Source organism: Selenomonas sp. KH1T6 (assembly GCF_900108415.1).
Classification (GTDB): domain Bacteria; phylum Bacillota; class Negativicutes; order Selenomonadales; family Selenomonadaceae; genus Selenomonas_B; species Selenomonas_B ruminantium_A.
In genome coordinates, this window is sequence record NZ_FNWN01000002.1 from 173,015 (window position 1) to 266,600 (window position 93,586).

At 53.7% G+C, this 93,586-nt stretch carries 81 protein-coding genes, 7 tRNA genes and 1 other annotated feature (1 of these 89 only partly in view); of the genes, 77 read left to right on the forward strand and 11 right to left on the reverse strand.

From position 1 onward, the window contains the following. From BLW59_RS02265 to BLW59_RS02275, 3 genes are all read right to left on the reverse strand, one after another. A tRNA-Pro gene (locus BLW59_RS02265) sits at positions 1-68 on the reverse strand; it reaches 9 nt to the left of the window's first position. Positions 69-157: 89 nt separating this feature from the next. Then, a complete protein-coding gene (locus tag BLW59_RS02270) occupies positions 158-442 on the reverse strand; it encodes a hypothetical protein (protein ID WP_029545241.1) in 285 nt (94 codons plus the stop codon). A 79-nt stretch (positions 443-521) separates the two neighbouring features. Then, the gene (locus tag BLW59_RS02275; RefSeq protein ID WP_074695810.1) at positions 522-1,754 is read right to left on the reverse strand and encodes an LL-diaminopimelate aminotransferase; all 1,233 of its coding nucleotides are present in this window, start codon (positions 1,752-1,754) and stop codon (positions 522-524) included. Positions 1,755-2,237: 483 nt separating this feature from the next. Between BLW59_RS02275 and BLW59_RS02280 the strand changes: the two genes are divergently transcribed. Beyond that, positions 2,238-3,578 carry an anaerobic C4-dicarboxylate transporter gene (locus tag BLW59_RS02280; RefSeq protein ID WP_029545238.1) on the forward strand — a complete coding sequence of 447 codons (1,341 nt, stop codon included), beginning with the start codon at positions 2,238-2,240 and terminating at the stop codon, positions 3,576-3,578. Between the two features lie 72 nt (positions 3,579-3,650). Here the strand turns inward: BLW59_RS02280 and BLW59_RS02285 are convergent, their stop codons facing one another. Then, positions 3,651-4,538: a LysR family transcriptional regulator gene (locus BLW59_RS02285; protein WP_029545236.1), complete on the reverse strand. Its 888-nt coding sequence runs from the start codon at positions 4,536-4,538 to the stop codon at positions 3,651-3,653. Between the two features lie 237 nt (positions 4,539-4,775). Between BLW59_RS02285 and motA the strand changes: the two genes are divergently transcribed. The 34 genes from motA (at position 4,776) to BLW59_RS02460 (ending at position 37,585) form a co-directional block, all read left to right on the forward strand. Then, positions 4,776-5,549, forward strand: a complete 774-nt coding sequence (gene motA, locus BLW59_RS02290; protein WP_074695812.1) for a flagellar motor stator protein MotA — start codon at positions 4,776-4,778, stop codon at positions 5,547-5,549. A 4-nt stretch (positions 5,550-5,553) separates the two neighbouring features. Then, the gene (locus tag BLW59_RS02295; RefSeq protein ID WP_080706017.1) at positions 5,554-6,507 is read left to right on the forward strand and encodes a flagellar motor protein MotB; all 954 of its coding nucleotides are present in this window, start codon (positions 5,554-5,556) and stop codon (positions 6,505-6,507) included. An 89-nt stretch (positions 6,508-6,596) separates the two neighbouring features. Continuing rightward, a complete protein-coding gene (acpS, locus tag BLW59_RS02300; protein ID WP_029545231.1) occupies positions 6,597-6,965 on the forward strand; it encodes a holo-ACP synthase in 369 nt (122 codons plus the stop codon). 21 nt (positions 6,966-6,986) lie between these two features. Continuing rightward, the gene (locus BLW59_RS02305) at positions 6,987-8,612 is read left to right on the forward strand and encodes an NAD(P)H-hydrate dehydratase (protein ID WP_081348339.1); all 1,626 of its coding nucleotides are present in this window, start codon (positions 6,987-6,989) and stop codon (positions 8,610-8,612) included. Positions 8,613-8,734: 122 nt separating this feature from the next. Then, positions 8,735-9,760, forward strand: a complete 1,026-nt coding sequence (locus tag BLW59_RS02310; RefSeq protein WP_029545227.1) for a branched-chain amino acid aminotransferase — start codon at positions 8,735-8,737, stop codon at positions 9,758-9,760. Between the two features lie 206 nt (positions 9,761-9,966). Then, positions 9,967-10,806: a diadenylate cyclase CdaA gene (gene cdaA, locus BLW59_RS02315; RefSeq protein WP_074695814.1), complete on the forward strand. Its 840-nt coding sequence runs from the start codon at positions 9,967-9,969 to the stop codon at positions 10,804-10,806. After that, positions 10,803-11,753, forward strand: coding sequence for a YbbR-like domain-containing protein (locus BLW59_RS02320; RefSeq protein WP_074695816.1), 951 nt, complete (start codon positions 10,803-10,805; stop codon positions 11,751-11,753). Before cdaA ends, BLW59_RS02320 begins: the two co-directional genes overlap by 4 nt. Before the next feature lie 28 nt (positions 11,754-11,781). Next, positions 11,782-13,398: an FAD-dependent protein gene (locus tag BLW59_RS02325; RefSeq protein ID WP_074695818.1), complete on the forward strand. Its 1,617-nt coding sequence runs from the start codon at positions 11,782-11,784 to the stop codon at positions 13,396-13,398. 46 nt (positions 13,399-13,444) lie between these two features. After that, positions 13,445-14,797 carry a phosphoglucosamine mutase gene (glmM, locus tag BLW59_RS02330; protein ID WP_029545220.1) on the forward strand — a complete coding sequence of 451 codons (1,353 nt, stop codon included), beginning with the start codon at positions 13,445-13,447 and terminating at the stop codon, positions 14,795-14,797. Next, a complete protein-coding gene (locus BLW59_RS02335; protein WP_074695820.1) occupies positions 14,797-15,591 on the forward strand; it encodes a sirohydrochlorin cobaltochelatase in 795 nt (264 codons plus the stop codon). The genes glmM and BLW59_RS02335 overlap by 1 nt, the downstream gene beginning before the upstream one ends. 116 nt (positions 15,592-15,707) lie before the next feature. Beyond that, complete coding sequence (locus BLW59_RS02340) at positions 15,708-16,067, forward strand: OadG family protein (protein ID WP_029545217.1); 360 nt, start codon at positions 15,708-15,710, stop codon at positions 16,065-16,067. Positions 16,068-16,083: 16 nt separating this feature from the next. Continuing rightward, a complete protein-coding gene (locus BLW59_RS02345) occupies positions 16,084-17,214 on the forward strand; it encodes a sodium ion-translocating decarboxylase subunit beta (protein WP_074695821.1) in 1,131 nt (376 codons plus the stop codon). 191 nt (positions 17,215-17,405) lie between these two features. After that, positions 17,406-18,674, forward strand: coding sequence for a diphosphate--fructose-6-phosphate 1-phosphotransferase (gene pfp / locus BLW59_RS02350; RefSeq protein ID WP_074695822.1), 1,269 nt, complete (start codon positions 17,406-17,408; stop codon positions 18,672-18,674). 188 nt (positions 18,675-18,862) lie between these two features. Further along, positions 18,863-18,938 (forward strand) — tRNA-Met (locus BLW59_RS02355). 25 nt (positions 18,939-18,963) lie between these two features. Continuing rightward, a tRNA-Met gene (locus BLW59_RS02360) sits at positions 18,964-19,039 on the forward strand. A gap of 11 nt (positions 19,040-19,050) precedes the next feature. Next, positions 19,051-19,126, forward strand: a tRNA-Thr gene (locus BLW59_RS02365). Between the two features lie 43 nt (positions 19,127-19,169). Next, positions 19,170-19,245: transfer RNA gene (locus tag BLW59_RS02370), tRNA-Thr, on the forward strand. An 8-nt stretch (positions 19,246-19,253) separates the two neighbouring features. Beyond that, positions 19,254-19,330: transfer RNA gene (locus BLW59_RS02375), tRNA-Met, on the forward strand. Positions 19,331-19,521: 191 nt separating this feature from the next. Beyond that, positions 19,522-19,671 carry a 50S ribosomal protein L33 gene (rpmG, locus tag BLW59_RS02380; RefSeq protein ID WP_029545211.1) on the forward strand — a complete coding sequence of 50 codons (150 nt, stop codon included), beginning with the start codon at positions 19,522-19,524 and terminating at the stop codon, positions 19,669-19,671. A gap of 30 nt (positions 19,672-19,701) precedes the next feature. Then, positions 19,702-19,875 carry a preprotein translocase subunit SecE gene (gene secE / locus BLW59_RS02385; RefSeq protein ID WP_072004164.1) on the forward strand — a complete coding sequence of 58 codons (174 nt, stop codon included), beginning with the start codon at positions 19,702-19,704 and terminating at the stop codon, positions 19,873-19,875. 16 nt (positions 19,876-19,891) lie between these two features. Continuing rightward, positions 19,892-20,446 carry a transcription termination/antitermination protein NusG gene (gene nusG / locus BLW59_RS02390; protein WP_029545208.1) on the forward strand — a complete coding sequence of 185 codons (555 nt, stop codon included), beginning with the start codon at positions 19,892-19,894 and terminating at the stop codon, positions 20,444-20,446. A gap of 42 nt (positions 20,447-20,488) precedes the next feature. Further along, positions 20,489-20,914 (forward strand): 50S ribosomal protein L11, encoded by a 426-nt coding sequence (gene rplK, locus BLW59_RS02395; protein ID WP_029545206.1) that lies wholly within the window; start codon positions 20,489-20,491, stop codon positions 20,912-20,914. A 64-nt stretch (positions 20,915-20,978) separates the two neighbouring features. Further along, positions 20,979-21,659, forward strand: a complete 681-nt coding sequence (gene rplA / locus BLW59_RS02400; RefSeq protein ID WP_029545204.1) for a 50S ribosomal protein L1 — start codon at positions 20,979-20,981, stop codon at positions 21,657-21,659. 44 nt (positions 21,660-21,703) lie between these two features. After that, positions 21,704-21,841 (forward strand) — a sequence feature (ribosomal protein L10 leader region). Between the two features lie 33 nt (positions 21,842-21,874). Then, entirely contained in the window at positions 21,875-22,411 is a 537-nt protein-coding gene (gene rplJ / locus BLW59_RS02405; RefSeq protein ID WP_029545202.1) for a 50S ribosomal protein L10, read from the forward strand. Positions 22,412-22,510: 99 nt separating this feature from the next. Then, on the forward strand, positions 22,511-22,882 hold the full coding sequence (gene rplL, locus BLW59_RS02410; RefSeq protein WP_029545201.1) for a 50S ribosomal protein L7/L12: 372 nt from the start codon (positions 22,511-22,513) through the stop codon (positions 22,880-22,882). Positions 22,883-23,239: 357 nt separating this feature from the next. Then, positions 23,240-26,968: a DNA-directed RNA polymerase subunit beta gene (rpoB, locus tag BLW59_RS02415; RefSeq protein ID WP_074695823.1), complete on the forward strand. Its 3,729-nt coding sequence runs from the start codon at positions 23,240-23,242 to the stop codon at positions 26,966-26,968. Positions 26,969-26,986: 18 nt separating this feature from the next. Next, the gene (rpoC, locus tag BLW59_RS02420) at positions 26,987-30,970 is read left to right on the forward strand and encodes a DNA-directed RNA polymerase subunit beta' (RefSeq protein WP_074695824.1); all 3,984 of its coding nucleotides are present in this window, start codon (positions 26,987-26,989) and stop codon (positions 30,968-30,970) included. A 217-nt stretch (positions 30,971-31,187) separates the two neighbouring features. Next, positions 31,188-32,051 (forward strand): response regulator, encoded by an 864-nt coding sequence (locus tag BLW59_RS02425; RefSeq protein WP_029545174.1) that lies wholly within the window; start codon positions 31,188-31,190, stop codon positions 32,049-32,051. Between the two features lie 4 nt (positions 32,052-32,055). Then, positions 32,056-32,523: a chemotaxis protein CheX gene (locus BLW59_RS02430; RefSeq protein ID WP_029545172.1), complete on the forward strand. Its 468-nt coding sequence runs from the start codon at positions 32,056-32,058 to the stop codon at positions 32,521-32,523. A gap of 153 nt (positions 32,524-32,676) precedes the next feature. Continuing rightward, a tRNA-Pro gene (locus tag BLW59_RS02435) sits at positions 32,677-32,753 on the forward strand. A 508-nt stretch (positions 32,754-33,261) separates the two neighbouring features. Beyond that, entirely contained in the window at positions 33,262-34,767 is a 1,506-nt protein-coding gene (locus BLW59_RS02445; protein ID WP_029545168.1) for an IMP dehydrogenase, read from the forward strand. Between the two features lie 217 nt (positions 34,768-34,984). Further along, positions 34,985-35,662: a response regulator transcription factor gene (locus BLW59_RS02450; protein ID WP_029545166.1), complete on the forward strand. Its 678-nt coding sequence runs from the start codon at positions 34,985-34,987 to the stop codon at positions 35,660-35,662. Beyond that, entirely contained in the window at positions 35,662-37,023 is a 1,362-nt protein-coding gene (locus BLW59_RS02455; protein ID WP_051650389.1) for a sensor histidine kinase, read from the forward strand. Before BLW59_RS02450 ends, BLW59_RS02455 begins: the two co-directional genes overlap by 1 nt. Before the next feature lie 91 nt (positions 37,024-37,114). Next, the gene (locus BLW59_RS02460) at positions 37,115-37,585 is read left to right on the forward strand and encodes a hypothetical protein (protein ID WP_139283504.1); all 471 of its coding nucleotides are present in this window, start codon (positions 37,115-37,117) and stop codon (positions 37,583-37,585) included. A 96-nt stretch (positions 37,586-37,681) separates the two neighbouring features. Here the strand turns inward: BLW59_RS02460 and BLW59_RS02465 are convergent, their stop codons facing one another. The 3 genes from BLW59_RS02465 to lgt form a co-directional block, all read right to left on the reverse strand. Further along, positions 37,682-38,725: a hemolysin family protein gene (locus tag BLW59_RS02465; protein ID WP_318253597.1), complete on the reverse strand. Its 1,044-nt coding sequence runs from the start codon at positions 38,723-38,725 to the stop codon at positions 37,682-37,684. Between the two features lie 92 nt (positions 38,726-38,817). Beyond that, complete coding sequence (locus BLW59_RS02470) at positions 38,818-39,276, reverse strand: S-adenosylmethionine decarboxylase family protein (RefSeq protein WP_074695827.1); 459 nt, start codon at positions 39,274-39,276, stop codon at positions 38,818-38,820. A 65-nt stretch (positions 39,277-39,341) separates the two neighbouring features. Next, positions 39,342-40,187: a prolipoprotein diacylglyceryl transferase gene (gene lgt, locus BLW59_RS02475; RefSeq protein WP_074695828.1), complete on the reverse strand. Its 846-nt coding sequence runs from the start codon at positions 40,185-40,187 to the stop codon at positions 39,342-39,344. Between the two features lie 220 nt (positions 40,188-40,407). Between lgt and BLW59_RS02480 the strand changes: the two genes are divergently transcribed. From BLW59_RS02480 to hflX, 27 genes are all read left to right on the forward strand, one after another. Then, on the forward strand, positions 40,408-41,253 hold the full coding sequence (locus BLW59_RS02480; RefSeq protein ID WP_074695830.1) for an Rpn family recombination-promoting nuclease/putative transposase: 846 nt from the start codon (positions 40,408-40,410) through the stop codon (positions 41,251-41,253). Positions 41,254-41,480: 227 nt separating this feature from the next. Beyond that, positions 41,481-42,347 carry a hypothetical protein gene (locus tag BLW59_RS02485; protein WP_074695832.1) on the forward strand — a complete coding sequence of 289 codons (867 nt, stop codon included), beginning with the start codon at positions 41,481-41,483 and terminating at the stop codon, positions 42,345-42,347. Between the two features lie 55 nt (positions 42,348-42,402). After that, the gene (locus BLW59_RS02490; RefSeq protein WP_074695834.1) at positions 42,403-42,741 is read left to right on the forward strand and encodes a hypothetical protein; all 339 of its coding nucleotides are present in this window, start codon (positions 42,403-42,405) and stop codon (positions 42,739-42,741) included. Positions 42,742-43,295: 554 nt separating this feature from the next. Further along, positions 43,296-44,942, forward strand: coding sequence for a class I adenylate-forming enzyme family protein (locus tag BLW59_RS02495; protein WP_074695836.1), 1,647 nt, complete (start codon positions 43,296-43,298; stop codon positions 44,940-44,942). A 2-nt stretch (positions 44,943-44,944) separates the two neighbouring features. After that, positions 44,945-46,681 carry an indolepyruvate ferredoxin oxidoreductase subunit alpha gene (gene iorA / locus BLW59_RS02500; RefSeq protein WP_074695838.1) on the forward strand — a complete coding sequence of 579 codons (1,737 nt, stop codon included), beginning with the start codon at positions 44,945-44,947 and terminating at the stop codon, positions 46,679-46,681. A gap of 12 nt (positions 46,682-46,693) precedes the next feature. Beyond that, positions 46,694-47,272 (forward strand): indolepyruvate oxidoreductase subunit beta, encoded by a 579-nt coding sequence (locus BLW59_RS02505; protein ID WP_074695840.1) that lies wholly within the window; start codon positions 46,694-46,696, stop codon positions 47,270-47,272. A 38-nt stretch (positions 47,273-47,310) separates the two neighbouring features. Beyond that, entirely contained in the window at positions 47,311-48,612 is a 1,302-nt protein-coding gene (locus tag BLW59_RS02510) for a phenylacetate--CoA ligase family protein (protein WP_074695841.1), read from the forward strand. 14 nt (positions 48,613-48,626) lie between these two features. Further along, positions 48,627-49,052, forward strand: coding sequence for an ACT domain-containing protein (locus tag BLW59_RS02515; protein ID WP_074695842.1), 426 nt, complete (start codon positions 48,627-48,629; stop codon positions 49,050-49,052). Positions 49,053-49,187: 135 nt separating this feature from the next. Beyond that, positions 49,188-50,162, forward strand: coding sequence for a translation initiation factor 2 (locus BLW59_RS02520; RefSeq protein ID WP_074695844.1), 975 nt, complete (start codon positions 49,188-49,190; stop codon positions 50,160-50,162). A 3-nt stretch (positions 50,163-50,165) separates the two neighbouring features. Next, positions 50,166-50,603 (forward strand): DUF4869 domain-containing protein, encoded by a 438-nt coding sequence (locus BLW59_RS02525; protein WP_074695847.1) that lies wholly within the window; start codon positions 50,166-50,168, stop codon positions 50,601-50,603. Between the two features lie 158 nt (positions 50,604-50,761). Next, positions 50,762-51,193, forward strand: a complete 432-nt coding sequence (locus tag BLW59_RS02530; protein WP_081348341.1) for a DUF1934 domain-containing protein — start codon at positions 50,762-50,764, stop codon at positions 51,191-51,193. A 40-nt stretch (positions 51,194-51,233) separates the two neighbouring features. Beyond that, on the forward strand, positions 51,234-52,898 hold the full coding sequence (gene argS, locus BLW59_RS02535) for an arginine--tRNA ligase (protein WP_074695849.1): 1,665 nt from the start codon (positions 51,234-51,236) through the stop codon (positions 52,896-52,898). A gap of 60 nt (positions 52,899-52,958) precedes the next feature. Continuing rightward, a complete protein-coding gene (gene rpoE / locus BLW59_RS02540; RefSeq protein ID WP_074695851.1) occupies positions 52,959-53,294 on the forward strand; it encodes a DNA-directed RNA polymerase subunit delta in 336 nt (111 codons plus the stop codon). A gap of 55 nt (positions 53,295-53,349) precedes the next feature. Continuing rightward, entirely contained in the window at positions 53,350-54,951 is a 1,602-nt protein-coding gene (locus BLW59_RS02545; RefSeq protein WP_074695853.1) for a CTP synthase, read from the forward strand. Positions 54,952-55,198: 247 nt separating this feature from the next. Then, a complete protein-coding gene (locus BLW59_RS02550; RefSeq protein ID WP_074695855.1) occupies positions 55,199-55,813 on the forward strand; it encodes a hypothetical protein in 615 nt (204 codons plus the stop codon). 162 nt (positions 55,814-55,975) lie between these two features. Beyond that, positions 55,976-59,416: a transcription-repair coupling factor gene (gene mfd / locus BLW59_RS02555; protein WP_081348342.1), complete on the forward strand. Its 3,441-nt coding sequence runs from the start codon at positions 55,976-55,978 to the stop codon at positions 59,414-59,416. After that, a complete protein-coding gene (locus BLW59_RS02560) occupies positions 59,334-60,029 on the forward strand; it encodes an SAM-dependent methyltransferase (protein WP_029545130.1) in 696 nt (231 codons plus the stop codon). Before mfd ends, BLW59_RS02560 begins: the two co-directional genes overlap by 83 nt. 133 nt (positions 60,030-60,162) lie before the next feature. Continuing rightward, positions 60,163-60,435, forward strand: coding sequence for an HU family DNA-binding protein (locus BLW59_RS02565; RefSeq protein WP_029545128.1), 273 nt, complete (start codon positions 60,163-60,165; stop codon positions 60,433-60,435). A 101-nt stretch (positions 60,436-60,536) separates the two neighbouring features. Then, positions 60,537-61,307 (forward strand): SDR family NAD(P)-dependent oxidoreductase, encoded by a 771-nt coding sequence (locus BLW59_RS02570; protein WP_318258244.1) that lies wholly within the window; start codon positions 60,537-60,539, stop codon positions 61,305-61,307. Then, positions 61,304-62,422 carry an MGDG synthase family glycosyltransferase gene (locus BLW59_RS02575; RefSeq protein WP_074695857.1) on the forward strand — a complete coding sequence of 373 codons (1,119 nt, stop codon included), beginning with the start codon at positions 61,304-61,306 and terminating at the stop codon, positions 62,420-62,422. Before BLW59_RS02570 ends, BLW59_RS02575 begins: the two co-directional genes overlap by 4 nt. A 114-nt stretch (positions 62,423-62,536) precedes the next feature. Further along, complete coding sequence (locus BLW59_RS02580; RefSeq protein WP_029545122.1) at positions 62,537-62,995, forward strand: hypothetical protein; 459 nt, start codon at positions 62,537-62,539, stop codon at positions 62,993-62,995. A 119-nt stretch (positions 62,996-63,114) separates the two neighbouring features. Further along, positions 63,115-63,429, forward strand: a complete 315-nt coding sequence (locus tag BLW59_RS02585) for an FtsB family cell division protein (RefSeq protein ID WP_074695858.1) — start codon at positions 63,115-63,117, stop codon at positions 63,427-63,429. A gap of 63 nt (positions 63,430-63,492) precedes the next feature. Continuing rightward, on the forward strand, positions 63,493-63,969 hold the full coding sequence (locus BLW59_RS02590; protein WP_029545119.1) for a S1 domain-containing RNA-binding protein: 477 nt from the start codon (positions 63,493-63,495) through the stop codon (positions 63,967-63,969). Between the two features lie 236 nt (positions 63,970-64,205). Next, on the forward strand, positions 64,206-65,210 hold the full coding sequence (gene tilS / locus BLW59_RS02595) for a tRNA lysidine(34) synthetase TilS (protein WP_074695859.1): 1,005 nt from the start codon (positions 64,206-64,208) through the stop codon (positions 65,208-65,210). Positions 65,211-65,229: 19 nt separating this feature from the next. Further along, the gene (hpt, locus tag BLW59_RS02600; RefSeq protein WP_074695860.1) at positions 65,230-65,775 is read left to right on the forward strand and encodes a hypoxanthine phosphoribosyltransferase; all 546 of its coding nucleotides are present in this window, start codon (positions 65,230-65,232) and stop codon (positions 65,773-65,775) included. A 72-nt stretch (positions 65,776-65,847) separates the two neighbouring features. After that, on the forward strand, positions 65,848-67,848 hold the full coding sequence (ftsH, locus tag BLW59_RS02605; RefSeq protein ID WP_029545113.1) for an ATP-dependent zinc metalloprotease FtsH: 2,001 nt from the start codon (positions 65,848-65,850) through the stop codon (positions 67,846-67,848). A 100-nt stretch (positions 67,849-67,948) separates the two neighbouring features. Beyond that, positions 67,949-69,754: a GTPase HflX gene (hflX, locus tag BLW59_RS02610; protein ID WP_074695861.1), complete on the forward strand. Its 1,806-nt coding sequence runs from the start codon at positions 67,949-67,951 to the stop codon at positions 69,752-69,754. Between the two features lie 4 nt (positions 69,755-69,758). Here hflX and BLW59_RS02615 read toward each other — a convergent pair whose 3' ends face one another. Further along, entirely contained in the window at positions 69,759-70,064 is a 306-nt protein-coding gene (locus tag BLW59_RS02615; protein ID WP_074695863.1) for a MerR family DNA-binding transcriptional regulator, read from the reverse strand. A 103-nt stretch (positions 70,065-70,167) separates the two neighbouring features. Here BLW59_RS02615 and BLW59_RS02620 point away from each other — a divergent pair, with 103 nt between their 5' ends. Beyond that, the gene (locus tag BLW59_RS02620) at positions 70,168-71,562 is read left to right on the forward strand and encodes an MATE family efflux transporter (protein ID WP_074695864.1); all 1,395 of its coding nucleotides are present in this window, start codon (positions 70,168-70,170) and stop codon (positions 71,560-71,562) included. A 2-nt stretch (positions 71,563-71,564) separates the two neighbouring features. On the opposite strand, the gene BLW59_RS02625 is transcribed toward BLW59_RS02620, so the two are convergent. The 3 genes from BLW59_RS02625 to uraA form a co-directional block, all read right to left on the reverse strand. After that, positions 71,565-72,137, reverse strand: a complete 573-nt coding sequence (locus BLW59_RS02625; protein WP_074695865.1) for a Uma2 family endonuclease — start codon at positions 72,135-72,137, stop codon at positions 71,565-71,567. Between the two features lie 105 nt (positions 72,138-72,242). Next, positions 72,243-73,127 (reverse strand): RluA family pseudouridine synthase, encoded by an 885-nt coding sequence (locus BLW59_RS02630; protein ID WP_074695868.1) that lies wholly within the window; start codon positions 73,125-73,127, stop codon positions 72,243-72,245. Next, entirely contained in the window at positions 73,124-74,395 is a 1,272-nt protein-coding gene (gene uraA, locus BLW59_RS02635; protein ID WP_074695871.1) for a uracil permease, read from the reverse strand. The genes BLW59_RS02630 and uraA overlap by 4 nt, the downstream gene beginning before the upstream one ends. Before the next feature lie 251 nt (positions 74,396-74,646). Here uraA and BLW59_RS02640 point away from each other — a divergent pair, with 251 nt between their 5' ends. From BLW59_RS02640 to cas6, 14 genes are all read left to right on the forward strand, one after another. Beyond that, complete coding sequence (locus tag BLW59_RS02640) at positions 74,647-75,423, forward strand: helix-turn-helix domain-containing protein (protein ID WP_074695873.1); 777 nt, start codon at positions 74,647-74,649, stop codon at positions 75,421-75,423. 29 nt (positions 75,424-75,452) lie between these two features. Continuing rightward, positions 75,453-78,284, forward strand: coding sequence for an excinuclease ABC subunit UvrA (gene uvrA / locus BLW59_RS02645; RefSeq protein ID WP_074695876.1), 2,832 nt, complete (start codon positions 75,453-75,455; stop codon positions 78,282-78,284). A 108-nt stretch (positions 78,285-78,392) separates the two neighbouring features. After that, positions 78,393-80,072, forward strand: coding sequence for an AAA family ATPase (locus BLW59_RS02650; RefSeq protein WP_081348343.1), 1,680 nt, complete (start codon positions 78,393-78,395; stop codon positions 80,070-80,072). 515 nt (positions 80,073-80,587) lie between these two features. Beyond that, complete coding sequence (gene cas2 / locus BLW59_RS02655; RefSeq protein WP_074695878.1) at positions 80,588-80,863, forward strand: CRISPR-associated endonuclease Cas2; 276 nt, start codon at positions 80,588-80,590, stop codon at positions 80,861-80,863. Positions 80,864-80,876: 13 nt separating this feature from the next. Then, positions 80,877-81,848 (forward strand): CRISPR-associated endonuclease Cas1, encoded by a 972-nt coding sequence (gene cas1 / locus BLW59_RS02660; protein ID WP_074695880.1) that lies wholly within the window; start codon positions 80,877-80,879, stop codon positions 81,846-81,848. Positions 81,849-82,494: 646 nt separating this feature from the next. Further along, positions 82,495-82,857 carry a hypothetical protein gene (locus BLW59_RS02665; RefSeq protein WP_074695951.1) on the forward strand — a complete coding sequence of 121 codons (363 nt, stop codon included), beginning with the start codon at positions 82,495-82,497 and terminating at the stop codon, positions 82,855-82,857. 109 nt (positions 82,858-82,966) lie between these two features. Further along, positions 82,967-84,604: a hypothetical protein gene (locus BLW59_RS02670; RefSeq protein ID WP_074695884.1), complete on the forward strand. Its 1,638-nt coding sequence runs from the start codon at positions 82,967-82,969 to the stop codon at positions 84,602-84,604. Beyond that, on the forward strand, positions 84,588-85,433 hold the full coding sequence (locus tag BLW59_RS02675; RefSeq protein ID WP_074695886.1) for an RAMP superfamily CRISPR-associated protein: 846 nt from the start codon (positions 84,588-84,590) through the stop codon (positions 85,431-85,433). The genes BLW59_RS02670 and BLW59_RS02675 overlap by 17 nt, the downstream gene beginning before the upstream one ends. Beyond that, a complete protein-coding gene (locus BLW59_RS02680; RefSeq protein ID WP_074695888.1) occupies positions 85,430-87,034 on the forward strand; it encodes a hypothetical protein in 1,605 nt (534 codons plus the stop codon). The genes BLW59_RS02675 and BLW59_RS02680 overlap by 4 nt, the downstream gene beginning before the upstream one ends. After that, a complete protein-coding gene (locus tag BLW59_RS02685; RefSeq protein ID WP_074695891.1) occupies positions 87,027-88,415 on the forward strand; it encodes an RAMP superfamily CRISPR-associated protein in 1,389 nt (462 codons plus the stop codon). The genes BLW59_RS02680 and BLW59_RS02685 overlap by 8 nt, the downstream gene beginning before the upstream one ends. After that, positions 88,412-88,993, forward strand: coding sequence for a CRISPR-associated protein Csx19 (gene csx19, locus BLW59_RS02690; RefSeq protein ID WP_074695893.1), 582 nt, complete (start codon positions 88,412-88,414; stop codon positions 88,991-88,993). The genes BLW59_RS02685 and csx19 overlap by 4 nt, the downstream gene beginning before the upstream one ends. After that, positions 88,990-90,678 carry a TIGR03986 family CRISPR-associated RAMP protein gene (locus BLW59_RS02695; protein ID WP_074695896.1) on the forward strand — a complete coding sequence of 563 codons (1,689 nt, stop codon included), beginning with the start codon at positions 88,990-88,992 and terminating at the stop codon, positions 90,676-90,678. Before csx19 ends, BLW59_RS02695 begins: the two co-directional genes overlap by 4 nt. Positions 90,679-90,726: 48 nt before the next feature. After that, a complete protein-coding gene (locus tag BLW59_RS02700) occupies positions 90,727-92,511 on the forward strand; it encodes a TM1812 family CRISPR-associated protein (RefSeq protein WP_074695899.1) in 1,785 nt (594 codons plus the stop codon). 48 nt (positions 92,512-92,559) lie between these two features. Continuing rightward, complete coding sequence (gene cas6, locus BLW59_RS02705) at positions 92,560-93,375, forward strand: CRISPR system precrRNA processing endoribonuclease RAMP protein Cas6 (protein ID WP_074695902.1); 816 nt, start codon at positions 92,560-92,562, stop codon at positions 93,373-93,375. Positions 93,376-93,586: the final 211 nt, after the last annotated feature.

Here is a 93,586-nt window from a genome sequence, read left to right on the forward strand (position 1 = left end):
TGACAGGATTCGAACCTGCGGCCTCATCGTCCCGAACGATGCGCGCTACCAAACTGTGCCACATCCCGACAACGAATAATAGTATACATTACCTTGGAAAGAAAAGCAAGCATTATTTGAAAAAAGTTTTCAGGAGTTCAGGAAAGGGCAGAAGATCCTAGAAATGATCCTTTAAAGTCTTGCCATCCAGGAACCGGATGAACCATTCCGGGGCGATGATTTCATCGTCTATTTGGATGAGGGTCTGGTGCATGTGGATGGAAACCCATTTTTTCCCGTTCTTGGGGTGTATTTGCTCTTCGAACTGCTCCTCATAGTGGGCTTTGAAGGTCTCGGCTGTGCTCTTGCTGGAGGTGACTTGCAGGATCTCAGAGAAGGCGTTCTCCTCGCCTGCGCCATACTCTACCTTGAGCACAATAAAGAGCTTCATGTTCTTCTTCATAATGCTGTTCCTCCCTGGTGTAGAATATATGCGAATCATATACTATTACATTCTACATGGGAATAAGTGTTTCCTTCTTTTAGATTTTCATTTTCTTGATGCGTTCTACGGCTCTCAGGGTATTCTCCCTGCCGCCGAAGGCGGTAAGGCGGAAGTAGCCTTCGCCGCAGGGGCCGAAGCCGGCGCCGGGGGTGCCCACGATGTTGACTTCGGTCAGGAGCTTGTCGAAGAAGTCCCAGGAGGGCATGTTGTTCGGCGTCTTGAGCCAGATGTAGGGAGCGTTGATGCCGCCGTAGGCCTCGATGCCTGCGGCCTTGAGTCCTTCGCGGATCAGGCGGGCATTTTCCATGTAGTAGGCGATGGTTTCCTTTACCTGGGCCTTGCCTTCCTCCGTGTAGATGGCGGCAGCACCCCGCTGGACGATGTAGGCGGTGCCGTTGAACTTGGTGGTGTGGCGGCGGTTCCAGAGGCGGTTGAAATCCACCCGGCTGCCGTCGGCGGCTTTGCCGGTGACACCCTTGGGGATGATGGTGTAGCCGCAGCGGGTGCCCGTGAAGCCAGCGGTCTTGGAGAAGGAGCGGAACTCAATGGCAACTTCCGTGGCTCCCCCGATCTCATAGATGGTGCGGGGCACATCGTCTTCCGTGATGTAGGCGGCATAGGCGGCATCAAAGAGGATTACGGCATCTTCTTTTTTAGCGTAGTCCACCCATTTTTTCAGTTCGGCATGGGAGAGGGTGGTGCCAGTAGGGTTGTTGGGGCAGCAGAGGTAGATCATGTCCACGTGTTCTTGAGGCAGCTCCGGGGCAAAGTTGTTCTCTGCGGTGCAGGGCAGGTAGGTGACGCCCTCAAAATGGCCGTCTTCCTGAAGTTCGCCTGTGCGTCCGGCCATGACGTTGGTGTCAAGGTAAACAGGGTAAACCGGGTCTGTAATGGCAACTTTGTCCGTCAGGCCGAAGATTTCCTGGATATTGCCGCAGTCGCTCTTGGAGCCGTCGCTGACGAAGATCTCATCGGTGCCGAAGTGCAGGCCGTAGGGCTCATAGTTGTTCTTGAGGATAGCTTCCGTCAGGAAGCTGTAGCCCTGCTCAGGGCCGTAGCCTCTGAAGGTCTCTGCTTTGGCAAGCTCATCTACTGCCTTGTGCATGGCCTCGATGCAGGCGGGGGGCAGGGGCTGGGTCACGTCGCCAATGCCCAGGCGGATGATGTCTGCCTGGGGATGGGCTTCTTTATAAGCTGCCACTCTCCTGCCAATCTCGGCAAAGAGGTAGCTGCCGGGCAATTTCAGGTAATTGTCATTGATGGTTGCCATAAATGCCTCCTAAGAAAATAGAAAGAAAAAGGAAAATAAGATAATGAATCTCAATGAACTTTTGAGGTTATTATAACATAAGGTTATATCTTTGCAAGACCCTATTATGAAAATATTATAGCTATAATTAGCTGCAATTAACATAAGATAAATCATAATTATGCTGTAAGATTTTCCTATAAGTATTATTTACTTTTTCATAATCATGGGTGTATAATAGCCTAGGAGATATTGGGGGAAATATCTTCTGGGCTATTGAAACGCTAGTGGGAATATTTTGCCTTTCGGCGAAATCTGAACAAGGGCGTTATAATACCCAAGGGATTTATGTGTGTCCTGTCCTGCTATGATTATTTATTATGATTCTTATGAAAAGATAAAATATTTTTTCAGGAAAAGAGGAAATGCATTTTCTCATGGCGAAATAGCAGGGCAAGGAATCTTATCTATGTGTAGCTTCTAGAAAAAGGGGAGAGAAAGTTTATGGAAATGCTACTCGGTTTTATTGTACTGCTGACATGTTTGGTGGTCGGCGTCCGTCACGGCGGCATCGGCCTGGCAGTCATCAGTGGCATCGGTCTGGTCATCTTTACTTTCGTGTTCGGTTATAAGCCGGGCAAACCGCCTGTGGATGTCATGCTCATCATCATGGCGGTGGTTACTTGCGCGGGTTTCCTCCAGACTTCCGGCGGCTTGACGGTCATGCTGAAGTATGCAGAAAAACTCCTGCGCGGCCATCCCAAGTACGTCACCATCCTGGCACCCATGACCACCTGGTTCCTTACCATCCTCTGTGGTACGGGCCATGCGGTCTACACCTTGTTCCCCATCATCTATGATGTGGCTATCAAGCAGAACATCCGTCCGGAACGTCCCATGGCAGTTGCTTCCGTGGCTTCCCAGATGGGTATCTGCGCTTCTCCTGCTTCTGTGGCCGTGGTTTCTATCGTGGCTTTCCTGGCAGGGGCAGGCAGTGAATTCTCCCTGCTGCAGGTGCTGATGGTTTCCGTGCCTGCTACCGGCCTGGGCGTGTTCTTCGCAGCTCTCTGGAGCTATCGTCGCGGCAAGGAACTGGCTGACGATGAGCGCTTCCAGGAATTCATCAAGGATCCTGAGAACAAGGCTTACGTGTACGGCGATACGGAGAGCCTGCTGGACAAGGAACTGCCCACTGAGTATTATCGTGCCATGTATATCTTCCTGGCAGGCATCGTGGTCATTGCCATTCTAGGCAACGTCAGCTCCCTGCTGCCGCACTTCCCGGATGCCAAGGGCGTTATGAAGCCTGTTTCCATGGTGCAGGTCATCCAGATGGTCATGCTCTTTGTGGCAGCTACAATCCTCGTGACCTGCAAGGTCAAGGCTAAGGATGTAGGCAACAGCCAGGTGTTCCGCTCCGGCGTGGTTGCTCTGGTTTCCGTTTACGGCGTTGCCTGGATGGCAGATACTTTCTTTGCTCATCACATGGCTTTCCTGAAGGAATTCCTGGGCAACGCAGTGCAGAATTATCCTTGGGCTTACGCCGTGCTGGCCTTCCTCACCTCCAAGCTGGTGAACTCCCAGGGCGCAGCTATCGCCATCGTGGTACCCATGGCCTTGAATGTTGGCATGGATCCCGTCCTTGTGCTGTCCTTCATTTCCGCCTGCTACGGCTATTTCTTCCTGCCCACCTATCCTTCCGACCTGGCCTGCATCGGCTTTGACCGTTCCGGCACTACCCGCATTGGCAAGTACATCCTGAACCACAGCTTCATGATTCCTGGCCTTATCGGTGTCGGCTCCGGCTGCTGCGTCGGTTATGTCATGGCACATCTTCTCTACTAATAAGTAAGAAAATAGCATGAGAAAAGCTCCACAGTCTGCAAAGCAGCTTGTGGAGCTTTTTAGGTTGGAAAATCAGTCGTCGTTTTTCTGTTTGAGGATTTCTTTGCAGAAATCGATGAAAGACTGGGCGGCCTTGGAAATGTAGCGGTCTTTTTTCCAGGCCAGGCCCACATCCACGAAGAGGGGCTCGGCCAGGGGGATGACCTTCACGCCCGGCGTGCCTTCCACCACCATGTCCAGCAGGAAAGCAAGACCCACGCCGGAGGCTACCAGACCTTTGAGAGTTCCTACCTGGTTGGACTCCAGGACGATGTTGGGCTTGACGCCTGCATCTTCAAGTTTGCCCAGGATGAGCTGTCTGAGGAAACTGCCCTCTTTCAGCATGACCATGCTGGAGTCTGCTACATCCTGGAGGCTGATGGCTTTTTTCTGGGCCAGAGGACTGGTTTCCGGTACGCAACAGACAATCTGGTTCCGGGACATGGGCAGGAGCTGGAGGCTCTGGGAGGCACCGGAGATGATGATGATGCCGAAGTCCAGCTCGTCCCGCTCCAGCTGTTCCCGGATGGACATGGAGGCTTCTTCATGCAGGAAGATTTCCAGATGTGAGTAGCGTTTCTGGAAGCTGGAGAAAATCTTGGGAAAGAGGTAGGCGCCCATCATGGGAGGTATGCCAATCTTGATGGTGCCTTTCTGCAGCTGCTTGTAGTCATTGACCTCCAGCACTGCGTCCTGGATGTTACGCAGGGCAAGCTCGATACGGTTGAGGAAGACGGCTCCCTCCGGGGTCAGGGACAGCTGTTTCTGGCTCCGGTCAAAAAGCTGGATGCCCAGTTCTGCTTCCAGCTTCTTGATAGCGACCGTGATGTTGGGCTGGGAGACGCGCAGCCTTTCCGCAGCCCGGGTGATATTCCGCAGACGGCTGGCCATCTGGAAATATTCGAGTTGTCTGAGTTCCATGCAATCGCTTCTTTCTTTGTAGACATAAATCTCCTTTATCTTTTATTTATTATATCATACTTTACACACATAAATGATATAATAATAAAAAATTATTGTTGCTCCGTAAAAAAATTTTTTTCCTCTCCTCTGGTAGGATTTTTGCCCTTTGCAAGGAATTATACAAGTAAGCGTAAGCACGTTATAGCTTAGATGATTTTCCTTCAATAACGACAGAAGGTTAGGGGGGCTTTTATCTTGGAAATATCAACAGTTATAGGCGCAATAGGCGGTCTTATCTCCGTCTTCGTAGGTATGATCATCAAGGGTGCGCCCATCAGCTCACTGAATAACCCTGCGGCATTCCTGATCATTATCTGCGGTACCTTCTCCTGCTTGTTCACTGCCTTCAATATGAAGCAGCTCAAGTCCCTGCCCAAGATTGTCAAGATGGTTTACTTCAAGCCGGCCCTGCATGAGAAAGCGGAACTTCTGAGCATGTTCATCGAGCTTTCCCAGATTGCCCGCCGTGAAGGCATCCTGGCCCTTGAGGGCAAGGTGCAGGAAATCGAGGACCCTTTCTTCCGGACAGGTCTGGGCATGGTCATTGACGGCATGGATCCGGAGTTCGTCAGCGACGTGCTTGATGCAGAACTGGCTGTCATGCAGGAACGCCACGCCGAAGGCCGTGCCATGCTGGAGCAGGCAGGACTTTACGCGCCTACCCTTGGTGTGCTTGGCGCCGTTATCGGCCTTATCGCAGCACTGGGCAACCTGAACGATATCAACAAGCTGGGCCACGCTATCGCAGCAGCTTTCGTGGCAACCATCCTCGGTATCTTCACCGCATACGTCGTTTATCTGCCCATGGCCAACAAGCTGAAGCTGCTGTCCAAGGCAGAAGTCAGCGAGAAGCGCATGATCATTGAAGGCATCCTTTCCCTGCAGGCCGGTGATTCTCCTACGGCTATTGAAGCGAAACTGATGGTATTCATTCCTCAGTCCGAACGCGAAGGGTTGAAGAAGGAGTGATTAGATGGCTAAGAAAAAACATCAACCGCCACACGAAGAACATGAAGGTGAGCCCTGGCTCCTGCCTTATTCTGACCTGATGACCCTGCTGCTGGCTCTTTTCATAGCGCTGTTCGCTATCTCACAGACTGACCAGACGAAGCTCAAGCAGATGGCCCAGGCCTTCACGGCAGCCTTCAACTCCGGCGGCCCCTCCTTCTTTGACGCCATGGGCCCGAATCCGGGGCGCCGTGCTGAGATGCCAAGTGATGAGGATGCGGGCAACTCTGCCTATATCCAGGAAAACCAGAGCCTGGAGGAAGTGCAGCGGCAGATGGAGGAATATATAGAGGCCAACAATCTTAAAGATAAGCTAACCACAGAGCTTTCCGAAGATGGTCTGATGATAAGGATCAAAGAGCGGGCGTTGTTTCCTTCGGGGTCTGCCCAGCTGGTGGCTGAGTCCCAGAAGATTGCCCCTGTGATAGCGGGTCTTTTGGCTACTCTTCCCGAGCGGGTGGTCATCTCCGGTCATACGGACAACGTGCCCATCAACACGGCTCAGTTTCCTTCCAACTGGGAGCTTTCTTCCAGTCGTGCCCTGAATTTCATGAAGTACATCATCGCCCAGGACAATAGGCTCAATCCCAAGCGCTTCAGCGCTGTGGGCTACAGCGAATACCGTCCTATTGCTTCCAACGATACGGACGAGGGCAGGCAGCAGAATCGCCGGGTGGAAGTTTTCATCGCTCGGAACTATCGCTTCAATCCTAATGAGAGCGTGAGCGCTGCGGGCGGTCCCCCCACCAGCAAGGCAACGGGCAATATTCCTTCTACAGGTGCTAGCAGCACGCTGGGAACCACAGGTGACAGCAGCATTGGCAGCACCGATGACAGCGGTGCCACTGGTGCCACTGGCGGTCCCACCATGGCGGGCAAGGCCTATACTGGAGATTTGCCTCCTGCTCTGGCAAACTGATGGTGCAAGATTTCACCTTGAAATGGTATACTATAGGAGCCGGCAAGTACTGTCGGCTCCTAATTTGTGATTAAGCGGAGGAATAATAGTTGATTGCTGGCATTGGCACGGACATCATTGAAATCACCCGGGTGGAAAAGGCGGCCAGTCCCGCCTTCATCAAGCGGGTCTATACGGAAAAGGAACAAGCTTACTGCGAGGGGCGGGGAGCAGGCAGATATGCCAGCTATGGTGCCCGCTGGGCGGGGAAAGAAGCTGTGCTGAAGGCCTTTGGCACAGGGCTCAGGCATGGCTCCCTGCTGGATATCGAAATCCTGCCTGATGAGTTGGGCTGTCCCCAGGTGACCCTCAGCGGCTATTTTGGGCAGCTGGCAGAGGAACGGGGGGTAAAGTCTGTCTGGCTCTCTTTGAGCCACTCGAGGGACTATGCTGTTGCCCAGTGTGTGATGGAAAAATAAATCATAAGCGGAGGAAATGGTATGAAGCTTGGACTTATAGAAGATATGCACAGGATAGACAAGGAGGCGGCAGACAGTTACAGCCTGCCTGAAATCGTGCTCATGGAAAACGCCGGCCGCAGGTCAGCAGAAGTGACCATCGAGATGCTGGGAGGAGTGCAGGGCAAGAGCCTCTGCGTGGTGGCCGGCAGCGGCAACAACGGTGGTGATGCCATGTCTGCTGCCCGCCACCTGGCCAATAAGGGGGCAAGGGTGAGAGTCTTCCTGGCCGGGGAGCACGCCAACCTGAAGCCTTCGGCTGCTGCCATGTACACCATTTTGGAAAAGATGGGCATGGAACTGCACGAGCTGAACGGTGACAGGGATTGGGACAGGTTCCACATGGCCCTGAAATTTTCCGAGGGTATAGTGGATGGCATCCTGGGCACCGGAGCTGTGGGGGAGCTCAGGAAGAAGACCTTGAAACTGATTGAGGAAATCAATCAGTCGGAAAGGCCTGTCATGGCCATAGATATGCCCAGCGGGGTGGCGGCAGATACGGGGGCAGTGCAGACTGCAGCCGTAAGAGCCCAGGCTACCCTTTCTTTGGGCCTGCCCAAGCCGGGGCAGCTGCTCTCCCCGGGGGCAGATTATGTGGGCAGGTTGGTAGTGGATGATATTGGCCTGCCTTCCCAGCTGCTTGATTCGGATAAGATGTCCTTGCAGATGCTGGACAAGGATTTGGCGGCCTCCCTGTTGCCGGAGCGTGCCAGGGATGTGCATAAGGGCAGCTGTGGCCGCATTCTCATTGTGGCCGGGTCCCGCGGCATGACCGGGGCGGCTGTCATGGCAGCCAAAGCAGCCCTGCGCATTGGGGCAGGATTGGTGACTTTGGCAGTGCCACAGAGCCAGCAGCCCATAGTGGCTGCGCAGGTGCAGGAAATCATGACCTGTCCCCTGCCGGAAACGGAAGCCGGGTATTTGGGAGGCGAAGATGCTGTGCAGGTGGTGCTTTCCCTGGCCAATAAGGCTGATGTGCTGCTGATGGGGCCGGGACTGGGAAGGGCTGCGGAGACCATGGAGTTTGTGAGGCTTGTCTCCACCCGCACTCCCTGCCGCCTGGTGCTGGATGCAGATGCGCTCTTCGCCTTTGCACGGCTGCCTGAGGTGCTGGCAGAGTGCAAGGAACGCCCTATCCTCACGCCTCATTTGGGGGAGATGGCGCGGCTGATGGGGGTGGAGACAGAGACTCTCCGGGGGAATCTGGTGCCGGCTGCCCAGCGGCTGGCCAAGGGCTGCAAGGCCGTATTGGTGGCCAAAGGCGAATGTACGCTGATGGCATATCCGGAAGGGGAGGTTTTCTTCTCCACACTTGGTAATCCTGGCATGGCCACTGCCGGAACTGGTGATGTGCTGGCAGGCACCATTGCCGGCCTGGCGGCCCAGACGGAGGTGGATTTCATGCCGCTTCTGGGCACGTATCTTCACGGCAGGGCAGGAGACCTGGCCTATGAGGTGCTGGGGGAAGGCCTGCTGGCAGGTGACATCATCGAAAAACTGCCTCAGGCCCGCCGGGAACTCCTGGACTGGCGCAAGGAGAAGGGCATCAAGGACATAGAAAGACGTTTGTTCTCAAAAGGCATTGACAATGTTACATTTCTAGCCTAAAATAATTCAATGAGATAAAGATGTTTCACATTTCCGCCAATGGTGGACAAACATCAGTCAAGTTTATATATAGGGGGACCCGGCAAACTCCGGGCTGTCCTTAGCAGAAAAGGGGCATTAGTATGGCAAAGGCAGATGTGGATTGGTCGAATTTGGGTTTCAGCTATCGTACGATATCCAAGCGCTATGTGGCAAATTTCAAGGATGGCAAGTGGGGCGAGGGCGTGCTTACCGAGGATGCCAATATTGTCCTCAATGAATGTGCAGGTATCCTGCAGTACTGCCAGGAGGTCTTCGAGGGCCTTAAGGCTTACACTACCAAGGATGGACGCATTGTGACTTTCCGTCCTGACCTCAATGCAGAGCGCATGGTGGATTCAGCCAAAAGGCTGGAAATGCCTGCTTTCCCCAAGGAGAGGTTCCTGGAAGCAGTGGATCAGGTAGTGGCAGCCAACAAGGAATGGGTGCCTCCCTACGGCTCTGATGCTTCCCTGTACCTGCGCCCCTATATGTTCGCCTCCAGCCCGGTCATTGGTGTGAAGCCGGCTGAGGAGTATCAGTTCCGTCTCTTTGGCACTCCTGTGGGACCGTACTTCAAAGGCGGTGCCAAGCCCATCACCCTCTGCGTAAGCGACTTTGACCGGGCTGCGCCCCATGGCACGGGCCATATCAAGGCAGGCCTCAATTACGCCATGAGCCTCCATCCCTATGTGCTGGCTCATCACAACGGTTTTGACGAGAATATGTTCCTGGATTCTGCCACCCGCACTTACGTGGAGGAAACCGGTGGCGCCAACTTCCTCTTCATCACCAAAGATGGCACGGTGGTAACCCCGAAATCCGACAGCATCCTGCCTTCCATCACCCGCCGCTCTCTGGTGTACCTGGCAGAGCACATGCTGGGCATGAAGGTGGAGCATCGCCCAGTGAAGTTCTCCGAGCTGAAGGATTTCGCTGAGTGCGGCCTCTGCGGTACGGCAGCTGTCATCTCCCCTGTGGGCAAGGTGGTTGGGAAGGATGAGACCATCGAATTCCCCAGCGGCATGGAGAAGATGGGCCCCGTCACCCAGAAGCTTTACGATACCCTGCGCGGCATCCAGCTGGGCACCATCGAAGGACCCGAGGGCTGGATTCGGGAAGTCAAGTAAATCTTATAGAAATGCGTCTGAGGACTGCTGTGAGGCAGTCCTCTTTTCTTGTGCGTTGAATTTTCATAGTGCACCAGGAGTGTACAGGAAGGATTTTGGTCTGGTCAAAGAGAATGCCCTATAAATAGGAATGTTTGAAGGTGGCAAAACTTGGTTTATTGCGCTATAATATTTTTAGTGCTATTTTACATAGGGAGTTTTACGTTATGCCTATAGATTTTTCCCTGCCCAGCGGATTCCATGGCATTCTCTCCACCATTACGGTGCTTGATGCTGTAGATATTTTCATTGTGGCAGTCATCCTTTATAAAGTATATGAGATGCTCCAGGATACCCGGGCCATTACCCTGGTGAAGGGTGTGCTGGTGCTTTTGGGCATCACCATCATCTGCAGCTGGCTGGAACTGCATGTCATGTCCTGGCTCCTGCAGAAGAGCGTGACCCTGCTCTTTGTGGCTTTGCCCATTGTATTCCAGCCAGAACTTCGGCGTGCTCTGGAACATCTGGGGCAGGGCAAGTTTCTGGCCCCTTCGGTTACGCTGGATTATGATGAGGCCCGTTCAGTGGTAAATGAGCTGGCCAAGGCGGTAAAAGTGCTTTCCACCAACAAGATAGGGGCCCTGCTGGTTATTGAGCGGGATATGGGGCTCAATGATATCAGCGCCACAGGCATACAGATAGACGGCCTGATCACCTCTGATTTCCTCATGAATGTGTTTATTCCCAATACGCCGCTGCATGACGGGGCGGCAGTGATTCGGGGAAAGAGGCTCATTGCAGCAGGCTGCCTGCTGCCCCTGACGGAGAATCGCAGCCTTTCCACGGAGCTGGGCACCAGGCATCGGGCAGCTATTGGTCTTTCTGAGCAGTGCGATGCCCTGATTGTAGTGGTCAGTGAGGAAACGGGGACTGTTTCTGTGGCTGAGAACGGCCATATCATGAGACACCTGGATATGGACAGGCTCAAGGCGGTCTTGCGGCCGGCCTTTGTAGCTCCTGAAGCGGGCTTCAAGGATATGATCAGGAATTGGAGGAATAAGTCATGATTGGACGCTTGCAAAATCTGGTGCGGCGCAATCTGGCTGCCAAGATACTCTGCTTCCTGGTAGCCCTGGTGCTTTGGGGCTATGTGATGAATGACCAGAATCCTTCCATTGAGGGCACCTTTTCTGTGCCCCTTACCATCATGAATGCTCCTGAGGGGTACAAGGTGTCCCAGGAAACAGGAGCAGTGAAGCTGAAGGTGCGGGGCCCCCGCTCCATGTTCGTGAATGCTACAGAAGATGATTTTGAGGCCTATGTGGACTTGGATAGTGCCAGTGACGGCAGGAAGGCTTACCGGGTGCATACCAATATGCCGCAGGGCTTTGAGTTAGTGGAAGTGCAGCCGGAGACTGTGGAAGTGACTTTGGATAAGATTGAGAGCCGCCAGTTCAAGGCAGAGCTCATTGTCACGGGAGCTACAGCTCCAGGTACTACTGTGGCCAGGGTCACTCAGACTGCCAGCGTGGTCAGCGTGGAGGGGCCCAAGTCCCTGCTGGATGAGGTAAGCCGGGTGATAGGCTATGTGGGCCTCTCCGGCAATGGCACAGATTTCACCCTCCAGGTGCCTCTCACGCCCATCAATGCAGACGGCAGGGAGGTAAGCGGCGTTACGGTGCGGCCTTCCTCCGTGCAGGCAGATGTGCAGCTGGCCCGGGGACTGACTAAGAAAGTAGTCAATATCAAGGCTGTCACTGTAGGGGAGATGCATCGGGGACTGGTGCTGTCCGGAGTGAAGGTGGACCCGGTGAAGATTGAGATTGCAGGACCTGAGGAAACCCTGGCCCAGATCACTTCTGTGGATACGGAGCCTGTCAATCTGGCAGATTTGGGCAAATCCACCAGCAGGAAGGTGCAGCTGAAACTTCCCGAAGGCGTCACAGTGACCAACAAGGAGGTTACTGTTTATCTGGAAATCAGGAAGGCCGATGAGCCGGAGAAGAGTCAGTAAGTCAATACAAGATGGAGTGAAGATAACATTGCTTAGAATCAAGAATATGCAGGTGCCTCTCACTGAGGAGGCGGACCTGTCCGTCCTTGTGGCTAAGCGTCTCGGATTACCACCCCAGGCTGTGCTTGGGGTGGTAATTGTGCGTAAGGCCATAGATGCCCGCCGCTATCGTGGGGCTCCCATCCAGTTCACCTATATGCTGGATGTAGAAATAGCACCTGCCCATGAAAAGAAGCTCAGGGGCAAGCTGAAAAAGGACAAGAATCTGGAAATCATAGTGCCTCAGCCCCTGACTGAAAGGAATTTTCCTGCTCCCGGGCAGGGAGAGCTGCCTCCTGCAGTGGTGGGCTTTGGTCCCGCAGGCATGTTTGCGGCGCTGACCTTGGCCAGGGCAGGTTATCGGCCTTTGGTGCTGGAGCGGGGAGCGGATGTCGATACCCGCACCAAAGATATTGAATCTTTCTGGCAAGGGGGCGGGCTGAAGCTTCAGTCCAATGTGCAGTTCGGTGAGGGAGGCGCAGGCACCTTTTCCGATGGCAAGCTCACCACCCGCATAAATGACCCCTTGATGGGAGAAATCATTGAGGCTTTTATCAGGGCTGGTGCTCCGGAGGAGATACGCTATCTCCATAAGCCTCATATCGGCACGGATCTTTTGCGGGGCATTGTCAGGAATATCAGGCAGGAAATCATTTCCCTGGGGGGGCAGGTGCGCTTTGGTGCCCAGGTGACGGATTTGGAGCTTGCCCCGGGAGGGGAACTGGCTGCCCTGATTGTGGGGAGCGAGGAGCGCATACCCTGCCAGGCAGCCTTCTTTGGCATCGGCCATTCTGCCCGTGACACTTACCGCATGCTTCTTTCAAGAGGCTTGAAGATGGAAGCCAAGCCCTTTGCCATGGGGGTGAGAATAGAGCACCCCCAGGAGTTTATCGACAGGGCCCAGTATGGAGAAGATGCGGGGCATCCCCGCCTGCCTGTGGCAGATTATGCCCTGACCTACAAGGACCCGGTGACGGGCAGGGGAGCATACTCTTTCTGCATGTGCCCCGGGGGACTGGTGGTGGCGGCCACTTCCGAAAAGGAGGGTGTTGTCACCAATGGCATGAGCAATTTCGCCCGGGATTCGGGCATTGCCAACAGCGCCCTGCTGGTGCAGGTGGGGCCGGAGGATTTCGGCAGGGAAGTGCTCTCCGGCATGGCCCTGCAGGAAAAGCTGGAGCACCTGGCCTTTGACCTGGGGGGCAGGGACTACAAGGCTCCCGTGCAGACCGTGGGGGACTTTCTCTCGGGTTCTGTGGGGGCTCAGTCATTCCTGACTTCACCTACTTATCGTCCGGGGGTAAAGACGGCTGATCTGCATGACTGCCTGCCTGAGTTCATCACCAAGACTTTGGCGGGGGCATTGCCGTATTTTGACAGGAAGATACCAGGCTTTGCTGACCCGGGGGCGGTGATGACGGGCATTGAGTCCCGTTCTTCTGCTCCCTGCCGCATTGTGCGGGACAGGGAAAATATGATGGCTGAGGGAACGCCAGGGCTTTATCCCATGGGGGAAGGGGCAGGCTACGCCGGGGGCATCATGAGTGCTGCCGTAGACGGCATGAAGGCAGCCCTTGCATTTCTCACTGCTTCTGTGGCATACTAAATGAGTTATGATTTAATTTTTAAAAGCTATTAGGGGGATTTATATTATGGCAAGACTGTTTGGCACGGACGGCGTCCGGGGGGAAGCAAATGTGACTTTGCTGCCGGAGATGGCTTACCGCCTGGGCCGTGCTGCTACGCTCTATTTTGGCAAGGACAGTGAGGAGGAGCAGCCTCTCATCATCATTGGCCGCGATACCCGCCTCTCCGGGGAAATGCTGGAAGCCGCTTTGGTGGCAGGTATCTGCTCTGCTGGCGGCCGTGCCATGCTGGCAGGAGTCATTCCTACGCCGGCCATTGCGTATCTGGCCCGCAAGCATCGCGCCAAGGCAGGCATCGTGATCTCTGCCTCCCACAATCCTTTCCATGACAACGGCATCAAGTTCTTCGGCGGGGATGGCTACAAGCTGCCGGATTCCGTGGAAGACGAGCTGGAGGCCATTGTGCATCAGCTGGAGGAAAATGATGACCTGTACCGTGCCAAGGGCAGCCGTATCGGACATCTGGAGGCACGCAAGGACCTTCTGAACCAGTATATAGACTTTGTGCTGAGCACCTGTGAGGAGCGCCTGGATGGCATGAAGATCGTGCTGGACTGCGCCAACGGTGCTTCTTTCGAGGCTATGCCCCAGATCCTGCGCCAGTTGGGAGCCAAGGTGAAGGTTATCCACGCTCTGCCCAATGGCATCAACATCAATGATGGCTGCGGCTCCACTCACATGGAGTCCCTGCAGAAGGCCGTAGTGGAGTATGGTGCAGATCTTGGTATTGCCAATGACGGCGACGCTGACCGCTGCCTTTGCGTGGACGAGAAGGGCGAGATCATCGATGGCGACCATATCCTCATCATGTGCGCCACGGATATGATCAAGAGCGGCACGCTGCCTTACAAGACTGTCGTGACCACGGTGATGGCCAACATCGGTTTCCACAAGGCCATCAAGGCTGCTGGCGGCCGTGCGGAGATCACCAAGGTGGGTGACCGCTATGTGCTGGAAAACATGCTGAAGAACGGCTACAAGATTGGCGGCGAGCAGTCAGGACACATCATTTTCACTGAATACACCACAACTGGCGACGGCCTCATCACTGCCCTGCAGGTGCTCAAGTCCCTGAAGCGCAGCGGCCGCAAGGCTTCTGAGCTGACCGCTCTCATGACCACCTATCCCCAGCTGCTGCTGAATGTGAAAGTGGCTACCAAGGAAGGCTGGGAGGAGAACGAGAACATCAAGGCTGCCATTGCTGCAGGCGAGGCGGAGCTGGGGGCTGAAGGCCGCATTCTGGTGCGCCCCTCCGGTACGGAGCCGCTGATTCGCGTTATGGCTGAGGGCCCGGATCAGGAGCAGCTGGATGATATCTGCAACCGCATTGCCGATGTGGTGAAGGCGGAGCAGGGCTGATGGATGCGGCCTTAGTGCTGGTGAGCTTTGGGGTGGCGGGCCGTGAGGCCCGTGCCTTGGGGCTTGAGAAACTGGCAATGGAAATGGGGGAGGCCCTGCCTGATATGGAAATCCGGCAGGCTTATACCTCCGTTTTCATCAGGAAGAAACTTCTGAAAGATGGGATAATCATTCCTTCTCTGGCAGAATGCCTGGCAGGGCTCAGGCAGGAGGGCTTTCAGAAGGTATTCCTGCAGCCAACCCATTTCACGCCGGGTGAAGAATATAATCATAAGGTCATTGAGGCTGCAGAGGAGTTCCGCGGCAGCTTTGAACTGCTGAAAATCGGCGAGCCTCTTTTCTATCAGGAAAAGCCCGGGCAGGATGATTTTGCGTCAGGCCTGGCGGCTGTATTTTCTGCCTATCATCTTGAAGATGGGGAAGATTTGGTCCTGTTGGGCCACGGTTCACCCCATCAGCACAATCCCGTTTATGAGAAACTGCAGGAGAGGGCGGACAGGCAGGACCTTCCCGTTCATATTGGCGTGCTGGAGGAAAGCGATACGCCCAACTTTGACATGGTGCTGGCACGCTTGCAGAAAAAAGGCACAAAAAAGGTGCTTCTGGCCCCGCTGCTTCTGTCAGGCGGCCTCCATGTCCATGAGGATATGGCAGGAGAGGGAGCTGGTTCCTGGCTCTCCCGCCTGAAGTCCGCAGGTCTTGAGGTCAGGACGGAGCTCAGAGGTCTGGCAGAATACCCGGCCTTCCGCAAGCTCTACCTTGCCAAGGCCTTGAAGCTGGTGGGAAGCGAATAGCCAATAGCTATTAGTTATATTCTCATAAAATATTTTGATATTTTCCCTGATTGTTGTATAATACACAAATGGGAATTTCTATGGTTTCATCAAATACATTATAATGAGGTGATTTCATGTCACAACCGGTTACGACTAACCCGTTCATCATCATGCTCATCAACATGACGGTGGTGTTCCTGGTTCTGATCGCCCTGGGAGTAGTCATCAATCTTATCCACTACTTCGATCCTACCAAGCCCAAGGCCAAGCCTGCAGAGGAGGCTCCGGCCCCCGCTCCTGCTCCGGCTCCCGTAGTGAAAGCTGCGCCAGAGCCTGTAAAGGAAGAAGGCCTTACCCCCGAGGTAGTAGCGGTGATAGCAGCGGCAGTTGCCAGTCTTGGCTACGGTCCCGGCGCCGTCAAGGCCATCAGGCCTGTTGACCGCAACGGCTGGAAGCAGTCCGGCCGCACCATGGGCATGGACCGCACGGTTTGAGCAGGGAGGGATATAGATGGAATTATTCAATGCTTTCGTAGTCTCCCTGCAATCTGTCTGGACAGGGAGCGGCTTTGCCACCTTTACTGGCGGGCATGCCATCATGATTGGCGTAGGCCTGGTGCTCCTCTACATGGCCTTCGTGAAGGAATTTGAGCCTCTGCTCCTGGGACCTATCGCCTTTGGCTGTATCCTGGCCAACTTCCCGGGCACGGGCTTCCTGGAAGAGCCGGGTCTTATGCAGGCTATCCATTACGGTATTGCCAATGAGATTTTCCCGCCGCTGATCTTCCTGGGCATCGGCGCCATGACTGACTTCGGTCCGCTGCTGGCCCGCCCGGTGGTGCTCCTCCTGGGAGCAGCTGCCCAGATTGGCGTGTTCGTGGCTCTGGTAGGTGCCATGCTGCTGGGCTTCAACGTGCAGGAAGCAGGCGCCATTGGCATCATCGGTGGTGCTGACGGCCCCACGGCTATCTACCTGTCCATTCAGATGGCTCCGCACCTCTTAGGCGCTATTGCCGTGGCAGCTTACTCCTATATGTCCCTGGTGCCGCTGATCCAGCCGCCTATCATGAAGCTCCTCACCTCCCAGAAAGAGCGTGAGGTGCAGATGGAGCAGCTTCGTCCTGTGACGAAGTTCGAGCGGGTGATGTTCCCCATCGTGGCTACCATCCTCATCAGCCTGCTGCTGCCGCCCATTGCGGCTCTCCTGGGCATGCTGATGCTGGGCAACCTGTTCCGCGAGTCTGGTGTTACTGACCGTCTCTCCGATACGGCCCAGAACTCCCTGTGCAACATCGTCACCATCTTCCTGGCTACCGGTACGGGCATGACCATGAGCGCTGAGAGCTTCCTGGTGCCCCAGACCCTGCTGATTATCTGCCTGGGTCTCGTGGCCTTCGCTGCCGGCACCGCAGGCGGCGTCCTCTTCGGCAAGATCATGTGCCGTCTCTCCGGCTGGAAGATCAATCCGCTGATTGGTTCCGCTGGCGTTTCCGCTGTGCCTATGGCTGCCCGTGTCAGCCAGATGGTGGGCATGAAGGCCAAGCCAGGCAACTACCTGCTGATGCACGCCATGGGCCCCAACGTGGCCGGCGTCATTGGTACGGCAGTGGCCGCTGGTACCATGCTGGCTATGCTGAAATAACAAAAATGCATGAAAGTCTTGGATTCTTCAGGGAGTCCAAGACTTTTTTTGTAAAAAAATAACAATCAAGCAGGAATTCTTTGAAAAAAGTCGAAACACTATTATTGTCAGCGTAAGCTGGAAGGTTTTTGGGAGCTGTACTACTATTCGCAGCAATAATTGCAGCTCAAGTTTTGGAGGGGGTTTTTGTTATGATCGGGATCAAAAATGTCATTGCTATTGTTTGCGGCGGCGGGCCTGCCCCTGGCATCAACAGCGTTATTTCCGGAGTGGTGAATGAAGCTCACCGCCAGGGCTGGGATGTGCTGGGCATCTACGACGGTTTCTCCCGCCTGGCCCGTGGCGAGAAGAACTACATCCGCCTGGAGCCGAAGAATATCAGCCGCATCCATCTTACTGGCGGCTGCATCCTGAAGATGTCCCGCTTCAATCCCACGAAAAAGGAATCAGACCTCCGCACGGTGGTTGAGACTTTGACGGAGCTGGGCGTCACCCATCTGGTGACCATCGGCGGCGACGACACGGCCTACAGCTCTGCTGCAGTTTCCGACTATGCCCGCCGGGCAGGGCGCACCATCAATGTGGTGCATGTGCCCAAGACCATTGATAACGACCTGCCGCTGCCTGAAGGCGTGCCCACCTTTGGTTTCGAGACGGCCAGAGCTTTCGGCACCACTGAGATAGAGAATCTCATGGAAGATGCCCGCACTTCCAACAACCGCTGGTACTTCACCATCGCCATGGGCCGTACCGCAGGCCATCTGGCTCTGGGGATGGGCCGCAGCGCTGGAGCAGCCATCACCATCATTCCGGAGGAATTCCCCCAGGAAAAGATTCCCCTGCAGCAGGTGGTGGATATCCTGACCGGTTCTCTGGTGAAGCGCTATCTCACCGGCAAGAACTACGGCGTGGCAGTCATTGCCGAGGGCGTCATCGAAAAGATTGCCCCGGAGGACTTCGACAAGCTGGGCCAGGTAGTGAAAGACGAGCATGGCCATATCCGCTACAGCGAGCTGGACTTTGGTGAAATCATCAAGCAGGCTGTTCTGGCTGAGGTCAAGAAACTGGGCATCAAGGTGTCCATCATTGATAAGGAAATCGGCTACGAGCTCCGCTGCACCGCGCCCATTGCTTACGATATCGACTATGCCCGCCAGCTGGGCTTCTCGGCAGTCAGCTTCCTTAAGGAAGGCGGCAGCGGCGCCCTGATCACCATTCAGGACAACAAGTCCGTGCCCATGTACTTCGAGGATATCAAGGATCCTGAGACGGGCAAGACGGCAGTCCGCAAGGTGAACATTGGGTCTGTGCACTATCAGATTGCCCGTGGCTTCATGATGAGGCTTGAGGAAGGGGATCTTGAAGATCCGGGCTTGGCCAATGCCTACCACATGACCCAGGAGGAATTCAAGGCACGCTATGCATACCTCTTTGAGGGCACTCCTACAGTAGAAGGCTAAGCGAAATTTATAGAAGCAAATACGGCAGCCTGGCAGGGATTTTAGACCTGCCGGGCTGTTTCTTTACGCGCTCAAAAGTTTTTTGCATTTTTTTCAAAAAGGGGGTTGACGTGAGGAGAAGGATAATCTATAATACTATCTTGTCAGCCGGTGCTGAGGCGCAAGAGCCGAAGCCAAGGCAAGATAATCGCGGGATGGAGCAGTCGGTAGCTCGTCGGGCTCATAACCCGAAGGTCACAGGTTCAAGTCCTGTTCCCGCAACCAATTATGATTTTTCCATTTCACTCATCGCGGGGTGGAGCAGTCGGTAGCTCGTCGGGCTCATAACCCGAAGGTCACAGGTTCAAGTCCTGTCCCCGCAACCAATGTTTGGAATGCTGATGTAGCTCAGTCGGCAGAGCGTATCCTTGGTAAGGATAAGGTCACCAGTTCAATCCTGGTCATCAGCTCCATTTTTTTATTCTGGCTGTCGCAGAAAAGCGGTAGTGCTGGAATGCTGATGTAGCTCAGTCGGCAGAGCGTATCCTTGGTAAGGATAAGGTCACCAGTTCAATCCTGGTCATCAGCTCCATATATATTGGCGGCATAGCTCAGCTGGCTAGAGCATGCGGTTCATACCCGCAGTGTCCGGAGTTCAAGTCTCTGTGCCGCCACCATTTGTAAAAAAGAGTCCCTTTCGAGGGGCTTTATTTTATGCCCTGGAAATTTATGGAAATTTCCTGAGGAAAATCCTTAAGGGTGTCAAGGTTTTACTGTTGACACGCCAGGGCTTCTGTGCTAAATTATATTAGTGACGTCTGCAAGAAGGGGCGTCAAAGAGTCCAAAGCGTAAGGGGTGTAAGAAGAGATGCGCAACAATATTACCTTGGAGTGCACGGAGTGCAAGAGCCGCAACTACCGTACCAACAAGAACAAGAAGAACAACCCGGATCGTCTGGAGTTCAATAAGTACTGCAAGTTCTGCAAGAAGCACACGGTCCACAAGGAAACGAAGTAATTGCAGTAAGGGCAGGAGGATGTGAAACTCGTGAAGAAGTTCATAGACGAAGTAATCGCCGAAATGAAAAAAGTGTCCTGGTCCACGAAGAAGGAACTCGCCACTTATACTGGTGTCGTTGGCATCGCGGTTGCAGTGGTATGTGCCCTGATCTGGATTTGCGATACGTTCTTCGCAAGATTGTTCCACATCATTTTAAGGTAAGCTGGGTGAATTAAGCATGGCAGATAAGGACGAGCTGGACCTGCACAAGGACAATCCTGGCAGGGCCTGGTATGTGATTCATACCTACTCCGGCTACGAGAACAAAGTAAAGGCCAACCTTGAGCGCCTGATCCACACCGCCGGCATGGAAAAGATGATTTTCAATGTGGTGGTTCCTGTGGAAGAGGAAGTTGAAATCAAGGAGAACGGCCAGAAGAAAGTCGTTCCGCATAAAGTCTTCCCTGGATATGTGCTGGTTGACATGATTGTCGATGAGCGTTCCTGGTATGTTGTGCGCAATACTACTGGTGTCACCGGCTTTGTCGGCTCTGAAAAGCACCCGATACCGCTTACTGATGCTGAGGCACAGCGTATCCTGAAGTCCACGGACGAGACGAAGCTCAAACCTGAACTCGATTTCGAGGTAGGGGATGTAGTTCGCATCAATTCGGGCGTCTTTGAAAACTACACCGGGACGATTACTTCCATTGATACTGAGAAGTGCCGTCTGAAGGTGCTGGTGGAGGAGACTCCGATTGAACTCGATTACAAGCAGGTTGAAGAAATCTGATTGTAGTTGTAGATTATTTCCTTTTGAGGAGGTGTTTTGAAGATGGCAAAGAAAGTTGCAAAGATTGTCAAGCTCCAGGTTATGGCAGGCAAGGCTAATCCGGCTCCTCCGGTAGGTCCGGCACTTGGTCAGGCAGGCGTTAACATCATGGGCTTCTGTAAGGAATTCAACGAGAGGACCAAGACTCAGGCCGGCCTTATTATCCCGGTTGAGATCACGGTTTTTGAGGATAGATCCTTCACGTTCATCACTAAGACTCCGCCGGCTGCAGTGCTTCTGAAGAAGGCTGCTGGCATTGAAAAGGCCTCTGGCGAGCCTAACAAGAACAAGGTTGCCAAGCTGCCCCGTGCCAAGGCACAGGAGATTGCTGAGAGCAAGATGAAAGACCTCAACGCTGCTGATATCGAGGCTGCTACCCGCATGATCGAGGGTACTGCCCGCAGCATGGGCATCGAGATTGTTGACTAAGCAATGATTTCGTGCCTCGTGGGAGGCAGACACCGTTATCACCACGATGATAGGAGAATGAAAAATGGCTAAAGCTGGTAAGAAATACCAGGACGCTTGCAAGCTCATCGAGGCTGGCAAGGTCTACACGGCTGCTGAGGCTATGGAACTGGTCAAGAAGACCGCTACGGCTAAGTTCGATGAGACCATCGAGCTCCATGTCCGTCTCGGCGTTGACCCCAAGTACGCTGATCAGCAGGTCCGCGGCGCAATGGTTCTTCCCCATGGTACGGGCAAGAGCAAGCGCGTCCTCGTCTTTGCAAAGGGCGAGAAGGTTAAGGAGGCCGAAGAGGCTGGTGCAGATTTCGTCGGTTCCGATGAGATCGTGCAGAAGATCCAGGGTGGCTGGCTCGATTTCGACGTGGCCGTTGCTACTCCGGATATGATGGGCACCGTCGGTCGTCTTGGTAAGGTCCTGGGTCCCCGCGGCCTCATGCCGAACCCGAAGCTGGGTACGGTTACCATGGATCTTGCAAAGGCAATTTCCGAGATTAAAGCAGGTAAAGTCGAATACCGCACCGATAAGGCCGGTAACGTGCATTGCCCCATCGGCAAGGCATCTTTCGACGCTGAGAAGCTTCAGCAGAACTTCCAGGCCCTGATTGATACACTGATTCGCGTGAAGCCCGCTGCTGCCAAGGGCCAGTACATCCGCTCCATCACTGTGAGCGCTACTATGGGCCCCGGCGTGCCGGTTCAGCTTTAAGAATCAGCGAGGCTCCGGCCTCAGGGGCGCCTTATGGCACCCTGACAACTGTATATCGATGGCTGTAGACAGCAGGTTTGATCCCATCATCTAACGGCGCAAGCCGCCTGCCGAGGCCGGAGCACATGAATTTGAAAATTATGCCTCCGGCTGGTGTCAGCCGGAGGTTTTTTACAGGCTTTAATAATAAAAAAAGAAGGAGGTGCAACCAGACAATGGCTGTAAATGCAAAGAAAGAGGCAATCGTAGCTGAGCTCAAAGAGCAGCTCACCACCGCTAAGGGTGTTGTGCTCACCGGCTACAAAGGCCTTACTGTTGCCCAGGATACCGAGCTTCGTCGCACTCTGCGCGAGGCTGGCGTGACCTATCATGTTGTGAAGAACACCATGCTCCGTTTCGCTGCTGAGGAGGCTGGTATCGAGGGTCTCTCCGAGCATCTCGAGGGCACCACTGCTTTCGCTTTCGCTGATGATGCCGTGGCTCCTGCCAAGGTCATCTGCGACTTCATCAAGAAGAACAAGCTGGAAGACACTGAGGTCCTGACCGTCAAGGTCGGTATGGTTGAGGGCAAGGTCATTGACGCAAACGAAGTCAAGGCCCTGGCATCCCTGCCCAGCCGCGAGGAACTCATCGCCAAGGCTCTTGGCAGCATGAACGCTCCTATTGCCAACACTGTCAATGTGCTGCAGGGCGTTATCCGCAAGGCCGTCTATGTGCTTGAGGCTGTTCGCGCTCAGAAAGAGTCTGCCTAAGACGGAACTGCATGACGAAGATAAATGCTTCGCCGCTGGCACCGCAAGTGCCATTCAATAAGAAAGAAATTAAAAGAAAGATTATGGAGGTATATTAAAATGACTAAAGAAGAAATCATGGAAGCCATTGAGAACATGACTGTCCTGGAGCTGTCCGAGCTCGTTAAGGCTATGGAGGAGAAGTTCGGCGTTAGCGCTGCTGCTCCTGTTGCTGTTGCTGCTGTTGGCGGTGCTGCTGCTGGCGCTGCTGCTGAGGAGAAGAGCGAGTTCACCGTTATGCTCGCTTCCGCTGGCGACAAGAAGATCAACGTTATCAAGGCTGTTCGTGAGGCTACCGGCCTCGGCCTGAAGGAAGCTAAGGCTCTCGTTGATGGCGCTCCTGCTGCTGTCAAGGAGAACGTTGCCAAGGCTGAGGCTGAGGAGCTCAAGGCTAAGCTCGAAGAGGCTGGCGCTACTGTTGAGCTGAAGTAATTCAGTTTGACTGCATAAGCAAGTCATTTTAAAGCTGTGAGGAAGTGGACTACCGTCCACAGCCTCACGGCTTTTTTGCTTGAGAAGCTTCCTTAATATATGAAACTGAATTTTTTGTCATGAAGAAAATTCGCCCCTTGACAAAGGGGCATCCTTATGATAAAGTTATAAACTACAGGAAATTGAATAGGGATAACTGTGCGCAAGCGGAAAGGGACTGGAAGCAAGGTGTGATTTTGATTGATGCCTTGTTTTTTTTTCTGATTCATTCTTTCCGTGTTTTCTTTGCGTTCTTTCTACATTCCTATCGTTCAAGAAGTAATTTAGTTAAAATCAGGCTAAGGGGTGAAGGATTTAATGTTTAATCCTGTGCCGGTGGGCAAAAGAACCAGGTATAGCTACGCCAGAATCAAGGAAGTCATGGAAATGCCTCACCTGCTGGATATCCAGCGGGCGAGCTACAAGTGGTTCCTGGATGAGGGGCTGCAGGAAATCTTCCGTGACATTTCTCCAATTCAGGATTTCTCCGGAAATCTCGTACTCTCCTTTGAAAGCTTTTCTATGGGAGAGCCTAAGTATGACCTCGATGAGTGCAAAGAGCGTGACGTGACCTGGGCTGCGCCCCTGCGCGTCAATGTGCGTCTCATCAACCGTGAGACCGGCGAAATCAAGGAGCAGGAAGTTTTCATGGGGGATTTCCCCCTGATGACCGACACTGGCACCTTTATCATCAATGGTGCAGAGCGTGTCATCGTCAGCCAGCTGGTTCGTTCTCCCGGCGCTTACTATGGCGAGGAGATCGATCCCACCGGCAAGAAGCTCTACAATGCTACTGTCATCCCTAACCGTGGTGCCTGGATCGAGCTGGAGACGGATACCAATGATATCGTATCTGTCCGCATCGATCGTACCCGCAAGATGCCCGTGACTTATTTCATCCGGGCTTTGGGCTTTGCCTCTGACCAGGAAATCCTCCAGCTCTTTGGCAATGACCCTCGTATTGCTGCCACCATCGAGCGTGACGGTGAGGAAGTCAAGAGCCAGGGCAAGGCTGTGGTGGAGATTTACAAGCGTCTCCGTCCCGGCGAGCCTGCCAATGAGGACAACGCTCAGCAGCTTTTGGATTCCTTGTTCTTCGATCCCAAGCGTTATGACCTGGCTACTGTGGGCCGCTACAAGCTCACCAAGAAGCTGGGCTGGAAGCGCCGCATCCGTGGCCGGGTCCTGGCTGAGCCCATTGTGGATCAGTCTACTGGTGAGATTGTCATTCCCGCCAAAGAAGTTGTCACCGAGGAGATGCTGGACGCTGTCAGCGCAGAGCGTGAGCGCGAGATCTTCGGTGAGGGCAACATCATCGAGCTGTACCTCCTGAAGAAGGATGGCACGAAGATGAAGCTCCTGTGCTCTCCGACTCTGGAGATGCATGACCGTACGATTACCCGCAACGACATCATGGCATCCATCAACTACCTGCTGAATCTGATGGATGAGGTGGGCGCCACTGATGACATCGACCATCTGGGCAACCGCCGTGTCCGTGCGGTGGGCGAGCTGCTGCAGAATCAGTTCCGCATCGGTCTTTCCCGCATGGAGCGCGTGGTGCGCGAGCGCATGACCATCCAGGATGTGGATGTCATCACGCCCCAGGCCCTTATCAATATCCGTCCTGTGGTGGCTGCCGTGAAGGAATTCTTCGGTTCCTCCCAGCTGTCCCAGTTCATGGACCAGCATAACCCCCTGTCCGAGCTCACCCATAAGCGCCGCCTCTCGGCCCTTGGCCCCGGCGGTCTGTCCCGTGAGCGCGCAGGTTTCGAGGTCCGCGACGTTCACAACTCCCATTACGGCCGTATGTGCCCGGTTGAGTCTCCTGAAGGACCTAACATCGGTCTGATCGGCTCCCTGGCTACCTATGCCCGCGTAAATCAGTTCGGTTTCATGGAGACTCCTTACCGCCGCGTGGATAAGGAGAACCATCGCGTGACCGACGATGTCCGTTACCTTACTGCTGACGAGGAGGACGAGCTGGTCATTGCTCAGGCCAACGAGCCTTTGGATGACAACGAGTGGTTTGTCAACGAGCGCGTCACTGCCCGTTACAACGAGGAAACCGGTCTCCATGGCCGCGATACCGTTGACTACATGGACGTGAGCCCCCGTCAGGTGTTCTCCATCGCTACGGCCATGATTCCCTTCCTGGAGAACGATGACGCCAACCGTGCCCTCATGGGTGCGAACATGCAGCGTCAGGCTGTGCCTCTCCTCCGTACCCAGGCACCTCTGGTAGGTACCGGCATGGAGTACAAGGCAGCCTGCGACTCCGGCGTCATGATTCTGGCCAGGCGTGCAGGCACGGTTGAGGAAGTTTCCGCTGACCACATTGTCATTCGTACGGAAAACGGCGACCGTGACCGTTACAAGCTGCAGAAGTTTCTGCGTTCCAACCAGGGCACCTGCATCAACCAGCTGCCGATTGTCTACAAGGGAGACAAGGTCTTCGAGAAGCAGCCCATCGCTGACGGTCCTGCTACTGACCACGGCGAGCTGGCCCTGGGCTACAACATCATCGTTGCCTACATGCCCTGGGAAGGCTACAACTACGAGGATGCTATCCTCCTGTCCGAGAACCTCATCAAGCGCGACCTCTATACCTCCATCCACATCGAGGAATATGAGTGCGATGCCCGTGACACCAAGCTTGGCCCCGAGGAAATTACCCGGGATATCCCCAATGTGGCTGAGGAAGCTCTGAAGGATCTGGATGATGAAGGTATCATCTCCATTGGCGCTGATGTGCGTCCTGGCGATATCCTGGTGGGCAAGGTCACTCCCAAGGGAGAGACTGAGCTGACCGCAGAGGAGCGCCTCCTGCGCGCCATCTTCGGTGAGAAGGCCCGCGAGGTTCGCGATACTTCCCTGCGTGTGCCCCATGGCGAGGCAGGCAAGATTGTGGATGTGAAGGTCTTCAGCCGCGACAACAACGACGAACTGCCCCCCGGCGTGAACCGCCTGGTGCGTGTCTACATCGCCCAGAAGCGCAAGATTTCCGTGGGTGACAAGATGTCCGGTCGTCACGGCAACAAGGGTGTCGTGTCCCGCATCATGCGTCAGGAGGATATGCCCTTCCTGCCGGACGGCACTCCCGTTGATATCATGCTGAACCCCCTGGGCGTGCCTTCCCGTATGAACATCGGGCAGGTGCTGGAGACTCATCTGGGCATGGCCTGCCGCAATCTGGGCATGCAGATCAAGGCTGGCGACCCCACAGTGGAGAGTCGGCTCCGGGCTGCAGGCTATGACTTTGACAAGAACGGCATGCCTAAGCCCGATGTGGCAGGCATCCATATCGCTACCCCGGTCTTTGACGGCGCCGGTGATGCTGATGTATTTGGCACCATCAAGGCTTCCGGCCTGCCTGAAGATGGCAAGACCATCCTCTATGACGGCCGTACCGGTGAGCCTTTCGAGAACCGCGTCACCGTGGGCTGCGTGTACATGCTGAAGCTTCACCATCTGGTTGACGATAAGATTCATGCCCGTTCCACTGGCCCGTACTCCCTGGTTACTCAGCAGCCCTTGGGCGGCAAGGCCCAGTTCGGCGGCCAGCGCTTCGGCGAGATGGAGGTTTGGGCACTGGAGGCTTACGGTGCAGCTTACACCCTCCAGGAAATCCTCACGGTCAAGTCCGATGACGTGGTGGGCCGCGTGAAGGCTTACGAGTCCATCGTGAAGGGCGAGAATATCCCTGAGTCTGGTGTGCCTGAGTCCTTCAAGGTGCTTATCAAGGAGCTCCAGTCCATTGGCCTGGACATCAAGGTGCTCAATGAGGATGCCAAGGAAATCGAAATCACTGATGATGACGATGAAGATATCAATGAGACAGCCAAAAAGCTGGATCTGGATGTGGCTGGGGTTGACCCCAACAAGGAAGGCGCTCCTGTGCCCAGCGCAGGCGCTGATTCCTACGATGAAGGAGCTTCCTCGGATGATGAGCAGGTTGATCCGGAAGAGATTTCCGAAGGCATCATTGCTGACATTGGCAGCATGATGGAAGAAACCGACATGGATAACGGCGAAGGCGAGGAATAAGAAGGGAGTGTCATCTCTTTGCTGGATGTAAATAGTTTTGATTCGATGCGCATAGGCCTTGCTTCCCCGGATAAGATCCGCGAGTGGTCCCACGGAGAGGTCAAGAAGCCGGAGACCATCAACTACCGCACGCTGAAGCCCGAGCGCGATGGTCTGTTCTGCGAACGCATCTTTGGACCTACCCGTGACTGGGAGTGCCATTGCGGCAAGTACAAGCGCATCCGTTACAAGGGCATCGTCTGCGACCGCTGCGGCGTGGAGGTTACCCGCGCCAAGGTGCGCCGTGAGCGCATGGGCCATATTGAGCTGGCTGCTCCCGTGTCCCATATCTGGTACTTCAAGGGCATTCCCAGCCGCATGGGCCTTATCTTGGATATTTCCCCTCGTGCTCTGGAGAAAGTCCTCTACTTTGCCTACTATATCGTGCTGGATGCCGGTGAGACTGAGCTGGCCAAGAAGAGCCTGCTTTCTGAGAAGGAATACCACGATGCCCTCGACAAGTATGGCCGCACCTTCCGTGTGGGCATGGGCGCCGAGGCCATCAAGGAGCTTCTCGATGAGCTGGATCTGGAGAAGATGAGCGTGCAGCTCCGCAAGGAAGTGCGCACTACCTCCGGCCAGAAGAAAATCCGTGCCATCCGCCGTCTGGAAGTTGTTGAGGCTTTCCGCAAGTCCGGCAACAAGCCCAGCTGGATGATTCTGGATGTGGTACCGGTTATTCCGCCCGAGCTGCGCCCCATGGTGCAGCTGGATGGCGGCCGCTTCGCCACTTCTGACCTCAATGACCTTTACCGCCGCGTCATCAACCGCAACAACCGCCTGAAGCGCCTGCTGGATCTTGGTGCTCCGGATATCATTGTCCGCAACGAGAAGCGCATGTTGCAGGAGGCTGTGGATGCCCTGATTGACAACGGCCGCCGCGGCCGTCCCGTCACGGGTCCTGGCAACCGTCCCCTGAAGTCCCTCTCCGATATGCTGAAGGGCAAGCAGGGCCGCTTCCGTCAGAACCTCCTGGGCAAGCGCGTTGATTATTCCGGCCGTTCCGTTATCGTGGTAGGCCCGGAGCTGAAGCTCCATCAGTGCGGCCTGCCCAAGGAGATGGCTTTGGAGCTCTTCAAGCCCTTCGTCATGAAGAAGCTGGTGGCTTCTGGTGCCGCTCACAATATCAAGTCTGCCAAGCGCATGGTGGAGAGGGCACGTCCTGAGGTTTGGGATGTGCTGGAGGATGTCATCAAAGAGCATCCTGTGCTCCTGAACCGCGCCCCGACTCTGCACCGCTTGGGTATCCAGGCCTTTGAGCCGGTGCTCACCGAGGGCCGCGCCCTGAAACTCCATCCTCTGGCTTGTACTGCATACAACGCTGACTTCGACGGTGACCAGATGGCTATCCATTTGCCGCTGTCTGCCGAAGCTCAGACTGAGGCCCGCATCCTCATGCTGGCAGCCAACCATATCCTGGCTCCCAAGGATGGCAAGCCTATCATCGTTCCCACCCAGGACATGGTGCTGGGTTGCTACTATCTGACCATCCTGCGTCCCGGCGCCAAGGGCGAGGGCAAGGTGGTCACCGGCATTGCCGAGGCCCTGCTGGCTTACCAGCAGCATGAGCTTGACCTGCAGGCTGAGATCCAGGCCCGTTTGGGTGACAAGGGGCTGGTCAAGACCTCCCTGGGCCGCATGATCTTCAATGAGATCCTGCCTGAGGAACTGCGCCAGTATCATAAGGACAAGGAAACCGGCCAGTGGATCCTGGGCGAGGGCATGAAGAAGAAGCAGCTGGGCAAGCTGGTGGCTAACTGCTATAACCACTTCGGTGCTACCAAGACCGCTGAGGTAATCGATAACGTCAAGAACCTGGGTTATCACTACGCCTGCGTGGCAGGCATGACGGTGGCTATTTCCGACGTCATCGTGCCGCCCCAGAAGAAGACCCTGATTGCAGATACCCAGAAAGTGGTCAACAATGTGGAGCGTCAGTTCGCCCGCGGCCTTATCACTGAGGACGAGCGCTACCGCAAGGTAGTGGGCCTCTGGTCCAAGACCACTGATGACGTGGCAGATGCCATGATGGACAACATGGACGCCTTCAACCCCATCTTCATGATGGCTGACTCCGGCGCCCGTGGTAACAAGCAGCAGATGCGTCAGCTGGCAGGCATGCGCGGCCTCATGGCCGATCCTTCCGGTAAGATCATCGACCTGCCCATCACGGCAAACTTCCGCGAGGGTCTGTCCGTATCCGATTACTTCATTTCTTCTCACGGCGCCCGCAAGGGTCTGGCAGATACCGCACTGCGTACGGCAGACTCCGGTTATCTGACCCGTCGTCTGGTTGACGTGGCACAGGATGTCATCGTCCGTGAGGAGGACTGTGACGTTTCCACCCTGAACCTGGTTCAGGCTCGTGCCCGCCTTTCTGAGTCCACTTTTGACGCGCTGGAAATCCTCAACGACAGCCTCATGGGCCGTCTGCTGGGGGCTGATGTGCTTGATCCTGAGACCAAGGAAGTGCTGCTGAAGCGCGACACCATCCTGTCCGAGGAAGAGCTTACCCTCATCGGCGAGAAGGAAATCCGCGAAATCATGGTACGCGGTTCCTCCCTGGCTTCCGAGGCTGCCATCAGCAATGCCATGATCACCGAGCCCATAACTTTGGGCGAGCCTGATGAGGTTGCCCGCAAGAAGGCTCGTGAGACCATGATCCACGAGATGAACGGCAAGGAAATCACCCGTGATGTGCTGGCCCTGGACGGCAGCGTAGTGCTGCCTGCCGGTGAGCACCTTACCGAGGAGATCTTCGAGACCATCATGGCTTCCGATGCCAAGGAGCTCCATGTCCGCGACAACAACGTCCGCGGCATTGAGGTTGAGGCTATCATGGAAGGCGATGGTGTCATCGAGTCTCTGGCAGAGCGTATCGTGGGCCGTGTGCTGGCTGAGGACATTGACGATCCTGAAACCGGCGAGCGCATTGCTTCCGTCAACGACAGCGTGGATGAGGACCTGGCCAAGCGCATTGAGAAGGTCCGCAAGACCGTTTCCATCCGCAGCGTGCTGACCTGTAAGTCTCAGTTCGGCGTCTGCATGAAGTGCTATGGCCGTGACCTGGCTAACCAGAGCGAGGTCGAGATTGGCGAGGCTGTTGGTATTATCGCAGCCCAGTCCATCGGCGAGCCTGGTACTCAGCTTACCATGCGTACATTCCACTCCGGCGGCGTGGCCGGTGACGATATCACCCAGGGTCTTCCCCGTGTCGAGGAGCTCTTCGAGGCCCGCAAGCCCAAGCATCATGCCATTATTGCTGAAATCGAAGGCGATGCCCAGGTGGAGGACAACGGCAAGGGCATGCGCAAGGTTACCATCGTGCCTGCTGAAGGCGAGGCACGCGAGTACGCCGTGCCTTATGGCGCCCGCATGGCAGCTAAGCAGGGCATGCACATGAAGCCTGGTGACAAGATCACCGAGGGTTCCGTGAACCCCCATGACATCCTGCGTGTCTGCGGCCTCCAGGCCACCCAGCGCTACCTGGTTTACGAAGTACAGAAAGTGTACAAGTCCCAGGGCGTTGAGATCAACGACAAGCACATCGAGGTCATGGTGCGCCAGATGCTCCACAAGGTGAAGATTGAGGAGTCCGGCACTACGGACTTCCTGCCTGGCGAGTACATCGACATCAACTCCTTCGAGACTGCCAACACCAAGGCTATCGAGGAAGGCGGCGAGCCCGCAGTGGCCAAGCCCATCCTCCTCGGTATCACCAAGGCTTCTTTGGCTACGGATTCCTTCCTGTCAGCGGCTTCCTTCCAGGAGACCACCCGTGTTCTCACGGATGCTGCCATCAAGGGCAAGGTGGATCCGCTCATCGGCCTCAAGGAGAACGTCATCATCGGCAAGCTCATCCCTGCCGGTACCGGCATGAGCCGTTACCGCGGCCTGAAGGTTGTGGACAACGACCCGAAGCCGGAGGAGGCTGCTGAGGAAACAGATGTAACTACTGCCTGAGCAGAGAAATTGCATAGATGATTTATTGCCCCTGGAAAGGCTAGTTTTCCGGGGGCATTTTTCTGCTTTTATGAGAAAAAGTACTTGAGAAAATTTACTCAGAGAAATTTTATTTCTACAGGCAGGGATTTTGGCTTCTGGTAGCGAAATGTACTTTAAAATATTGCTGAGAAGTAGCATAGCCAATGCAGATTCATAAAGAAGTAGGTGAGCCTTTGTGGAGAAAGTGAAAGTAATGGTCGTCGATGATTCCAAGGTCAGTCGGGCCATGCTGGAAAGAACCCTGGCCAAGACTAACTTTGAAGTGGTAGCGATGGCCAGAGATGCCGCGGAAGCGGTGAAGATGTACGAGGAATACAATCCAGCCGTGGTTACCATGGATATGAACCTACCGGACGCTGACGGCATCGAGTGCTCCAGGCGCATTCACGCCTTAGACCCTGAGGCCAAGATTGTCATGATCAGCGCCATGAAAGATGCCAGCCTGGTGGCCAGGGGACGTGAGGTAGGCATAAGCGCTTTCTTACAGAAGCCGGTAAGTCCCAACGAACTTTTGGATACGCTGATGATTCTCTGCCAGAACAAGGCAGGGAAGGTGGCAGTGCTTCGGGAATCTTACGCAAAACCATTTATGCGTGCCCTCCAGCAGGGGCTCTTCAGCCTCATAGGAGTTCACAGCGAAGTGGAGCTTGAGCTGGACGATAGGCGCTTCCTGGAGGTTTCCGGGGTGGCAGTCATCATCGGCCTTACAGGCTATCCCAGCGGCAGGGCTATTGTCTATATGGAAGCAGAGACCATGAGGAAGTTCGCCATGGTCATGCTGGAAGAAGAGGGAGCGGAAAGCGTTGGCGATGATGAAGCCAGCGAATCTGTGGAGGAAGCAGCCAATATCATTGTGGGCAGAGGTGTTTCCAATATCAATGATGTATTCAAGGACAAGGAAATGCGCATCACACCGCCGGGCACCATCTGCGGTGTGGACATCCGCATAGCCAGTCCCAAGCTCACAACCTTCCGTGTGGTTGCCAAGACCCGTATTGGCGATATCAAGATGAATATTGGCTTTGCGGAAGGAGAATGATAGTATGGACGCAAAATTAGTTAATCCTTTCGTTGACGCATTTACCACCGTCATGCCCCAGATTGGCTTCCCTGAGCCCAAAAGGGCCAAACTCTACGTCCGGGACCAGAATGCCGTGGGCCTGGGGGTATCCGTGGTGGTGGGCTTTACCAAGCAGATTCGCGGCAATGTAGTATACAATATGGAAGAGGAGACGGCAAAGTACATTGCCTCCACCATGATGATGGGCATGCCTGTGGCAGAGTTCGATGCCATGGCTCAGAGTGCCATCTCTGAGATGAGCAATATGCTCACGGCCAATGCAGCCACCAATCTCACGGGCATGGGCTTTGAGGTGGATATCTCCACGCCATCTCTGTCCATTGGCAAGAATTTCCAGGTGAAGATCAGCGATGCCCAGTACCTTACGGTGGAAATGGATTTAGGCGGCCACATTGTGGAACTGGATATTGCTGTAGACCAGAACAACTGATGCAAAACATGAAATGCCTTCCTGCACAGTAGGGCTGATGCCTTCGCAGGAGGGCTTTTTCTGTGGCAACAGAAATTTTTTCAAAAAAGTGCAGAAAAAGTAAATTTACCTGTTGACACTGGTGGGGGACACTGCTATAATAATCCATGTCGTCGGGGCGTAGCGCAGTTTGGTAGCGCGCTTCCTTGGGGTGGAAGAGGCCGTGGGTTCAAATCCCGCCGCTCCGACCATTATGAATGGTTAAGGCTCTGCACTTAGTGCAGAGCCTTTTTTGTTGCATTCCCCAAAGGGGAAGGTTTTATTGTAGGCGAAACAGTCTAAACATTGTTGACATTTTGATTGATTTCTGGTAGTATATGTAAAAAGAGGAGTGCAGCCTCCCGGGAATGGTAATGCTAGCCGAAGGGAAGCGGAGCTCTTGCCGTGGATTGGTAGACTGGAGCGCAAAGGAGGGGGACGTCCGATGGGCCCGTAAAGCGATCCCAATGGCAGATATGAGAACGGAAAATAGCATATTGAAGAGGCCGGCAGCCGGTCAGGTGGACGCACCCGTAAGGCTTGCCGGTTTTCTTATGGAAATACAGAAAATGGCCTTTTGCTTGCCATTATTTGTAATTATTTCTTTGTGAAAGTGTAAACATGTAACCTATAATTTGCCCTCGGGAATTGACAGGGGGCAGTGCCTGTGTTAAGCTTTTGAAAATATATTTTCCAAGTCTAAAGAAAGAAGGGGTTACGTTGGCATTCTATTTCAAGGAACCATCACATACGTTCGGGGAGTATCTTCTGGTACCGGGCTATTCGTCTGAGCAGTGCATCCCGGCGAATGTGTCCCTCCGCACGCCGCTGGTGAAGTTCAAAAAAGGCGAGGAACCCAAGCTCTCCATGAACATCCCCATGACGTCTGCCATCATGCAGTCCGTGTCCAATGACACCATGGCCATTGCCCTGGCCAAGGAGGGTGGCGTTTCCTTCATCTATGGTTCCCAGACCATTGAGGAAGAGGCGGCTATGGTGGCAAGGGTCAAGAGCTACAAGTCCGGCTTTGTAAGCTCTGATTCCAATATCAAGACCACCACCACCCTGGGCGAAATCCTGGCTCTCCTTGAAAAGACCCGTCACTCCACCATGGCTGTCACCGAGGACGGCACTTCCAATGGCAAGCTGCTGGGCATTGTCACCAGCCGTGACTACCGCATCAGCCGCATGAGTCTTGATACTCAGGCTGGTACCTTCATGACCCCTTTCGAGAAGCTGATTTGCGCTGATGCTGATACCACCACTCTTTCCCAGGCTAACGACCTTATCTGGGAGCACAAGCTGAATATGCTGCCTCTGGTGGACAAAGAGCAGCGCCTCCGCTACATGGTATTCCGCAAGGACTACACCGACAGCAAGGAAAACAAGTTCGAGCTGTTGGACAAGGACAAGCGCTATATCGTGGGCGCAGGCATCAACACCCGTGACTACGCCGAGCGTGTGCCGGCCCTGCTGAAGGCTGGCGCAGATGTGCTCTGCATTGACTCCTCTGAGGGCTTCTCCGAGTGGCAGCGCATCACCCTCAAGTACATCCATGAGAACTTCGGTGAGGATGTGAAGGTGGGTGCAGGCAACGTAGTGGATGCTGATGGCTTCCGCTTCCTGGCTGAGGCTGGCGCAGACTTCATCAAAGTCGGTATCGGCGGCGGTTCCATCTGCATCACCCGCGAGACCAAGGGCATTGGCCGCGGCCAGGCCACGGCTCTTATCGATGTCTGCAAGGCTCGTGACGAATACTACGAGGAGACTGGCGTCTACATTCCTGTCTGCTCTGACGGCGGTATCGTCCACGATTACCACATGACCTTGGCACTGGCCATGGGTGCTGACTTCCTGATGCTGGGACGCTACTTCTCCCGCTTTGACGAGAGCCCCACGGCCAAGATCAAGCTCAACGGCAACTACTACAAGGAGTACTGGGGCGAAGGTTCCAACCGCGCCCGCAACTGGCAGCGCTATGATTTGGGCGGCGCCAAGAAGCTTTCCTTCGAGGAGGGTGTTGACTCCTATGTGCCCTATGCTGGTACTCTCAAGGACAATGTCATGACCACTACCGCCAAGATCCGCTCCACCATGTGCAACTGCGGTTCCCTCTCCCTGCCCGAATTCCGGGAGAAGGCCCGTCTGACCCTGGTGTCTGCTACCTCCATCGTGGAGGGCGGCGCCCATGACGTCATTAAGCGCGATCAGCTGGGACGCGACTGATAGCAAAAATATCATATTGAGGGTTCGGAGCACAGGCATAGCAGCGCTTCACTTGTGCCCCTCACTCACTTTTTAACTCAAGAGCACCGCAAGGTGCTCTTTTTCATTAGAATTTCAAGCGTAGCGCAGGTCAAAGGTTTATAATGATAGGAGGGCTATTGGTTGCTTTTAGTTGCAGCTGGCACCGGAGACGAAATTTCTAGGAGGCAGATAAGATATGCGGGTTCTATTGGCAGAGGATGATAAACGCTTAGGCAAGCTTATACAATACATGTTGGAACAGAACAATATCCAGGTGGAATGGGTCACCAATGGCAGCGATATCTATGAATACGCCATGTATGCCGATTATGATATCCTGGTGCTGGATTGGATGATGCCCGGGGAGAACGGCGTGGACGCCTGTGCCAGGCTCAGGCGGGACGGTTACGAGCGGGCTATCCTCATGCTCACCGCCCGTGATTCTGTGGAGGACAGGGTAACCGGGCTGGATGCAGGGGCTGATGATTATCTGGTGAAGCCTTTCGAGTTTGCAGAACTCCTGGCCCGCCTGCGCGCCCTTGGACGTCGCAGCACCCAGAAGATCCAGCAGGATGTGGTGGAGGTGGGGGATTTCACCCTGAACCGCACGGCCAAGGTCCTGAAGAAGAAGGATCAGGTTATCCAGCTTTCTCCCCGGGAATTCCAGATATTTGATCTGCTGGCCCAGAATATTGGCATTGTGGTGCCCAGAGATATCATCCTGGACCGCATCTGGGGGCTGGAATCTGATGTCAGCTCCAACAACATTGATTCCTATATGAAAATCCTCAGAAAGAAACTTGATACCGGTGACGGACAGACTGTCATCAAGACCGTCCGCGGTGTAGGCTATAAGCTGGAGGCTGGTGCCTGATGGCCATTTCCGAGAATCTTTTCGGCCGCAGCCGCCAGCGGCTTACGATGCTTTATTCCCTGGTGATGATTGTTTTCCTGGCGGTGATTCTCTTTGTGATGCACCGCTCCATGGAGTGGTCTATCACCTCTGAGCAGGCCAGGGAGCTTCTTGATACTGTTGAGAATGTCAGCGATGCCCAGAATTATCTCAACCAGCATCCGGAGCTGGTGATAGATGACAGCGTGGTGTACAAGAGCACCAATGACAGGCTGTTCTTCTATGTTTTCGCCGAGGATGGGCGGCTGCTGAATTTTTCCCGGGCTTCTTTCCGCATTGAGCCCTTTATCCTTGACGTGATGCAGGACTGGAGCCTGCCGGAAGGAGAGGTGTCCGTCTTTACCAAGACAGGGGAAAATGGGCATAAGAGCAAGATCATGATGACTGCCAAGGAGGTCACGGGCACCTGGAATGGTGCTACAGGCCAGCGGGTTTATGTGGGCAAGGACGTCACTGCCATGTACAATGGCATGGAAAAGTCTACCTATGCCCTGGCTATCGTTGGCGTGGTGGCCCTGCTGATTGCTGCAGGGGTGGGTCATATCCTTTCAGGACGTGCCATGATACCCCTCAAAACCGCTTACGAAAAGCAGCGTCAGTTTGCAGCAGATGCTTCCCATGAGCTCAGGACCCCCCTGGCGGTGGTCATGGCTTCGGCTGAGCTCCTGCAGAATGACCCCAGCATACAGTCCCCTTTCCTCAAGCAGGTCATTGAGGATGTGCGTGATGAGGTCAAGAAGATGACCAAACTGGTCAGCGACTTGCTGGTGGTGGCAAGAAGCGACAATAAGGCTCTCAAGCTGAAGCCCCAGAAATTTGATCTGGCGGGACTGATTGAGCAGACCTCCCGTCTGATGCAGCCTTTGGCAGACCAGAAGCACATCACCCTCAACACCTACAATCTTGAGAGGACGGAAATACAGGCTGATGAGCAGAAGATCCGCCAGCTGATCCTGATCTTGGTGGATAATGCCGTCAAGTATACTCCGGAGGAAGGCACGGTGACCGTGTCCCTGCTTAAGGCAGAAAAGGGACGGGTGAAGTTTGCTGTGGCCGATACTGGCATTGGCATTGCTCCCGAGGATCAGGAAAAGGTCTTTGACCGCTTCTATCGGGTGGATAAAGCCCGCTCCCGTGAGATGGGGGGCAACGGCTTAGGCTTGGCCATTGCCCAGGAAATAGTGAATCTGCACAAGGGGCATATCCGCATAGAGAGCGCTTTGGGGAAGGGCACCACCTTTATAGTGGAGCTTAAGGCCCGCCTCACCAACAAAGGTTGGGCAGGGCTTACCCGTCAGGAAGAAAAGCCGGCGGAAGTATGAGAAAAAAATTCCTTTAAGCAGGAAACAGAGATATAGAATGCGAATATATGCCCAAATGCTCAAAGATGAGCGATGGGGAGGCGTTTGCAAGATGGGGAGAGTGAGTCTCGCTTGTGACATGGAGGTGCTTGGCTTGAAGCATGGCGGTTTTGAGGAAAGGCTTGATGGCATACTGACCAGGGCCGCCCTGCGTCTTCAGGAGCGTATGCGCCTGGCCTATTTCCGGGGCGAGCTCATAGATTATCTGGGCAAGCTGGGACTGAAGGAAGAGATAGACGAGTCGATTCTTGAAAGGGAGAGCCTGCTGGAACTGCAGGATGAAGCTGTGCTGGTGCTGGCCAGGAAAATCCGCTATGCCCGAAAACAGGGCTTTTTGAAGGATTACCTGAAGCAGGTTAATATGATGGAGATCCTTTATCTGGAGAAGGAAAGGCAGACCAAGGGCAGGGGTAATCTCAAGCCCATGCCCGCAATCCATAGCGTGGAGCGGGAAAATCGAGATTCCGCTCAGGCAATCCAGGACAGGGAGCTGCGCTCGCAGCGGTTCAAGGTGATAAAATAACATAATGGCGAGACCTCCGAGCCGTGGGCTGGGAGGTCTTTCTTTTTTGGCTTCGCATAAAGCAGAAAAGCCGCCCTTACGGGCGGCCTTGGCCAATCAATCTTCGGTTGCAACGTGCTTTTCTGTGATGAGTATCTTGTCAATCCTGGCTCTGTCCATGTTCAGCACTTCAAAGGTATAACCCTGCCAGTCTTTCTTTTCACCTACTTTTGGTATATAGCCGAAGCAGGAGGTCAAAAATCCTCCCATGGTCTGGTAGTGGTCGTGGTCTTCATCGGGCAACTCTTCGATTTCGAAGCGCTCCTTGAAATCATCAATGGAGTAGAGGCCGTCCACCAGCCAGGAATGGTCATCGCGGGCGGAAATCTGGGGGGCGGTGGGTTCACCTACGGCGATGGTGTCGCCTATGATTTCTTCCAGAATGTCCGTGAGGGTCACGAAGCCCACCACGCCGCCGTATTCGTCCAGCACCATGGCCTCGTGTATGTCGCTGTCCTTCATCTTTTCCAGCACCCGGAAGGTTTCCATGGAACGGGGCACGAAGATGGGCTTGTGGATGTACTGGGCCAGGTCAAGGGACTTGCGGGAAAGGCTGGCATCCAAGAGCTCCTTGGCATAGAGGACGCCGCAGAAGTCATCAAGGCTGTCCCGGCCCACGGGGAAGACCGTCTGGGCGGTTTCCCTTATGAGCCTCAGGTTGTGCTTCAGGGGATCCGCCAGGTCCAGCCAGAGCATTTGGGGGCGGGGGGTCATCAGAGCATAGATGGTCTGGTCGCTCATGTGGAAGATATTGTCCACCATGGCCTGCTCTGTCTTTTCAAAGGTGCCTTCCTCCGTGCCCTGCTCAATGAGATCCTTGACTTCGTCTTCAGTGACGCTTTCCTGAGATTGGGGATTATGGCCTGTGAGCAGCAGCAGCAGCTTGGCCAGGCCGGAGGTGAAGATAAGCCAGGGAGAGGAAAGGGCAGAGAGCCATTTCAAAGTCCTGGGGGTATGGGGGGCGCCGTCTTCGTCCTCGCTGGCTTTGGGCAGGAAGCCCTTGAGAGTCAGGGTGAGGCAGGCGGCAAAAGAAAAGATGAACAGGACCGATAAAAGTAAGACGGTGATTTTCAGCCAACTATTAGGGTCAGGATTATCCAAGATATACACTCCTTAATGGTGAGAAATTGCTTCGGTTTCAGTCAGAAGTTAGATAAAAACCGCCCGAGGGCGGTTTTTTTAGCTATGGGATTTTACTTGTTGTTCCTGTGAGCCAGAATTCTGATGACCTTGGCACCGGTGTTATGGATTTTCCTCAAGGGGGCCACATGGGTCTTCACCTTGGGCTTGATTTCCTTCAGGGTGGTGAAATCCCCACGCTTCAGGAGGGTGGTCTTGGTCTTGTCCGGCTTGAAGAAGGAACGCATGGCTTTGGAGATTGCTTCAGGCTGGGCATCTTCCTTGCAGAGGAAGATGTCCATGGCCACATATTTCAGATCGCTGTAAACCTGCAGGGAGATGTGGCCTTCCTCCAGAATACCCATCAGGGCATGATGGTCATCCTCTACCTGCTCACAGCACAGGCTGATGAGGCTGGCACCATTTTGGGAAAGGCTGCTCTTCAGGGTCTTCTTGATGAGATCTATGTCGGTAAGCTGACTGTTCTTGCAGTTATACAAATCCACCGTCAGGTGCCTTGCATTAAGTTTCACGAACCAAACCCTCCTTGTTAGTATGTAGTCATAAAGTAAATTATAAATGATAATGGTCTATTTCGTCAATCAGTCCCGGAATCCTTCTTTTTCCTGCTGGTGGCTGCGATTATAGGTGAAAGCCCGGGCTTTGGCTGCTGGTGTTTTTCGTAAATGCCTGCCAGGATAAAGGCGGCTGCAGACAGGGCCATGAGGATGGAACTGGTGGTCTGGGCACTGGTGAGCAGTCCGAAGACTTTTTCCGTATAATCTCCCCGCAGGAATTCCAGGCAGAAGCGGGCCAGGCTGTAGAGGAAGACGTAGAGGGCAAAGCACTGGCCTTTGGCGTGCTTGTGGCTGCGGAACATCAGCAACAGGGCGAAGATGACCATGTCCAGCTGTCCTTCCCAGACCTCTGCAGGCCAGAGAGGCTGATTGCCATAGGTGCGGTGGGCAAGGGTGGTGTCAGGATAGACAATTCCGAAGCTGCTGCCGGTGGGGGCGCCGAAGGCATCGCCATTCAGCAGGTTGGCGCAGCGCCCCAGAGCCTGCCCCAGGATGATGGCAGGAGCCAGGATATCCATCAGCGCCAGGGTGTCCAGTTTATGCTTCCTGCAATAATAAACACCTGTCAGCACTCCCAGCAGCACTCCGCCCTGTATGGCCATGCCCCCTTGCCAGACAGCAAAGAGTTCCGTCAGATGGTGGGAATAGTAATCCCAGTCAAAGAAGAATACATCCCAGAGCCGGGCGCCAATCAGTCCCGCAATGCCGCAATAGATGCCAAGGTCCACGATGTGCTTCTCATAACCTTTGTTTTCTTTTTTAGCCAGAAAATAGCCTACTCCCGTAGCCAGGATGATGGAGAGGGAAATGACAAGTCCATAGCTGCGGATGGGAAAGTTTCCTATATAGAATAAATATTGGTGCATATACAGTCCTCCTTAGGATAGTTTACATTATAACGCTATTGTCCAAATTTTGTCGACAGACAAAATCTGAACAATGGCGTTCCAAGGAAGCTTTGAGCCCCTTGGAACGCCTTACGCTGTGTCTGCCTCTAAAGGGGCTGGCTCTGCTTCGCAGAGCACCGTGGCTTGTGTTAGCTAAATGTTAGTAGTAAAATATAGACAAGAAACAGGAGGAATGGACATGGCAGCTTTTCGTATCAACCGCACCAATGACGCCGTATTCAAGGCAGTATTTGCCAAGCACCCGGAGATTACCCTGGCCCTTATCAATGCTTTCTTTGAGTTCCAGGGCACAGAGCTTCTGACGGATATTGAGTTCATAGACAGGGAGCTTGACGCTGACGAGTATGAGGGGAAGGAATCAAGGCTGGATATCCTTGGCCAGACGGCTTCGGGTGTCAAGGTGAATATTGAAATGCAGGTCAATTCCCTGACCTCTATGGGAGAGCGTTCCCTGTACTACTGGGCGAAAAATTATGCTGACCTCAAACGTGGCGAGGAATATGATCAGCTGAAGCGCACTGTGGCCATCAATATTCTGGGCTTCAACTTGTTCGATGTGAAGGCCTACCCGGATATGCACAGCTGCTTTGGCGTTTACGACATCAAGACCAAATGCCAGCTCACGGACAAGCTGGAGATACATTTCCTTGAGCTGCTGAAGTTCAAGGGCAAGAGCGTGAAGGACATGAACCGCATGGAGAAATGGGCGGCCTACTTCTCCCCCAGCACCCCGGATGAGGAGCTGAAGGAGATAGCTGAGAGCGAGGCTGCCATTCGTGACGCGATGGAGGTGGAAGATATGTTCACCAAGGATGAAGTGGCCAAAAGAGCCTATGATAAAGCGGAGAAGTTCCGCCGTGATCAGGCAGCACAGATAAAATATGTCAAAGAAGAAGGCATAAAGGCCATGGTTATAACCTTGAAGGAACTCAATGTTGACAAGGCCACAACAGCAGACAAACTCATGGCCCGCTTCGGCCTCCAGCCCAAGGTGGCCCAAGGGTATGTGGAAGCCAACTGGTAAAAGATGTAAAGCTCCGGGAGACCGGGGCTTTTCTTGTATATGTGTGGCTGGCATAGGGGAGGAAGCGCTCATCGCCATTTCCACAGTGGGTTTCTCTATCGTGTTTTCTACCAGTCCTTAAGTTTTTTTAGAAAAATACGATATATGAATATGTAGGTTTATCCGTATGTGCTATTTGTCGTTTAGACTATAATTGGTATAAGCTATTAAAAGAGAGGATGGTGGGAATGCGTATACTAACTAATGTTACAAAGCAAGAGCTTGAATACTATGTTCGCCAGTCAACAAGTAAGGCAATTCACGAGCGTACCATGAAGGATTCCATTTTTATTCCCAAAGATGATAAATCTGCTGCGGCTGCTTATGTTGCTAACCATAACACCGTAAAAACATACAATACGGAAGATAAGGTTGAGATTTCAGCATTAGGGCAAGAACTTAATCAAAGCGAAAACGAAAAGGCTACATCAAAAGCTAAAGATAACAATTATAATATTGCATTTAATATCATTCATCGAGGCAATAAAAACAGCCTATCTATTTCTTTTGAGAATTCGGCTATGCTGAATCGTGCTGTGGAGCAAGGGTATATCGAGGTTGACGGTAGACAGGTGGAACTGTCTGACGATGTAAAAAAACAACTTCTGGCAACAAACGAACAGATTCAGAACTCTAAAAAGGCCATTTTTATGCACAACATGCTTTTACATGAAGCTGCCAATGCTCGTCAGTCTAGTGATGCCATGAGAGAAGCCAACGATAAAATGTCTCGTGCTATGACCACTGCGTCTCGTATTATGCATGGAAGAAAAGTTTCTCCAGCTGATGAAAAGGAACTAATGGAATTCAACAAAGATCTTTATGCTATGGCCAAAAGTGCCGCCGCTCTTGCTGAACATCAACGAAAGAGAGAGGACAGAGAAGACGAGAAAATTTCAGCAGAGAATGATGAAGCAAGAGCTAGAGAAAGCGAGCCAAAGGATTATAGTGTGGAAGAAATACCAATGCCAACAACAGAAGTACAGATGGATATATCCTTTGATAGTGAAAATCCACAAGTGACAGCTGTCGGTGTGGGAGTTTTATCTTCTTGATACAAAATAATGAATATCAACAATGTATTTACAATATGCAGTGAGGTGAATTATTGTGGATATTCAAGGAGTGATCACATATAATAGTCAACAAACTTATCATTCTTCTCAATCTTCCTACAGCCCAACTGAAAAAACCAAAGTTGATGAATTAAAAAATAATGATGAAGAAATATGCATTGCTTCTACGGATAAGGTAGATGCAGAAATTGCACAATTGAAGGCAAGAGAAGCCCAACTATCCAAACGTCTAAGCAGCATTGCTAATCCTGAACAACAAGCAGCCTTAGAAGATGAATTATCAAAAATAGAACATGAACTTCGCCAAAAGGATAATGCCATCTATCGTCGTCAAAATACAGAGTTTTCATCTGGTATAGATATTCAAGCATAATATACGAAAAGCAGAAAACATAGGGGTTCGATGGTTGCCCTCGTCATTGAGGGGCTATCAGAAATAGTGCCCGTCCATGGAGGCACGCTGCCGCACACCGCAGCTCCATCGCCGCAAAGCCCAGCCCGCCTCCGTTCTCCGATAATGTCCTTACGGCTATCATTGCCGGAACACAGAAGCGGAGGGGAGAAGGGGCAGCACCCGTCACCGATAGCCAACATTGGAGCAGAGAACCGCCGCTTTAGCGGCGTGTGAATCGCTCCCCGAGCGAAGCGGGTGGGATCGTAGGACTAAAGGCGCTTCACGCTCAAGTTCGCCCTCCGAAGCCCACCGGCCCGCCATCACGGCGGGCCTTTTCTGCTGGCTGCGTTTCTTGCTGGACGGTGCTACACTCTCTACAAGTTATATCGGCAGAGGATGAAATATGTGAAAGCGGGCAGGAATAAATTGTATTTATGTAGAAAATAAAAACTTGTATGTTTACTGATGTTGATTGTATACTTGTAACATGGGTGTTCGAAACACCGTGAAAATGGGAAGGGGACGTTGGGAATATGCCTGTTATGGAATATCTGGAGCGCAACGCAGAGCTTTATGGGGATGAAGTTGCGCTGGTGGAACTCAATCCCACAGAGCCGGACAACCGGCGCATGAGCTGGAAGGAATACAGCCTCATTGAATCAGACCGCTTCGCTCCCTATAGGCGGGAAATCACTTGGAGCGTGTTTGAGGAAAAGGCCAACCGCTGTGCTAATCTGCTTTTGCAGCGGGGAGTCCGCAAGGGGGACAAGGTGGCCATCCTCATGTACAACTGCCTGGAGTGGCTGCCCATTTACTTTGGCATCCTGAAGACGGGGGCCATTGCCGTGCCCTTCAATTTCCGCTACGATGCGAAAGAGATTCTCTACTGCGCGGAATTGGCCGAAGTAAGCGTGATCATCTTCGGCCCCAGCTTCATTGGCCGTATCGAGACAAATGCGGAAAGACTGTCCAAGGGGCGGCTGCTCATCTATGTGGGGGATGGCTGTCCTCCCTTTGCGGAAAGCTACCATCTGATGGTGGCGGATTGCCCCAGTACCAGGCCAAATGTGCCGCCCCTTACGGATGATGACTTTGGCGCCATCTATTTTTCTTCGGGCACTACGGGCTTTCCCAAGGCCATCCTGCACAAGCATCTGAGCCTGACCCAGGCCGCCCAGATGGAGCAGAAGCACCATGCCACCACCCACGAGGATGTTTTCCTGTGCATTCCGCCCCTTTACCATACGGGGGCGAAATTCCACTGGATGGGCAGCCTGGTGACAGGAGGCAGGGCGGTGCTTCTGAAGGGTACCAAGCCGGAAATCATCCTGCAGGCCGTTTCCCAGGAGCACTGCACCATCGTCTGGCTGCTGGTGCCCTGGGCGCAGGATATCCTGGGAGCACTGGACAGGGGAGAGCTGAAGCTGGAGGACTATGAGCTGGCCCAGTGGCGTTTGATGCACATCGGCGCCCAGCCTGTGCCCTCAAGCCTCATCCGTCATTGGAAAAAATACTTTCCCCATCATGACTATGATACCAATTACGGCCTGTCGGAGTCCACTGGGCCGGGCTGCGTGCATCTGGGCATGGAAAATATCCACAAGGTGGGGGCCATCGGCGTGCCGGGCTACCGCTGGGTCTGCAGGATTGTGGACGAAGCAGGCCGGGAGGTGCCCCAGGGCGAAGTCGGGGAGCTGTGCGTGAAAGGTCCCGGGGTCATGACCTGCTATTACAACAATCCCCAGGCCACCGCCGAAGTCCTGCGGGAGGGCTGGCTCTTTACCGGGGATATGGCCATGCAGGACGAGGATGGTTTTTTTTTCCTGGTGGACCGCAAGAAGGATGTCATTGTCAGCGGCGGCGAGAATATCTACCCCGTCCAGATCGAAGACTTCCTTCACAAGCATAGGAAAATCAAGGATGTGGCGGTCATCGGCATGCCGGACAAGCGGTTGGGGGAGATTACGGCAGCCATCATCCAGGTGAAGGAAGGGGAGGCTTGCACAGAGGAGGAAATCCAGGATTTCTGCCTGGAGCTGCCCAGGTACAAGCGCCCCAAGAAAATCATCTTTGACGCGGTTCCCCGGAATGCCACGGGGAAAATCGAAAAGCCGAAGCTGCGCAAGCTGTACGGCGCAGATAATCTGGTAGAGAGGCAAGTGGAGAGCGAGGAAGAATGAGCATGAAAACATTGATGCTAGGAAACAAAGCCATAGCCAGGGGGCTGTACGAGGCAGGTGTCTGCTTCGTGTCCAGCTATCCGGGCACTCCCAGCACGGAGATTACGGAAGAAGCGGTGAAATACGAGGAAATTTACTGCGAATGGGCGCCCAATGAAAAGGTGGCCATGGAGTCGGCCTTCGGGGCATCCCTGGCGGGGAAGCGTTCCTTCTGCGCACAGAAGCACGTGGGGCTGAATGTGGCTGCCGACCCCCTCTTCACCATGTCTTACACTGGTGTGAACGGGGGCATGGTCGTCGTGGTGGCAGATGATGCGGGCATGCATTCCTCGCAGAATGAGCAGGACAGCCGCCACTATGCCATTGCTGCCAAGGTGCCCATGCTGGAACCCGCCGATTCGGCAGAGGCCCTGGCCTTCACCAAGACAGCCTATGAGCTTTCGGAGAAATTCGACACCCCGGTGCTCATCAAGATGTGCACCCGGGTGGCCCATTCCCAGTCCGTGGTGGAAACGGGGGAGCGTACAGAATACGACAAGCCCTACGAGAAAAATATCGCCAAGTATGTCATGATGCCGGGGAATGCCAAGAAGCGGCATCCTATTGTGGAAGCCCGCACCCAGGCTCTCAGGGAGTATGCGGAGACTACGGAGTTGAACCGGGTGGAAATGGGAGGCACGGAGCTGGGCATCATCACCTCATCCACTTCCTACCAGTATGTGAAGGAGGTCTTCGGAGACAGCGTCAGCGTCCTGAAGTTGGGGCTGGTGAATCCCCTGCCGGAGCGGAAAATCCGGGACTTTGCTGCCAAGGTGGAAAAGCTGGTGGTGGTAGAGGAGCTGGACGACATCATCGAGCAGTATGTGCGCAGTCTGGGCCTTGTGGTATCCGGGCGGGATATTTTGCCTGGCATTGACGAGTTTTCCCAGAATCTGGTAGCCAAGGCTTTTGGCCGCGGGATTACGGCAGGGGAGAGCCTGGAGGAGGCTATTCCTTCCCGTCCTCCCGTCATGTGTGCCGGCTGCCCTCATCGCGGACTGTTCTACACACTGCAGAAGAAGAAATGCACGGTGCTGGGGGATATCGGCTGCTATACACTGGGGGCAGTACCGCCTCTGGCAGCCATGGATATGACCCTCTGCATGGGGGCTTCCATCAGTGCCACCCACGGCTTCAACAAGATGCGGGGGGCGGAAAGCAGCGGCAAGACCGTGGCTGTTATCGGGGATTCCACCTTTATCCACTCCGGCATGACAGGCCTGGCCAATGTGGCCTACAACCAGTCACCCTCCACCATCATCATCCTGGACAATTCCATCACCGGCATGACGGGACATCAGCAGAATCCTGCCACCGGGCTGAACATCAAGGGAGAACCGGCTGGCAGGATAGATCTTGAGGCTCTTTGCTGGGCCATGGGCTTTGCCAGGGTAAGGGTAACAGATCCCTACGACCTCAAGGCTACGGAAGCGGCCATCACGGAAGAACTGGCTGCCCCGGAGGCTTCGGTGATCATTTCCCGCCGTCCCTGCGCCCTGCTGAAAAACGTCCAGCATAAGGCGCCTCTCTTCGTAGACAGGGAGAAGTGCATCGGCTGCAAAGCCTGTATGCGCATCGGTTGTCCCGCCATTTCCATCAAGGAGGGCAAGGCCCAGGTGGATACTACCCTCTGTGTGGGCTGCGGCTTGTGCCAGCAGCTTTGTCCCAAGCAGGCCTTTGCCAGCATGATGAAAAATTGAGGAGGCGGCACTATGGAAACAAAAAATATCATCATTATCGGCGTAGGCGGGCAAGGCTCTTTATTGGCCAGCAAGATTCTGGGCGAACTGCTGCTGCGGCAGGGCTATGATGTGAAGGTTTCGGAGGTTCACGGCATGTCTCAGCGGGGAGGCAGCGTCATCACTTATGTGCGCTTTGGCGACCGGGTGTATTCTCCTGTGGTGGACGAAGGGGAGGCGGATTTCATCGTCTCTTTTGAGATCCTCGAGACGGCACGCTGGCTCAAATGCCTGAAGCCCGGGGGACAGATAGTCACTAATACCCAGCAGATAGACCCCATGCCCGTCATTACGGGGGCGGCGGCTTACCCTGAGAAGCTGGTGGAAAAGATCAAGGCCAAGGGCATCAGCATAGATGCCATGGACTGCCTGACCCTGGCCAGGGAAGCAGGCTCCCAAAAAGCGGTGAATATCGTGCTTTTGGGCAGGCTCTCCCATTATTTTGACATCAGTGAAGAGGTGTGGCAGCAGGTTCTGGCTGACAGCGTGCCGCCTAAATTCCTGGAACTCAATCAGAAGGCCTTTGCCCTGGGAAGAAATTATCAGGACTGATTCGTAGCTGTTAGATTCATCACGAAAAGAGGTATTTTATGGAGAAATATTTTCAACCAGAAATAGAATGTGCCCCGCCGGAAAAAATCAGGGCCTGGCAGGAGGAAAAGCTGCAGAAGCAGGTGCGCCATGCCTGGGAGCATGTGCCCTACTATCGCCAGAAGATGGAGGAAAAGGGCGTGCGGCCGGAGGATATTACATCTCTGGCCGATATCAGCAAGCTGCCCTTCATATCCAAATACGACCTGCGTGACTCTTATCCCTATGGCCTCTTAGCTGTGCCCCTGAAGGACTGTGTGCGCATCCATTCCACCTCTGGCACCACGGGCAAGCGGGTGGTGGCCTTTTATACCCAGGCGGATATAGATATGTGGAATGACTGCACAGCCAGGGCCATCGCTGCGGCAGGGGGGACCGATGAAGATGTGTGCCACATTGCCTATGGCTATGGCCTGTTCACCGGCGGCGCCGGCATAGACGGCGGCTCCCACAAACTGGGCTGCCTCACAGTGCCTGCCAGCTCCGGCAACACGGAGCGGCAGATTATGTTCATCATGGACTTGAAGGCTACTATCCTCTGCTGCACTCCCAGCTATGCCGCCTATCTTGCTGAAACCATGAAGGAAATGGGCTACAGCCCTGAGGAAATCCCTTTGAAGATCGGCATTTTCGGGGCAGAGGCCTGGTCAGAGGAAATGCGGCAGGATATTGAAAAGACCTTGGGTATCAAGGCCTATGATATTTACGGCCTGACGGAGCTTTCTGGACCCGGGGTGGCCTTTGGCTGCTCGGCCCAACAGGGCATGCATATCAACGAAGACCACTTCTATGCAGAGATCATCGATCCGGATACCGGGGAGGTGTTGCCGGAGGGCAGCCAGGGGGAACTGGTGCTCACTGCCCTGGACAAGGAGGCTTTCCCCATCCTGCGCTACCGCACCAGAGATATCTGCGTGCTGACCAGGGAAAAGTGCAGCTGCGGTCGCACCCATGTGCGCATGTCCAAGCCCATGGGCCGCAGCGATGATATGCTCATCATCCGCGGGGTCAACGTGTTCCCCAGCCAGATTGAGACAGTGCTCTTAAATCACGGCTACGCAGCCAATTATCAGATTGTGGTAGACAGGGTGAACAACACCGACACCATGGAGGTGAAGGTGGAAATGACGCCTCAGATGTTCACTGACAATGTGGGCGAGATCGATGAGCACCGCAAAGAACTGGCAGAAGGCATCAAGAACATCCTGGGCATCCGTGTCAAGGTTTCCCTGGTAGCGCCCAAGAGCATAGAGCGGAGCAGCGGCAAGGCTGTCCGGGTCATAGACAAGCGCAAGATCTGAGGAGGTGCCAAGCTATGAGTGTGAAGCAGATTTCCGTATTTTTGGAGAACCGGCCGGGAACGCTGAAAAACATGACTGCCGTCCTGGCGGAGAACAAGATCAACATCCGTGCCCTGTCCCTGGCGGATACCAAGGATTTTGGCATTGTGCGCATGCTGGTGGACGATGTTTTTGAAGCCACCAATGTACTGGAGAATGCAGGTTTCATCACCAGGCTAAACTCAGTGCTGGTCTTTGCCATTTCCGATGAAGCCGGCGGCCTTGATGCCCTGCTGGCCAAATTTGAGGCAGCCAAAATCAATATAGAGTACATGTATGCCTTCGCCGGCAAGAAGAACGCTTACATGATCTTCCGGGTGAACGATACCAAGAACGCCGAAGCCGCCCTCCGCAAAGCCGGAGGCATCCCCCTGTCGGCAGAGGAAATGTCGGCTGTGTAAGATTTGGCAGCTTTTACTGTGGATAAAAAGACAGCCCTATTCGGATCGATTTCCGAGTAGGGCTGTTGTCCTTAGATAGGCATATATGCTAAACTTGTTGTAGGTTTTGAGGTTTTTCCTAAGCGGGGTGATATTTTGCGTGGCAGTTATGATATTGTCATAAATAGCAGACGGCTTCAGTATAAATTCACCGTAAGGCGGAATATAACGGTTATTCGGGGGCAGAGCGCTACGGGGAAGACCACGCTGGTTGACATGATCAGTGACTACAATGAGAATGGTATCGACAGTGGTGTCACTGTCAGCTGTGACAGGAAGTGTGTAGTCCTGACAAGCCGTAATTGGCAGCGTGACATTGAGGAGCTGGAAAACAGCATCGTTTTTGTAGATGAAGGTCATCCGTTTGTCCTGTCACAAGAGTTTGCCGAAATGATAAGGCAATCAACCAACTACTATGTAATTGTTACCCGGGAGCGCTTGGAAAATATCCCCTATAGTGTAGATGAAATTTATGGCATAAGAAATTCTGGCAAATATGGTACCTTGAAGAAGACTTATCATGAATTCTACCGCTTGTATGAAAATATCCCTTACAGCGATGGAGATGTAAGGGCAAGCAAGATAATCACCGAGGATTCTAATTCAGGCTATCAGTTTTTCAGTGAAGTATTCAAGGATAAGATTAAGACCTGCGTATCTGCTAAGGGGAAATCAAATATTGCTGAGGCAATATTGAACTCATCTGAGGCTGTGGTAGTCATTGCTGATGGAGCCGTTTTTGGGCCTGAGATGGAGCGGGTGACAGAACTGATGAAGGCAAGGGATGATGTGTACCTTTATCTGCCGGAATCATTTGAATGGCTTATTTTGCAGTCAGGCCTTGTGGAAAGGGAGGGCCTTTCAGAAATGTTGGCCAGGCCATATGATTATGTGGATAGCGAAAAATTTTTCAGCTGGGAGCAGTTCTTCACAGAGGTGCTTAAGGACAGTACCATAGGGACATTGTATCAGTACAGCAAAAGGAAACTGGCACCCGTTTATCTGCACGAGGGGAGTACAGCAAAGATTTTTGTGCAGATGAAGCCTCTGCTGAACATACTGGGGGTGTGATAGATGCTGAGGATATTCTATGGTGATATGCCGGAAGCAGTATTCAATACGTCGATGTTTTTCAAGAACAGTTATGATGATGATTGGATAGTGGATGATTTTTCCAAGCAGATGATAGCCGATGTAGACAAGTCAGAAGTGCTGGGCACCGGGGTGATAGACAGTCCTGTGCTGGGCAAGATTGCACCTGAGAGGCTTTCTGGCGGGGTGAAGACGCTGATGTTGGTGAAATTCATGCCGGAAAGGGTGTTCAATGTTTCTACCTGCGGCAATAACTGTGCCAAGTGGCTGCTGAAGATGACAGAGCAGGAAGACAGGACAGTGAACCTGCGCAATATCATGAATTTCGGAGAGGAACCTTTTGAAGTCTATGTTATGAATACAGGCAAGACGGCTCGGTCCATGAAGGAATTGCTGCCCATTGCAATCAAATATGTATAGTGCAAAATAGCTCGCCGAGAGGGCGAGCTATTCCTTATAAAATTAATTGTTCGAATTTTTCTATAAATGGAATATATAGGTATAAAATTTTTGTTGGCAAGCAGGGATAGATAGGCTATAATAGGGAACAGTATTGTTTGCAGGAGAGGGGGCCTTTAATGAAGGAAATGAGCCCGGTGCTGGTTAGGGTCAAAGGTGTGCAGAAAACTCCCGATGGGGAGGAAAACACCATCAGGACGGAAGCCAAGGGACGCTATATTTTCCGGGGGGGCAAGCACTATGTCCTCTATGAGGAAGAGGGGCTGTCCGAGGCAGGTAAGGTTTCCACCACCTTGAAGTTCGACGAGGAAAAGCTCACTCTTCTGCGGCACGGTGCCGTGGAGCAGACCATGGAGTTCATGCCCCGCAGGGAAAGCCGCAGTCCCTACCGCACGCCCATAGGAATCCTGAATCTGGCGGTGCGTACGGAATTTTTGGGCATGGATCTTGCCTCTGAGGTAAAATCGCTCACGGTGGAGTACAGTTTGGCGGTGGAGGGTGTCCACCAAAGCCAAAACAGCCTCTTCATCGAGGTTGCGGAAATTGATTGATATTAACCTTATATAATGAAGTTTATTAGGGGGATTTATTTTGGAAATCAAGGATCTCTTGTGTGAAGCTATCAGAAAGGCTGCCCAGCAGGCCATTGCTGATGGTGCCCTGCCGGAAGGGCAGCTGCCGGAAATCAATCTGGAGGTGCCCCCCCAGAAGGAATACGGCGATTTTGCCACCAACATTGCCATGCAGTCCGCCAAAGTGTTCCGCAAGGCTCCCCGGCAGATTGCCGAGGCCATTGCAGAGCGCCTGGAAAAGGGCGGCCACAGCTGGCTGGACCACACCCAGATTGCAGGACCGGGCTTCCTGAACGTCTATCTCAAGGGCAACGTGCTCTATGACGATTTCGCCAAGATTCTTGCGGCAGGGGAGGCCTTTGGCCAGCTGCCCGGGAAGGATGCCCCTAAGATTCAGGTGGAGTACGTCAGCGCCAACCCCACCGGTCCCCTGCATGTGGGCCATGGCCGCGGGGCTGCCGCAGGCTCTGCTCTTGTAAATATTCTTCGGGCAGCAGGATATCCCGTGGAAAGCGAGTATTATATCAATGACGCAGGCAATCAGATGGACAATCTGGCCCTCTCCGTCAATGCCCGCTATCTGGAGCACTTCGGTGTAGCGGTGGAATTCCCCGAAAATGGTTACCATGGCGCGGATATCATCGACACTGCCCAGCGCATCATCAAGAAGGACGGGGACAAGTATCTGAAGATGGAGGAGGCAGAGCGCCTCAATATCTTCAAGGATCTGGCTTATCTGGAGAAGCTGGCAGCCCTGAAGGAAGATCTGGAGGCTTTCCAGGTGACCTTCGACAAGTGGTTCAGCGAGCGCACCCTGCATCCGGAGGCTGTGAAGGCTGCGGTGAAGATTCTGCAGGACAACGGCAACATATACGAGAAGGATGGGGCGCTGTGGCTGAAGTCTACCGCTTACGGCGATGACAAGGATCGTGTGGTCATCCGCGACAACGGTGTGCCCACCTATCTGGCTGCAGATATCGCCTACCATCACGATAAGTATGAGCGCGGTTTTGACCGTCTCATCAATATCTGGGGCGCTGACCATCACGGCTATGTGTGCCGCGTGAAGGCTGCCATGGACGCTTTGGGCCATGACTCTGAGAAGCTCACGGTGCTGCTCCTCCAGATGGTAGCCCTTTATCGGGGCGGCGAGCTGGTGAAGATGAGCAAGCGTACGGGCCAGAGTGTGACCTTAAGCGAGCTCATGGAGGAAGTGGGCACCGATGCGGCTCGCTACTTCTTCCTCATGCGCTCCTTGGACAGCCAGCTGGATTTCGACCTGGATCTGGCCAAGAAGAAGTCCAATGACAACCCTGTGTACTACATCCAGTACGCCCATGCCCGCATCTGCAGCATCTTCCGCCAGGCAGAGGAGACGGGGCTGAAGCTCACGGACAGCGTGAACCTGGAGCTGCTCACGGATGAGAGCGAGATTGACCTCATCAAGAAGATTGAGTCCTATCCCGAGGAAATCGAGAAGGCGGCGGCTGACTACGCTCCCCAGCGCATCGCCCGCTACAGCTATGATCTGGCAGCCCTCTTCCACAGCTTCTACAACAAGTGCCGCATCGTAGGTGTGGACGCACCTCTGGCCGAGGCCCGCCTGGCCCTGGTGACGGTGACGGCCCATGTCATCAAGCATTCCCTTGGGCTTTTGGGTGTTTCTGCACCGGAGCACATGTAAGGGCAAATATACCGTAAATTATCGTGAATTACCGTAAATCACTTTAGGAGGATTTTTTAGATGGATTTTGTCAACAGTTCCGAAGTGGACGTAGCTTACCACGTCCTCACCCAGGCCGGCCAGACCATGTATTATAAAGATTTGGTGCTGGATGTCATCGACAAGAAGCGCAAGCCTGTGCAGTCCTTGTCAGCAGCCATTTCCGAGGTCTATACCCTCATCAACATGGACAGCCGCTTCCAGTACGAGGGTGACGGCCAGTGGGGGCTCACCGAGTGGAATCCCCCCGAGGTGAAGCGTCATGTGCGCAGCTCCTCTTCTGCCGGCAGCAGTTCCAAGGCAGCAGCCAAGGCCAGCAGCGCCCGCAAGAAGAAGCTGGAAAGCATCCAGGAGTAAGGGAAGGTCCCTTTCATAGTGATCAAGTTTTAACATCTATCATAGGAGGCTTCCAATGGCAAAGTATATTTTCGTCACCGGTGGTGTGGTTTCCTCACTGGGCAAGGGCATCACGGCTGCATCTCTGGGCCGTCTGCTGAAAAGCCGTGGCATCAAGGTCACCATCCAGAAGTTCGACCCCTACATCAACATTGATCCGGGTACCATGAGCCCTTACCAGCATGGTGAGGTCTTCGTGACGGACGATGGTGCCGAAACTGACCTGGATCTGGGTCACTATGAGCGCTTCATCGACATCAACCTCACCAAGAACTCCAACATCACCACGGGCAAGGTCTACTGGTCCGTGCTGAACAAGGAGCGCAATGGCGACTACCTGGGTTCCACGGTGCAGGTCATCCCCCATATCACCAACGAGATCAAGCAGCGTGTCTACGATGTGGCCAATGCTGATGGCGCAGATGTGGTCATCACGGAAATCGGCGGTACCGTGGGTGATATCGAGAGCCAGCCCTTCCTGGAGGCCATCCGCCAGGTGAAGAAGGAAGTGGGCAAGAACGATGTGCTCTATATCCATGTGACCCTTCTCCCGTATATCTCTGCTGCTGGTGAGCTGAAAACCAAGCCCACCCAGCACAGTGTCAAGGAACTGCGCGGCATCGGCATCCAGCCGGACATCCTGGTGTGCCGCACGGAGAAGCCCATCCCTGCCGACATGAAGCGCAAGATTGCCATGTTCTGCGACGTGGATCCCGAGGCTGTCATCGAGAACCGCACTGCCTCCACCATCTATGAGGTGCCCCTCATGATGCAGGAGGAGGGCCTTGACCGCATCGTGCTGAACAAGCTGGCCATGAACTACAGCCCTGCCAATATGGAAGGCTGGGAGAAGATGGTCTACAAGATCAACAACCCCCAGAAGAAGGTCAAGATTGCCGTAGTGGGCAAGTATGTGGAGCTGCCTGATGCTTATATTTCCGTCACTGAGGCTCTGCATCACGGTGCCATCGACAATGATGCCTCTGTGAAGATCCATTGGGTGAACGCTGAGAAAATCGAGGATCCCGATACTGATCTTGATGAAGTCTTCGTGGGCTGCAAGGGCATCCTGGTGCCCGGCGGCTTCGGCGACCGTGGCGTGGAAGGCAAGATTCGCGCCATCCAGTACGCCCGCGAGCGCAAGATCCCCTTCCTGGGCCTTTGTCTGGGCATGCAGTGCGCCGTCATCGAGTTTGCCCGCCATGTCTGCGGCATGACGGATGCCCATTCCTCCGAGTTCAATCCCGAGACTAAGCATCCGGTCATTGCCCTCATGGAGTCCCAGCAGGGCATCGTGAAGAAGGGCGGCACCATGCGTCTGGGGGCATACCCCTGCAAGGTCACCGCCGGCACTCATACTGAGGAGGCTTATGGCACCCTGGAAATCAGCGAGCGCCATCGCCACCGCTTCGAGTTCAACAATGACTACCGTCAGGCGCTCACGGAGCGCGGCCTGGTCATTGCCGGTACCCTGCCTGATGACAGCCTGGTAGAGATTGTAGAGGTCAAGGATCACCCCTGGTTCGTGGCTGCCCAGTTCCATCCGGAGCTGAAGAGCCGCCCCAACAATCCGCACCCGCTCTTCAGCAAGTTCGTGAAGGCCTCTCTGGAAAACTAAAGATTGCTTATCTGCAAGGAGCAGGATCTATGAAAAGGTCCTGCTCCTTTTTCAGCCAATTTCCATAAGAAATTTAATGCTTAAAGACACTTATGGTGGAAGGATTTTCTTTGTTTCTTGGCGAAATATCCAGCAAAGAAAGCATTGGTGCGGAAGGTATGTGCCAGTGCCGTTTTACAGGCAAGACTCCGCTCAGGGAAGACCACGGAGCTTCCTATGCTTTTAGCTGAGGGGAGGAGGAACAAGGATGCTTATTGATACGCTTTGCTCGGTGGCGCTCTACTGTCAGCGCTGTGGCAAAGTGCAGCTGCTGGATGTGCCCTTATTTTCGGGCAAGCAGCAGCTAAAGCTTCGCTGCGGAGCTTGCGGAGAGCAAATGGGGGAGACTATCCTGCGCCCCAAGCATGGATTGGGACTGACCATACACTGCGGAGTATGCGGGAAGAGCACTTATGAGCAGTTCAGCTGGCACCAGCTGAAAAAGCTGCGCTTTGAAAAACTCTATTGTCACCATGACCATTTCGAGCTGGGCTATATCGGGCGCTGGCAGGATATAGCAGAGTTCCTGGATTTCAACGATGCCGAATACGATTCCCTGCATCCAGGCGATGGTGACCGCTTCCTGGAGCGGCAGCAGATCCTTCTGGAGGGTCTCACCAGAGTCCACGAACTAGCAGCCCACGGTGACCTTTCCTGCCCTTGCGGCTCGCAGGAAGTCAGTGCCGGGCTTATGGGAGACAGTATCGTGCTCCAGTGTCAGGAATGTGGTAGCAGCTGCGTGCTGCCCATGAGGTCGGCGGAGGATTTGGCGCATATCTATCAGGCGGTGGGAGCCTCCTGGCGGCTGAGATCTACTTTGTGAATTCAGGGAGGCTATTGACGCAGGACGAGTTTTGCAATATCATAAAAAGCAACAGTTATTCAGGACATAACAGGGACTATCACCGGCTTGCCGGTGACAGTCCTGTTTTTCGTGTATTTGGAGAAGCGAAAGAAAGTAGCGGAAAATCAAGAGGTGTGGTGCATGTACTCACTATTTGCGGCCATGCTGCAGGACAAGTCCCTGCAGCGATTGCAGGAATACTTCTGCGGAGGGCCCTCAGAAACTCTGGCCTATGGCATGGGCGGTTCCCAGAAGCATGCGGCGGTGGCGGCCTGCTATGAGAAGGGACCCCAGCCTTTGATCATCATCCTTCACAGCCGTGAATCCCTGGAGGAATGGCGGGAGAATCTGAATTTGCTGCTGCCCAAGGTTCCTGTGGTGGAGCTGCCGGAAATGGATCTCATGGAGGTGCAGGCTGCCGCCAAAAGCCTTGAACGCAGTGCCCGCCGCATGGATGTGCTGGGCCGTCTCATGCGCCGGGAGCCGGTGATAGTGCTGGCCAGGGCTGCTGCGGCAGTGCAGAAGGGCCTGAGCCCTGCGGAGTTCCAGCGGCTGGCCCTCTCGCTCAAACTGGGGGATAATATTCCCAGGGAAAACCTCATCAAGAGATTGGTGGACTTGGGGTATGAGCGCACGGAAGAAGTGGAGCTGCCGGGGCAGTTCAGCGCCCGGGGCGGCATCATGGACATCTTTGCCATCAATGCCCTCTCTCCTGTGCGGCTGGAGTTCTTCGATGATGAAATCGAGTCCCTGCGGGAGTTTGACCTGAACACCATGCGCTCCAGCAAGTCCGCAGGACTTTCTGAGTTTACGGTGCTGCCCCTGGTGCAGACAGATGGCAGCGGCAAGCCGGAGCCTTTCCTGAGCTATCTGGGGGGCAGGGGGGCGGTCATTTTTGACGAGCCCATCCGCATCCGGGAGCAGATCCGCACCATGGTGAAGGAAAATCCAGATATCAGGAACAGCATCTTCAGCTGGGATAATCTCATTGAGGGAGCCAGAGGCAACAGGGTGATTTACTCTGCCCTGATGCTCCAGCAGGTGCACGGGGCGGAGCCTGATCATACGGTGAGCATCACTTCCACCAACATGACTCCCTTCCACCGGCAGATGGATCTCTTGGAAAGCGAGGCCAGCCGCTGGCTGAGCCAGAAACAGCAGGTGCTGATTCTCCTGACCGCCCAGGACAAGGCCAACAGCCTCAGAGAGTTCTTTGCCCGCAAACGCATACCCTCCCTGGTGGTCAAGGGCACGGAAATGCTGGAAAAGGGTCTCGTGAATATTCAGGTGGGGGCCCTTACCTCCGGCTTTGAGATGGCGGCGGCCCAGCTGGTGGTGGTGACGGAAAAGGATATTTTCGGCCATCAGAAGCGCCAGAGCATACGGCGGACTGCCAAGGGGGAGAAATTGTCTCATTTCCGGGATATCAAACCCGGGGATTACGTGGTGCACGTGAACCACGGCATCGGCAAGTATCTGGGGGTGGAGACCCTTGAGGTAGGGGGCATCCACAAGGATTACCTCCACATCAAGTACGGCGGGGATGACAAGCTTTTCGTGCCCACGGAGCAGGTAAACCTCCTGCAGAAGTACATCGGCTCCGAAGGCGAGGTGCCCCGCCTACATCGCATGGGCGGCACGGAGTGGGCCAAGGCCAAGGCCCGGGCCAAGAAGTCTGTGGAGGACATCGCCCAGAAGCTCATTGAGATCTACGCCCAGCGCAAGGAGGCCAAAGGCTTTGCCTTTTCTCCGGACGATGCCACCCAGCACGACTTTGAAGAGGCCTTCCCTTATCAGGAAACAGATGACCAGCTGAAGGCCATCGAGGAAATCAAGGCGGATATGGAAAAGGAAAAGCCCATGGACCGTCTCCTCTGCGGGGATGTGGGCTTCGGCAAGACGGAGGTGGCCATCAGGGCCGCCTACAAGGCTGCCATGGACGGCAAGCAGGTGGCGGTGCTGGTGCCAACCACGGTGCTGGCCCAGCAGCATTATCAGACCTTCACTTCCCGTTTTGCGGACTTTGCTCCCAACGTGGATGTGATCTGCCGCTTCCGCTCGGCCAAGGAGCAGAAAATCACCCTGGAGAGGGTGAAGCTGGGGCAGGTGGATATTCTCATTGGCACCCATGCCATCCTGAATCGCCGGAAGGTGCATTTCAAGAACCTGGGACTCCTGATTGTGGATGAGGAGCAGCGCTTTGGGGTGAAGCAGAAGGAAAAGATCCGCAGCCTTTCTGCGGGCCTTGATGTGCTGACTCTGTCTGCTACGCCTATCCCCCGCACTCTCCACATGTCTCTGGTGGGGGCGCGGGATATGAGCATTATCGAGACGCCTCCTGCAGAGCGTTTCCCGGTGCAGACCTATGTGGTGGAGAACAACGATGCGGTGATTTCCGGGGCCATCAAGCGTGAGATCAAGCGGGGCGGTCAGGTGTACTTCGTTTACAACAGGGTGGACACCATCGACCGCATGCGTGACCATATCCAGAATCTGGTGCCGGATGCCCGCATCATGACTGCCCATGGCCAGATGCCGGAGGAAATGCTGGAGCAGGTGATGATGGACTTCTATGAAGGGCGATATGATATACTGCTGGCTACCAGCATTGTGGAGAACGGCCTGGATGTAGCCAATGCCAATACCATCATCATCTACAATGCTGACCACTTCGGCCTGTCCCAGCTCTACCAGATGCGGGGGCGGGTGGGGCGCTCCCACCACATGGCCTTTGCCTATTTCGTCTATCAGGCAGACAAGATACTGACGGAGACAGCAGAGAAGCGGCTGCAGGCCATGAAGGAATTTGCCCAGCTGGGGGCGGGCTTCAAGATTGCCATGCGTGATCTGGAAATACGCGGAGCGGGCAACCTGCTTGGCTCCCAGCAGCATGGCCACATTGCCAGCGTGGGCTTTGAGATGTACTGCAAGCTGCTGGAAGAAGCAGTGGAGAATCTCAAGAACGGCAGGAAGAATGAAGCTGTGCTGGAGCCGCCTGCTGACCCCATCATTGACCTGGCGGCAGAGGCTTATCTGGATGGCGGCTACATTGAGGATGCCATGCACAAGATTGAGATTTACCAGCGCATTGCCGCCATCAGGAGCGATGAGGAAGTGAAGGTGCTCTATGAGGAGCTGAAGGACCGCTTCGGCGAGCCCTCCGAGCCCGCCAGAAATCTTCTGGAGGCTGCCTGCATCAAGAATCATGCCAGGGCCCTGGGGTTGCGCTCCGTGCTGGTACAGCCGAAAGCCCTTTCTCTCAGCCTGCTGCCCGGCAGGAAGCTGCCTGCCAAGGGCCTTCTGCTGATAGACAAATACTTTGGCCACAACCTGCGCCGCATCATGAAGACCGGGGCCTATGAGATCGGCCTGACTGAGGCCAAGAAGAAGCACATCGCCTCCTTTGTGCTGCGGGTGCTGCTGCTGGCAGGCGGGGACGAAGAGGCGGCCGTGGCCAGTCAGGCGGAAAATGCGAAGAAAGTGAAGGAGAAGAAGATAAATGGCAAAGATAACAGTCCTGGGACTGGGGCCGGGAAGAGCGGGGCTCATTACCCGGGAAAGCTGGCAGCTGCTGAGTTCTGAAGAGCTGCCGGTGGTGCTGCGCACGGCTGTCCACCCCACGGTGGAGGATATCAAAGCAGCGGGCATAGAGTTCACCAGCTATGACAATTTCTATGAGCAGGCGGGAAGCTTCGAGGAGCTTTATCGGGCCATAGCAGAGGATTTGCTCAGGCGGGCGGAGCGTGAGGGGGATTTCCTTTACGCTGTGCCCGGCAGCCCTCTGGTGGCAGAGCGCACGGTGGTGCTCCTGCGGCAGCTGGCCCAAAAGACTGACGTAGAGGTGGAGATCCTGCCCGGCATGAGCTTTGTGGAGGTCATGTATACCACTTTGGGCATTGACCCCATTGAGGGCCTCACCATCATTGATGCGGAGGATGTGCTGAAACTGAAGGAACGCCCGCTGCAGTCACTGGTGGTGACCCAGGTGTATCATCAGCAGATTGCATCTGATACGAAACTGGCTCTGATGGATCTCTATGGCGACGAGTACGAGGGCTTGTACATCCACAATCTTGCCTTGCCGGATGAATCCCTGCGGAAGATTCCCCTTTATGAGCTTGACCGCCAGCCGGATATCGACCATCTGACCACGTTTTTTGTGCCCAAAGAGCCTTTTTTTATTGAAAAGCCTTGATTTTTCTAGGTTTTTTTGGTAAATTCATCTAAGCAGGTAGGAATATTGTGCTTGCTGGCGAATAAAACCTACCGTACAGGAATTGATGGACTAATTCATCTTTCCAGAAAAAACTCTTAAGGAGGCTACGGTTGTGAACAAAACTGAATTGGTAGCTAATGTGGCTGAAACAGCAGGTCTGACCAAGAAAGACGCTGAAAAGGCAGTAAACGCTCTGTTTACTACGGTTCAGCAGGCTCTTATCGAGGGGGACAAGATCCAGATTATTGGCTTTGGTACCTTCGAGGTGAAGGAGCGTGCCGCTCGTACGGGCCGTAATCCCCGCACCGGCGAGGATATCAAGATTCCCGCTTCCAAGAACCCTGTGTTCAAGGCAGGCAAGGCTCTGAAGGATGCTGTGAACTGATTACCGCATTGATAAGTTTTTGAAAGGCCGGGTTCCCGCTTGGGACCCGGTTTTTCGTGCATAAGGAACTTTATTGAGGAACAGTTCCTAAGGGAGATATTATGGACCTGATGGATATGAAGGGAAAAGCTGTGCTTATTTCCGGCGGCACTTCCGGCATCGGCCTTTCGGCAGCCGGACTGCTTCTGAAGGCGGGGGCTATGGTGGCCCTCCTGGGCCGTTCGGAAAAGCGGGGGCAGGAGGCTCTGGCAAAGCTGGGGGAATGTTTCCCGAAGGATAAAATCATATATATCCGGGGGGACGTTGCCAGCAGGACGGACTGCCGGCAGGCGGTTGAAGAGATTGTTTCTTCCTTTGGCAGGCTGGATGTGCTGGTGAATTCGGCAGGTATCTACAGGGAAGGCGCCCTGGAGGAGATTACAGAGGAAGAATTGGATGCCATCCTTTCTGTCAATGTGAAGGGCACCTTCTGGCTTGTCCAGGCCGCACTGCCGGAGCTCAGGAAATCGAGGGGCAATGTGGTGAATGTGGCTTCAGACGCAGGTGTACATGGCAATTATTTCTGCTCAGCCTACTGTGCCAGCAAGGGGGCAGTGGTGCTCTTTACCAGAGCCATGGCATTGGAACTGGCTTCCTCTGGGGTGCGGGTGAATGCCATTGCCCCTGGGGATATCCTGACCCCCTTGACGGAAAATCAGCTGGCCGGGGCGCCTGACAGGGAGACGGCCCTGCAGGAAATGGCTTCTGTCTACCCGCTGGGCCGCATAGGCACGCCGGAGGAAGCTGCCGCCCTGATTCTCTTTCTGGCTTCTCCTGCGGCTTCCTTTGTTACGGGGGCTGTATGGGGAGTTGATGGAGGTCTTACTGCATGAAGAAGCGCATCCTGATTCTCACTGCTTCTGTGGGCTCAGGCCATATCAAGGCTGCCGAGGCGGTGGCAGATGAACTTTTGCGGCAGGCTCCCGGCGTGGACCTCATTACCGTTGACTTTATGTCCCGGGAAACCTCCCTGTTCCATTGGCTGACGAAGAAGCTTTACCTTTTCATGCTGGCCTGGGTGCCCAACCTCTATGACCATTGCTACAAATTTTCCGGGGGCGAGTCGGGCGGGGGGCTGGCCCGGCGGCTGGCGGCTTATGCCATGTTGCCGGTGCTGAAAAAGCTGATTGCCAGATATCAGCCGGACTTGGTGCTCTGCACCCATCCATTTCCGGAGGGAGCCTGTGCCCTGCTGAAGGAGAAGCTTCACACACAGGGGGGAGACCTGCCGCTGGCGGTGGTGATGACGGATTACAGCCTCCATCAGATTTGGCTCTATCCCCAGGTGGATGCCTACTTCATGGCTACCGAGGCCATGCAGGAGGAAATGGCCGGGCTTGGCTTGGGGGCAGAAGCTGTAGCTTCAGGCATCCCCGTAGCTATGAGCCTGAAGAATCTGCCTGCCAGGCAGGAACTTCGCAGGCAGCTGGAGCTGGAGGAATTGCCCACGGTGCTGCTGATGGGGGGCGGCCTGGGCTTGGGCGGTATGGATGAGACACTACAGGAGCTGGAGACTCTGGCGGACAGGCTCCAATTGCTGGTCATAGCGGGACGCAATGAAAAACTGCTGGCAAGGGTCAGGGAGCTGGGAGCAGCGTCACATCACAGTGTTCACTGCTGGGGCTACACCGGCAGGGCCCATGAGCTGATGGGCGCATCGGACCTGCTTATCACCAAGCCGGGGGCCCTCACCATCAGCGAGGCCTTTGTGCTGGGGCTGCCCATGCTGCTCCATGACCCCATTCCCGGCCCGGAGACGGAAAATGCCGTCTATGCTGCCCGCCACGGGGCAGCTATCTGGCTCCACCCGGGGGAGTCCCTGTCCCGGGCAGTAAGGGAACTCCTGCATGGGAATCTGTCTGCCATGGGTGAGAAGGCAAAAGTCTGCTCCCGCCCGGAAGCTGCCGCGGTCATCGCAAAAAAAATACTCAAATTATGCCGCCCTTAAAATTTTTTTGGGCGGCAGGTTTTTTATCCTCTCATGGGGAATTAAAGGGAATAAAGAACGGCGTTTGAAGATGGACTGCTCGCTGCCGGCAGTCGGAAAGAGCGGTGGACTTGAATGTCAGTGACGAAGCTGGAGCGTAATGCCCAAAATAATTTTGTTTGCCCCACCTGTGGGCAGGTACTTAAATATGTGGAAGGCCAGGCGGTGCAGCTGGTGGGAGGGAAGGCCGATATGGATGCCATCCTGCCCAAATACGAGTGCCACAACTGCGGTGTTTTTTACCGTGAGCTTTTGGGTTCTGGCTTTTACGATGTGTTCCCCCTGCCCAGGAAGCCCAAGCGGATGCTGAATACCGGTGATATCCCCCCCATGCAGCTGAAGCGGGAAGCTGACGGGAAGTGTGAGTGCCCCCGCTGCGGGGAGCGCATGGACTATATTGAGGGGGGAGCGGTGCGGCTGGTGAACGGCAAGCCGGACATGGAAAATGTCCATGAGCATTTTTCCTGTCCCTACTGCAAGTCCGTCTATCGGCGCATTGCCAGCACGGATTATTTCCAGTGGTCTGACCACTGATTTCCCTTTGGTGATTTTTTTGCAGGAAATTTCCATGAAAAATGCCCTTAATGCTTGCAAGGAAGCCTATTTGCAGGTATTATAAAGGGGTGTGATATTAAGCAAGAGGAGGAATGGGCATGATACCGACTCGGCGGCCTAAGAAAAGGCGTTTTAGCTGGTTCTTTCTGGTGCTGATACTGGTTATAGCGTATTTCTCTTCGATTATGATTTCCCAGCAAATGTACCTGAGCCAGGTCAGTGAAGACCAGGAGGCAGCGGAGCAGCGTCTGGCGGCAGCCAGGCAGGAAAACGAAGCCCTGCGTCAGGAGAGGGAAAATCTTAACCGGATGGATTACATAGAAAAGCTGGCCCGGGAGGAGCTGGGCATGACCCGTCAGGGTGAGCTGCCCTACAGTCCCGGAAGTGCCGGGCGCAAGCAGGCGCAGCCTTGACACAGCTCGAGGCCTGACGGTATACTCTATGTATTCTCATGTACTTAAGGAGGAAGAATTTCATTGTCCATTGAAGTTGGCAGCGTGGTTGAGGGCGTAGTCACGGGTATCAGCAATTTTGGTGCCTTTGTGGAGTTGCCGGAGGGAAAGACCGGACTCATCCATATTTCAGAGGTGGCCGATGTCTATGTAAAGGATGTCCATGACTTCCTGAGCGAAAGGGACAAGGTCAAAGTCAAGGTGGTCAGCGTAGATGACCGCGGCAAGATTGGTCTTTCCATCAAGCAGCTTCAGGAAAAGAAGCCTGAGGAGGCAGCGCGTCCCGCAGCCGGTGGTTCTTCCTTCCGTGCCCAGGGCGGACCGCCCCGTGCTCCCAGGGATTTCCACAGGCAGGGAGGACGTTTCGGGGGAGCCCGTACTTCCGCTTCCTTTGAGGATAAGCTTTCCAAATTCCTGAAGGATAGCGACGAGCGTCTCACGGATTTGCGCCGCAAAACTGACTCCAAGCGTGGGGGACGGGGTTCACGCCGTTCAGACTGACTGTTTATTGGCGTACATAAGCACTCTGTTACCAGGGTGCTTTTTCTGCTTAAGGCGTGTTGATTAAATGAACTTGGTTCAGATTTGCGGGGATTGGCTGTCCATTGCAAGGCGGCAAACCGGAGACATAGCGGTGCTATGTCGAGGATTTGTCAACGTAGCAGGGACAGTCAAGAACCGTGAAGATGGGCTTAGTGAATTAATCAACACGCCGTAAATCAAGGAGGATAACTTCCATGTTGGAAGCCTTGCTGAAGGATACAGCAAAATTCTGCGAAAGGGAAGGACTTATCCCCTCCGGCGCCGGAGTGCTGGCAGCCTGCTCGGGAGGGCCTGACTCGCTGGCGTTGCTGGATATTCTCTGGCGGCTTTCAAGGCTGTCCAAGTACAATTTCACTGTGGAAGCCGCTCACTTTGAACACGGCATCAGAGTGGAGGACGGAGCCTCCCGTGAGGATGCCGCCTTCGTGGCGAGATTCTGCCAGGAAAGGGAGATTCCCTGCACCATCGCCCACGGCGATGTGCCCGCTTTTGCAGAGGCTGGCAAGCTGTCCCTTGAAACTGCTGCCCGCCAGTGCCGCTATGAATTCTTGGAGAAGACCAGGAAGGCCCGGGGGCTTGACCTGATTGCCACCGCCCATCAGGCTGACGACCAGGCGGAAACGGTGCTCATGCGGCTTTTGCGGGGCACGGGCATCACAGGGCTGGCAGCCATGCGGCCCAGGGCGGAAGGGGAGCTTCCCCTTATCCGCCCCCTGCTCTTTGCTCCCCGGACTGCCATTGAGGGATACTGCAAGATGCGGGGACTGACCCCCCGGCAGGATGCCACCAATGAGCTCCTGGACTGCACCCGCAACCGCCTGCGGCTGGAAACCATGCCCAGGCTCAAGGAGGAGTACAATCCCCGACTGGTGCAGGCCCTCTGCCAGCTGGCCTCCATCAGCGCCGCAGAGTCTGACTTCATAGGGGCAGAGGCGCAAAAGTCTTTTGAAAGATTAGCAGGAAAAGAGGGCCTGGAAGCAGAAGGTTTTAGGAAACTGCCACAGGCACTCAAATGGCACGTACTGAGGCTTTTCTGGCAGCAGGAAACAGGTTCCCACAAGGACCTGCCCTATGCCCATGTGCAAAGGCTCTGCCATGTCCTGGAAACGGGCCATGCCGGCAGCCAGCAGCAGCTTCCTCACGGCAGGTGCCTGCGGCTGTACCGGGAAAAAAAGAAACTTTATGCAAGACTTATGTAAGAGGAGAGGTAAACCCATCATGATGAGAGACGATATCGAAAAGGTAGTATTCAGCGAAGAGCAGATCCGCGCGAAGGTTGCCGAGCTGGGCCGCCAGATCACCGAGGACTACAAGGACGTGAAGGAGGAAATCTACTGCGTTGGTATCCTGAAGGGAGCCGTCAACTTCTACACCGACCTGGTGCAGCAGATTGACCTGCCTGTGCGCTTTGACTTCATGATTGCCTCCAGCTATGGCAATGGCACCTCTACCACGGGTTCCGTGAAGATCCTGAAGGACCTGGACTATGACATTGAGGGCAAGCACCTCATCGTCATTGAGGACATCATCGACTCCGGCACCACCATGAACTATCTCATGAAGTATTTCCGCGAGAGGAAGCCTGCCAGCGTGAAGCTCTGCTCCCTGTTGTCCAAGCCTTCCCGCCGCACGGTGGATGTGAATATCGATTACTGCGGCTTTGAAGTGCCTGATGAGTTCCTGGTGGGTTATGGCCTGGACTATGCTGAGGTTTATCGCAATCTCCCCTTCATCGGGGTCTTGAAGCCTGAAATCTACGCTTAATTCTAGCTTGAAATATGGATAAAATCTTGCAGGGCAGGGATTCATGGCCCTGACAGAAGGAGGGGCAATGGATTGAACAAATTTCTACGCAACGTAGGCTTTTACCTGCTGATCATCCTCGTGGCTATTTCCATCATTGACTATTTCTCCACCAAGCAAACGGTGAACAAGTCGGTGGAGTACAGCCAGTTCCTGCATCAGGTAGATGCCGGGGAAGTACAGAAGGTCACCCTGATCAAGAATACGATTCAGGGCAAGCTTTCAGATGGGACGGATTTTACCACCATCACACCTGATGAGCCTTATAGTGACCCGCATCTCTATGAGAAACTCACCGCCAAAGGGGTGGAGATAGCGGCGGACAATCCGCCGGAGCCGCCCTGGTGGTCCACCATGTTCTCCTCTATCCTGCCTATCCTGCTCCTCATTGGTGTCTGGTTCTTCATTATGCAGCAGACTCAGGGGGGCGGCGGCAGAGTCATGTCCTTTGGCAAGAGCCGTGCCCGCATGAGCGGTGCGGACAAGATCAAGGTCACCTTCCAGGATGTGGCAGGGGCTGATGAAGCCAAGCAGGAGCTTGAGGAAGTAGTGGAGTTCCTGAAGGACAAGGACAAGTTTACGGACCTCGGAGCGCGCATTCCCAAGGGCGTGCTGCTCTTTGGCCCTCCGGGTACAGGCAAGACCTTGCTGGCCCGGGCGGTAGCCGGTGAGGCCGGGGTGCCCTTCTTCTCCATCAGCGGCTCTGACTTCGTGGAGATGTTCGTGGGCGTGGGTGCTTCCCGCGTGCGCGACCTCTTCGAGCAGGCTAAGAAGAATGCTCCCTGCATCGTCTTCATCGACGAGATTGATGCCGTGGGCCGCCAGCGCGGCGCAGGTGTAGGCGGCGGTCATGACGAGCGCGAGCAGACCCTGAACCAGCTCTTGGTGGAAATGGACGGCTTTGCTGCCAACGAAGGCATCATCATCATCGCCGCCACCAACCGCCCGGATATCCTGGACCCGGCTCTCCTGCGTCCCGGCCGCTTCGACCGCCAGATTGTGGTGGACAAGCCCGATGTGCGGGGCCGTCTGGCTATCCTGAAGGTTCACACCAAGGGCAAGCCCGTGGCAGAGGATGCAGACCTGGATGTACTGGCCCGTCGTACCCCCGGCTTCACCGGTGCTGACCTCAGCAACCTGGTGAACGAGGCAGCCCTGCTGGCTGCCCGCCGCGACAAGAAGAAGATTTTCATGGCAGAACTTGAAGAAGCCATTGAAAGGGTAATGGCCGGCCCCGAGCGCCGTTCCCATGTCATGAGTGATGAGGAGAAGCGCCTCACCGCTTATCACGAGGGCGGTCATACCCTGGTGGGCATGATGCTGAAGCATGCCGATCCTGTTCACAAGGTCACCATCATTCCCCGTGGCCGCGCCGGCGGCTACACTTTGATGCTGCCCAAGGAGGACCGCTCCTACGCTACCCGCAGCGAGCTGATGGACCGCCTGAAGGTGGCCATGGGCGGCCGGGTGGCAGAGGAAGTGGTGCTGAAGGAAATCAGCACCGGCGCCTCCCAGGACATCCAGCAGGCTTCCCGCATCGTGCGCAGCATGATCATGCAGTACGGCATGAGCGACCAGCTGGGGCCCATAGCTTACGGTGAAAGCCAGAACCATCAGGTGTTCCTGGGCCGTGATTTCAACCATCAGCGGAACTACTCCGAGGAAGTGGCCAGCGAAATAGACAAGGAAGTGCGCCGCTACATGGAGGAAGCCTACGAGGCCTGCCGCCAGATCATTACGGAGCATCGGGACCAGCTGGAGCTCATAGCCCAGGCCCTCATCGAGCGCGAGACCCTCAGCGCCAAGGAACTGGAGGAGCTCCTGGAAAAAGGCCGCCTTTCCGAGCAAAAGGATGACAACGATGGTCCTAAGGATGACGGCCCCAAGGATGGCGACCCGGCTCTGATTCCTCCCATGTTCAAGCCCATCCCTGTGAAGGTGCCCGTGCCTGAAGCAGAGGAGAAGGAAAAGGAAGAAGAGGTCACGGTGAAATCCACCGAGCCCAAATTCAATGTCACCCATTTTGATGACTGAATAAAGTCAATACAAGCGCCCCCTATGATGACACAGTTTTCACTGTCTTTCAGAGGGGGCTTTTTGATATAGAAATACCGTGGCTGAAAGGAGCGAAGGTATGCAAGTCAATGGCGATTTAGCCAATATCAAAACTTACGTGCTGGAAAAGCTGAAGGCTCTTTATGAGCTGAAAGTGCCCCTGGGGCAGATTTCCACCCGGGAGCTCAATGAGGAGATGCTTTCCATCACCGAAGATACGGACAGGGAAGTGGCGGTGTATCTTAACCGGCAGGGCAAGGTGGTGCAGGTGTCCCTGGGGGATACAGCGACGGTGGATCTGCCTGAATTCAAGCAAAAGACCCGATCGGATCTGCGTCTGTCGGGCATACGCTGCATCCATACCCATCCCGGCGGGGATGTGCGGCTCAGTGCTCCTGACCTGTCTTCTCTGCGCCGGCTGCGTTTTGATTGTATGGCAGCCATTGGCCGCAGGGAGGACAAAATCTTCGGCTGTCTGGGTTTCTTTTCAGGAGAAATGAGCGAGGACGGCACTCAGCTGCTGACCCAGTACGGCCCGGTGGAAGACAAAGTGCTGAGCCAGATAAATCTCAATTACCTGGTGACAGTGGTCAACAAGAAACTGGCGTCCCAGAGCACGAAAAAGACCGAAGATGAGGTGGAGCGGGCCATCCTTGCCGGGGTGGAGCGTCCCGGCAGCAGCTGGCCTATAGAAGAGTCCATGGAGGAGCTCAAAAGGCTGGCAGATACGGCCGGTGCCAAGGTGGTAGGGGTCTTCACCCAGCGCAAGGAAAAGCCGGATGCAGCTTTTTTCTTAGGCAAGGGCAAGGTCAATGAGCTTTCCATGGAGATTCAGAATCTGGAGGCAGACCTTTTGATCCTTGATGATGAATTGACCCCTTCCCAGCAGCATAATCTGGAACGTGTGCTGGGGGTGAAGGTCATTGACCGCACGACCCTGATTCTGGATATCTTTGCCAAGCGGGCCAGGTCAAAAGAAGGCAAGATGCAGGTGGAGCTTGCCCAGCTGCGCTATAATCTGCCAAGGCTCACTGGCCAGGGGCTGGCCCTCTCCAGGCTGGGGGGCGGCATCGGCACCCGCGGCCCCGGCGAGACCAAGCTGGAAGTGGACAGGCGGCGCATTTACAGCAAGATTCATGATATCGAAGCACAGATCGAGAGCATGAAGAAAAGCCGCAGCCTGCACCGCAAGCGCCGCAAGGAGTCGCAGCTCCCTTTGGTGGCATTGGTAGGTTATACCAATGCGGGCAAATCCACCCTGCTCAACAAACTTACGGGGTCTGATGTCTTCGCCGAAGACAAGCTCTTTGCTACTCTTGATACCACCACCCGTTATCTGCAGCTGCCGGAAAAGCAGGAAATCCTGCTGACGGATACGGTAGGCTTCATCCAGAAACTGCCCCATACCCTGGTCAAGGCTTTCCGGGCAACTCTGGAGGAGGTGCAGGAGGCAGACTTGCTGCTCCATGTGGTGGACTGCAGCAATGAGAATGTGGAAGCCCAGATTGAAGCGGTGGTGTCAGTGTTGGAAGAACTGGAGGCAGCGGAAAAGCCCATGCTCTATGTCTTCAACAAGGCTGACCAGCTGGATAATCCCCATGCAAGGGAACGCCTGCTGCATGGCTGGGGCGGTGTGTTCATCTCCGCCAGGACAGGTGAGAATCTGGAGGCCCTGCAGCGGCGCATGGAAGGATTTTTCAGGGAGAGCCAGGTGCGCATGACCCTTCTTATCCCCTATGACGAGGGGGCGGTAGTGACCAGATTGCACAAGCTGAATGCGGTGGTGGAAACGGCCTACGAAGAGACAGGTACGAAGCTGGAGGTTCGGCTGCCTCTGTCGGAAAAAGATCATTTCGTGAAATATGAGGTAATTGATACCAACTGACAATTTAGGAAATATCCACAGGCACCGCCACTCTGGTGATGAACTCTTCAGCATTGGCGGTGCTCATGTCTTCCAGCAGGCTTTCTTCGTAGGAGGGGCCTGCTGGTTTTAATTTGTGTTCTTGCAGATAGTCCCGCATGCGGATCATGTAGAAGGGGTAGAACTGACGGGAGGAGTAAGCCCGGTAGCCGTTGGGCTCTATGGAGTCCGGGCTGAAGATGCCCTGCTGGTCGTAGTAGTGCAGGGTGCGCTTGTTCACTCCTGTGATGCGGGCAAATTCCCCTGTGTGGAAGGTCATGCGGCGTGCCATGAAAAATCCCCCTTGACATTACAGTTACTGTATCCTTTATGCTAAGTGTACAGTGTGAGAACAAAGTGTTCAAGGTATTTATCTTACAGAAAGGAATGATATTATGAGTACGAACACCCATAATCCTCTGTCTTATCACCACAGTATGTGGTCACTGCTGAAGTTTGCGGCTCCCTCCATCGGCATGATGATCGTCATCTCCCTCTATACCGTCACCGATGGGGTATTCATTGGCCGCTACGTTGGCAGTGACGCTTTGGCAGCTTCCAATATTGTCTATCCGGCCTTCAATCTGGTATTGGGGCTGGCCATTATGCTCGCCGCTGGTGGTTCGGCACTTGTTGCCAAGACCCTGGGCGAGGGTAATAGCGAGCTTGCGGGCCGGAGATTTACCCTCATTACTGCCAGCGCTGCTGTGCTGAGCCTGCTGCTGGCTTTCTTCCTCTGGCTCTTTATGGAGCCCTTGCTCTCTTTCCTGGGGGCCAGTCCTGCTCTTTATGAGGATTGTGCAAGCTATATTTCAGCCTTGCTGCCCTTTTTCCCGGCAGCGGCCCTGATGATGGTCTTCAACGCCCTCTTCATCGCCGATGGGCAGCCCATGCAGGGCTTTTTGGTGTCATTGGTGTCGGGGTTGCTGAATGCCGGCCTTGATTACCTCTTTATGGCAGAGCTGGGCTGGGGCATTGTGGGGGCGGCCCTGGGCACAGGGCTGGGTGAGACGGCAGCGGCTCTCATCGGTATCCATTACTTCAGCTGCCGCAGTCTCCTGATACGCTTCAGGAAGCCGGTCCTGGAGTGGCGCACTTTGGGTCAGGCAATGTACAATGGTTCCTCGGAACTGGTGACAGAGCTTTCCATGGGCATCACCACCCTGCTCTTCAATGTCATTACCCTGGCCTGGGCCGGGGAGGACGGAGTGGCGGCCATTTCCGTGATTCTCTATGTGGAAATGCTGCTGACTTCTATTCTGGTGGGGTTCAGCGAGGGCATTGCTCCCATCTTTTCTTATCAGTTCGGAGCCAAGAACTACCGCGAGATCATGCGGCTCATGAAACTGGCCCTCGTGACCATCGGCATTTTCTCCCTGGTTTCCTTTGCCGGTTCCAGAGTGCTGGCAGAGCCTCTTATCAGCATGTTCCTGCCTGCAGGCAGCCATGCCCATGAGCTTACGGTGAACGGCTTCTGGCTCTTTGGCTTCAGCTTCCTGCTATCCGGGTTCAACATCTTCACCTCTGGCTTCTTCACTGCCATATCCGATGGCAGGACTTCGGCTATTGCCTCCTTTGCCAGGAACTTTGCAGGCATCGTGATTTTCCTGCTGGTACTGCCGAAGCTCATAGGCTTCAGCGGCGTATGGCTGGCCGTGCCCGCTGCAGACCTGGCGGCGGTGATGCTTTCTGTCGTCCTGCTCTATGAGCAGAGAAACAGCTTCATTGATTTGCGCCTAGAGCGCTCCCATAAAAAATACGGCCGCCTGTCGCAGGCAGCCGTGAAGTAAGATTATCTTGCCAAATCGGCGAAGATGTCTTTCACAGGTATGATGAGGTCATCATAAAGGCTTACTTTGATGGATTCCTTCAGTTTTTCCTGCGCCTGTTCCTCCTCATCCAGACCTTCCCATTCTTCCTCAGTGTAGTTGTGATAGACTTCGTCCAGCTCGTATTTGCCGTCCTTCAGTTGGTAGACGATGACATATTCCGATTTGGGGTTGATAAGCCAATATTCTTTGACACCATGCTTCTCATAGGTGTCTTTTTTTATGCTCAGGTCACGCTTGGCGGTGGTGGGGGAGAGGATTTCTACTACGAAATCCGGGGCGCCTTCTATGTGGTTCAGCTTGACCTTTGAAGGGTCGCACACTATAAGCAAGTCGGGATAGTAGAACTTCCTGTCCTCGAAGAGGATTTTTGCTTCTGTAAACACCTCGCAACGCTTGCCTTGGAGAAAGGTGTCGATAATTCTTGAAAGTTTTCTTTGAATTCTCAGATGGGGGATGCTGGCGGCGGCAAGCATAACCACCTTGCCGTTTTCCATCTCGTACTTTCTGTCTGCATATTCTTTGAGCTGTTCCATATCTGTCCCTCCTGTATCAGGAATATATCTGATTTTAGGTATATTATAACGCTGGGAGATATGGCTTGCAAATGGAGATACATGATAGTCAGTTCTCGAACAAGGTCATGTCAGCAGCTGTTGCATATCTGTGGGCAATTCTGCCTTGATATCTATTGACTCTTTGGTAACAGGGTGAGGGAAATGCAGTCTGTAAGCGTGGAGGGCCTGCCGCTGCATCAGCTCCAGGCTGCCGCCGTAGAGGTCGTCGCCTGCCAGGGGATGGCCGAGATAGCTCATGTGTACCCTGATTTGGTGGGTGCGGCCAGTTTCCAGTTTGAGTTCCACCAGGCTCAGTTCATGTCCCTCTCTTGCAAAGCAGGAGAGAGTTTTATAGTGGGTGCGGGCCTCCTTGCCCTCCGGGGAGACTTTTCGCAGGATGATGCTGGGCAGGGCCCGGGCGATGGGGGCGTCGATAAGGCCTTCTGGCGGCTTCGGTCTGCCTTCCACTATGGCCAGATATTCCCTGTGGAAGAGTTTCGTGCCGTCCCTGGCGGCCAGCAGGTACTGGACATGAGGCTCCTTGGCTATGAGCACCAGCCCTGAGGTGTCCCTGTCCAGACGGTGGATGGGGTGGTAGCTGTGAGCCTCGCCGTTGCCTTTATAATGGTAGAGGACAGCACCTGCCAAAGTGCCATGTGCTTCTTTGGTGGTGGGGTGTACCAGCTGGCCGGGGGGCTTGTTTACAATCAGCAGATATTCATCTTCATAGCGTATGTCGAGGGGGAGGGCTTCCGGCTCAATATCTGTGGGCTTTTCCACCTGATAGCTCACGGTGTCACCGTCCTTCAGCATGGTGCGGGCGGCGTTGACGATTTCCCCGTTGACCTTGAAGGTGCCGGAGTGCTTGATGCGTTTCCAGAGGGTATTCGATATGCCTTGCTGGCGCAAAAAAGCCTTGGCGGGCATAGTCGCCAAGGCTTCGGGCAGCGCCACCTGGAAAGTGGTCATGCTGCGTTTTCTTCTTCTTTGGCTTCCGGCCTGCCCTTGAAGGCGTCGATGATGCGGAAGCTCAGGGAGAGGATGATGGCTACGATGGTAGCCAAGGACATGCCCTTCAGGGTCACAGTGCCGATGGTAAGGCTGGCGGTGGAAACACCCAGGCCCAGCACGATGGAAGTGAGGAGCAGGTTCTTCGGCTTGTTGTAGTCAACCTTGCCCTCCACCAGGATGCGGATACCGGAAGCGGCGATAACGCCGAAGAGCAGGATGGAGACGCCGCCCATGACGGGAGCGGGAATGCTCTGGATAAGAGCAGCCAGCTTGCCCAGGCATGAGAGGACGATGGCGAAGATGGCTGCGCCGCCGATAACCCAGGTGGAGAAGACCTTGGTGATGGCCAGTACGCCGATGTTCTCGCCGTAGGTGGTGTTGGGGGTGGAGCCAAAGAAGCCGGAAATCACGGTGGAAATGCCGTTGCCCAGGATGGAGCGGTCAAGGCCCGGGTCATGGGTGAGGTCTTTGCCCACGATGTTGCCCGTCACGATCAGATGGCCGATATGCTCGGCGATGACCACCAGGGAAGCGGGCAGGATGATGAGGATGGCGCCGATATCAAAGGCGGGAGTGTAGAAGGTAGGCAGGGCGAACCAGGGGGCAGCCTCCACGGCAGCCCAGTTCACCAGACCGCTGAAGCTGGCGATGATGTAGCCGCCCACCACGCCAATGAGGATGGGGATGATGGAGAGGAAGCCCTTGAAGGCAATGGAGGCGAAGATGGTGATGGCCAGAGTAGCCAGGGACACGGTGATGACCGTGGGATCAACAGCTTCGCTGGTAAGGCCTGCCATGCCTGCAGCCGTGGGCATGAGCTCCAGGCCGATGACGGCCACGATGGCGCCCATGGAGGCCGGCGGGAAGATGACATCTATCCAGCCGGTGCCCACAGCCCGTATGAGAGCTGCTACCAGGCAGAACACCAGGCCTACGGCGATGAAACCGCCCAGAGCGTATTCATAGCTGTACTCGGACAGCACCAAAAACACAGGGGACAGGAAGGCGAAGCTGGAGCCCAGGTATGCCGGGATGCGTCCCTTGCACAGCACCAAGTAAAGCAGGGTGCCGATGCCGTTGAAGAGCAGCACTGTGGCCGGATTCACATGGAAGAGAATGGGCACCAGCACCGTGGAGCCGAACATGGCAAAGAGATGCTGCAGGGAAAGGGGAACTGTTTCTATGAGCGGCAGTTTCTCGTCCACCGCAATGGGACGCTTTTGCAAAGAAGAACACTCCTTTTAGAAAAACTACATATGATTACTGCTGTATATCCTAGCACAAAAGGGGACAGGTGTCCACTTTTTGCAGGGAAAAAATACGCAGGTATACATGGCAGAATTGCAGGAAAAAAAAGATAGAACGGGAAACTCATGATTGGGTTTATCATAATGAGTGATTTATGTACTTGACAGTCTTTTTACTTTATGACATAATGACATTATAGTGACATGTAACTTATGTGAGGTGAGAAATCATGCCTAGCAAGGTGATTCGGGGAGATATAAATATTGCGGCAAGAATTAAGCAACGAAGAGTTGAACTTGGACTTACAATTGAGGAAGCTGCTTCCAGGGCAGGAGTGGGGATGAAGACTTGGAGCAGATATGAAGCAGGGGAGTCTATTCGACAAGATAAGGTAGCTGGATTGTGCAAGGCCTTAAACTGGCGTAGTTTAACTTCGCATGAGGAGAATGAATGTGAATTTTCGTTGGAAAAATGTAGAGAACAAGCATCGTGGTCAAAGTACTTGGAGAAGAATTTCGGTTTGGCAGCGGCAATGTCATTTGTTATAGGCAGTGATATATTATATGATCACATTATGATGGATATGGAAGAACTGTCCATTATGCCTAAAGGAAGTCATATGGGGCAGTTGAATTTTTCTTGTTTGACAGATATGCTGCCTAAGCAGTTTTTGATGCATTATGACTATGATTTCTTATACCATATTAGTTGCGTATTGCATAGTATGTGTAGTTGTGCGCAAACAGGTGGGCAAATCTTGCCGTATAGTGTGATGGAAGAGCTGGTAATGTATCTTTGCAATGAAGAGGCTTCAGTATTTATGGAATTGAATGAAGAAATGTCGGAATTATGTGGAAAGGAAGATGCATACTCAAAGGAGTGGGTTTTTGATTTATTTGGGGATATGGATATAGTAACTTTTCTTTATTCAAACTATTATTTGCCGAAGGGGCATCCATATCACTTTGAGAATTGGGATGAGAGACAGTTTTATACTGAAAATTAAAGACTTCACTAACATAGGGGGGCTAGCTTATGGAAGAGTATATCAAAATCAAGGGCGCTCGCGCCCACAATCTTAAGAACATCAATGTGGATATCCCCCGGGATAAGCTGGTGGTTGTGACGGGGCTGTCGGGCTCTGGCAAGTCCTCTCTGGCTTTTGACACGGTATATGCCGAGGGGCAGCGCCGGTATGTGGAGTCCCTGTCCTCTTATGCCCGGCAGTTTTTAGGGCAGATGGACAAGCCGGACGTGGATCAGATAGACGGGCTTTCCCCGGCTATCTCCATCGACCAGAAAACTACCAGCCACAATCCCCGCTCCACTGTGGGCACGGTGACGGAGATTTACGACTACCTGCGCCTGCTTTACGCCAGGGCTGGGCGGCCCCATTGTCCCAAGTGCGGCAAGCCCATCACCCAGCAGTCCATTGACCAGATGCTGGACCAGCTCAAAGAGCTGCCAGAACGTACGAAGCTCCTGGTCATGGCCCAGGTGGTGCGGGGCAAGAAGGGGGAGCACAAGAAGATCCTCGACCACATCCGCCATGAAGGCTATGTGCGGGTGCGCATTGACGGGGAAATCTTTGATGTCAATGAAGATATCCAGCTGGAGAAGACAAAGAAACATACTATTGAGGTGGTCATTGACCGCCTGGTGGTGCGGGAAGGCATGGAAATGCGCCTGGCAGATTCTCTGGAAACAGCACTGAAGCTGGGGGAGGGGGTGGCCTATGTGCAGGTGGTGGACGGAGACCTCCTGATGTTCAGCGAGAATTTCGCCTGCGTGGACTGCGGCATCAGCCTGCCGGAAATCGCTCCCCGCATGTTTTCTTTCAACAGTCCTTATGGAGCCTGCCCTGTCTGTACTGGTCTGGGCAGTCACATGGAGTTTGACGAGGAGCTGGTGATACCTGACCCGAGTCTTTCCGTAGCCGGTGGGGGCTTTGCTCCCTTGTCCAAGAACAGCCAGTCCTACTCCATGTGTGTGATGAAAGCCATTCTGGAGGAGCGGGGAGACAGTATGGACACCCCTTGGCGGCAGCTGGATGACAATACCAAAGACATTCTTCTGCACGGCTCCGGGAATGAGCGGTTCCGCTTCCACTACACCAATATGTTTGGGGAGTACAAGGAATACAATGTGCCCTTTGAAGGGGTCATGCCCTTGTTGGAGCGCCGCTACCATGAGACGGATTCGGAGGAGATGCGGGAGTCCTATGAGAATTACATGACGGAGATTCCCTGCCAGACCTGCCACGGGGCCAGGCTGAAGCCTGAGGTGCTAGCCATCACCATTGGGGAGAAGAATATCGCCCAGTATACTGACCTGACTATCCGGGAGGCAGACGAATTCCTGACGGAGGCAGAGAAGGACTTCACACCAAGGGAGCAGAAGATTGCCCGGCAGATCCTGAAGGAAATCCATGCCCGGCTGAGGTTTTTGCTGGATGTGGGTCTTGATTACCTGACCCTTTCCCGGGCGGCAGGCACGCTCTCCGGCGGAGAGGCCCAGCGCATACGCTTGGCCACCCAGATAGGTTCCGGCCTTACCGGCGTGCTCTATGTGCTGGACGAGCCCAGCATCGGCCTGCATCAGCGGGACAACAACCGGCTGCTCATGACCCTCAAGCATTTGCGTGATCTGGGCAACACCCTGCTGGTGGTGGAGCATGACGAGGACACCATGAGGGCGGCAGACCAGATCATCGATATCGGCCCGGGGGCAGGCGAGCACGGCGGCAGCATCGTGGCCCAGGGCACGGCAGAAGAAGTGGAAAAGGTCAAAGAATCCATCACGGGGGCATACCTTTCCCGTCGCAAGTTCATTCCCGTGCCCGCCAAGAGGCGTCCAGGTACGGGCAAGTTCCTGGAAGTGGTGGGGGCACAGGAAAACAACCTCAAGAATATTTCCGTGAAATTCCCTCTGGGGACCCTGACTCTGGTGACGGGAGTCTCAGGCTCCGGCAAGTCCACTTTGGTGAACGAAATCCTCTACAAAGGGATTGCTTCCCGCCTTTACCATGCCAAAGGCAAGCCCGGAAGGCACAAGCGCATCAAGGGGCTGGAGAATATCGACAAGATCATAGATATCGATCAGCAGCCCATTGGCCGCACTCCACGCTCCAACCCTGCCACCTATACAGGTGTTTTTGACAGCATCCGCCAGCTTTACAGCCAGACGGCAGAGGCCAAGATGAGGGGCTACAAGGCAGGCCGCTTCAGCTTCAATGTGAAAGGGGGCCGCTGCGAGGCCTGCCGGGGGGACGGAATCCTGAAAATCGAGATGCACTTCCTGCCTGATGTTTACGTGCCCTGCGAGGTCTGCCACGGTGCCCGCTACAACCGGGAGACTCTGGAAGTGCGCTACAAAGGCAAGACCATTGCCGATGTGCTGGACATGACCATAGATGAAGCGGTGGAGTTCTTCCAGAATGTGCCCAAGATAGCCCGCAAGCTTCAGGTCATCAAGGATGTGGGGCTGGGCTACATCAAGCTGGGCCAGAGCGCCACCACCCTCTCCGGCGGTGAGGCCCAGAGGGTGAAGCTGGCCACGGAGCTTTCCCGCCGCAGCACGGGCCGCACTCTCTATATCCTGGACGAGCCCACCACAGGCCTGCATACGGCAGACATCGACAAGCTTCTACTCATCCTGCACCGTCTGGTGGAGGGAGGCGATACGGTGGTGGTTATCGAGCATAACCTGGATGTCATCAAGACCGCCGACCACATCATCGACCTGGGCCCCGAAGGAGGCAGCGGGGGCGGTACCATTGTAGCAGAAGGCCGCCCGGAGGAAATCGTGAAGGTGCCGGAGTCCTATACAGGCAAATTCCTGAAGCCCTTGCTGGAAGAAAAGCTGTAAAATAGGTATACCTCACACTCTTATTTTTACTTCCAGCCTTGAAGGGGTATTGCCCCTTTGTTAGAATCAATAGGGAAAAGAACTATCTGCTTTGGGGAGGTGGAGCGCATGAAGCAGCATTACGTCATGCCCGTGGGGGTGGATGACTTCCGACGGGTACGGGAAAAATATTATTATGTGGACAAGACGGATTTCATCAGGAAACTCATAGATGGTCATGCCGCGGCCACCCTTATTACCCGACCACGGCGATTTGGCAAGACCCTGGCCATGAGCATGCTCTATTACTTCTTCACCATGAAAGAGGCAGAGTGGAACAAGGCGCTCTTTGAAGGCACAAAGATAGAGGCCGCAGGTGAACGGTACATGGGGGAGCAAGGGACGAAGCCGGTGGTGTTTCTGAGCTTTAAGGATATCAAGGAAAATTCCATGGGGGATATGCTTGAGTCCTTTGCTTCACTAATGAAGAAGGTTTACCAGTCTTTCAGGTATCTTTTGGAGAGCGAGGTGCTCTATCCGGAAGACAAGGAGAGTTTTCAGGCTATCTTATCCGGCAAGGTATCCAAGGTGGAATTGCAATACTCACTGAGCAACCTGACCGATTATTTGGCCCGCTATCACAAGAAAAATGTCCTGGTGCTCATTGATGAGTATGACGCACCTATTCAGGCTGCCTGGGATAACGACTACTATCCAGAAGCCATCAATTTTGTGCGCAATTACCTGAGCTCCGTGCTGAAGTCCAATCCCAATCTGGACTTTGCCGTCTTGACTGGCGTGTTGCGCATTGCCAAGGAGAGCATCTTCAGCTCTTTGAATAACTTGGATGTTGCAAGTGTTGCTTCCGGGAATTATCTGGATGCCATGGGCTTCACTTATGGGGAAGTACAGAAGATGGCGGCAGACTTTGAGATGGAGGAAAAGCTGCCAGAGATAAAAGAGTGGTATGATGGCTATGATTTTGCGGGGCAGGAAATTTATAACCCGTGGTCTGTTATCAACTATTTCCAAAAAGATTGTTGTCCTGCCACATATTGGGTCAATACTTCCAGCAATAGTATTTTGAAACAGTTGCTGGAAAATGCCACGGCTGCCCAGACGAATGAACTTGCTGAGTTGTTGCATGGCAAGACTGTATCTGCGGAACTTATGGAGGGGATCATCTACAGTGATATAAGCGAAAACAGCGATGCCCTGTATTCCATGCTGCTGAATACAGGCTATCTTACCATGGCAGATTATCCCGATCCCTACACAGGCGACGACTGCACCATGAGGATACCGAACTGGGAAATACAGACTCTCTTCAAGAAAGAAGTCATGCGGTATTTGACAGGCATAGGCTCAGATGCGAAAATGCTCAAGAAGCTTTTGAGCAGCTTGCTTACTGGCAAGGCTGCGGATTTTGAGGCGGAACTTTCCGGCTTCCTGTGCGCTATGGCAAGCTTCTATGATACTGGTGCCAAAGAAAGCTTTTATCACGGCCTGGTGCTGGGCTTGCTGGCCACGCTGATGCCGCGCTTTGAGGTGGTCAGCAACCGGGAATCCGGCTATGGCAGATTCGACATCGCTATCTTCCCCGGCAAGAACCAGACAGCAGGTGCCCTGCTTGAGTTCAAGGTGGCGGAGAGCGAGGGAGAACTGGCCATACGGGCCAAGGAAGCCCTGGCACAGATAGAGGAGAACGCCTACACCGCAGAGTTTGAGCGGCGCGGGGTAAGTGATGTGTGGCAGTATGGCATTGCTTTCTGCGGGAAGAAGTGCCATATCGAGGCTGCAGAGAAATAGTCAAATCAAATTGTTAATTGACGCTTTTTGCTTTACAATGTAGAAAACGATATGCAGGTTCTAGGAAAAACTGAAAACCTTGGCTGAGGCCGGGAAGCGGCTATTTTCCGTCGAGGTTTTCAGGTTTGGCAAAAACATGCTTGAAGCTAGGTGTAGCAAGGGTTGAGGAGGGTTGAGACCATGTTTTTTAAAACATGTTTTTCCGTAGCAGGCAGGATTTTCGGGAAAAATGGCGAAGATTTTCAAAAAGCAGGATTTCAGCACAACTCTCACCTGCTTTTCGGGCGACAGAGTTGAAGGCCTGCCCTTACCGCTTGCGGTATCGTAACCCAAACTGATCCTTCATTGCCTTCCTCATTTCTTCGAAGTTGAAGGCCTGCCCTTACCGCTTGCGGTATCGTAACTTATTGACTTTGTCCCAAGCACACTCAAGCATGAGGTTGAAGGTCTGCCCTTACCGCTTGCGGTGTCGTAACACCTTTCGGCCAGATTTTATAATAGCGGAGGTGTTGTGATTGAAGTACATTATCTGCTATGACATCAAAGAGGATAAGATTCGCAGCAGCGTGGTGAAGTATCTTGAAGACCACGCTTTTCGTATTCAATTCAGCGTATTTTCTTGCAAATGCAGCAGCAGGGAAATCAAGTCTATATGGGAAGCCTTGCTGCATATGACAGAAAATGCTGATAATCCTCTACTGATGGTGATACCTGTCTGCAAAGACTGTGACAAAGGAATCCTCATGCAAGGCAGACCTTTGGAAGAAGACCGTTCCGTGATTGTCGTATAAGGGGAGCAATGGCATGAGTGTACTTTATCTGCTCTCAAAGGGAAGTAGCGCAAAAAAAGATGGCGGCAGGATTGTCATAGAAAAAGATGATCAGCTGATAGGCCGCATGCCCATCAGAGCCCTGACTTCCGTGGTAGTAGGCCCTTCGACCACTATAACCACAGCGGCTGTCTATGCCTGTCTGGAGGCAAAAATCCCCATCTTCTTTGTGGACAAAAAATGCTGCCTTTTAGGGCAGCTGGCTGACGATCAGGCTACATTACCTGTCATCAGGCAGCAGTTTGCCACATTGGAAGCCCCGGCTTTGTCTATGCAGTTAGCCAGGTCTGTGGTAGCAGAGAAGATAAAAAATCAATACCGCTTGCTGAAGAGCTACACCCGCACAGTGCAAAATCAGCAGCTTACTAAATCTCTGAATGCGCTGAAGGCAGAGCGGAACAAGGCAGGCTCCTGCGAAACGGAAGATAGCCTGCGGGGGCTTGAGGGCAGCTGTGCGCGGAACTACTTCGCGGGCTTCGGCGCTCTGCTGGATAACAGAACCTGGCACTTCAAAGGGCGTACACGTCCTGCCACGGATCCGGTCAATGCCTTGCTGAACTTCGGCTATGCCTTCCTGGAGCGGGAAGTGCGCATCGCCATCATCGGCCAGGGACTGGATGCCCGCATAGGTTTCCTGCATAGCAACAATAATCGCAAGGACAGCCTGGTATTTGACCTCATGGAGCTATTCCGTCAGCCTGTAATTGACCGCTTCGTGTTGAATCTGTTGCGTATGCAAACCTATAAGCTGCAGGATTTTGAGAAAAATGATGAAGATGAGTGCCGCCTTACCGATGAAGCCCGCATGCTCTGGTTCCATAGATATGAGGACTACATGGAGAAGCCCTATCAGGAGTATGACGGTCTCTCTCCCCGGCAGCTCATACAAAAGCGGGTAGAACAGTTCCGTCAGGAGCCGCTATACCCGCTGAAATCCTCAAAATAAAGGAAGATTAGATGTTTGGGCTCAGAATGAAGAATAGGAGAAGATATGAGGGAAGCCTGCAGGAAAAACTGAAAATCCTGATTGGGTCTGGGAATCGGCTATTTCCCGTCGAGGTTTTCAGTTTTTTACAAAACACGGCTGAAGCCTTATGTAGCAAGGGGAGAGGAGGTCTGGATCTATGTTTTTGAAAACAAGTTTTTCCGCAGCAGGAAGGATTTCCGGGAAAAATGGCGAAGCTTTTCAAAAAGCAGGATTTCAGCCCAACTCTCACCTGCTTTCCGGGCGACAGAGTTGATGGCCAGCCCTTACCGCTTGCGGTATCGTAACCGTGATGAAGAAGCCAAGACCGGCAAAGCCATCCGGTTGATGGCCAGCCCTTACCGCTTGCGGTATCGTAACAGATTCCTCCCTTTGAATCTAAAGAGTTAATACGTTGATGGCCAGCCCTTACCGCTTGCGGTATCGTAACAGAGAACCTTAGAAGGTAGAGATGCTTCAAGCTCATCGTTGATGGCCAGCCCTTACCGCTTGCGGTATTTTTTACAGGCGTATAGCCTGTATTTTTTTTGCCTAAAATGCCAGAAACACTTCTCAGGAGTGGTTATATCAAGTGAGAGAGTTAAAGCAGATAACGAAAGGAGCTATTATGTCAGTTTTCATCAATCACAGTAATCACCCTTCGGCTAACTGGTCGCAGGAGCGAAAGGAGGCAGCGCTTGCCTATGGTGGCATTATGGATATGCCTTTTCCAGAGTTGCAGGCTGATTACAGTGAGCAAAAAATCAATGAGGTTGTCCAGAAGTATCATTCAGAAATCATGGCTATGTCTCCGGCGGCGGTGCTTTGTCAGGGAGAATTTACCTATACTTATGGGCTGGTTAGACTTCTAAAGGAGCATGGTATAACTGTCCTGGCAGCCTGTAGCGAGCGCCTTTCCAGAGAGGAATGGCAGGGCGACGTATCTCGCAAGGTATCATATTTCAAATTTGTGAAGTTCCGTGAGTATTGAGGGATGTACGGCAATGACAAAAGCAGGGGGCAAAACTTTAATTGGCAGGATTTTGCTGAAAGAAGGCGAAGATTCCCAATGATATATTGGAGTTGTAGGGGGGAAGGTTATGGATTTTAAGGCGATACTTTTTGATACACGGTCAATCCAGCAATACATTTTCTCCGGAAATCAGCTAAAAACAAACATTGGCGCTTCCTATTTAGTGGAGACGCTTTTCTCTGATGCTTTGATTCGTGCGGTGGAAAAGGTATGTGGTGCTGGCTCCATTGATCAGGAGACATGGCATCAGGTGGTGGAGCCGGACTGGGAGGCCATGGATACTCCATGCCGTGTGGGCTATATAGGCGGCGGCAATGCCCTTTTGCTGTTCCGTCCCGAGACAGAGACACAGAAGCTTCGGGAGGTAGTCAGCACTTTTACGAAACTTGCTCTGGTAGAGTACCCCGGCCTGAAAACCGGAGCGGCTATCGGCACTGTCTCCATGGATAAGGACGGGAAATTCCTGTTGAATGCAGATGGCAAGAGCGGCCTTGACCTGTTGCATGAAGAACTGAAGAACGCACAGAATACCGTATTCCCGGAGGTATCTCTGCCCTATACGGGACTTACTTTGTCCTGCTCAAGCAATGGCGAAACTGCCAATGTTTACGACGAGGAAGATGAGCATTTCTACTCCTGGGAGATAGAGACGAAAATCCTGGCTGACAGGAAAACCGGCGAGGGGGAAGCACCGGCAGAGAGGGAACTCATGGACAAGCTGCGCAGCGTCATTGCCGAAGAAGATAGGGAGGACTATCTGAGGGGATGGGCCTTCCCCACGAAGTTTGACGAGCTGGGCCAGAAGGAGAAGGAAGACTACCTGGCTGTAGTCCATATAGATGGCAACAATATGGGCAAGCAGTTCCGCGAATGCCATACCCTTACCAAGAGGAAAAACCTTTCTATCTCTATACGCAAGAAAACAATCTGCGCCTTCAATGCTCTGGTTGACGATATCCTGTCCTGCTATGGCGATTGGGACTTCTTGAAGAGAGTCGAGCGTCCGGATGGTGAGATCTTGCTGCCCATCCGTCCCTTGATCCTGGGTGGTGATGACATGACCTTTGTCTGTCATGCCAGGCTTGCGCTGCAATTTGCGGCTTTTGTCATGAGCGAGCTGAAGGAAAACGGGATTTGCAGCTGCGGAGGCATTGCCATCCTGCCCACATCGTACCCCTTCTTCAGAGGGTACGAGATGACCGAGCAGCTGTGCGGTGAGGCCAAGAAGCGCATGCGCCAGGATGATGCTCCCTCCTGCTGGCTGGATTTTGCCATTCTCCATGGGGAGCAGGCTTCTCAGCTTTCCCAGATCCGTGCGCAGGAATACCATGATGTGCTGGGGCGCAATATGCACTTTGGCCCCTATCGGGTGGATGCTTCCGGGGATATGCCGGAGGCCCTGGACAACCTGCTGCTGGCCATGCAGGAGGTACATTTTGGCCCGCACAAGATGCCCATGAGCAAGCTGAAAGAGATGCGCAGAGTCCTGGCCGCAGGCAGGCACGAGCAGATCCAATTCAAGCAGCAGCTTGATTATCTGATACGCACGAATCCCCATAGCATGATGCGACTTCCTGCGGTGGAAGCGTGGAAACCCTATGAGAAGGAACTATGGGCAGAGGACAGGACACCCTATGTGGATATGATTGAAATGCTGGATTTCTGCGCATTCGGGGAGGTGGAGAATAGTGGCAGGGAAGGATAAGAAAAAAGCAAGCAAAAAGGAACAGCGGGAACTGGAAAAACAAAGACGCATAGCCATGGGGCAAAATGCTGCCAAGATAAAGCAACAGCCCAAGGAAGCACCACGGCCCGTGTCGAAGCAGAGCGATACGAAAGAATTCCCGGAAGCCAAAATCAATAAGATTGCCTATGATTACTTCACTTTGAGAGTGCATACCCAGTCACCTCTGCATCTTGGATCCGGACAGGCTGATGTGAATGTGGATGCGGAAGTCATCCATGATGAGGCGGGGCTGCCGTATTTTCCTGCCAAAAGGCTGAAGGGGCTTCTGTATGAGAGCGCCCTGGAAGTGACGGAAATGAACACCCCTCTGGGTAATGGCGCAGAGCTGCGGGAGGAGCTGGACGCTCTTTTCCACCATGGCAGCCAGGGGAAAGCCCGGCTCATTATACCCAACTTGTATCTTGAGGGGTATGAGGACATGAAAGAGGACTGGCAGTATCTGCAGCGTGCCTATCCTGAGATTTTCACCGTCAATGATGTGCTGGAACAGTATACCTCTCTGCGGTATCAAACGAGACTGGACAGGAAGACAGGGACGGCGGCAGACGGCTCTCTCCACAATATGCGCGTGGTGGAAGCAGGTCTGTACTTCGAGGGGAAGATAGAGGTCATCGGTGGTACAGCGCGGCACTTCAAACTGCTGGCGCTGGCCTTCAAGAATCTGACCCAGGCAGGGGTAAAGCGCACCCGTGGCTTTGGCAGTATCGACTGCCTTATGCTGCAGGATGGCAAAGATATACGCACTCCCCTGATAAAAGACGTTTTCAAGGAGGGAAAGAACAGATGAGGCAGTTGGCCATCAAAATCAAGACGGTTTCGTCGGTCATTCTTTCCACCAAAGGCAATACCGACGTCATGACCGCCACCTACGACTATTTCTCCGGCAATATCCTGCGGGGCATACTGGCAGGACGCTATATAAAAAAGGCGGACCTGGGTAAAAAAGCCCACGAGGACAGGGACTTTGTAGAGCTGTTTTTCCAGAAGCTCCGCTTTGTGGATGCCTATCCTGTAAACAAGACCACGGGATGCAGAAGCATGGTGATGCCTCTGTCCCTGCAGAAAATCAAAGACGGAAACAGCATCATTGATCTGCTGCAGCAGGATTCAGAAGCGAATTATAAATCCCTGCGTGGCTTTGGCTCCATAGAGAAGGGGAAAATCTACTCCACGGAAATAAAGAAAAACATCACCCTGCACATGAGCCGCAGTGACAATGGCAGCCAGGACGACAAAGAGCGCCTGGCCGGACGTTCCCTCAAAGGAGGCATCTACAACTACGAATCAATAGCACCTGGCCAGTCTTTTGAAGGATATATCTTCGGCAGTCAGGAAGCATTGGAAAAGCTGACAGCTGTACTGCAGGAAAAATCCTGGCTGGCTCATGTAGGCCGCTCCCAATACACACAGTATGGCAGCTGCAGCATTGAGCTGGGCAGGATAGAGGAGGTTCCCCTGGTACCGAGAGAGGAGGGCAGATGCGTCTGCCTGCGCCTTGATACCCCGCTCCTGCTGGCGGGCCTTACTAGTGATGCCCTGAAGGGATTGGAAGAATTCGCCAGGGCAATGAATGAACGCTGCCAAAGGGAGGCATTCCATATCCAAAGCGGGAAACGGAAGATATTTTCCAAGGCTGAAAAGGCTGACAGCTTTGTTGGTGTCTGGGGTATGAAACGTACCAGGCTGAATGCCTTGGCAGCCGGCACTATCTTCATTCTCCAGAAGGATGAGGATTGGAACGACGAAGACTGGCAGCATCTGACCCGGCTCTGCTATGAGGGCATAGGCCTCCGCACTGAGGAAGGCTATGGGCAGGTCCGCGTGTGGCGGTGTCCCAGGCTGGAGTATGCCAAAACGCCAGACGATGCAAAGCCGCCAAGGCGCACTATCAAATCAGGCAAGGTGGCAAAATTGGCTCAGGAGATAGTGGAAAAGAAGATGCGTGAAGCCGTCAGGCTTTTTGCCGCAGAAGATGTGGAACAGGCAAGAAAATATTTCCCACAGGATGCCAATCATCTCTTCGCACGTTTGGATAGCATGCTGGATGAAAAGAGCAACTACTGCCGCAGCAATATGCAAAATAATCTGGCGGCAGAAAAAGGCGGTGAGAGTACGCCTCTGACCCGGATGCTGCGCAAAGTAGAAGTCAACAGGACAGGTCTGGGCGAACTGCTGGAAAATACTCCCCTTGACAAAATGCCCTACAACAAGTGCGACTGGCAAAGTGTGCTGTCACCGAAGATTCACGAGGCTCTGGCAGATATCGATGACAAGCTGTCGTTGGATGAACTGAAAAATAATGACAAGCTCTTCTATGAATATTGGCACTGGTTCTTCCGCAATGGCCGGAAAGCCGAGAAGCTGGAAAGGTGGTGGGATGATGAGTAAGGGAAGCATTCGCGGCAAGCTCTGCATAGCGGGGAATCTTTTGCTGAAAGCCCCGCTGCTGATAGGCATGGGCGGCCATGAGGAAGGCAGTCAGACAGATATCCAGATTTTGAAGGATAAGAAGGGCTATGCCTTTATCCCCGGCACCTCTCTGGCAGGAGTGCTGCGCCAGTACGTTGAAGGGGAGAATCCCCGGGCGGCAGCACTGCTTTTTGGCACCGATCTGGAGCAGCCCTTTGCCGATGAAATGAAGCTGCAAAGCTCAACCATCATCTACGACATCAAGCTCAGCAACGTTACGATTGTCCATCGTGACAGCGTCAATCTGGATGGACTGACGGGGACTGGCATCAAGCATGGCAAGTTCGATTATGAGGTCATAGATAAGGGAGCTCATGGCACCTTTGTGGCAGAAATCATCCTGCGAAATATCCATGAAAGTGACAAAGATTTGCTGGAAAAAACTCTGGTGAGGCTGGGCAGTCATCTGGCAGATGGGTTCCATTTGGGAGCACGCACAGCTATAGGCTTTGGCAAGGCCGTCCTGGAAGACATCAGCATAGCTGTATATGACTTCCAGAATGCAGATGACACGGCGGCCTATTTTCTGGATCAGCCTCCCAGAAGGCACAGCCTTTTCGAGAAAAAGGAATCAGAGCATGCTTACCCAGAGGACAGCTTCGTGGTAGATGCAGATTTCCTCCTGGAAGGGGGGCTTATGGTCCGTGACAGCGACAAATCCCATCTGACTGGCAGCGGGGCAGAGGAGGGCAAGCTTGATGCCATTATGATGCGTGACAGCGACGGAAAATGGCTGGTGCCTGGATCAAGTCTCAAGGGAGTGCTGCGCCATCGCTGTGAGTACATACTTCAGTCTCTGGGAAAGAATACAGATATGTTGGAATCCCTAATGGGGCCTGATCCTCAGAAACTGCGCGAACATCTTTCACCCAAATCCCGCAGCCGTTTCCTGGTGGATGAAATCCGCCTGAGCGAAGCTGTGCAGTCTTACCCACAGACACGCATAAGGGTAGACCGCTTCACAGGCGGCACTATCGATTCAGCGCTGTTTACCTCAATGCCTGTCTGGCAAAAGGAGACAGATAAGCGTGCCCTCACTATGCATTGGGAAATAAGCCATGCCCAGCCCTGGGAGATAGGATTGGCCCTGCTGCTGCTCAAGGATGCCTGGCTGGGACGGATTGCCATCGGCAGTGGCAAATCTATCGGTTATGGCAGACTGCGCGGCCTGAAGGCTGAGCTATACTACAAAGGCAAGCCCTTCTCACGCTTGGAAGGCCCGGGCATCCAGACGGAGGAAGCCGGGAAGCTGCAGAAGTTCGTCGATGAGTTCATAAATATGAAGGAGGCAGGGGCATGAATCATGAAGCGCTTTTGAGGCCTACGGAAATCAAAGCCGGAAAGAGCCTCATAAAAGATATAGCTATTCCTGCCGCTGCAGCCGGGTTGCAGGCAAAATTGCAGGAATTGGATTTTCAGACGGGATTAGTTGTCCTCTGGCAGATAAATGCCATCAGCTGGGGCAAATGGGAAGGGGGGCAGCTGCACTTCCCGGAGACAGCCCCCCAGGACGGCTTGCTTCTGGAAGTGAGGGTGTTCAATGAAAATGAGGAACTGCACCTGCTGAAGCAGGTAGGCGGTTTTGAAGGCCGTTACCGCAAAGATGGCGAGGGCGAAGAAGCTGAGTATATTGATTCGGCCTCCAGATTCTGGGGCAGGAAAACAGAAACTCAGGAGTGTGCAGAAGGATATATGAAACTGGTTGACGGTGACCGCAAGCTGCAAATGCTGCTCCCGGCCATAGAGGCAGAGGCGGAATACTATGCTCTGGAGACACGCAGCTATGTGGGTATCAATGAGCAGACTGCCCAGGCAGGATATGTGGACTACAGATTCAAGGCAATACGGCCTGTTTATGTGAAGGGAGATGCAAGATGATGCCCAGGCAAGCAACAGCCCCGTACAACTTTGTCTCCCTGCCGCCCAAGGTATTGTCAGCGCCCTTTGACGGTGGAGCCGAATCAGATGAGGAACGGCAGGAGAACTACCGCCGCCATGTGCTGTCCCAGGGGAAATTAAGCGGCTATATATGCCTGTCCATCAAAACCATGACAAGCATCTTCGTAGGCAACGGCGGCAGCGAGTTTTTCAGTCCCAATGGGGTCCCGGTCATCCCGGGCAGCTCTATCCGGGGCATGGTGAAGAATATCTTCAAGATAGTGACCTGCGGCGCCATGCGCGGCAATAAGGAAGATGCGGACTTCAACGACAAGCATCTTTATTTCCGTGCCATGGCGGCAAAGAAGAATTCTGATGCTAAAAAGTGCTATCTTCGCGATGTATATACATCCCGCGTAAAAAAAGAGAATGTGCAGGCAGGTTTTCTAATCCACAACAAGGTTGAGAACCAATATTACATGGTATATACCGACTTCCAGGAGATAGACGTCAGAGCCGGAGAGATAAGCAGGAAACCACCTGGCATAAATTGGGAAAGTGACGGCGGAGTTGCGACCTATACGGGGCCTATGCCGAGAAAACATCATTACACAATTCACAGTGTACCCAACTGGTCTCAGAAAGTGTTGGTGGAGCAGGAGGTGATAGAGGCGTATAAAACTGATGAGACGCGCAAGGGGGTAGATTTATTTGACCAAAAATATTGCAAGAGAAATAATGAGGCTGCTGATTTCACGGGAGATGATGAGATAGATTTCGTCGCGCCCTGCTTCTTCGTGGAGGAGAATGGACAGATAGGACATTTTGGCTTCGGCAGATTTTACCGCATACCTTACAAGCAATCCATTGGCATGGCGGTGCCAAAAGGCTTGCAGACAGATGTTATTGACTACACAGATGCGCTTTTCGGCCGCAAGGAATTGTGGGGGAGCAGGCTTTCCTTCGAGAATGCCGTCTGCACCAGTGGCAGGGCTGCCCAGGAAAATCCCGCCTATGCCAAGATCCTCAGCAATCCCAAGCCCACCTCTTTCCAGCTTTACCTGCATCAGGATGACCCCAAGCAAATCAAGCATTGGGATTCCAATGGTGCCTGCATACGCGGGTATAAGATGTACTGGCACAAGAAGATGTCATGGGTAAATCCTGAGCAGAAAGAAACCAATATGTGCCTCCATCCTATACAACCTGTAAAGCCCGGGCAGGTATTCCAAAGCAGGATACGCTTTGAGCGCCTTAGCAGGGATGAACTGGGAGCGCTGCTGAAGGTCTTCGAGCTGTCCCGGAAAGATGAGGAGCTTTGCTTCAAGATTGGGCAGGGGAAATCTATCGGCCTTGGCAGCATCCGTGTAGAAGCCACGCTGCAGCTTGATGGGGATTCCTATTACAGGCAGCTTTTTGATGACAGCGGCCAGTGGCATACCGCCGAAACAATGGCAGATTTCTCCGAGTATGTGGCAGAATTCGAAGAAAAACTGAAGTCCGGCTTGTCCAAGGAGGATTATCACCGCTATCAGATTGCTCAAGGAGAACTTTCGCATCTGCTGGACTGGAAGAACACTTCTGCGCCTGACTGGAATGATAAGACTGCTGCCATGGATATCAATGACCCGGAAGGACCCTTCCAAAACCGCTTGATATTGCCTTTGGCCAGGGAAGTGAAATAAAGGTCGTCCCTATCCCTGCTTATCTGCAAAGTCCAAGGGGGCAAATATATGTCGAATGAACCGATTTACAATATCATGCTGGCCTTCGTCAGCCTGGTGCTGCAAAGAAGCATAGATAATCCAATCCGCTATTGGGGGGTAGGCGGGAAGCCCTATACGGCCATACAGACCAATGAATCTGCCATCATCGCGGTACAGCGCGAGCTGGGGGACAATCCTTTGGATGCTGTTTTCCTGGTATCCAGCGAAAAGGTGGAGACATTTGATGCCCCAAAGACTGAGAAGTATGGGATGCTCACCCACATAAACTTCCTCAAGAAGCGGCTCATAGAGGCTGATGAGCGCTTGTCCGGCAAGCTACATAGCATAAGATACTACGACGGCCTGGACAATATCGACGAGTCCCTGCGAAATGTCACGAAGATTGCCGGACAGATAATGGACTATGCCCAGGAACATCCCCAGGCCAGGATAAGGCTCTACGCCGACATGACAGGAGGATTCCGTTATAACTCCGTGATGATGCTGACGATTATGCAGCTTTTGCAGTATAACGGCATTGAACTGGGCAAAGTCCTCTATTCTGACCCGGAAAGGCAGACTGTCTTTGATGCCACTTCCCTCCTGGGGCTGTTCAACCTGATCAATGGTGCAGATGAATTCGTCAAGTTCGGCAGTGTAGAAGGGCTGCAGGAATACTTCCAGACCGCGCCAAAGACAGAATCACTCAGCAACCTTCTGAAAGCCATGCAGCGCTTCTCTGATGCCATCAAGATGTGCAGGACCAGCCTCATCAAGGATGAGCTGAAGACGCTGAACGTCTACCTGAAGGCTTTCAAGGAAAATCATGGAGATACGCTGCAAGAAAATCTCTTTGCCAGTATCATCACTACCCTGCAGAATGAATACGGACCTCTGATACAGGGGCGGGCCACAGAATTTGATATTATCCGTTGGTGTACGAACAAGGGCTTCCTGCAGCAGGCCATGACACTTTGCACAGAGTGGATGCCGCCATATTTGGTGAATACCAAAATTGCCTACACGGACGATCCCAGAGTTTTGCTGTTCTGTGAAAGTGAAGGCAGAAGGCAGGGACGTTCCTGGCAGTATTATTTTATCGTCAATTATACAGACAAGGGCGGCAAAGCTTCAAAAAATGAGGCTGATAATCTGACCTTGGCTGAATTCATCAAAGCAGATATTTTGGCTTTCAACTCCGGCCACAAGGAAACTGGCGAGCTGAAAAGTTCCAAGTATCCTAAGGTGGTTTCTTTCTGTGATGCCTTGGCAAAGGCAGGATATGATTTCACTATGTTAAAGAGCAGGATGCTGTCCTTTGATGAATTTGAAAAGAAATATGCCATGCTGGGGAAAGCGCTGCGGGTTATACATAAAGAAAGTCAGCGAAATGCCAGTAGAATGAGATCGCTTCAGGATTTCTGCTATGATATTCCCCAGGAAAATATTGCCAACAGAATAGCTGAACTGCAGGTGCAGGAAATCTACGATTTGTTTGCTATCCCCAGGGAAGATTACGGCGAAGGAGCAATGGCAGAAGAAGTGCGCAATGAATTCCTGAGCGTCCTGGATGACAAGTGGAACAAACACTCTGACCGCTACTATTCCCTGTATAAGAAAAACTGTCTCAAGAGCAACTATCGCTACAAGGAGATGCTGGAATGCCTGAAGGAGTATTTCCAGATTCGTGTGGAGAGAAACCAGATCAATCATGCCAACACGGAAGATGTCACCTCTGTCGATGAGGTGCGCTCCATGATTCTGACTCCTCTTGAACATTGGGCCAGTCTGGTTGCCGGCAGGTCAAAATAGTGGTAGTATGTTCGTTGCCGAAAAATAATAGGAGAATGGTTATCTAAGATGATTGGTGCTATAGTATATGAATTGAGAGCCGTCAGCAGCGACAGCCTGCCCCTCTATCATGGACAGCAGCTGCATGGATTGTGTTTCAAGATATTGAAGGATTACTCTTCTGCGCTGGCCGCCTATGTCCACGACCAGATGTCCATCAAGCCCTTCACCTCTGCAGAATTGGCTTTTCCCGGCAAGAGGGGAGCGGCTAACAACCGTCTGTATGTGGAGGAAGGACAGCTGCTAAGATGGCGTGTGACGGCCCTGAGTGATGAGGTGCTGCAGGCTTTTCTGAGCCTGCAGCCAGGCTCCCGCCTTTCTCTGGGAAGGCTGCAGCTGGAAGTAGTGCGTGTATGCGCAGATCCGGATCTGTGTGCCTATTCTGGCGTAGTGGAACCAACAGAGATGCTGGCAGAGTGCTTTTCCTGCTCTCTGCCGGCATCTATAACCATGGATTTTAAATCTCCTGCCACCTTCAAGTCAGGCAAGAATGATTTCCCCTGGCCCCTGCCGGAGTATGTGTTCGGCTCCTTGGCGGATAAGTGGGAGGCATTGAAGATGCCTGGGGATATATCAAGGAAATTGGCAGCGGAAGCAGCCAACGCCATCCTGCCTCTGGCCTGGCAGGGGAAAAGCTGCTGGATTAACCTGGCCCCCAAGCGTAGCGCCAGAGGCTTCGTAGGCAGGTTCACCTATGGCCTGAATGAGCTACCGGATACATATAAGGGCATCATGGCCGTACTGGCCGCCTATGCAGAATTTGCAGGCGTCGGCCGCTGGACCTCTCATGGACTGGGGCAGGTACGCATCATAGAGGAAAACTGAAAACCTGAGCGGGGGCCCGGAAACGGCTATTTTCCGTCGAGGTTTTCAGTTTTTGTAAAAACACGGCTGAGGCCAGGTGTGGCAAGGGGAGAGGAGGTATATCTCTGTGTTTTTGAAAACAAGTTTTTCACGGCAGGCAGGATTTACGCCAAAAATGGCGAAGGTTTTCAAAAAGTAGGATTTCAGCCCAACTCTCACCTACTTTCCGGGC

Excerpts from the sequence above, each read along its gene's own strand:
- BLW59_RS02270 (WP_029545241.1), bottom strand. The coding sequence starts at position 442 with ATGAAGAAGAACATGAAGCTCTTTATTGTGCTCAAGGTAGAGTATGGC.
- BLW59_RS02275 (WP_074695810.1), bottom strand. The coding sequence starts at position 1,754 with ATGGCAACCATCAATGACAATTACCTGAAATTGCCCGGCAGCTACCTC.
- BLW59_RS02280 (WP_029545238.1), top strand. The coding sequence starts at position 2,238 with ATGGAAATGCTACTCGGTTTTATTGTACTGCTGACATGTTTGGTGGTC.
- BLW59_RS02285 (WP_029545236.1), bottom strand. The coding sequence starts at position 4,538 with ATGGAACTCAGACAACTCGAATATTTCCAGATGGCCAGCCGTCTGCGG.
- BLW59_RS02295 (WP_080706017.1), top strand. The coding sequence starts at position 5,554 with ATGGCTAAGAAAAAACATCAACCGCCACACGAAGAACATGAAGGTGAG.
- BLW59_RS02305 (WP_081348339.1), top strand. The coding sequence starts at position 6,987 with ATGAAGCTTGGACTTATAGAAGATATGCACAGGATAGACAAGGAGGCG.
- BLW59_RS02310 (WP_029545227.1), top strand. The coding sequence starts at position 8,735 with ATGGCAAAGGCAGATGTGGATTGGTCGAATTTGGGTTTCAGCTATCGT.
- cdaA (WP_074695814.1), top strand. The coding sequence starts at position 9,967 with ATGCCTATAGATTTTTCCCTGCCCAGCGGATTCCATGGCATTCTCTCC.
- BLW59_RS02320 (WP_074695816.1), top strand. The coding sequence starts at position 10,803 with ATGATTGGACGCTTGCAAAATCTGGTGCGGCGCAATCTGGCTGCCAAG.
- glmM (WP_029545220.1), top strand. The coding sequence starts at position 13,445 with ATGGCAAGACTGTTTGGCACGGACGGCGTCCGGGGGGAAGCAAATGTG.
- BLW59_RS02335 (WP_074695820.1), top strand. The coding sequence starts at position 14,797 with ATGGATGCGGCCTTAGTGCTGGTGAGCTTTGGGGTGGCGGGCCGTGAG.
- BLW59_RS02340 (WP_029545217.1), top strand. The coding sequence starts at position 15,708 with ATGTCACAACCGGTTACGACTAACCCGTTCATCATCATGCTCATCAAC.
- BLW59_RS02345 (WP_074695821.1), top strand. The coding sequence starts at position 16,084 with ATGGAATTATTCAATGCTTTCGTAGTCTCCCTGCAATCTGTCTGGACA.
- pfp (WP_074695822.1), top strand. The coding sequence starts at position 17,406 with ATGATCGGGATCAAAAATGTCATTGCTATTGTTTGCGGCGGCGGGCCT.
- rpmG (WP_029545211.1), top strand. The coding sequence starts at position 19,522 with ATGCGCAACAATATTACCTTGGAGTGCACGGAGTGCAAGAGCCGCAAC.
- nusG (WP_029545208.1), top strand. The coding sequence starts at position 19,892 with ATGGCAGATAAGGACGAGCTGGACCTGCACAAGGACAATCCTGGCAGG.
- rplK (WP_029545206.1), top strand. The coding sequence starts at position 20,489 with ATGGCAAAGAAAGTTGCAAAGATTGTCAAGCTCCAGGTTATGGCAGGC.
- rplA (WP_029545204.1), top strand. The coding sequence starts at position 20,979 with ATGGCTAAAGCTGGTAAGAAATACCAGGACGCTTGCAAGCTCATCGAG.
- rplJ (WP_029545202.1), top strand. The coding sequence starts at position 21,875 with ATGGCTGTAAATGCAAAGAAAGAGGCAATCGTAGCTGAGCTCAAAGAG.
- rplL (WP_029545201.1), top strand. The coding sequence starts at position 22,511 with ATGACTAAAGAAGAAATCATGGAAGCCATTGAGAACATGACTGTCCTG.
- rpoB (WP_074695823.1), top strand. The coding sequence starts at position 23,240 with ATGTTTAATCCTGTGCCGGTGGGCAAAAGAACCAGGTATAGCTACGCC.
- BLW59_RS02430 (WP_029545172.1), top strand. The coding sequence starts at position 32,056 with ATGGACGCAAAATTAGTTAATCCTTTCGTTGACGCATTTACCACCGTC.
- BLW59_RS02450 (WP_029545166.1), top strand. The coding sequence starts at position 34,985 with ATGCGGGTTCTATTGGCAGAGGATGATAAACGCTTAGGCAAGCTTATA.
- BLW59_RS02455 (WP_051650389.1), top strand. The coding sequence starts at position 35,662 with ATGGCCATTTCCGAGAATCTTTTCGGCCGCAGCCGCCAGCGGCTTACG.
- BLW59_RS02460 (WP_139283504.1), top strand. The coding sequence starts at position 37,115 with ATGGGGAGAGTGAGTCTCGCTTGTGACATGGAGGTGCTTGGCTTGAAG.
- lgt (WP_074695828.1), bottom strand. The coding sequence starts at position 40,187 with ATGCACCAATATTTATTCTATATAGGAAACTTTCCCATCCGCAGCTAT.
- BLW59_RS02480 (WP_074695830.1), top strand. The coding sequence starts at position 40,408 with ATGGCAGCTTTTCGTATCAACCGCACCAATGACGCCGTATTCAAGGCA.
- BLW59_RS02485 (WP_074695832.1), top strand. The coding sequence starts at position 41,481 with ATGCGTATACTAACTAATGTTACAAAGCAAGAGCTTGAATACTATGTT.
- BLW59_RS02495 (WP_074695836.1), top strand. The coding sequence starts at position 43,296 with ATGCCTGTTATGGAATATCTGGAGCGCAACGCAGAGCTTTATGGGGAT.
- iorA (WP_074695838.1), top strand. The coding sequence starts at position 44,945 with ATGAAAACATTGATGCTAGGAAACAAAGCCATAGCCAGGGGGCTGTAC.
- BLW59_RS02505 (WP_074695840.1), top strand. The coding sequence starts at position 46,694 with ATGGAAACAAAAAATATCATCATTATCGGCGTAGGCGGGCAAGGCTCT.
- BLW59_RS02510 (WP_074695841.1), top strand. The coding sequence starts at position 47,311 with ATGGAGAAATATTTTCAACCAGAAATAGAATGTGCCCCGCCGGAAAAA.
- BLW59_RS02515 (WP_074695842.1), top strand. The coding sequence starts at position 48,627 with ATGAGTGTGAAGCAGATTTCCGTATTTTTGGAGAACCGGCCGGGAACG.
- BLW59_RS02525 (WP_074695847.1), top strand. The coding sequence starts at position 50,166 with ATGCTGAGGATATTCTATGGTGATATGCCGGAAGCAGTATTCAATACG.
- BLW59_RS02530 (WP_081348341.1), top strand. The coding sequence starts at position 50,762 with ATGAAGGAAATGAGCCCGGTGCTGGTTAGGGTCAAAGGTGTGCAGAAA.
- rpoE (WP_074695851.1), top strand. The coding sequence starts at position 52,959 with ATGGATTTTGTCAACAGTTCCGAAGTGGACGTAGCTTACCACGTCCTC.
- BLW59_RS02545 (WP_074695853.1), top strand. The coding sequence starts at position 53,350 with ATGGCAAAGTATATTTTCGTCACCGGTGGTGTGGTTTCCTCACTGGGC.
- BLW59_RS02550 (WP_074695855.1), top strand. The coding sequence starts at position 55,199 with ATGCTTATTGATACGCTTTGCTCGGTGGCGCTCTACTGTCAGCGCTGT.
- mfd (WP_081348342.1), top strand. The coding sequence starts at position 55,976 with ATGTACTCACTATTTGCGGCCATGCTGCAGGACAAGTCCCTGCAGCGA.
- BLW59_RS02560 (WP_029545130.1), top strand. The coding sequence starts at position 59,334 with ATGGCAAAGATAACAGTCCTGGGACTGGGGCCGGGAAGAGCGGGGCTC.
- BLW59_RS02570 (WP_318258244.1), top strand. The coding sequence starts at position 60,537 with ATGGACCTGATGGATATGAAGGGAAAAGCTGTGCTTATTTCCGGCGGC.
- BLW59_RS02575 (WP_074695857.1), top strand. The coding sequence starts at position 61,304 with ATGAAGAAGCGCATCCTGATTCTCACTGCTTCTGTGGGCTCAGGCCAT.
- BLW59_RS02580 (WP_029545122.1), top strand. The coding sequence starts at position 62,537 with ATGTCAGTGACGAAGCTGGAGCGTAATGCCCAAAATAATTTTGTTTGC.
- BLW59_RS02585 (WP_074695858.1), top strand. The coding sequence starts at position 63,115 with ATGATACCGACTCGGCGGCCTAAGAAAAGGCGTTTTAGCTGGTTCTTT.
- tilS (WP_074695859.1), top strand. The coding sequence starts at position 64,206 with ATGTTGGAAGCCTTGCTGAAGGATACAGCAAAATTCTGCGAAAGGGAA.
- hpt (WP_074695860.1), top strand. The coding sequence starts at position 65,230 with ATGATGAGAGACGATATCGAAAAGGTAGTATTCAGCGAAGAGCAGATC.
- hflX (WP_074695861.1), top strand. The coding sequence starts at position 67,949 with ATGCAAGTCAATGGCGATTTAGCCAATATCAAAACTTACGTGCTGGAA.
- BLW59_RS02615 (WP_074695863.1), bottom strand. The coding sequence starts at position 70,064 with ATGGCACGCCGCATGACCTTCCACACAGGGGAATTTGCCCGCATCACA.
- BLW59_RS02620 (WP_074695864.1), top strand. The coding sequence starts at position 70,168 with ATGAGTACGAACACCCATAATCCTCTGTCTTATCACCACAGTATGTGG.
- BLW59_RS02625 (WP_074695865.1), bottom strand. The coding sequence starts at position 72,137 with ATGGAACAGCTCAAAGAATATGCAGACAGAAAGTACGAGATGGAAAAC.
- BLW59_RS02630 (WP_074695868.1), bottom strand. The coding sequence starts at position 73,127 with ATGACCACTTTCCAGGTGGCGCTGCCCGAAGCCTTGGCGACTATGCCC.
- BLW59_RS02640 (WP_074695873.1), top strand. The coding sequence starts at position 74,647 with ATGCCTAGCAAGGTGATTCGGGGAGATATAAATATTGCGGCAAGAATT.
- uvrA (WP_074695876.1), top strand. The coding sequence starts at position 75,453 with ATGGAAGAGTATATCAAAATCAAGGGCGCTCGCGCCCACAATCTTAAG.
- BLW59_RS02650 (WP_081348343.1), top strand. The coding sequence starts at position 78,393 with ATGAAGCAGCATTACGTCATGCCCGTGGGGGTGGATGACTTCCGACGG.
- cas1 (WP_074695880.1), top strand. The coding sequence starts at position 80,877 with ATGAGTGTACTTTATCTGCTCTCAAAGGGAAGTAGCGCAAAAAAAGAT.
- BLW59_RS02665 (WP_074695951.1), top strand. The coding sequence starts at position 82,495 with ATGTCAGTTTTCATCAATCACAGTAATCACCCTTCGGCTAACTGGTCG.
- BLW59_RS02670 (WP_074695884.1), top strand. The coding sequence starts at position 82,967 with ATGGATTTTAAGGCGATACTTTTTGATACACGGTCAATCCAGCAATAC.
- BLW59_RS02680 (WP_074695888.1), top strand. The coding sequence starts at position 85,430 with ATGAGGCAGTTGGCCATCAAAATCAAGACGGTTTCGTCGGTCATTCTT.
- BLW59_RS02685 (WP_074695891.1), top strand. The coding sequence starts at position 87,027 with ATGAGTAAGGGAAGCATTCGCGGCAAGCTCTGCATAGCGGGGAATCTT.
- csx19 (WP_074695893.1), top strand. The coding sequence starts at position 88,412 with ATGAATCATGAAGCGCTTTTGAGGCCTACGGAAATCAAAGCCGGAAAG.
- BLW59_RS02695 (WP_074695896.1), top strand. The coding sequence starts at position 88,990 with ATGATGCCCAGGCAAGCAACAGCCCCGTACAACTTTGTCTCCCTGCCG.
- BLW59_RS02700 (WP_074695899.1), top strand. The coding sequence starts at position 90,727 with ATGTCGAATGAACCGATTTACAATATCATGCTGGCCTTCGTCAGCCTG.
- cas6 (WP_074695902.1), top strand. The coding sequence starts at position 92,560 with ATGATTGGTGCTATAGTATATGAATTGAGAGCCGTCAGCAGCGACAGC.